Here is a 112533-nt window from a genome sequence, read left to right as displayed (position 1 = left end):
AGGTAGTCGAGGGCGATGAGGTCGAGATCCTGGCTAGGCCGGATGACGCAGGTCTCCACCTGGCGCAGCTTCAGACGGCTGCGCTCCCGCGCCGGGATGAGCGACAGGGTCTGGTTGATGCGCCCGAGCCGCTCCAGATCCGAGTTCAGGGTGTCGGAGAAGACGGTGTTGAGCAGGTGGCTCGCGATGTTGGAGCTGGTCAGATGGCGTTGGCGGGGGGCCGCGCTCCCCTGGTGGGGGGAGTCCAGGGTGACCAGCAGGATCCGCTCCGCCCCCAGGTGGATGGCGGGGCTGAGCGGGCTCAGCTGGTGGATGGAGCCGTCCCCGTAGAAGCGATCGCCTATGGGGGTGGCGGGAAAGACGAAGGGCAGCGCCGACGAGGCCAGCAGGTGATCCGAGGTGAGCAGGGTGCGCAGGCCGCGCCGCCTGGCCCGCTCCCAGGGCTGATGCTCGGCCCGTCCCTGGAAGAAGGTGGTGGAGAGGCCGTCGTCGTAGTCGGAGGCCGTGATGGCGATGGCCTCCAGGCTGCCGTAGAGGATGTTGTCGTCGATGCGGTGATAGTCGATGAGCTGGTCCAGCAGGCGGCGCAGGGGGGCGTTGTCGAACAGGTGGAAGGCGTGGTTGCTCTGGGGCGTGATGAGACCGGCCGACCCCTGATAGAGGGTGCGCCATAGCAGCTGGCAGGGATGAAAGTCGAAGATGTGGTGGGTCTCGAAGCGTCGCCAGACCCACTCCAGCTTGCGCACCCCCAGGTGGAAGCAGGAGGCGTAGCAGGCCAGCGCCGTGATGTTGAGGGCCCCCGCCGAGGTGCCGCACAAAATGGGGAAGGGGATGCCGATGTTGCGGGGGTAGAGCTCGGCCACCGCCTTGAGGACGCCGACCTGATAGGCGGCGCGGGCACCGCCACCGGTCAACAGAAGCGCTGTATTGGGTCTGGCCATGCTGCTGTCCCTTGTTGTGATGGCGTCACGGCTGATAAAAGGAGGTCGGTCATAGGGGACGCCTTATGGTGATCGCCAGGGCGGGTTGCCACCGCGCAATTTAACTATAAGACGTTGTATCGCGGATAAAAACGGGCCCCGCACGCATTTTTTGCGACCCGTTTTCCGGGCTCAGGCCCGAGGGGGCGTCTGGCTCAGCCGATCGAAGGCGGCGAACACGGGGGGGCTCGCCAGGATGCGGCCATGGCCGAGACCCCGGGTACTCACCAGCCGGGTGCGGCCATCCTGGGTCGCGCGCAGGGAGTCGCCATGGGGAGCAAATCTGTCCTCTTCGTCGTGCACTATGATGGCCTCGCCCGTCCGGCTGGCGAGCCGGCCCAGCGGGTCGACCGTGCTGAGAGGGTGCTGGTATTCGTGTTCAATCTCCTTGACCACAGCATCGAACAGCCGGATGGAGTAGCCGGAGCGCGCCACCATACCGTAGAGCTGGGGCACGTAGTCGAGCACGGGGGAGATGAGCAGCAGCGGCAGCGCATCCATGGCCGGGTGACGGCTGCTGAGGATGACGGCACCCCCCATGCTGTGGGTGATGACCCCCTGGACGGGACCGACCCGTTCGAGGATCTCGTCGAAGGCGCGCACGAAGCGGGGCAGGTGGCCCGTGCTCCCCTCGCTCAGGCCATGGGCGGGGTGATCATAGGCCAGCGCCGTGAAGCCCTGGGCGGCGATATGGCTCATCAGCGGATAGAACTGGCTGGCGCTGCCGGACCAGCCGTGCATCAGCAACCAGACCGGCCCCTGGCCGAGCCGGTAGCTCATCAGAGTGCCTTCGCCGGTGTGCATGGCCTGCTGCACCAGGCCGGCTGGCGTGGCGACCTCCCGGGTGAGCCGCTGCGGGGTGAGCAGCAGTTTGCTGGCGGTGCGTTTGGCGTGAGCGGGGGCCAGCGCGTGATGCAACCGGGTGCCGAGGCCCAGCAGCAACTTGCTCGGGCTGAAGCGGCGGGTGTTGAAGTAGATCTTGCTGCTCATGATGGTCCTGTGGTTTGTGTGTTCGAACGATCGTGCTTTTTTGTGAGTTTTTAAAAAGAAGGGCCGATCGGCTCAGCGCCAACTGGCCAGCAGGGCGGTCACCTCCGGCCAGAAGTGGCGGGCCGGATCCTCGCAGAGCGCCAGGGCGTGGAACACCTGATCCCCGAGGTAGAGGCCGTAGAGCCGATAGACGGCGCGCCAGGGATCGAGATCGCTGCGCCACTCCCCCCTGGCCTGTCCCTGCACCACCTGGCGGGCCAGGTAGTCGAGCCAGAAGCGCACCAGCTGGCGTGCCGCCTGCTGCACCTCCCCCTCCTGGGCCGAGGTCCAGGCATCGAGGAACATGCAGCGGCCGGCGAAGCTCTGGTTCCAGGCCAGCCAGGCCTGCAGCAGGGCGATCAGCTTTTCCTGCTGGGTCTGGTGCTGCTGCTGGCGCACCGGCTGGATCACCCGCTCCCGGAACACCTCGGCGGAGTAGGTGAGCACGGCGATCTGCAGGTTGTCGCGGGACTGGAAGTGGGCGAACAGACCGCTCTTGGACATCTCGCAGGTCGTGGCGAGCGAGCCTATGGTGAGGCTCTCCAGCCCCTGCCGGCTCGCCTGCTCGAAGGCGGTCTGCAAAATCGTGTCGCGGGTCTGGCGTCCCTTGCTCATCCTGGTCTCCTCTGATGGCTGCGGCCAGCATAAAGTACGACCGTGCTAATTGTCGAGTCACAAACCACCATAGTGGTGTGGACAAGGGGCTGGTCAGCTGTCCTTGATATCCATCTGCTGCAGGGCGATCACCGCCTGGGTGCGGTTCTTGACGCCAAGTTTGCGGAAGGTGGAGTGATATGGGCCCTGATGGTGGCAGGGGCTCAACTGTCCTTGATATCCATCTGCTGCAGGGCGATCACCGCCTGGGTGCGATTCTTGACGCCGAGTTTGCGGAAGGCGGAGTGATATGGGCCCTGATGGTGGCAAGGGGCTGGTCAGCTGTCCTTGATATCCATCTGCTGCAGGGCGATCACCGCCTGGGTACGGTTCTTGACGCCAAGTTTGCGGAAGATGGCGGTGATATGGGCCTTGATGGTGGCCTCGGAGACGTTGAGCTCCCAGGCGATCTGCTTGTTGAGGCTGCCGTCCCGCAGCATGATCAGCACCTTGTACTGCTGGGGAGTGAGGCTGGCCAGCTTGCTGGCGAAATCCGGGCCGTCGACGGGCTCGGAATGGAGGGAGACCCCTTCCGGCACCCAGTTGTCCCCCCCGATCACCGTATTGAGGGCGCTGACCAGCTCCTTCATGGGGGCGGACTTGGGGATGAAGCCCAGGGCCCCGAGCCGCAGCACCTGCTGGATGATGGCGGCATCCTCCGACGCCGAGACCACGACGATGGGCAGATCCGGATGGTGGCCGCGCAGATAGGCGAGCCCTTCGAAGCCATTGGCCCCGGGCATCTTGAGGTCCAGCAGCAGCAGGTCGACTTCGGGGTGCTCGGCGAGCAGGTGGGTCAGGCTGTCGATGGAATCTGCTTCCAGCAGCCTGGCGTCGTCGATGGCCATGTGCACCGCTTGATAGAGGGCTCCCCGAAACAGGGGGTGGTCATCTGCGATGACGATGGTAAATTGGCTGTCCATTGCTCACATTGTTGCTAACTGATTGTTTTGAAAAATCAAACTAGCACCGCTCCCCAAGAGGGTCAAACCCGCGGGTGCGCAAATGTGAGGCGACCGTCGGATGTCGTGCCGTTGGGGCAGATGGGATGGTCGTGAACAACCCACGCAGGAGGCAATCGATGGGATCCCTGGTATTGACGGTAGGCACAGGTTCCACCTGGGCAATGAGGGCGACGCTGGTGCTCGCCATGAGCGGGCTGGAGTGGCAGGAGCAGGTGTTCGATCTGGAGGATGCCAGGTCGCTGCAGCGGCTCAAGCGGGTGGCGCCGGCCGGCCTGGTGCCCTGGCTCGACGACGGTGAGCTGCGCATCCACGACTCCCTGGCCATCGCCGAGTACCTGCACGAGCTGTGCCCGGGGCGCCACCTCTATCCGGCGGATCGGGCCGAGCGGGCGTTGGCGCGCAGCCTGTGTGCCGAGCTGCACGCCGGTTTTCGCCAGATCCGCACCCTGCTGCCCTTCTTCCTCGGCGCGCCGACCCAGAGCGAGCCGCCGGTGGAGGTCATCGACGAGCTGGCCCGGTTGCAGACCCTCTGGTCCCAGGCGCGGGGGCCCTTCTACTTCGACGAGGCGGGCATTCTGGACGCCTTCTATGCGGTGATGGCCTATCGGCTGGCGAGCTACGGCATCCTGCTGCCCGCTCAGGCCGGCGCCTATCAGCAGGCCCTGCTGGCCTGGCCCCTGTGGCAGCAGACCCTGCTCAGGGCGCGCCTGCAGTGGCCGGTGGTGGCCCGCCAACCCGATTGACTCTGAGTGGCAAGACGACAGAGGGGAGCCATGGGCTCCCCTCTGTTCGCTTGATCTGCCGTTATTGCTGTCGGCCGGCGAAGACCACCACCACCTTGTCTTCCCCCTTCTCCCGCACGAAGCCGTAGGGGGCATCGGACAGCTTCTTGTGGCTGCCCGCCGCAATGGCCGGATGGGCGGCGCGGAACTGGCCTAGCCGTTGCCAGTGTTTGACCAGCTCGGCCTTCTCGCCGCTCCCCAGCTCCTGCCAGTTCATGTCCGAGCGCACGCTCTGATCGAACACGCCGCCATCCTTGGCGAGCCCGCGTCCCGACTCGTCCCCGTAGTAGATCTGGATGCCACCTGGCAGCATCATGAAGCTGCTCGCGACCCGGCGCTGCAGCGCCACGTCCTGGTAGTCGCCGAAGAAGAGCTTGGTGTCGTGGGAGCTGATGTAGCTCAGCACGTTGAACTCGGGATCCTGGTTGATGCGGCTGGCGTAGCCGGCATAGGTGGGTTCGGCCCCCGCCATGCACTGGGCCTGGGGCAGGGCGAATTCACGCTGATAGTCGAAGTTGATCAGGGAATCGAAGCCGTTCTGGTACCAGAAATCCTTGGCGACCCCGTGATCCCACACCTCGCCCACCATGTAGAAGGGGAGGTCGTCGAGCTTCTTGGTCGGGTTGGCAGCCTTCCACTCCTTGAGCGCCGTCGTCCCCGCCTCCTTGAGCTTGGCCCAGACGGCGGGCTCCAGGTGCTTGACGGTGTCGGCCCGGAAGCCGTCGATACCAAAGCGACGCACCCAGTCGGTGTGCCAGGCGATGAGATAGTCGCTCACGGTGGCGTCGGGCAGGGCCTTGGCCCTGGTGTCTTTTTTCGCGGCCAGCAGCGGCGGCAGGCCCACCGGTTTGGTGGATTCGGTCAGGAAGTCCGGCAGTCCGGCCACCGAGCCGGTGACGTCGTCGGTGCCGGGCTGGGGATAGCCGGGCAGACCGGCCCGAACCCAGTCGGGCCCCCACCACTTGCTCCACTCGCTGGACTGGTAGTCGATAAACTGGTTGTAGCCATGCCAGTTGAGGCCGCCGCTCGGGCGCCATTCGTTCCAGCGGGTCGGCAGCTTGCCGGTGTTCTGGGTGAGATCGGAGAGCCCCAGATCCTGCAGATCCGCCAGGGTGGCGTAGCCCGCGTGGTTCATCACCACGTCCAGGATGATCCGCATGCCGCGCTTGTGGGCCTCGTCCACCAGGGTCTTCAGGCTCTCCTCGTCGCCGTAGTTGGGATCAATCCTGGTGAAGTCCAGCGCCCAGTAGCCGTGGTAGGCATAGAAGGGGAAGTTGCCCTGCTCGCCACCGCCGATGAAACCGTGGACCTGCTCCACCATGGGGGTGATCCAGATGGCGTTGATGCCGAGCTGCTTGATGTAGTCGAGCTTCTCGGTCAGCCCCTTGAAGTCGCCGCCATGCCAGGTGGCGACTTCGTCCTGGCCATCCTTCTGGCGGCCGAAGCTGTGATCGTTGCTCGGATCGCCGTTGTGGAAGCGGTCGGTCAGGAGGAAATAGACGCTCGCCTGATCCCAGCTGAAGGGCTCGGCCTTGGCGGCCTTGACCGGCTCGATCAGCAGCAGGCCGCCGCTCTCCTTGCTCGGCGTCAGGGTCAGCTTGCCCCCCTTGACCACCCCTTCATGGCCGGAGTAGGCGTCCCGCAGCCGGGTGCCGTCTGGCCAGACCCCCTTGAGTGAGGTCGTCACCGGGCCGCCATCCCAGCTGATGCAGGGCTCTGTCGGGGGCTGGCGTTTGAACTCGCTCTTTTTGGTCGCCCGCAGCACCTTGAGGCTGGGGGTGTCCGGGTTGAAGGTGAACTCGTAGTCCCCCGCCAGCATCACCCTCAGATTGAAGCTCGCCCCCTTGCTGCACTTGTCCATGGGCTGGGCGGTGCCGAAGGGGAGCGGCTTGGCCTCGGTCGGCCCGAAGCTGGTGCCGCAGCTGTTGCCGGCATCGCTGATGCGGATCTGGTGGCTGCCCTTGTCCAGCCTGTGGGTCAGGGTGACGGTGCCCTTGTCCAGCGCCAGCGCCTCGGCCACCGGTTTGCCATCCACATGGAGATAGACCTCGGGGGCGGCCAGCGCCTGGCCGGCGAACAGTGGCGTGGCCAGCACGGCGAGCCACAGGGCTGATGGACGGAGATCGAGACGAGACGAGGAGCGCATAGGCCATTCCTTGAGCTGAGTGGGGTCCGTTGAGGCACTCATTCTAGGGGCCATGATGCCGGGCTTGGACCGGCAAAATGCCGATTTGTGACGTCAGTTCAAATGGTTACGTTTTCAAGAATGGAAAAGTGTGAAGCGGGTGTGGCGCCCATGAAAAAAGCCGGTCAGTTGACCGGCTCGTTGGCGTTAGGGGCTCGTCACACGGTGAAGAACTTGAAGTTGACGAAGGCCACCGCGATGAAGGAGGCGACCATGCCGCTGATGCAGAGCACCGCCGGACGGATGGCGGGCCAGCGATGGGCCAGCAAGATGATGGCCAGCAGGGTCGGGTAGAGGCCGAACATGTAGCGCGGCATGGCGTTGAGGCCGGTCATCAGCGGTATGGTGGTACAGATGAACATCAGGGTCGCCTCGGCCCAGCGTTTCTGGCTGAACAGGTAGCCGTTCAGACACCAGCCGAAGATCACCATGATGGAGAGGTAGGCCTTGCGACCGCCCAGCTCGAAGCCGCTCAGCCACCAGTCCAGGGGGCTGTCCATGTAGCGGCCCCAGGCGACCTGGATGTGCTTGAAGGCGAGCGCATCCCCGGTCAGGTGGTAGAGGTAGACCATGTAGGAGAAGAGGCCGAGGGGGATGAGCCAGAGGGTGAACACCACCTTGAAGGCCCGTTCGGTGAAGCGGAAGAACTCGCGCCAGCCGTAGGCCTGCAGGGCCAGGATCAGCACGGGGAACACCATCATGACCCCCAGATTGCGGGTCGCCGAGATGAAGATGCCGAGGAAGGCGACCATCAGCCACTGCTCGCGATAGGCGAACAGGAACATCCCCAGCATCAGCGCCATGAACATGGGCTCGGTGTAGCCGGAGACGAAGTAGGCGGAGAAGGGGGAGAAGGCCAGCAGCCAGACCCCGAAGCGGGCGGTCTCATCCCCCAGCTTGAGCTGGCGCAACACCAGCAGCATCAGGGGCAGGCTGATGAAGAAGGCGACGTTGGCCACCAGCATCAGGCCGATGAGGCTCTCGATGTTGAGCAGGCTGGAGAGCCCGCCGGCGAGCATGGGATAGAGCGGCATGAAGGCCCAGTTCGCCGCATTGCCCTTGCTGAGCCAGCGCGGATAGAGGTCGTAGCCGTTCTCTATGATGCGCTGGAACCAGACGCAGTCGAACTGGCAGTAGGCCTGCAGCGGGCCTATGTCGGTGGTGCCGTAGAGCTGGACGCCGAAATAGCCCATGCCGTACAGCGCCACCCGGCTCAGCACGAAGGCGGCGACGATCATCAGCCAGTCGCGGCCGCTGATGCGCAGTGACGGGCGATAGGGGAGTGCAGCCCCGGTTGACGGGGCAGTATTGGTCATATCATTCATCAGGCAAAAACCCAGATACGGGAGAGAACGTAGGTGAGCACGGTGACGGTCAGGGTGGCGATCACCACCGGCAGCAGGCCGGAGAGACCGGCAAACAGCAGACCGCTCAGGATCAGGTTACGCACTGCCAGGGAGAAGAGGGCCACCAGCAGGAACTTGCTGGCGGCACCCTGTTTCTGGAAGGTGATGTAGCGGTGGCCGAAAAACGAGAACCAGAACGCCACGGCAAAGGCCAGGGTCGTGACCAGGTGCTCGGAGATGGCGGGCCAGGTATGGAACAGGGCGACTGAGGTGCCCAGATCGACGAGGGTGGCCCCCCCGCCGACGAAACCGAAGCGCACCAGCCGCCAGAATTCCTCGCGGGAGATCATTGGGGCGTCGGCTCCTGGTCATTCTGCTGGCCGTCGGCAGCCTGCGGTTTGTCCGCCTCGGGCCGGGCATACTGGCCGTAGACTCCCTCGATGAGGTAGACGGGGCGCTGCTTCACCTCGACGAACATGCGGCCTATGTACTCCCCGATGATGCCGAGCGACAGCAGCTGGATGCCGCCGAGGAACAGCATCACCGACATCAGGGAGGCGTAGCCCGGCACGTCGATGCCGAAGAACAGCACCTGGGTGATGATCTTGAGGATGTAGAGGAAGGCGATCAGGGAGACGCCGACCCCCACGTAGCTCCACACCCGCAGCGGCCAGCTGGAGAAGCTCATCAGGCCGTCGAGGGCGAAGTTCCACAGCTTCCAGTAGTTGAACTTGGTCTCGCCGGCGTGGCGGGCGGGGCGCTCGTAAGGGACTCCGACGGCGCGGAAACCGGCCCAGGCAAACAGCCCCTTCATGAAGCGGTTGCGCTCGGGCAGCAGCTTGAGGGCCTCGACCACCTTGCGATCGATGAGGCGGAAGTCGCCGGCGTTCTCCGGCAGCTTGGTGCTGGTGGAGAGCGCGTTGAAGAAGCGGTAGAAGCCGCCGGCGGTCAGGCGCTTCATGGGGGTGTCGGCGCTGCGATCCACCCGGATGCCGTAGACGGTGTCATAGTCACCGGTCTGCCACAGCTTGACGAACTCCAGGATGAGGGCCGGGGGATCCTGCAGATCCACGTCCATGGGGACGATGGCGTCGCCCTTGGCCTGGTGCAGGCCGGCGGTCATGGCCGCCTCCTTGCCGAAGTTGCGGGCCAGGTTGACCAGGGTGACGCGGGGATCGCGGGTGATGGCCTGCTCGACCACTTCGCGGGTGCGGTCACGGCTGCCGTCGTTGACGAACACGATCTCAAGCCGGTCTTTGAGGGGGGCCAGTTCGTTGTCTATCGCGCTGATGAAGGCGTCTATGCTCTCTTCCTCGTTGTAAACGGGCACGACCAGAGAGAGTCGAAAATCGGCATGCGACATGTGAACTTCCTTATTGAAAGAATTATTTTATAAAACAGCTTGTTGAGTCTTCAGCTTCACTGAGCGACGGTCAGGCGCACCGACTGGACGTTGAGCGGTGTCGGGGCGGAGAGCGCCAGGAAGTTGGGGTGCTTGGGATCGGCGGTCAGGGAGTCTCCCGGCAGGCTGAGGCGGATCTCGTTGATGCCCGCCTTGGCCAGCTTGACCGTGGTGGTGAAGTCATGACCCAGGGCCACCTTGAGCAGGGCGCCGGCTTCGGGGCTGTTGATCCTGGCCTGGATGGTGAGCTGCTCCGGTTGAGCCTGCTGCTTGGGCAGCACGAAATAGAGCCCGCCCTGACCGCTCAGCTCGGTGCCTTGCTCGCTCGGCTTCTTGGCCCAGCCTTCGCTGGAGAGGAAGCGGCTCGGCTTGGTCAGGTTGAGTTCGTTGCCCGGCTGGTAGGTCATGCTGGAGTTGTGCTCCCAGAAGCGGGTCTTGCCTTCCAGGTAATAGAGCTTGTAAGCCAAGCTCACGTTGGGGTGAGCGGCCAGGTAGAGGGTGTACAGGTAAAAACCGCTCAGTGCCAGGATGGCAGCCAGAAAACCGAACTTTTTGTAGGTCATATCACTCACTCGACGCCCGACAGATTGGTAGGCAGATTTCGCGCATATGCTAATCCAATTGCAAAAAAAGCATAGTGGATCACAAAAATATATTTGCTCACATATTAACCCTTGATTTCCCTGCTCTCCAAGCGGTTTTGGGCTCGTTCGTCACCGCTGTTTTCCGGGGGGGGCCTTTGCACCGCCGCCTGGCTGCCCTGGCCGTTCTCCTCTCAGGCAAACGGCTGATATTTATCATCCTTGTGGCAGGATCTGTCGCCATTTCGCCCAGGCACCGTTAAGATGACTTGTCCCGCCGTCAAGGATGACTCATGAGACTGCTATCTCTATGCGTGCTCTGCTGCCTGCCCCTGCAACCCCTGTGGGCGCAATCCCTCTGTCCTTCCCCGCTGCGCGTCGGTTTCGACGACTGGCCCCCCTATCACTATTACCAGCAGGATGGCGACAAACGACGGCTGCGCGGCTTCGCGATCGACTATCTCAACGCCATCTCGGCCCGGCTGGGATGCCGCCTCCTCTATGTTGAGCGACCCTGGAAACGGGGGCTGCACGATCTGGAGCTGGGGCGGCAGGACATCGCCATGGAGGCCTACTTCTCCGAGGACAGGGCGCGTTATGCCTGGTTCTCCATCCCCTACAATCCCGGCAGGACGGCGCTCTGGGTGCGCAAGGCCGGCACCGGCGATGAAGCAGATCTGGAGAGCTGGCTGGCCCGGGGGCACCGACTGGGGGTCACCCGGGACTACTACTATGGCGCCGAGATCACCGAGCTGCTGCGCCGCTACCCTGATCAGGTGAGCGCGGTCAACGATGTGCAGAATTACCGCAAGCTGGTGCTGGGCCGGATAGACGGTTTTCTCGGGGATAGTTTGGCCACGCCCTGGGGTCTGAAGAAAGAGGGGCTGTCGGAGGAGGTGGTCCCTCATGTGATGGGGATCTACGAGACGCCGACCTCTTTCATGTTGAGCAAGAAGACGGTATCGAGCGAATTCGTGCAGCGATTCAATCAGGCGATCCTGGCCGTCGGCAAGAGCGGGGAGCATGCACTCATCTGGCGACGCTACACATCCGCCCGCTAGCAAAGTCGCCGCCATTCCCGCATCATGGGCACCTGACCGTGGCGCCTGACAGGCCGAAGTGAACCGATTTGAGGCAAGCGTGGTAAGAAGCATGGGTAAGAAGTATTGGTTGGCGTTGGCGAATCTGATCTGGCTCGGCTGCTGGCCGGCTGGCATGGTCCATGCCAACACTGAGCAAGCTGTGGTGGCCAGTCCCAGCATCCAGCATGACTGGTATCAGAACAGCACCGCAGAGCTGGCGCGCCAGGAGCTGGAGCAGCAACTGCAGGAGGCGGTGCTGGCCCAGCTGCACCCGGACTTCTACCGGCTCTGGCAACGGCTGCAGAAGACTCCGGCCGATCGGCGCGGCGCCCTCTATGACGAAGCCTTCGCCAAGCTGGCCCGCTTCCAGCAGGCCTGGCGGGCCATGGATCTGGTCGCTCGCGAACAGATGCAGACCCAGAAGCTCGATCTGAACCAGCCCCTGGCCCATGAGCCGGTCGGTGACAACCTGCTGGATCGGGTCAGGCAGCTCAGGCCCCAGGTGGCGGAATACGACGCCGTGCGCGAGGAAGTGCGCAAGTTGCTGGCCATGCCCATGGCCAAGCGCTGGCCCAATCTGGAGATGCCGACCCTGAGGGCCGGCGAGAGTTCGGCCGAGCTCGGCCAGATCCGCTCCATCCTGAACGAGCTGGGGGATGGCGCCCCCAACCACCAGGACAGCACCTATGATCCCGAGACTGAGCAGGCCATCAAGCAGTTCCAGCGTCGCCACGGCCTGACCGCCGACGGCATCATAGGCCGCCAGACCCGCTCCTGGCTCAATACCGGGCCCGAGGTGCGCGCCAGCCTGCTGGTTCGCAACCTGTGGCGCCGGGATCTGGTGGATCACCTCGCCGGTCGCTACGTGCTGGTCAACATCCCGGATTACCGCCTTAGCGTGGTGGAGTCCGGCAGCGAGGTCTTCACCAGCCGGGTCATCGTCGGCAAGGAGCAGCGGGCCACCCCCATACTCGCGAGCGAAATCCGCTCCATCGTGCTCAACCCTGCCTGGCATGTGCCGCGCTCCATCCTGAGCAAGGACATTCTGCCGAAACTCGGGCGCGATCCCGCCTACCTGGATCGCGAGCAGTTCGAGGTGATCGACGGCGAGGGCAATCCGGTGCAGTTCAGCGAAGACGGCTGGCACCACGCGCTGGCATCCGGCTTCCCCTACCGGCTGCGGCAAAAGCCGGGGGACCACAATGCCCTGGGCCGCTACAAGTTCTACCTGCCGAACAACGACGCCATCTACCTGCACTCGACGCCGCGCAAGTCGCTGTTCGAGCAGGGGGCCCGCGCCTTCAGCTCGGGTTGCATCCGGGTGGAGCACGCCGACGATCTGGCCGAGCTGCTGCTGGCGGACTCCCGCTATCAGCCGGACAAGGTGGCCAGCATCCTGAAAGAGACCCAGACCAAGTGGCTGCCGCTCAGCACCCCGATACCGGTGTTCACCGTCTACTGGAGCAGCTGGATCGACGAGGAGGGGCGCCAGCAACTGCGCAACGACATCTACGGATTCGACAGGGTCAGCTATCAAAGCCGCTTGTTGTGATCCTCGCCACAGAGTGAAGAGCCCGGCCTGTGCCGGGCTTTTTCATGGGCGTTTGCGGTTTGACAGCGCTTTTCCCGGCAGGTAGTTTCGGCCTCTGTATGACATTCATTCACCATGAGATGGACGGACAACGGATGCTGGAACAAGGGATAAGCCGACGCCGTCTGCTGCTGGGAGCCGGTTGCCTGATGGGCACCAGCCTGCTGTCGTTTCCGGCGGTGGCGAGCCGCAGCACCTCGGGGCGTGAGCTCAGCTTCTTCAACCTCAACACCGGCGAGCGGGTGCGTGCCAGCTACTGGGAAGATGGCCACTACCTGAGCGACGGTCTGGCGGAGCTCAACCACATCTTCCGCGACTACCGCCGCAACGAAGTGTTCAATATCGACAGGAGGCTGTTCGATCAGCTGTTCCTGCTGCAGCACAAGCTGGGCCGCAAGGGGGAGATCCAGCTCATCTCGGGCTACCGCTCCCCGGCCACCAACCGGCAGAAGCGGCGCAAGAGCCGCGGCGTCGCCAAGCAAAGCTACCACACCCTGGGCCAGGCTGTGGACGTGCGCCTGCCAGGCGTGCAGCTGGCCCATTTGCGCAGGGCCGCCCTGGATCTCAGCGTCGGCGGGGTGGGGTATTACCCGTCCGACAACTTCGTGCACCTGGATACCGGGCCCGTTCGCAGCTGGTGACAGGTGCGCAGTGGTGTCGTATGTCGCCGCTGAACGCTGGCAATGAGTGGGGGGCGGCTGCTAGGCTCTGGACTCCAGCCAGAGGAGAGAAAGATGAAGCAGATTTTGATCGGGGGAATGATCGCCCTGCTGCTGACCGGTTGCAGCAAGCTCAACCGGGAGAACTACGACAAGCTGAAAGTGGGGATCAGCTATGCCGAGGCGAGCGCCATCCTCGGCAAGGCCGAGCGTTGCGACGATGCCCTCGGCACCACCAGCTGCGTCTGGGGAGGAGAGGGCAAGAACATCAAGATCCGTTTCATCGCCGACAAGGCGACCTTCTTCAGCTCTGAAGGGATCAACTGAGTCAGATTCATCGGTTCATTGCCAGCAAAAAAGCGCCGTCCGGCGCTTTTTTGTTGTTCGCGATCCGCCCAGGGCGGCCAGAAACTGGCGCACTCAGTGGGTCGCGTACTGGTAGTTGAAGGTGGGCAGCCCCCACTTGAAGCGCACCGCCAGCAACCGCAGCACGAAGCCGATGCCGATGGCGCCGAAGGCGGCCCAGTCGTTGGGCAGTCCCTGATCCAGGGCGAGGCAGTAGAGGGCGGCCGTCACCAGGGAGACGGCGGCATAGAGCTCGCGCTTGAACACCAGGGGGATGCGCTGGCACAAGAGATCCCGCAGCACGCCGCCGAAGACGCCGGTCACCACGGCCATGATGCAGGCGATGCCGGCCCCGTGCCCCATCTCCAGTGCCCGGGCGGCCCCGAAGATGGAGAAGACCACCAGCCCCAGGGCATCGAGGGCCAGGAACAGCTTGCCGAGGTAGCGCATCAGGGGGGCTGAGATGACCCCCGCCATGGCGGCGCCCGCCACCAGCAGCACGTATTCGGGGTGCTCCACCCAGAGCAGGGGGTAGTGTCCCAGCAGCACGTCCCGGATGGTGCCACCCCCGATGGCCGTCGCCGAGGCGATGATGACCACGCCGAACAGATCCATCCGCCGCCGGCCCGCCGCCAGCGCGCCCGTCATTCCTTCGGCCACCAGGCCCAGCAAGAAGAGTGCATGTAACATGAGTTATCCCAGGGTGCGAGAAAGGCCCGCATCCTAACAATCCAGCGCTGGTGCGACAAGCACTCTTGCCAGTGCATTAGATTAAGTAATGAAAAGGGGGCTTTCGCCCCCAGTTTTGATCATGGCTTTCCGGCTCAGCGGCGCAGCTGCTCGGCTCTGTACTGATCCACCCACATGGCGGTGGCGCCGCAGATGGCGACCGGCATCACGAACAGGTTCACCACCGGGATGGCGGAGAAGAGGGTGACCAGGGCGCCGAAGCTCAGGCACTTGCCGCGGCGCTGCTTGAGGGCGTCGCGCATGGTGATGAAGTCGATCTTGTGGTTGTCGAACGGATAGTCGACGTACTGGATCGCCATCATCCAGGCGCTGAGGAGGAACCAGAGCACGGGGGCCAGGGTCTGTCCCACCACGGGGATGAGGAAGAGGATCAGGCAGCCGATGGCCTTGGGCAGGTAGTATTTCAGCTTGGTCCATTCGCGGCCGAAGGTGCGCGGTACATCCTTGACCACGTCCAGCATGCCGGTGTCGTTCATGGTCTCGCCGGTGAGGACCTGTTCCACCTTCTCCGCCAGCAGGCCGTTGAAGGGGGCGGCTATCCAGTTGGCCACCGAGCTGAAGATGAAGGAGAAGACCACCAGTATGGTGATCAGGGCGATGGGCCAGAGCAGGTAGTCGAGCCAGGAGAGCCAGCTCGGGATCTGCTGGTGCAGCCAGGCGAACAGGCCGTCCAGCTGCAGCAGCAGGGCGTAGAAGGCCCCGGCAAACAGCACGAAGTTGACCAGCAGGGGGATCATCACGAAGGTGCGGATGCCGGGCTGGCGCAGGAGGGAGAAGCCGCGCAGGAAGTAGTCTGCGCCGCTGACCGAATCTTTGACCATGTGGGGTGATTGGCTCATGTGAGCTCCATCAGTGAATGGGGAAAGTGCCAGCATATTACAAACAAGCCCTTGATTTGGTAAAGTCGCCGACTATTCCTTGTCTCTTGCCCGTTGCGACTGGCCGCCGGGCCTTGGGATGCTGCCTGCATCTGACAAGCAAAGCCGGGCTTGGCTCTTTGCCCGCCTCCTCCTTAATTTTCGTTACCGACATAGGCCGCCATGCGTCTGAAATTGATCAAACTCGCCGGTTTCAAGTCGTTTGTCGAGCCGACCCGCATCGAGCTCAACGCCGACATGACCGCCGTGGTGGGACCCAACGGTTGCGGCAAGTCCAACGTCATCGACGCCGTGCGCTGGGTGCTGGGGGAGAGCTCCGCCCGCCACCTGCGTGGCGAGAACATGACGGACGTCATCTTCAACGGCTCCGTCAACCGCAGCGCCCACGGTCGCGCCTCGGTGGAGCTGGTGTTCGACAACCCCCACAACCGGGTGCCCGGCGAGTTCGGCCGCTTCACCGAGATCTCGGTGCGCCGCGAGGTGCTGCGCGACGGCTCCAACCACTATCTGATCAACGGCCAGAAGTGCCGCCGCAAGGACGTCACCGACCTCTTCCTCGGCACCGGCCTCGGGCCGCGCAGCTACGCCATCATAGAGCAGGGCACCGTCAGCCGGCTGGTGGAGTCCCGCCCTGCCGATCTCAAGCTGTTCATGGAGGAGGCCGCCGGGGTCTCCCGTTACAAGGAGCGGCGCCGCGAGACAGAGCAGCGCATCCGCCACACCCAGGAGAATCTGGAGCGCCTCGGCGACATCCGCTCCGAGCTGGGGTCGCGCCTCGAACACCTCAAGGCCCAGGCCGAGACCGCCGAGCGTTACAAGCAGCTCAAGAGCCGCACCCGCGCCGCCAAGGCCGAGCTGATCGGCTCCGAGCTGTGGGCGCTGGAGACGCGCCTCGGCGAGGCCAAGAGCGAGCTGGCCCAGGCCGAGCAGGCGCTGGCGGCCCTCGATGCCAAGCGCACCGCAGACGAGGGCCGCCACGTCACGCTGTCGGTGGCCCGCCAGGAGGCCCAGGCCGAGCAGGCGAGCCGCCAGCAGCAGATCTTCCTCGGCGGCCAGGCCATCGCCCGCCTCGAGCAGCAACAGCTTCATCAGACCGAGCTGGGCCGCGACTGGCAGGCCAGGCGCCAGGCCCTCGGCGAGCGCATCGACGGGTTCAAGGCCCAGCTGACCAGCCAGCAGGAACAGCAGGCCGAGGGCGCCCTCCAGGCTGAGGTGGCGTTGGCACGCCTCGAGCAGTGTGAGCAGTTGCTCGCCGACCAGCAGGGCGTGCGTGCGGCGGCCGGCGAAGGGCTCGAGCAGGCGCGTCAGCGCCAGCAGCAGTGGCAGCAGCAGCTGGGCCAGTTGCAGGGGCGGCTCAACCAGACCCGGGCCGAGGTGAACGGGCTGCAGGAGCTGCAGGCCAAGACCCGGCTGGCCCGTCTCAAGCTGGAGGATGAGCAGGCCGGCCCCCTCGGCGGGGAAGGGGAGAACCTGCAACCCGAGCTCGACGCCCTGGCGGAGGCGCTCGCGCTCTCCCGCGCCCGCCATGAGGAATCCGAAGAGGCCTGGCAGGCCGGCGTGGCCCGCCATGAAGCACTCAAGGCAGAGCAGAGTCGCCAGCAGGGTTTGCTGCGGGAGCTGGAGGCCCGCCTCGCCACCCTGGATCAGATCCTGGGGGATCAGATGGCGGGCGCCACCCTGGCGGATCGGCTGCAGGTTCCCCCCGAGTGGGCCCGGGGACTGGACAAGGTACTCGGCCGCTGGCTCACCGCGACGCCTGCGGATGAGTGCCATTCAGAACAGCATGGGCTCTGGATCGGTCCGTCCAGGCCCGCGGTGCCGGGGACCCTGGCGGCCCAGATCGGGGGGGCGCACATCCCCGCCTTCCTCAACGCCATCTGGCTGGTGGGGAACCGGGAGGAGGCGCTGGCCCGCCAGCACCGCCTCTCTGCCGGTGAGTCGCTGCTCACTCCCGCCGGCGACTGGTTTGGCCCGAACTGGGCGGATCTCGGCGAGGGCAAGGCCCTCGGCACCCTGGCGCTGCTCGGCGAGCGTGAGCGGTTGCACACCGAGCAGGCCGCGGGCCGGGAGGCTCAGCGCCGGCTCGATGAGCAGCTGGCCGAGGCCGACGGGACTCGGGCCCAGCTGCACGGCGCCGTTGAGCTGGCTCAGCGCACCCTGCGCGAGCAGGAGCAGCGGTGGCAGCAGCTGCGCGAGGCCTGGAGCCTGCGCGAGGGGCAGCGCCAGGAGCGGTTGCAGCGCCTCGGTCAGCTGGGGGAAGAGCTGGCCCGGCTGGCGCAAGAACAGGCAGAGGAGGCCGAGCGGCTGGACGTAGCCAGGACCCGGCTCGAGCAGGACGAGGCGGCCCTAAGCGAGCTGCAGGAACAGGGGGAGGCGCTGGCCGAGGCGCTGCAGCTCGCCCAGGAGACGGTGAGCGCGGCGGAGCGGGGACTGGAAGAGGCCCGTGCACGGCGGGAGCAGCAGCAGGCCGCCTGTCAGCGGCTGCTGCTGGAGCAGCAGAATCTGTCCCAGCTCATCGCCCTGCGGGAGCAGGAGCTCTCGCGCCTCGGGCTGGAGCTGGCCGAGCTCAAGGAGCCGGGGGCTGCGCCGGATCAGGATCTGACCCCCCTGCTGGTGGAACAGCGCAACCTGGAGGCGCAGCAACTGGCCTGCCATCAGCGGCTGGCGGAGCTGGAGCGTCAGCTGACCGAGCTGGAGCAGGCCAGGAGCGCCGACCACAAGCAGCTGGTGCAGCTCCAGGAGAGGCTCGCAACCCTGCGCCTCGAGCGCGAGCGCAACCTCACCCGGCGGCAGGGGCTGCACGAGCAGTTCGAGGAGCTGGGGGTGAGGCTGGTGGATCTCGATCAGGCGCGGCTCATCGCCGCCGATCGCGGCAAGCTGCGCCAGGAGATCCAGACCCTGGAGGCTCAGGTGGAGGCGCTTGGCGCCATCAACCTGGCGGCGCTTGAGGAGTATGAAGAGGCGAAAACCCGCGCCAGCTACCTGGAAAACCAGTGCCAGGATCTGGAGCAGGCGCTCGAAACCCTGAGCCAAGCCATTAAAAGAATTGATAAAGAAACACAAATACGCTTCCGCGACACTTTCGATAAGGTCAATGAAGATTTAAAATCCCTGTTTCCGAAAGTGTTCGGGGGGGGCAGTGCCTGGCTTGAACTCACCTCCGACGATCTTTTGGAGGCCGGGGTGAGCATCATGGCGAGACCTCCGGGCAAGAAGAATGCTACCATTGCCCTGCTTTCCGGGGGGGAGAAGGCGCTAACCGCCCTTGCGCTGGTTTTTGCCATCTTCAGACTCAATCCAGCACCATTTTGTCTGCTGGATGAGGTGGATGCACCGCTCGATGAAGTGAACGTGGGTCGCTTCTGTTCTCTTGTCAAAGAGATGTCGAGCACAGTACAGTTCGTCTACATCAGTCATAATAAGGTCTCCATGGAGATGGCAGAGCAGTTGGTCGGCGTCACGATGCAAGAGCCCGGGGTTTCGCGCATAGTGTCGGTCGATATCGGCGAAGCCGTCGCTTTGGCTGAGCAAAACTAGAAAGAGAAGCAGCTAATGCAGGAATTGCGTTACATCTTGGTTGCCCTGGGCGGTATTGCCATCGCGGCATTGCTCATTCACGGGTTGTGGAGCAACAGAAAGAACCGTCAGGCACCGATCAAGGAGAAACCCCTGGGTCGGATGGAATCCAAGTCGCGGGAACGCGACAGCGATGCGTTTGACAGCGATGGTATCGGTCAGGTGCGCGTGGTCAGCGGTGGCCGCCGTGCCGAGCCCAAGCTCCACCACGATGAACCCCGCCAGCCGGACGTCAGCCGCCGTGCCGCCGCGCCCGCCTTCGATGATGAAGATGACGATGTCGATCTGCCGCCCCCCGTGGTGCGCAAGCCCGCCGCCCGCCCGGTGGCGCCTCAGCCCGTCTATCAAGAAGAAGAGGACGAGTATGAGGAGCCGAGCGCAGAGCCCGTGGAAGAGGCGCCTGCCGCGCCTGTGCGCAAGCCTGCCCAGGTGATCCGCCGTACCCCGGTACACCGTTCCCGCCCGCAGCGCGAACCCATGATGCAGCCGCTGGACGAAGAGCCGCTGGTGGAGCCCGCCTACGCCCAGGCGCCGACCTTTGGTGCCCGCGAGGCCGCTCCGCAGCAGGCGCCCCGTTATGCCCAGCCGGCACCGGCCTATGAAGAACCTGCCTATGATGACGAGCCCGCCTATCAGGAGCCGGTTCATGCGACCGAGCCTGAACCCGCCCCGGCCCCGGTCGAGAAGATCTGGCAGGATGTCTATGTCATCAACCTGATGGCGCGTCCCGGTCACGACCTGCAAGGGGCCACCCTGCTCTCCTCCCTGCTGGCGCTCGGCTTCAAGTTTGGCGAGATGGACATCTTCCACCGCCACGAGGATCTGGGCGGCAAGGGCGAGGTGCTCTTCTCCATGATCAACATGGTCAAGCCGGGCACCTTCAACCCCTATCGCATGGAGCAGTTCAGCACCCCGGGTGTGTCGCTCTTCATGCAGCTGCCGCTGCGCAGCAATGCCGCCTTCGCGTTCGAGCACATGTTGCAGGCGGCGGATCAGCTGGCCAGCGATCTCGACGCCATGCTGACCGACGCCTCGCGCAGCCCGCTGAGCGACGATACCATCGCCCGCTACCGCCACGAGCTGGCGGCCTACGAGGCGAGCCGCGACTAATACGCCATGCGGGTCGAATGAATGAAAAGTGCGGTACCCAGGTACCGCATTTTTGTTTGTATTCTTACCCTGCCTACTTCAATCACAGTCCGAGACTTCCCCATGAGCGATATCCTTTCCCGCCACCGTCAACTGTGTGAGCTGCTGACCGAGTACGGTCATCAGTACTATGTGCTGGACGATCCGACCGTGCCGGACGCCGAATACGACCGCCTGATGCGCGAGCTGATCGCGCTGGAGGCCGAGCATCCCGAGCTGAAGACCCCGACCTCGCCGAGCGTGCGGGTGGGGGGCCAGCCGCTGACCGCCTTCAAGCAGGTGCGCCACGAGATCCCCATGCTGAGCCTGGACAACGTGTTCAGCGACGAGGAGCTGCTGGCCTTCGAGCAGCGCATGCGGGATCGCCTCAAGCGGGAGCTGAGCTTCACCTTCTGCTGCGAGCCCAAGCTGGACGGTCTGGCGGTGAGCCTACTCTACGTGGACGGCCAGCTGGTGCAGGCCGCCACCCGGGGAGATGGCACCACGGGGGAGGAGATCACCGAGAACGTGCGCACCATCAAGGCCATACCGCTCGCCCTGCGGGGCTCGGGCTGGCCTGCCAGATTAGAGGTCAGGGGGGAGGTGTTCATGCCCAGGGCCGGGTTCGAGGCGATGAATGCCAAGGCGCTGGCGGCGGGGGAGAAGGTGTTCGTCAACCCGCGCAACGCCGCCGCCGGCAGCCTGCGCCAGCTCGACTCGCGCATCACCGCGAGCCGCCCCCTGAGCTTCTATTCCTATGGCGTCGGGGTAGGCGGCGAGCAACTGGGGGACTCCCACTTCGAGCGCCTCAACCAGCTGAAAGCCTGGGGCCTGCCACTCAGCCCCGAGGTGAAGCTCAAGGAGGGGGCAGCCGGCTGCCAGGCGTTCCACGACGACATCCTGGCCCGCCGTGGCGATCTGCCCTACGAAATCGACGGCGTGGTCTACAAGGTGGATGCCATCCCCCTGCAGGAGGAGCTCGGCTTCGTGGCGCGGGCCCCGCGCTGGGCCACCGCCCACAAGTTCCCGGCCCAGGAGGAGATGACGGAGCTTGAGAACGTCGAGTTCCAGGTCGGCCGCACCGGCGCCGTGACTCCGGTGGCCAAGCTCAGACCCGTGTTTGTCGGCGGCGTCACCGTCTCCAACGCCACCCTGCACAATGCCGACGAGATCGAGCGCCTCGGCGTCATGATCGGCGACACCGTGATCGTGCGCCGGGCCGGGGACGTGATCCCGCAGATCGTGGCGGTGGTGGAGGCGCAGCGCCCGGCGGATGCCCGCGCTATCCTCTTCCCCAGCCAGTGCCCTGTGTGCGGCTCCGCCCTGGAGCGGCTGGAGGGGGAGGCGGTGACCCGTTGCTCCGGCGGCCTGTTCTGCGAGGCCCAGCGCAAGGAGGCGATCAAGCACTTCGCGGCGCGGCGCGCCATGGACGTGGACGGCCTCGGCGACAAGATAGTGGAGCAGCTGGTGGACAAGGGGCTGGTGAAGACCCCGGCCGACCTGTTCGGCCTCAACGCCATCCAGCTGGCCGGTCTGGAGCGAATGGGGCAAAAGTCCGCCCTCAACCTGGTGGCGGCCATCGACAAGGCGCGCAGCACCACGCTGCCGCGCTTCCTGTTCGCCCTGGGGATCCGCGAGGTGGGGGAGGCGACGGCGCTCAACCTCGCCAACCACTTCCTCACCCTGGAAGCCCTGCGCGCCGCCTCGGTGGAGCAGCTGCTCGAGGTACCCGACGTGGGGGACATAGTGGCCAAGCACGTCTACTACTTCCTGCGCCAGCCCCACAACATAGAGGTGCTGGAGGCCCTGCTGGCCGCCGGCATCCACTGGCCGGTCATCGAGAAGAAAGCCGCCACCGAGCAGCCCTTTGCCGGCAAGACCTTCGTGCTGACCGGCACCCTCACCACCCTGTCCCGCAATGACGCCAAGTCGGCGCTGCAGGCCCTGGGGGCCAAGGTGGCGGGCTCGGTGTCGGCCAAGACCGATGTGCTGGTGGCCGGCGAGGCGGCGGGATCCAAGCTCGCCAAGGCCCAGGAGCTCGGCATCACCGTCTGGAGCGAAGCGGAGCTGCAGCAGGCACTGCAGGGCTGACGGGCCCTGCCTTCACGCCAAACGAAGAACCCGGCCTGGTGCCGGGTTCTTCTTCTTTGGGTCATCACTCGCGCCAGAGGGTCTTGTAGCGCCACTTGTCGGGCAGGGTGAGCCGCCAGCGGGTCAGCTCGCTCTCGCTGAAGACATATTCGCCGCGCAGGGCGGCGCGCGGTGCCAGGGTTCCGGGTTGGGCGCCCGCCAGGATGGCGCCGATCAGCTCGGCCGCCCTGGCCCCCTGATCGCGGCCATCCAGCACCAGGCCGCCGATGGCCCTGCCCTGGCCCACCGAAAACTCCCAGAAGCAGAACAGCGGCACCGGGCTGTGGGCGCTGGCCCACGCCAGTACCTCCTGCTCGTTCACATGCCGGCCCTGATCGTCGGTGAGGGTGTGGTAGAGGCCGATAAAGATGGCCTGATAGCCGTTCTGCTTGGCATGGAGCACGGCCTCCTGCCACAGGCCGTAGTCGCCGATCAGCTGGCTGTTGATCAGGGTCTGGCCGACCCGCAGCTCGGTCTGGATCTTGAACTCGTCCTCGATGGCGGTGAGCGACACCTGGCTGGAATCAAACAGTACCAGCGCCTTCTTGATCCCCCCCATCAACTGGCTCATCTCGCTGATGTTGCGCTTGAGCAGGGGGCGCTCCAGCACACCGGTGATCATGGGATGGCCCACCAGCCCCTTGTGGCGCGGATTCTCGTTCATGCCGAGGAACACCACGGGCGTGCCCAGGGCGGCTATCTCGCCGGCCAGGTAGTTGATGGCGTTGTCATCGCCGAGCACCACCAGCTCCGGCCTGACCTGCCGGTAGAAGGCCAGGGCCTGTTCGGCGATCCGGTCGAACTCCTCGGGGGGACGGCGCTTGGTGTCCATGTAGAAGTGGCTGATGCGGTGGGCGCTGCCCAGATGGGCCTCCAGGCTGGCGTTGTAGCTTCGATCCCACAGGTATTCGGGGTGATAGCTGCTGATCACCAGGATTTCGGCCCCCCACAGCCGCAGCGGCAGGGCACACAGCAGCAGTAGCAGTCGCCGCAGTAGAGGCTTGGTCATGTCGCGTCCCATCGGACAGGCAGAGAATCGTCACTCATTATGTCCATTTTGGTGCAGGCCTGTCCCGGTCAATTACTGTCGGAGGTAAAATCTTTTTCCAGTTGGCCGGATGACGCGCCAGCCCGCCCCCCGTCTGGGATGCACAAGGAAAGCCTCTTTTGGCGCTGGTTGTGAACTGCCCCACCCCTCCGAAAACCTGTTCTGGATCAAGAAACGAGGTACCGCTTTGGTGCCTAATAGACCCCACATATAGGGGTAAGCATAAAAAAAACACCCATATATAGTGTTATCAAGCTGTGCATAAGTCGTCACCCTCTCAGTGTCAGCCCGGGTTGTCCAAGCCTTGGCTGAATTTGTTTGCGCCGGGGACGGGCGTGGAGAAGGGGACTCAACAAGGGTGAGCCGAGGGCGAGAGCCAGGCCTTTAACGCGGGGAAAATCGATGAAACCGGTAGTGATCAAACGCGATGGATGTCGTGCACCATTCAATGGCCAGCTGATCGCCGAGGCGGTGAGCCGGGCGGCGGAAGCGGTCAATCAAGCCAATCCGGCGCTGGCCGAGCGCATCGCCGGCGCCGTCAGCCAGGAGCTGGAGGGGCGAGGCGAGGTGGACATCCACGAGATCCAGAACCGGGTCGAGAACCACCTGATGGCTTCCGACGACAAGGCTATCGCCCGCGCCTACATCGAGTACCGGCATGACAGGGATCAGGCCCGCGAGGCTCGTGGCCGGCTGGCCCAGGAGATCCGCGGCCTGGTGGAGCAGACCAACGCGGCCCTGCTCAACGAGAACGCCAACAAGGATTCCAAGGTGATCCCGACCCAGCGCGACCTGCTGGCGGGCATCGTCGCCAAGCACTACGCCATCAGCCACATGCTGCCCCGCGACGTGGTGCAGGCCCACGAGAGCGGCGATCTGCACTTCCACGATCTCGACTACTCCCCCTTCTTCCCCATGTTCAACTGCATGCTGATCGATCTGCAGGGGATGCTGACCCACGGCTTCAAGATGGGCAATGCGGAGATAGACACCCCGAAATCCATCAGCACCGCCACCGCGGTCACCGCCCAGATCATCGCCCAGGTGGCGAGCCACATCTACGGTGGCACCACCATCAACCGCATCGACGAGGTGCTGGCTCCCTATGTGACCATCAGCTGGCACAAGCACCGGGAGGTGGCCGAGGAGTGGGGGATCCAGGATGTGGACGCCTACGCCATGGCTCGCACCGAGAAGGAGTGCCACGACGCCTTCCAGTCCCTGGAGTACGAGGTCAATACCCTGCACACCGCCAACGGTCAGACGCCGTTCGTCACCTTCGGTTTCGGCCTGGGGGACAGCTGGGAGTCGCGCATGATCCAGCGCGCCATCCTCGGCAACCGCATCGCGGGCCTCGGCAAGAACAGAAAGACCGCGGTGTTCCCGAAGCTGGTGTTCGCCATCAAGGATGGCCTCAACCACAAGCCGGGGGATCCCAACTACGACATCAAGCGCCTGGCGCTGGAGTGCGCCTCCAAGCGGATGTACCCGGACATCCTCAACCACGATCAGGTGGTCAAGGTGACCGGCTCCTTCAAGACCCCCATGGGGTGCCGCTCCTTCCTCGGTGCCTACGAGGAGCACGGCGAGCTCATCCACGAGGGACGCAACAACTTAGGGGTGGTGAGCCTCAACCTGCCGCGCATTGCGCTGAAATCCCGTGACGAGGCGGATTTCTGGGACCGGCTGGATGCCGCCCTGCGGGTGGCCAGGATGGCGCTCATGTACCGCATCGAGCGCCTCGACGGGGTCAAGGCCCGGGTCGCCCCCATCCTCTACATGGAGGGGGCCTGCGGGGTGCGCCTCAAGGCCGATGACAACATCAGCGAGATCTTCAAACGTGGCCGAGCCTCCATTTCCCTGGGCTACATAGGGGTGCACGAGACCATCAACGCCCTCTATGGCACCGATGTCCACCTGTTCGACAGCGAGACCCTGCGCCAGAAGGCCATCGCCATCATAGCGCGGCTCAAGGCGGCCACCGACGAGTGGAAGGAGGAGACAGGCTACGGCTTCAGCCTCTACTCCACCCCGAGCGAGAACCTCTGCACCCGCTTCTGCCGCATCGACGCCAAGGAGTTCGGCGTGGTGCCCGGGGTGACCGACAAGGGCTACTACACCAACAGCTTCCACCTGGACGTGGAGAAGCGGGTGAACCCCTATGACAAGCTGGACTTCGAGGCGCCCTATCCGCCCATCGCCAGCGGCGGCTTCATCTGCTACGGCGAGTACCCCAATATCCAGCACAACCTGGAGGCGCTGGAGAACGTCTGGGACTACAGCTATGACAAGGTGCCCTACTACGGCACCAACACCCCCATCGACGAGTGCTACGACTGCGGCTTCACCGGCGAGTTCGAGTGCACCTCCAAGGGCTTTACCTGCCCGCGCTGCGGCAACCACGACCCCGCCAAGGTGTCGGTGACCCGCCGGGTGTGCGGCTACCTCGGCAGCCCGGATGCGCGCCCCTTCAACGCGGGCAAGCAGGAAGAGGTCAAGCGCCGGGTCAAGCATATGTAAGCGAGCAGACCCCACCCCAGCCCTCCCCTTGGCAGGGGAGGGGGCAAAGAAGCTCCTCCCCCTTTCGAAGGGGGAGGTTGGGAGGGGGTTGGCCGTTAACCCAGAGAACTCGAATGCACTACCACCAGTACTACCCGGTCGATGTGATCAACGGCCCAGGCACCCGCGCCACCTTGTTCGTGTCGGGTTGCGAGCACCAGTGCCCTGGCTGCTACAACCAGAGCACCTGGCGCCTCGATGGCGGCAGGCCGTTCGATGCGGCCATGAGCGATCGCATCATCCAGGATCTCAACGACAGCCGCATCAAACGGCGTGGTCTGTCGCTCTCCGGCGGCGATCCGCTCCACCCGGCCAACGTGCCCCACGTGCTGGCGCTGGTGAAACGGGTGCGGGCTGAGTGTCCCGGCAAGGACATCTGGTGCTGGACCGGCTATCGCCTGGATAAGCTTTCGCCGGCCCAGCGCGAGCTGGTGGCCTTGCTGGATGTGCTGGTGGATGGCAAGTTTGAGAAGGCCCTGGCGGATCCCGGCCTGCTGTGGCGTGGCAGCAGCAATCAGCAGATCCACGACCTCAACGCCTGGCGGGAAGGAGGGGAGCGGACCCCCTGTCTGGTTTGCAGTTGAGGCCTTGGGTGTTTATGGTTAGGCCAACCCCAAGACATCTTTCACGAGGAGCCCCATGAACAATCTGCTCAAGATCCTGCTGGCCATCTTCCTGCCCCCGGTCTGCGCCTTTATCCAGGTGGGTTTGAGCCTGCATTTTTTCATCAACATAGTGCTGACCCTGCTCGGCGGCCTGCCCGGCATGGTCCATGCGCTCTGGCTGGTGGTGAGCGACAAGCGCGGCTGATCCGCCCGATTGAAAAAGGCCAACCCCGGGGTTGGCCTTTTTCATTGCGCGCCAGATGGGGACTTTCCGGATGAGCCCCTTTACCTGACACTGGCAATCCGCTCAAGGAGCCGAGCGGTACAACGAAGAGGGAGTGTCAGTGCGTTTGAAACTGTTGTTGCTGTGGGCCAGCCTGGCCCTGCTGGGGGGCTGTGCCAGCCCCACCGCCAAGCTGAATCAGCCTCCGGTGGATGTCACCTGGGAAGAGCTGCCCGAATACTGGGTGCTGGTGGGGGATATAGGCACCTTTAACCCGGTCGGGGGGCTGCCGGAGAAGAGGCCGGTCAAGGGGTATGTGACCCTTCGCTATCTCATCGATTCCAATGGCACGCTGTTCAGCCCCGAGGTGCTGGAATCCCATCCACCCGGCGTGTTGGATCTCATCGCCATCTCCGGGCTGGCGCAGATGCGCTACCGGCCATCCGAGCAGAATCCACAAGCCATTCCGGCTCGGGTGGAGGTCCGATTCGAAGTGGAAGTGAAATGACAAACACCCCGGCCTGGCCGGGGTGTTGCGTTGCTGCAATGCGCCATGGCGGCGCCAGGCTTACTGCTCCTTGCAGTCGTTGTAGCGGCTCTGCCACTCCCCGGTCTCATCGCGCATCTCGACGAACCCTTCCTTGCCCTTGTTCCACCAGACCACCTGATGATCGTCCGTGTAGCGGGCGCCGGAGGCGGAGACCGCCTGGGGCAGGGTGTAGTCCTTGCCATCGGGCAGGGCGAGCTTGACGAAGTTCAGGCTCTCGTCCGAGAGGGAGAAGTAGCGCACCTGCACCTTCTGGTTCTGTTCGCACAGGTAGGTGACGGGATCCCCGCCGGTGACGCCCAGCTTGCCGGCGCCCAGATCGCAGCCGCCGAGCAGGGTCAGGGCCCCGGTTCCCAGTAGAAAGAGCTTGGCGTGTTTCATGTCGCATCCTTTGAACGGTGTCATATGGCATTGAGCCTAACAGGATGAGGATCAACTGCAACCTCATCATGGGCCCCCTGCGTCGGGATGCGTCCTGCCGACGGGCAGGAGGGCCGCCGCCTCGGCCGCGCGGCGGACAAAAAAACGCCCCGGCAGGCAAGCGGGGCGAAAGGGAGCCGTCCGATGGCAACAGAAAAAGGGTCAATGGCCGAATCGCGTCGCCTCGAAGTGGTTGAGCAGGCGGTGGATGAGGTAGCAGGCGAGCAGGGTGGCCACTATGGCCACCAGGATGCTGCTCACCCGGTAGAGGGCGCTGAACACCAGATCGTTGCCGGGCGTCAGGTACTGGCCGAACAGGATGCCGAGGGTGGTGAGGGCGCCGAACCCGACCCCGGAGCCGCTCGCCTCCTTCACATGGGCGTAGCTGAACAGCATGGCGCCGAGCCAGAGCACCGGGGTCACCAGCAGCAGCAACCCGGACCAGTCGTAGAGCACCAGTTGTCCGAGTATGCCGAAGCTCACCCCGAGCAAAGTGCCCATGGCCCGCTTGCGGGCATAGCCGAGGGCGCCGTTCCAGTGCATGGGGAAGAGCAGCAGCAGGGTGGTGGCCTGGGCCGACATGGAGTCGCGCAGATCGAGGGTCTGGAACACCAGGAACGACAGGGTGGCGATGCTGGCACCCAGCAGGGCCTCGTGACGCATCCGGTGCGGTGCCTTGGGGGAGGGGGCCGGGATGGGCCTGGCCTCCACGTCCGGGATCAGGGCCGTCATCAGATAGGCGATGAGCACCGACAGGACGCTGGCCCAGAGGTTGCTGAAGATGAGGTCGTTCAGATCGGTGCCGGGGTAGCTGGCAAAGTGCAGCATGATGCTGAGGCTGAGCACGCCATTGGCGCCGAACAGGAACAGGCTGCCCCTGGACATGGCGGCGAAGCGGTAGAGGAACAGCAGGAAGACCAGGGGGGTCATGAGCCCGGGGTGGCTGCCGAACAGGCCCCCCAGCAGGCCCACCTCCAGCCCGCATATGGCGGCGGAGGCGATGAGCTGGCGGGCGGCGTGGCCGTTCATCACCGGTACCATGCCGAGCAGCAGCACCGGAGTGACGGTGAAGAAGACCCCGTTGCTCCAGCCGAAGATCTTGCACAGCACAAACCCCAGGGTGCAGCCGAAGGCGATGCGCAGACACTGGCGCAGCTCGTTGGCGGTGAGGGGTCTGTGCCACAGGTTCATGGTGGTCATCTCAGTAGATGTAGTGCAGCAGGCTGAGCAGGCGGATCTGGCCGCGGGCCAGCAACCCGGTCAGGGTGTTGTCCGGCAGCAGCTGCACCGTGGCGCGGGCCCCGGCCGGCAGGTGGGCGGGCAACTGCTCCAGGGTCAGGTGCAGGCGCAGGCGCTGGGCATCGCGCACCCAGCGATCGGACTCGACAGGATTCGCGAGCTGGCCGTTGGCGTCGAACTGGCCGGCGCTGACCCCGGCGTCCAGGCTGGCGACATGGGCCGGATAGAGGCGGCCTGGCTCGCCGTCGAAGGCGACGAGGGCCTGGCTGCCCGGGCTGACGTGGCGCAGGCTCTTCTCGCGAAAATCGGCGATCACGTCCACCTGCTCGGATACCAGGGCCAGCAGGGGGGAGCCCGCGTTGGCCACACTGCCCGGCTTGAGCTGCAGGTTGGTGATGATGCCGTCCTGGCTTGCATGGACCCGGCTGTAGGCGAGGTTGAGCTCGGCCTGGGCGAGGCGGTTGCGGGCCTGGCGCAGCAGCAGGTTGTCGTCGCCGGGCAGCCCCCGGCTGACGCGAGCCTGCTCTACCCGGGCCTGGCTGCCGAGCAGGTTGGCCCGGGCGGTGCGGGCGGCGCTGTCGGCGTCGTCCTTCTGCTGCTCCGACACCATGTGACGGCGATAGAGGGCGTCGATGCGGGCCGCTTCCCGCTGCTTCTGGTCGGCCTGGGTCCGCAGTGAGCTGTACTCCGCCTCATAGGCGGTCAGGGTCGCGTCCAGCTGGCGGTTCTGCTGCTCGGCCTGATCCAGGGCCAGCCTGGCCTGCTCGACCGCGAGTTCGAAGGGGACGGGGTCGAGGGCGAACAGCAGGTCCCCCTGTCTGACGTGCTGGTTGTTGGTCACGGCGACCTCGGTCACCTTGCCGCTGACCTGGGGCGCCATCCGGGTGACGACCCGGGTCGCCATGGCCTGGGGCGTCAGGGGCATCTTGATGTCGGCCAGCAGAAAGTAGCCAAACACCAGGATGAAGCAGGCGATGGCCCACTTTATCCAGCGCTTGAATTGTTGATCCGGAGTCATCTCATTCTCTCTCTTCGTGCTGTGCGGCTATCTTGCCGAGGGCGTTGGCGGAGATGCGGTGCACAATGTCTTCAAACTGGGCCAGCTCCTGCTGGCTGATGCCGACGAGCAGCTCACGGCGTACCTCCATGATGCGATCCTCGATCTGGTCGAGCAGCGCCTTGCCGGCCGGGGTCAGGGTGACGATGCGGGCCCGCTTGTCCTGGCTGCAGCAGTGGCGTTCCACCAGACCCTGCTCCTCCAGCTGGCCCAGGGTGCGCATCAGGGAGGGCAGCTCTATCTCCAGCGCCTCGGCCAGGGTCTTCTGGCTGAGGTGGCCACCGAGCCGGCTCAGTTTCCACAGGGCGGTCCAGCGGGGATGGGTGAGCCCGAGGGGCGCCAGCTCGAGGTCGGCCACGGTGCGCCACAGCCGGTGCAGTCGCCCCAGCTGCTCGGCGAGGGAGAGCTCACGCAACATCTCCAGATCCTTTCCCATGACGGGCTCCTTATTTAGTTAGCTTGCGAAGCATTATAGTTATTTCGCAGGCTAAGTAAATAGTGTGATGCAGGTCACGTTCAGATTCGGGGCTGCCGTGGTGTTTAAGTTTTTATATGGCTTTGCGGGCCAGCTAACCGACAGTGGCGCACCGGGGCGCTAGAGTGACGCCATGCCCGGCGCCGGCCCTGCTCATTGCTCCCGCCAGGCTGTGTCCGCACCCCGGGCCTTCTCCTGACGTTGCAAGGTAACAAGATGAAACTGCGCCACCAGCTGGTCACCCTCTCCCTCGGCCTGTCGCTGCTGCTGATCCTGATCCTGGGGGGATTGCTCGCCCTCTTCATCCGCCACCTGCTGGAGAGCAACCTGGAGGAGAAGGGGAGCGATCTGGCGCGGGTGCTGGCGGCGGACAACCGGGTGGTGCAGGCCCTGCAACTGGGCAGCGATCCCGGCCTTAGGGACTATGTGCAGGGGATCTGCAAGCGCACCGACGCCGCCTACATGGTGGTGACCGACGAGCACGCCCGGCGCCTGAGCCACCCCTCGCCCGAGCTGGTGGGCCAGACCTTCCGGGGGGAGGACATCTGGCCGGCGATCCACGAGCGCCGGAGCTACTGCTCCCGGGACGTGGGCACCCTGGGCCCCGCCATCCGCTGCTTCTCCCCGGTGATCGGGGCGGACGGAAGCGCCATCGGCGTGGTGGTGGTGGGGTATCTGATGCGGACGGTGGAGGGCATCTACCTGGATCGCATTGCCCTGCTCCTCGGTGCCATCGGCGCGGTGCTGGGCTGCGGCCTGCTGCTGGCGCTCTGGCTGCAGCACCGGCTGAAACGCACCCTGCTGGATCTGGAGCCTGAGACCATCGCCAACCGCTTCGCCCGGCAGGATCTGGTGCTGGAGGGGATCTCTGAGGGGATAGTGGCCCTCGACAGCCAGCACGGGATCACCATGCTCAACAGCGCCGCCTTCTACCAGCTGCGGCTGCCCGGCACCGGTCGCCACGCCCTGCTGGGTCACTCCCTGGCACAGCTGGCCCCCGCGCTGCTGCCGATCCTGACCCAGGAGGGCAGGGTACGCTTCACCGTGCAGGGGGAGGACTTCGTCGGTCACTGGCAGGAGCTCGGCGGCCGCGAGCCCGGCCGCATGCTGATCTTCAGCCGGCCGGACGGCACCGGCAGCCTCGGCATGCAGGTGACCCACCTGCGCCAGTACGCCGAGATGCTGCGCATCCAGACCCACGAGTTCGCCAACAAGCTCGGCAGCCTCTCCGGCCTGCTGCAGCTCGGTCACGTGGAGGAGGCGGTGGAGCTGATCCAGCAGGAGAACGAGGCCTGCCAGACCATGCTGCAAGGGGTGCTGCGGGCCATCGAGAACAAGCCGGTGGCCGGGCTTATCCTCGGCAAGTTCAGCCGGGCGCGGGAGCTGGGGGTGGAGCTGGTGCTGGACACCGGCTCGTCCCTCGGGGAGTACCCGGCGGAGGTGTCGGCAGATCTCATCACCTGCATCGGCAACCTGCTGGACAACGGCCTGCGCGCCGCCTGGGGGAACCGCGAGCACACCGCGCCCCGGGTGCTGCTCTCCCTGGATGACCTTGGCCGGCGGCTGGTGATCGAGGTGGAGGACAGCGGCGAGGGGGTGGACGAGGCGCTGGCGGATCATCTGTTCGACTATGGGGTGAGTCGCCAGACCGGCGATCACGGGGTGGGCCTCTTCCTGGTCCAGAAGACCGTGGCCCGCCGCGGGGGTGTGATAGAATGGCGGCGCACCACCGAGCAGACGACACTGTTCGGTATCTATTTGAATAAAAACCAATTGGTGTAAGTCATGAAGCCAATTTTCACGCTGATTATCGAGGATGACGAGCGGATAGGCGCCATGTTGGCGGAGCTGATCGCCTCGACCCCGGGGTATGCCTTGCCGGGGCGGGCCGGGAGCCTGGCCGAGGCCGATCACATGCTGCGTGCCACCGAGCCCCAGCTGCTGCTGGTGGACATCTCCCTGCCCGACGGCTCGGGGCTGGAGTGGGTCAGCCGGCTGCGCAGCCACAACCGGGAGGTATTCGTGATCATGGTCACCGCCTCCTGTGACGTGGAGACCATACAGCAGGCCCTGAACTTGGGGGTGCAGGACTACATCATCAAGCCCCTGCGGCTGTCCCGCATCCAGCAGAGCCTGGACGAGGTCCTCGTCCTGCACCGCCGCCTGTGCGAGCGCGGTTCGCTGGCCCAGAGCGATCTCGATCGGCTGCTGGGCAAGGGGCGGGGGCAGCCGCGGGAGGTACGCGAGACCCCCAAGGGGATCGACGCCATCACCCTGCGCCAGGTGCTGGAACTGCTGGCCGGCGAGCCGGATACCACCTTCTCCACCGACACGGTGGCGCTGCGTCTCTCCCTGAGCCGCACCACGGCGCGCCGCTACCTGGAGTTTCTGGAGTCCGAAGACAAGCTGGACGTGGAGCTCAACTACGGCCAGCGCGGCCGCCCGGAGCGCCGCTACCACTGGCGGCGGGAGCACTGACCCGGCGCCGGTGGCTGGCCGTTCAGACGGGCAGCGCAGAGTCGCAGCGCAGACAGAAAGGGAGCCAGGGGCTCCCTTTCTGCTGTCCGGTCCTTGCCCTGTTTTTTATGTCGTCTGGCCCGCTCTATCTGGGATCACCCGAGAAGGGGTGCAGGACGGTGCGGGCGCGCTCGAACAGGGCGATGAGGTGATCCGCCACGGCCCGCACCCGCCGGGAGTGGGCGAGATCGCTGTGGATCACCAGCCAGATGGGCTGATCCACCCCGAGCTCCGGCAGGAGGCAGACCAGATCCGTCTGGCGGGCGAGAAAGTGGGGCAGCACCGCGAGCCCGAGGCCGGCTTTGGCGGCGGCGAGCTGGGCCGCCAGGGTACCTGTCTCCACCCGGCAGGGGCGGCCGCGCAGCATGCGGGTCATCCATCTGGCGGCGGGCAGGTGGCTTTGGGTTTCGTTCCAGCCGATGAAGTCATCCCGATCGAAGCTGGCGGCATCCCCCCCGGGGCTGCGGGCATCCAGGTAGGTGCCGCTCCCGTAGAGACCGAACCCCAGGGTCCCCAGGCGCCGGATAGTGAGGTTGCCGGCGTCGGGCTTGACCATGCGCACCGCGAGATCGGCGTCGCGCCTGTGCAGGTTCACCGTCTGCACCCCGGTGACCAGCTCGACCCTAAGTTCGGGGTGGCGGGCAAAGAGCGTCGGTAGGGAGGGGATGATGAGGGGATTGGCCAGGTTCTCGGCGGTGGCGAGGCGCACTGTGCCTGCCACCTGTCCCTGCTGCTGCCCCGCCTCGCCAAAGGCCAGGGCCGCATGCTCCAGCGCCTCGGCCCGCTCCAGCAGGGCCTCACCGTCGTCGGTCAGGCGATAGCCCTGCTGGTGGCGGCTGAACAGGGGCAGGCCGAGGGCCGCCTCCAGCCTGTCCAGGCGCCGGGAGACGGTGGCCACCCCCATGCGAAGGGTGTGGGCGGCACCGCTCAGGGTGCCGCTGCGGGCGATGGCCAGGAAGACGCGGGCGTCGTCCCAGAGCAGGGTGTCGTGCATAGGGTTTCCATCATCGGAAAATAGGTTGCCAGTTATCTCTATATCTCATTCATTTTCGGAAGACCATACTGCCCTGCAACTTGTCAGGGAGAACACACGATGCAACGACGAACTCTGGGTACCAGCCTGCATGTCTCCGCCCTGGGGCTGGGCTGCATGGGGATGAGCGAATTCTACGGGCCGAGGGACGACGAACAGTCCCTGCGGGTGCTGGCGGAGGCGGTGGAGCGGGGCATCGACCTGCTCGACACCGCCGATATGTACGGCCCCCACCACAACGAGGCGCTGATCGGGCGCTTTCTCGCGACCCGGCGGGGGGAGGTGAAGGTGGCCACCAAGTTTGGCATAGTGCGCCAGCCCGGGGAGTACAGGCGCACCCTCGACAACAGCGCCCGCTATGCGCGCCAGAGCTGCGAGGGTTCCCTGCGCCGCCTCGGCATCGAGCAGATCGATCTCTACTATGTGCACCGTCTCGATCCGGCCCATCCCGTCGAGGAGACCATGGCCGGGCTGGCGCAGCTGGTGCAGGAGGGCAAGATAGCCCGCATCGGCCTGTGCGAGGTGAGCGAGGCCACCCTGAGGCGCGCCCATGCCGTGCACCCGGTGGCCGCGGTGCAGACGGAATATTCCCTCTGGACCCGGGAGGTGGAGACGGCGGTGCTGCCCGCCTGCCGCGAGCTGGGGATAGGTCTCGTGGCCTACTCCCCCCTGGGGCGCGGTTTTCTGACCGGGCGCTACCAGCAGGAGGCGGTGTTCGAGGAGGGGGATTTTCGGGCCAGTCTGCCGCGTTTTCAGGGGGACAACCTCGCCACCAACCGCACCCTGGTGCAGGCGGTCATGGCCCTGGCCCGGCAGAAGGGATGCTCGGCGGCGCAGGTAGCCCTGGCCTGGCTGCTGGCGCAGGGGGAGGACATTGTGCCCATCCCCGGTACCCGGCGCCTGACCCATCTGGAGGATAACCTCGGCGCCCTGTCGGTACGCCTCACGCCTGCGGAGCTCGGGGCCCTGGGTCAGGTCATCCGGACCCTGCCGGTGGCGGGGGAGCGCTATACCGCTGAGGGGATGAAGGGGGTGAACGCATGAGCGTTTCGCACTCCGCTCGCCGTGGGGTGGTCAGCTCGCCCCGTTGAGGGGCACCACCGGGGCGGGAAAACGACAAAGGGAGCCTGGGCTCCCTTTTTGCGTGTGTGGCGCCGGCTATGCCCCTTCCAGCAGGGGGCGGCGGGTTCGCGGCTTGAACTGGGAGAGCATGACCCCGGTCAGGATGAGGCCGCCCCCCAGCAGGTGATAGCCGTGGATGGGCTCCCCCAGGGTGAGGACGGCGATGAGGGCCGTGCACAGGGGCATCAGGTTCATGAAGACCGAGGTGCGCTCCGCCCCCAGGGTGGCGAGGCCGCGCATCCAGCAGTAGGCGGCGAAGATGGAGGAGGCGAGCCCGGCGAACAGCACCATGCTCCAGCCCTGGGCGGGAATGGCCAGGGAGTCGGCAGAGAGGGCCACCGGGATCAGCAGCAGCACCGCCAGCAGGATCTGCAGGTAGAGGTTGAGCCAGGGGCCGAACGGCAGCTGCCAGCGGCGGATCAGCAGGCCATAGAGGGCATAGCTGGCCGCCCCCAGCAGCATCATGCCATCGCCCGGGTTGATGCCGCTGTGCAGCAGCGCCAGGGGATCCCCCTGACCCAGCAGCCAGAGCACCCCGAACAGGGAGAGGCTCATGCCGAGCAGCGCCTGCTTGCCCGGCTTCTGGCCGAAGCAGCAGGCCCCGATCAGCAGGGTGAGCAGGGGCAGCAGGGAGCCGATGACCCCCATGTTGGTGGCCGAGGTGCTGTGGGCGGCGTAGTAGGCGAGGCACTGGTAGAGCACCATGCCGAGCAGGGAGAGCACCAGCAGCTTGCCGAGCCAGGGGCGGATGTCGGCCCGGCGGCGCCAGAGCTGCGGCAGGCAGAAGGGGGAGAGCGCGAGGGCGGCGATCACCCAGCGATAGAAGGAGATGGCGGCGGGATCCAGCACGCCGGCGGCGGCCTTGGAGACCACGGTATTGGCGGCCCAGATCAGGATGGCGAGCAGGGGAAAGAGAAAAGGCATAGGCACTCCTTGGTACGATGGGGAGAGTCTAGCCTTGTCTTGAACGAGGTAAGTAGCGTAAATAAGACATGTCATAACCGCTTTGGGACAATCTGCATGGGCACCCTCACCCTGGCCGAGCAGGATCGCCTGCTGGCCGACCCCAACCCCCTCTACTTTCGCTACAGCCAGATCCAGGGGGGCAACGCCTGCGCCGAGCACGCCCACCCCTGGGGCCAGCTCAGCCTCATCAGTCTGGGGGTCATGGTGGTGGAGGTGGGGGGAGAGCGGCTGGTGGCCCCCCCGGACTACCTCATCTGGGTGCCGGCGGACCTGCCCCACACCGCCTTCAACGAGCAGACCCTGGATTACACCTCCATCTACGTGAGCCACGAACTGGCCCCGCGCCTGCCACGGGAACCCCAGCTGCTGGCCCTGACCCCCTTGCTGCGGGCCCTGCTGGAGGATTTCACCCAGCGCCGGGTCGGCCACATGGAGGATGAGTGGGATGCCCGTCAGGGGGCGCTCTTCATCGAGAAACTGGCTCGCACCCGCTGTCAGCCGAGTTACCTGCCCCAGAGCCGGGATCGCCTGCTCGCCCCCCTGCTGGCGGCGCTGCAGGCGACGCCGGAGGACAACCGCACCCTGGCCCAGTGGGCCAAGGTGTTGCACAGCACCGAGCGCACCCTGGCGCGGCGCTGCCAGAAGGAGCTCGGCATGAGCCTCGGCCAGTGGCGCACCCGGCTGCGGCTGGTGAAGGCGCTGGACTGGCTGCGCGGCGAGATGCCGGTGCAGGAGATCGCCTGGCGCCTCGGTTACGCCTCGACCTCGGCCTTTATCGCCATGTTCCAGCGCGAGCAGGGCTGCGCCCCCCAGCGTTATCGCCAGCAACTGGGCCAACCCGGGGCCTGATCCAAACGGCGGGAGCCGGAATGAAGCAAGGGCGCCATGGGCGCCCTTGTTGATGGCAGGAGTGGCTTAGAAGAAGCCGAGGGGATTGATGTCGTGGCTCACCAGCAGGTTCTTGGTGTTCTGGTAGTGGTCCAGCATCATCTTGTGGGTCTCGCGGCCTATCCCCGACTTCTTGTAGCCGCCGAAGGCGGCGTGGGCCGGGTAGGCGTGGTAGCAGTTGACCCAGACCCGGCCGGCCTGGATGCCACGCCCCATGCGCCAGGCCAGGTTGCTGTCGCGGGTCCAGAGGCCCGCCCCCAGGCCGTACTGGGTGTCGTTGGCAATCGCCAACGCCTCCGCCTCGTCCTTGAAGGTGGTGACCCCGAGCGCCGGCCCGAAGATCTCCTCCTGGAACACCCGCATCTTGTTCTGGCCCGAGAAGATGGTGGGCTGGATGTAGAAGCCCCCCTCCAGCCCGCTCACCTTGGCCGGGCCGCCGCCGATCAGCATCTTGGCCCCCTCGCCGCGGCCTATTTCCATGTAGCTCAGGATCTTGTCGAACTGCTCGCGGGACGCCTGGGCACCCACCTGGGTGGCGGTGTCGAGGGGGTTGCCCTGCACTATGGTGCGGGCGCGGGCCAGCACCCTGTCCATGAAGTCGTCGTAGATGCACTCCTGCACCAGGGCGCGGGAGGGGCAGGTGCACACCTCGCCCTGGTTGAAGAAGGTCATCAGCATCCCTTCCACCGCCTTGTCGATGTAGCTGCTCTCGTGCTGCATCACGTCGGCGAAGTAGATGTTGGGGGACTTGCCCCCCAGCTCCACGGTGGAGGGGATCAGCTTGTCGGCGGCGCAGCGCAGGATATGGGCGCCCACCTCGGTGGAGCCGGTGAAGGCGAGCTTCTGGATCCGGTTGCTGGTGGCGAGTGCCTGGCCCGCCTCGGCGCCGAAGCCGTTGACCACGTTGACCACGCCGGGGGGCAGGATGTCCTTGATGAGATCCATCATCAGCATGATGGTGACCGGGGTCTGCTCGGCGGGCTTGAGCACGCTGCAGCAGCCGGCCGCCAGCACAGGGGCCAGCTTCCAGGCGGCCATCAGCAGCGGGAAGTTCCACGGGATGATCTGGCCGACCACCCCGATGGGCTCCTTGAAGTGGTAGCTGACGGTGTTCTGGTCCAGCTCGGCGGCCGAGCCCTCCTGGGCGCGGATGCAGCCGGCGAAGTAGCGGAAGTGATCCACCACCAGGGGCAGGTCGGCGGCCAGGGTCTCGCGCACCGCCTTGCCGTTCTCCCAGGTCTCGGCGACGGCGAGCCGCTCGATGTTCTGCTCGATGCGATCGGCGATGCGCAGCAGCAGGTTGCTGCGCTCGGTGACGCTGGTCTTGCTCCAGCTGGCGAACGCCTTGTGGGCAGCGTCCAGGGCGAGCTCGATGTCGGCGGCGTCGGAGCGGGCCACCTCGCAGAACACCTTGCCGTCTACCGGCGAGATGTTTTCAAAGTAGCGGCCGGCGCGCGGCGCCACCCAGTCGCCACCGATGAAGTTGTCGTAGCGGGACTTGAAGCTGACCAGGGCACCTGCCTGACCGGGAGCGGTATAAATCATCTCATCATCCTTATGTGTGTGGTCCTGACCGGCCTGGCGGGCAGTCCGGTTGCGTTGGGTATCGCAAGGGACGTGCCAGAGGAGCTGACCAGCAGATGAAAAGTTACAAAAACGTTATCAAATGGGGTGCAGCGGCGTATCTTGATTAACCAGTGATCCCGGTCGTGGCGACGAGGCTGTGCCGTTTCTGGACAGTGGCCGCGACACTGTGCCCTTTGTGAACAGGAGGCGTGATGAGCGAACTTCCCCAATCCAGCCCGAGCCCAATCCAGCGCTCCTGGGAGCGCTGCCTGCACCAGGGGCTCAGCCGCCAGCAGAGCGCCGAGCTGGACCTGCTGCCCCAGGGGGAGCTGTCGGCCCGCCAGGAGCAGCACAGAACCCTTATCACCTGCTTCCAGCGCTTCGTGCTGCCGCTCTTTGCCCAGCTGCTGGCGGGCAGGCCCTGCCGGTTGCTGCTGTGCGACGCCGAGGGGGCCATCCTGGCGGTGAGCGGTGACGACGGCTTTGCCCGCCATGCCGAGCGGATCTTCCTGCGCAGCGGCGCCCGCTGGGGGGAGGCGAGCAAGGGCACCAACGCCATCGGTACCGCGCTGGCCGAGCAGAGCGAGGTGCAGGTGCTGGGGGCGCAGCACTTCTTCGCCCAGCACAGCTTTCTCAGTTGCAGCGCCTGCCCATTGCTCGGGCCGGACGGGCAACTGCTCGGCGTGCTCGACATCTCCACCGATGCGGCCCACCACGGCGGCGATATGCTGGGCACGGTGCGACTGCTGGCCATGACCCTGGAAAACGCCCTGCTGGCCCGCCAGCCGGGCTGGCTGGTGGATCTCGATCCCCAGAGCCTCTGGTCCGCCCGCCTGCTGCTGGGGGAGGGGGGCGAGCTGCTCGGGGCCAACCGGGCCGGTCGGCTCTGGCTCGGCCAGCACCCCTTCGACGGCCCTCAGCTGCTGCGGGATCACCGCGGCCTGCGGCTGGTGCCTGAGCCGACGACGCTCCCGTCCCTGCCGGCCGCACCGCCCGCCACCGCCGGAGTCCCTCTCAAGATGCTGGAGCGGGGCATCTCATTGCTTATCGAGGGGGAGACCGGCAGCGGCAAGGAACATCTGGTGCGCGCCCTGCACGCCCAGTCGAGCCGTCGGGAGCGCCCCCTGGTGTGCGTCAACTGCGGCGCCCTGCCGGCGGAGCTGGTGGAGGCCGAGCTGTTCGGCTATGTCGGCGGGGCCTTCAGCGGCGCCCGCAGCCAGGGCAGCCAGGGTTATCTGCGTGCCGCCCACGGCGGCACCCTGATGCTGGACGAGATCGGCGAGCTGCCGCTCCAGGCCCAGACCCGGTTGCTGCGGGTGCTGCAGGAGCGCGCCGTCACTCCGGTTGGCAGCCACAAGCCCGAGGCGGTGGATTTCTGGCTGGTCAGCGCCAGTCATCGGGATCTGGCGGCCATGGTGGCGGCCGGGACGTTCAGGGAAGATCTCTACTACCGGATCTGCGGCTGGCGCCAGCAACTGGCGCCGCTGCGGGCCTGGTCGGCGCGCGAGCGGCAGGCGCTGATCTCGCGCCTGCTCGCCGAGATGGATCCCGCCCTGCGCCTGACCGATGAGGCCGAGGGACAGTTGCTGGCTCACCCGCTGCCCGGCAACGTGCGCCAGCTCAAGCAGGCGCTGGAGGTGGCCTGCGTGCTGGCGGAGGGTCAGGGCTGGATTGAGCCTGCTCACCTGCATCTGCCGGAGGCGGCGGGCGTGCAGGTCCCATCCCATGGGGCCATCACCCTGCGCCAGCAGAACCGGCAGCGGGTGCAGCAGACCCTGGCCGAGTGCGGAGGCAACGTGAGCGAGGCGGCGCGCCGGCTCGGCATCAGCCGTACCACCCTCTACCGGGCACTGCGAAAGGAGGGGTGAAGGGTGTTGCGACGCCCTGCGCTTGTGTAGACTGCCGATGGAAGGATCTTTTCTCTTTATTTTTCCATCGCATGGAGTGCGCAATGACCAAGATCATGACTGACGGGGCGGCCCGTCTCTCCCCCGGCTCTGGACAGACGATCTCCGTTTTCATGCCGGTGGTCGCCAGCCCGGTGCGTGTCGGCTGAGCCGGCACCGGCCTGCGCCCGGCGCGTGTCACAACCTTGGATCTGGATCAGCGCGGTCCGTAGCCACAAGGTGTAGGGTTAAAGCCCCTTTTCAGGTGTGATGTCGATGATCCCTTCCTATTCCCGCATGACGACGCTGTTGTTCTGGTGCCTGCTGGCGGCGAGCCTGCTGGCCATGGTGATATTTGAATTCGGTCCCGAGCGACGGGTCGATATCCTGAGCCAGGCCGGGATAGCCGTCCGCGCGCAGGATGACAGGGTCCATGACGGCTCCTCGGTCGCGACCCTGAGCGAGGGCGCTGGCCGGCCCGCCATCGACTGCACCCTGCGCCGCCAGTATGAGTACCCCTTTTGCGAGCTGATCCTGACACTGACCGACCCCGAGCAGGGGCTGGATCTCTCCCGGTTCACCGGGGTGCGGGTGAAGCTGGATGCCAAAGGGCAGGGAGAGCAGGCCTGGCGCCTTTATCTGCGCAACTATGACCCCGCCTACTCGACGCCGACGGATGAGAGCTCCCACAAGTTCAACGAAGTGCTCTTCACCTCTGATGATTTTGGCAGCGAGCAGGATGTGCCTCTGAACGTGTTTGCGCCCAGCTCCTGGTGGGTGCAGCAATACAATATTCCGCTGGCCCAGCAGGGGCCGGATCTGCACCATGTCTATGCCATCGAGATCGCCTCAGATGACAAGATGCAGCCGGGGAATTACCAGCTGCGGCTGGACCGGCTGGAGTTTTATGGTCGCTGGGTGCGCCCGGGGGACTTTTACCGCGGCCTGCTGCTGAGCTGGCTGGCGTACGGGATCCTGCTGTTTCTGATCCAGAATCTGCTGTTCGGGGACAAGCTGCGCAAGGCCCGCGAGGCGCGCCTGGCGGCGGAGGCCCTGAGCGAGAGCCTGTGCGAGCAGCATCGCCGCACCGAGGAGGAGGCCCGCTACGATCCGCTCACCGGGGCCCTCAACCGGCTCGGCGGCGAGAAGCTCTTGAGCGAGCTCGGCGAGATGCCGCTCTCCTTCATCTATATCGACATCGATCACTTCAAGCGGGTCAACGACGGCCACGGCCACCCCATGGGGGACGAGGTGCTCAAGCACATGGTGAGCGAGCTGTTGCGCCACTGTGACTCCCTTTGCCGCCTGGTTCGCTGGGGCGGGGAGGAGTTTGTGCTGGTCTGCCTCCATTACGAAGAGGCCAGGGCCGCCGCCCTGGCGGAGCGGCTGCGGGGGGCGCTGGAGGCCTATGCCCAGTGGCCGGAGGGGCTGGCCATCACGGCGTCGTTCGGGGTGGCCGAGCGGCGCGGCGAGCCGCTGGAACACGTTCTCAAGCGGGCAGACGAGGCGCTCTATCAGGCCAAGAAGCGGGGCCGCAACCGGGTCGAGAGGGGATGAGCCGGTTCGGGATGGCTGGAGCCCGGGCTACCTCCCCGCTATGATGCGCCCCGTCCATTCATCTCTGGAGGCATACCCATGGCACAACATTTCGGCGCTCTGACCCTGCTGGTGGCCGACTACGACCAGGCCATCACCTTCTTCACCCGGGGGCTGGGGTTCGAACTGCTGGAGGACACGCCCCTCAAGGAGCCGGGCAAACCGGGCAAGCGCTGGGTGCGGGTCGCCCCCAGGGGCGCCTGCGGCTCGGCCCTGCTGCTGGCCCAGGCTGCCAGCGAGGAGCAGCGGGCCGCCATCGGCCGGCAGGGAGGCGGCCGGGTCTTCCTCTTCCTCGAGACCGACGACTTCTGGGGGGACTACGAACGCATGCGGGAGTACGGCGTCCATTTCTGTGAAGAACCCAGGGGCGAGCCTTACGGTACCGTGGTGGTGTTCGAGGACATCAGCGGCAACCGCTGGGACCTGCTGCAACGCACTGCTGCCAACTGAATCTGAAAACGTTTATCATCCCGCCCGTCATAAAGTCATAAAAGTGTCACAGAAAGTTCTAATAATTGGCGCACCCATCTTCACAGAGGAGAGAGAAGGGATATGGCTAAGCGAATTCTGGTGGTCGAGGACGAGGCACCGATCCGCGAAATGCTCTGCTTCGTGCTCGAGCAGAAGGGATATGAGACGATTGAAGCTGAAGATTACGCCGACGGACTGGCGAAGGTGCGCGAACCCTACCCCGAACTCATCGTGCTGGACTGGATGATGCCGGGCGGCAGCGGCATCCAGTTCATCAAGCAGCTCAAGCAGGATGAGGTGACCCGCCAGATCCCGGTGGTGATGCTGACCGCCCGCGGCGAGGAAGAGGACAAGGTGCGCGGGCTGGAGGCGGGGGCCGACGACTACATCACCAAGCCCTTCTCCCCCAAGGAGCTGACCGCCCGCCTGCACGCGGTGATGCGCCGGGTTTCCCCCACCTCGGTGGACGAGGTGATCGAGGTGCAGGGGCTCAAGCTGGATCCGGTTTCCCACCGGGTCAGCGCCGAGGAGAAGGCGCTGGACATGGGGCCGACCGAATTCAAGCTGCTACATTTCTTCATGACCCATCCCGAGCGGGTCTACAGCCGTGAACAACTGCTCAACAACGTCTGGGGTACCAATGTGTACGTGGAGGACAGGACGGTGGACGTCCACATCCGCCGCCTGCGCAAGGCCATCGAGGAGACGGGGCACGACAGGCTGATCCAGACGGTGCGCGGAGCCGGTTACCGCTTCTCGACCCGTCTCTAGGGACTCCATGCCGGCCACGCCCGCCGGCTGATCCTCGCTCTTTGCCGTCTCTAGGAGACCTGAATGTTGCAACCTTACGCCTGGCGGCGACAGTTGTGGCGAATGGCGTTCTTCTACGCCCCTTTCGTCTTGGTAGGTTGGTTAATCGATTATCTCGCGCTCTGTCTGCTGGTGGCGACCGTGCTGCACCTGGGCTGGCACTACCGTTTCCAGAAGCGGCTGTCGGACTGGCTGTGGCACGATCGCAGCCTGGTCCCCCCCCACGGCAGCGGCAGCTGGGAATACATCTTCAACGGCATCTACAAGCTGCAGCAGCGCCACCGGGCACGGCGGCGCGAGCTGGCGGGGCTCATCCGCCGCTTTAGGGAAGGGGCCGAGGCGCTGCCCGACGCGGCCGTGGTGTTTCGCACCGACGGCAGCATCCTCTGGTGCAACCGGCTGGCGGAGCAGCTGCTCGGTTTTCGCTGGCCGGAGGACGCCGGCCAGCACATCGGCAACCTCATCCGCCATCCCGCCTTCGTCGCCTACCTCGGCAAGGGGCAGTATGACGAGCCGTTCGAGATGGCGTCCCCCATCAACGAGGAGAAGTTCCTCGAATTTCGCATCATGCCCTACGCCGAGGATCAGGCCATGCTGGTGGTGCGTGACGTGACCCGGCTGCGCAGCCTGGAGAAGACCCGCAAGCACTTCGTCTCCAACGTCTCCCACGAGCTGCGCACCCCGCTCACCGTGCTCAAGGGTTATCTGGAGATGACCGAGGAGCCACCCCCTCCCGCCATGTGGGCCAAGGCCCACAGGGTGATGATGGAGCAGACCATTCGCATGGACAACCTGGTCAACCAGCTGCTCACCCTGTCGCGCATCGAGGCCGCCCCCACGGTGGATCTCTCCCATCTGGTGGACATGCCCGCCATGCTGGGGCTGCTGGAGCAGGAGGCGCGGGCGCTCTCCGGCGAGCGGGGGCACCAGATCGTGTTCAACGTGCAGTCGAACCTCTTCGTGCGCGGGGATCAGGATCAGCTGCGCAGCGCCGTCTCCAACCTGGTCTACAACGCCATCCACTACACCCCGGCGGGGCGCAAGATCACCGTGGAGTGGCGCCAGCAGGGAGCCATGGCGCTGTTCGTGGTGCAGGACGAGGGGGAGGGGATTGCACCCGAGCACCTGGCGCGTCTCACCGAGCGCTTCTACCGGGTCGACAAGGCCCGCTCCCGCCACACCGGGGGCTCCGGGCTTGGCCTTGCCATCGTCAAGCATGCCCTGAGCCATCACGATGCCCAGCTCGAGATAGAGAGCCGGGTCGGGGCGGGCAGCCGCTTCAGCTTCCTCATCCCCGCCCGGATGGTGGTGGTTAAATAGTCTTTTCCGGCAATGAGTTAGAACGAAAGGAGGGCTGCGTCTGCAGCCCTCCTTGCTTGTGGGCAATTCCCTGGCCATGTCATCAAAGTGTCACATTAAATCCATAAATTTGTCACTGCCAGGTCAGATACTGGCGCCGTTTCAAGAACGGACCTTCTGTAACTTTGGAGAGGGTGATCGGGTTTGAACCACGTATCAACGTCATGCTGACGATTGCCTTCTGCAACCTTGGACTTGGAGAGATTGGATGAAACTCAACAAACTGGCTGGTGTCATCGGATTCACCGCAGCAACCCTGTTTTCTGTCAGCGCCCTGGCTGCCGGTGTGGATAAAGACCTGCCGGAATATGCACCGACCAGCGGCATCTCGGGCAACCTGTCCTCTGTCGGCTCGGACACCCTGGCCAACATGATGACCCTGTGGGCCGAAGAATTTAAGCGCATGTACCCCAACGTCAACGTGCAGATCCAGGCCGCCGGTTCCTCTACCGCGCCCACTGCCCTGACCGAAGGCGTCGCCCAGTTTGGCCCCATGAGCCGCGCCATGAAGGCCGGTGAAGAGGAGGCATTCGAGAAGCGCTACGGCTACAAGCCGACCGCCATCCGCGTCGCGGTCGACGCCCTGGCCGTGTTCGTCAACAAGGACAACCCCATCAAGGGGCTGACCATGTCGCAAATCGACTCCATCTTCTCCAGCACCCTGAAGTGCGGCGAAGCCAAGGCCGCCACCAAGTGGTCCGATCTGGGTCTGGATGGCAGCTGGTCCGGCAAGGACCTGCAACTGTTCGGTCGCAACTCGGTGTCCGGTACCTACGGTTACTTCAAGGAACACGCCCTGTGCAACGGTGACTTCAAGAGCGGCGTGAACGAGCAGCCGGGCTCCGCCTCCGTGGTGCAGTCCGTCTCCTCCTCCCTGAACGGCATCGGCTACTCCGGCATCGGCTACGTCACCTCAGGCGTGCGTGCCGTGCCGCTCTCCAAGGATGGCAAGACCTTCATCGAAGCGACCTCGGACAACGCCATCACCGGCAAGTACCCGCTCTCCCGCTTCCTGTACGTCTACGTGAACAAGCATCCGAACAAGCCGCTCTCCCCCATGGAGCAGGAGTTCGTGAAGATGATGCTCTCCAAGGCGGGCCAGAACATCGTTGCCAAGGACGGCTATGTACCTGTGCCGGCCAAGGTAGTGCAGGCCGACCTGAAGAAGCTGGGCATCATGTAATCCCCCGTCTCCTTCAGAAAAAAAACGAGCCCCAAGCGGGCTCGTTTTCATTGGTGCGCCCTGGGATCTTTTTGGTCGCAGGGCGCAGCGCCTGGCTTGCGCCGGACGGCGGCATTTCCGAGAATAGGGCAATTTCATGGTAAAGGACTTTCTCATGCGCGCCTCCTCTCTCTCCCAATTCATCCTGTCGGCCCTGTGCGGCGCCTTGCTAGCCGGTTGTGCCCAGTCACCGACGGGCCGCAACCAGATGCTGCTCTTCTCCCCCCAGCAGATGAACCAGCTGGGGGCCGACTCCTTTGCGCAGATGAAGCAGCAGGAGAAGGTGAGCAAGGATGCCAGGATGAATGCCTATGTGGCCTGCGTGGCCAAGGCGGTGACCGCCCAGGTCCCCGCCAGCTACGGCATCACCAGCTGGGAGGTGGTGGTGTTCGATTCCAAGGAGGTCAACGCTTTCGCCCTGCCCGGCGGCAAGATCGGGGTCTACAGCGGCTTGCTGAAAGTCGCCAAGAATCAGGATCAGCTCGCCACCGTCATCGGTCACGAGCTGACCCACGTGCTGGCACAGCACTCCAACGAGCGCCTCTCCCGGGATCAGCTGACCGGCATCGGCCTCGCGGTGGCCGACGCCGCCATCGGCAGCAGTGACAGCCTCGGGGGCGCGGCCACCATGGCTGCCCTGGGGCTGGGGGTTCAGGTGGGGATAGCCCTGCCCTACGGCAGAACCCAGGAGAGCGAGGCCGACAGGCTGGGTCTGGAGCTGATGGCCCGTGCCGGCTTCGATCCGGCGCAGGCCATTCCCCTGTGGCAGAACATGAGCGCCGCCGCCGGCGGCAAGGCGCCGCCCCAGCTGCTCTCCACCCACCCAAGCGATCAGAGCCGGATCGCCAATCTGCAGGCCCAGCAAGCCGAAGTGCTGCCCCTGTATCAACAGGCGAGAGCCTCAGGTCTGGTGCCCCAGTGCAAGGCATAAGCCTGCGCCTGGCCCGTCCTGCCGATGCCGCCGCCATGACGGTGATGCAGCGGGCCAGTTGGCTGGCGGCCTACGGCGGCGTGCTCGGCAGCGACATGCTGGCCCAGCTGGCCGTCACCGACCACCTGCAGATCTGGCGTCGCCGGCTGGCAGAGCCAGGCCCCGTCCCCATGCTGATCTGCCGGGACGAGGTCGTGATCGGCCTGCTCTACTGGCAGGCGTCCGTGGAAGAGGGGCTCATGACGGCGCGCATCCGGGCGCTCTATCTGCACCCGGATCACTGGCGTCAGGGGCACGGCAAGCGGCTGTGGCAGGCGGTGGCGGTGCAGATGCGCCGGGCCGGCTGCGAGTGCGCCAGACTCTGGCTGCTGGATGGCAATCACATCGGCGAGGGGTTCTACCTACGCCGTGGCTTCGTGTTCGACGGTCAGGAACGCACCCTGACGAGCCTGGGACAGGCCTGTCAGCAGCGACAAATGTTCCGTTTGCTTTGATCTCTCTCCCGTTTTTCGCCCTCGGTCACTTTATTTTTTTTGCGAATTAATACAATGTGCCCCATCTGGACAGACTGGGTGGACGGCTCCACCGCAAGGGAGTGTGGCATGTATTACGGATTTGATATCGGCGGCACCAAGATTGCGTTCGCGGTGTATGACGGCGCCCTGACCCTCTGCCATGAGGAGCGCATGAGTACCCCGGGCAAGGATTACCAGGCGCTCAAGCAGGCGATCCGCGAGCGGGTCGAAGCGGCCGATGTGCGTTTTGGGGCGAAAGGAGCCGTGGGGATCGGGTTTCCTGGCATCCTCAATCGAGACGATGGGAGCATAGTGGCGGCGAACCTGCCCGCCATCCACGGCCGCCACCTGGGGGCCGATCTGGCCGAGCTGCTGGACCGCCCGGTCAGGGTGGACAACGATGCGAACTGCTTCCTCTGGTCCGAAGTGCACCAGGGTGCCGCGGAGGGGGCCGTCAGTGCGCTGGCCGTCACCATAGGGACGGGGATCGGCGGCGCCGTCTATCTGGCGGGTCGGCTCATCCAGGGTCGCAACTGGCTGGCCGGCGAGATCGGGCACTATCCGCTGCCCGCCACCATCCTGATGAAATACCCGGATTTGCCCCGTCCCCGCTGCGGCTGCGGCCGCTTGGTCTGTTTCGAAACCTATGCCTCCGGCACCGGGCTGGAGCGGCTCTATCACCACTTTCGGGGAGAGCGTGCCAGCGGGCACCAGATCGTTGAGCGTGCCGAGGCCCGGGAGCCGGCGGCGCTCTCCACCCTCGACTGCTGGCTGGAGATCCTGGCGGCGGGCCTTGCCACCGCCATCTCGGTGATCGATCCCGATGTGGTGGTGCTGGGGGGCGGTCTCAGCGGATTGCCCGCCCTGTATGACGAGCTGCCCAAGCGCCTGCCCGGCCACCTGCTGCCCGGTGTCGCCCTGCCCGAGATCCGCGAGGCCCGCTTCGGCGGTGCCGGCGGTGTGCGCGGGGCGGCCCTGCTCAATCTGTGAGATCGGACCTAGGGTCTGATCTCCCCGAATCAAGGAGTCATCATGACCCGTCTTGAAATCTGTATCGACAACCTGGAATCCCTGTTCACCGCCCAAGAGGCCGGCGCGGATCGCATCGAGCTCTGCTCCGCCCTGGGCCTCGGCGGTCTGACCCCCTCCCACGGCTTCATGCAGCAGGCCGCGCGCCATGCCACCGTCCCCGTCTACGCCATGATCCGCCCCCGCGCCGGGGATTTCTGCTTTGGTGACGGCGAGTTCGAGATCATGCTGCAGGACATCGCCGCCGCCCGTGCCGCCGGCCTGCAAGGGGTGGTGGTCGGTCTGCTGGATCAGGCGGGGCGGGTACCCGCCGCCAGGCTCAAGAAACTGGTCGAGGCGGCGGGCCCCCTTGGCGTCACCTTCCATCGCGCCATCGATCTCAGCTCAGACTGGCGCGCCGATCTGGAAGTGATCCTGGCCGCCGGTTGCGAGCGCATCCTGAGTTCGGGTCACGCGCCGACCGCGCTGGCGGGGCTCGAGACCCTGCAGGCGATGCAGCAGGCGCTGGCGGGTCGCGCCAGCCTGATGCCCGGCGCCGGGGTCAATGCGGACAACGTGCGCACCATCATCGAATTTACCGGGGTGAGCGAGGTGCACATGTCCGGCATGGGCTGGCGCGGCGGCATGGTGCCCCATGGCGTCAACATGGGCACCTCGGACGACGGCCGGGTCAATATCACCGACGGTGCCAAGGTCGCGGCGGTGCGGGTCCTGCTGGATCAGGCCTGAGGGTGAATTGACGCGGCGGCGTGGTGACCCTCCCTGCGGGGTCAACATGAGGACCTCGGACGATGGCCGGGTCAATCTCACCGACGGCGCCAAGGTCGCGGCGGTGAGGGCCCTGCTTCAGGCCTGAGGAGGGATTGGCGCAGCCGTTTCTTCCCCCTTCGCCCCTCGCGGGAGAAGGGCCCGGGGATGAGGGGCGGATGTGAACTCCCTCCCAGAGGCTGGGAAATCAGGACCGTCGCCCGCAGCACCTCGCGAAAAAGTCTGATATCATCCCGACTCTTTTACCCTCAGGACCCGGAGCAACTTCTCAATGTCCCAATACGACTCTATCGAACAGAAGGCCAGCTATGGCATCGGCCGCAACATGGGTGATCAGCTGGCGCAGCAAGCCTTCGCCGGCCTGGATATCCCGGCCCTGCAACAAGGTCTGGCAGATGCCCTGAACGGTCTGGAGTTCGCGGTCAGCCGTGACGATATCAACGAGGCCTTCCAGGTCATCACTGCCCGCATGCAGGAAGAGCAGGAAGCCGCCGCCAAGGCCGCTGCCGCCGAAGGCGAAGCCTTCCTGGCCGACAACGCCAAGCGTGCGGGCGTGAAGGTGACCGATTCCGGTCTGCAATACGAAGTCATGGTCGAAGGCAATGGCGCCATCCCGGTGGCCGGCCAGTCCGTGCGTGTGCACTACCACGGCACCTTCACCCACGGCGGCGTGTTCGACAGCTCCGTCGCCCGCGGCCAGCCGGCCGAATTCCCGGTGACCGGCGTGATCGCCGGCTGGGTGGAAGCCCTGCAGCTGATGCCGGTTGGTTCCAAGTGGAAGCTCTACATTCCGCAGGATCTGGCCTACGGTGCCCGTGGCGCCGGCTCCATCCCGCCGTACTCCGCCCTGGTCTTCGAAGTGGAGCTGCTGGACATCCTGTGATCCGGCTGGCGTGATGCAAACGGCGACCTCAGGGTCGCCGTTTGTTTTGGTGGCGCGCAGACGGGCCATGGGCCTTCACCCGGGATTTGGATATAGTCAGAGCGTCGTCCATGCCGGTCGGGAGGAGAGGTGCCATGTCAGCCATCATCGAGGTCGTCGATCTCGTCAAGCACTTCCCCGGGGTAAAGGCGGTGGACGGGCTCAACTTTGCCATTCCCGCCGGCAGCTGCTTCGGCCTGCTCGGTCCGAACGGGGCGGGCAAGACCACCACCATAGAGCTGCTGGAGGGGATCCTCACCCCGGACAGCGGCGAGATCCTGTTTCACGGCGCGCCACGCGGCCCCGACTATCGTTCCCGCATCGGCATCCAGTTCCAGCACACCGCGCTGCAGGATTTTCTGACGGTGCGCGATACCCTGCGCCTGTTCGCCAGCCTCTATCCCAACCCCCTGCCGCGGGAGCTGCTCATCGAGCTGTGCGCCCTCGGCGAGTTCATCGACAGGGACAGTCGCAAGCTCTCCGGCGGCCAGCGCCAACGCCTGCTGCTGGCCCTGGCCCTGCTCGGGGATCCCGAGCTGCTGTTTCTGGACGAGCCCACCACCGGGCTGGATCCCCAGGCGCGCCATCACTTCTGGCAGCGCATCGAGGCGATCAAGGCCCAGGGCAAGACGGTGGTGCTCACCACCCACTACATGGACGAGGCCCAGCAGCTGTGCGATCGGATTGCCATCGTCGATCACGGTCACCTGCTCAGCCTGGATACCCCTGCCGCCCTGCTGGCCCACCACTTCGACGGCGTGTTGGTGCGCCTCGGGGATCACCCGGCCCTCGCCGGGCTCGGCTATGCGCTGCGCCCCTGCGGCGATCAGGTGGAGCTGAGCTGTCCCGACGTGGCGGCCCTGCTGCCAAGGCTGCTGAGTCTGGGCGTGCCGCTCACCGGCATGCAGGTGCGCTCCCCCAACCTGGAGGATCTCTTTTTGCACCTGACCGGCCACAGCCTGCGGAGCGGCGCATGAACGCCGCCTCATGGTGGCGCCCTATGGCGCCTGCCAGCATGTTACCGACGCCAGCCTGTTCAAGGAGCGGAAGATGACGGGATCCCTCAGGCGCATAGGTGCGCTCTTCTATGCCCGCAACCTGGAGTTCGTGCGCGATCGGGCCGCCCTGGTGTGGAACCTGGTCTTTCCACTCCTGCTGGTCATCGGCTTCTCCCTCATCTTCTCTGGCCCGCCCAGGCCGCTGGTGCAGATCGGCGTGCTGGGGGAGCTGCCCGCCACTTACGCCCCGCTGCGCGCCGTCCCGCTGCTCAAGATCATCCCCTATGACGAGGAAGCCAGGGGTCGGCTCAGGGTGCGCCACCACCAGCTGGACCTGCTGCTCTCACCAGAGGCGGGCCGCTACTGGGTCAACCCTGACGCCCCCCAGGGGGCCATGGCCGAATACCTGCTGCGCCAGGCGGTGCAGGCCCCCTTGCAAAGGGAGACTCTGAGCGGCCGGGCCATCCGCTACGGCGACTGGCTGCTGCCCGGGGTGATCGGCATGAACCTGATGTTCTCTGGCCTGTTCGGGGTCGGCTTCGTCATCGTGCGCTATCGCAAGAACGGGGTGCTCAAGCGGCTGCGGGCCACCCCGCTCTCGGCCGCCGAGTTTCTCTGTGCCCAGCTGCTGTCACGGGTGCTGATCACCCTGGTGGTGAGCCTGCTGGTCTTTCTGGTGGCCCATTGGTTGCTGGATGTACCCCTGCTCGGGTCGGGCTGGCTGTTGCTGCTGATCGCCCTGGTCGGCGGCACGGCCATGGCCTCCCTCGGGCTGCTTATCGCCGCCCGGATCCAGAACGAGGAGCTGGCGAGCGGTTTGCTCAATCTCATCAGCTTGCCCATGATGTTCTTATCCGGCGTCTGGTTCTCGCTGGAAGGCTCTCCTCCCTGGCTGCAGGCCCTGGGGGCGCGCTTGCCGCTCAGCCAGATCATCGAGGCCGCCCGTGCCGTGATGCTGGAAGGGGCCGGGTGGCAGGCGGTGGCGGGGACCCTGGGTCAAGTCATGGTGTTTGCCCTGGTGTGCGTCACGCTGGGGGCGGTGCTGTTCAAATGGAGCGCAAAATGAAGCCAATTCTGTGGTTGCTGCTGGTGGCAGCCTTACCGGTGCATGCCGGCACCCTGCGCTGCAAGAGCGCCCTGCTGACCGAGGGGGACACCACGGCCGAACTGCTGATCCGCTGCGGTCAGCCGCTGCTCAAGGAGGATCTCACCCGCTACGAGGAGAACGGCTTCGGGGCGAGGATGACGGTCAAATATGCCGAGCGCTGGACCTACAACTTCGGCAGGAGCGAGTTCATGCAGTTTGTCACCGTCGAGAACGGCGTCATCACCGAGATCGAAGACGGCCCCCGCGGCGGCTGAGTCCCCGGCCGGGATCTCACCCCATATTCTGTCCTGTGGCTCCCGGCTTCATCCCCCCTCTATCCCTCGGTTTCAATGCAAGAGAGCGTGGCTGCCCGATATTGGTTCATCCCACCCAATAGCGGGCCTGCCGGCAGAAAAACGAGTCTGATGAGTGAGTTATCAGCAGATTTCTCTGCCCCATCACGGTGCATTCGACATTTTTGCGAAAAAAAATCCTCATAGGATGGAAGGCTTTTGACAGCAGGCTATTTGGCAAATAAGGGTCTACTTTTGATTCTAAGAGTGCATATCACCTCGTTCTCATATTTTGTGCTGTTGCACCATGCTTGGGCCGGGTTGCACCGATTGACAGGTTTTTGAGCCGCTGGATAAGCTGCGAAAACGCAGGGAAGTGACGGCATCTTGCTTGGTTTGGGTGCCTGTTCGAATCAAACCACAGGGAAGAGTGACATGAAGCAGATACACAAGGCAGGTATGGTAGTGGTGCTGTCGCTGGTGGCAGCCAATGTGTGGGCAGAGGGGACTCTGGACTCGGTCAAGAAGAAGGGCTTCGTGCAGTGCGGGGTCGGCGATGGTCTGCCCGGCTTCTCCAACCCGGATGCCAAGGGGGTCTGGACCGGCCTGGACGTGGACGTGTGCCGCGCCGTCGCCGCCGCCGTGCTGGGGGATGCCGGCAAGGTGAAGTATGTCTCCCTGACCGCCAAGGAGCGTTTCACCGCCCTGCAATCCGGTGAGGTGGATCTGCTGTCGCGCAACACCACCTGGACCCTGACCCGGGATGGCTCCCTCGGCCTCACCTTTGCCGGGGTGAACTACTACGATGGCCAGGGTTTCCTGGTGAACAAGGCCCTCGGGGTCAAGAGCGCCAAGGAGCTGGACGGCGCCGCCGTCTGCATCCAGTCCGGCACCACAACCGAGCTCAACCTGGCCGACTACTTCCGTGCCAACGGCGGCATGAAATACACCCCTGTGGTGTTCGACACCTCGGATCAGACCGTCAAGGGATTCGAAGCAGGCCGCTGCGACGTGCTGACCTCGGATCAGTCTCAGCTTTACTCCCTCAAGATCAAGCTGACCAAGCCGGACGAGGCCCTGGTGCTGCCAGAAGTCATCTCCAAGGAGCCGCTGGGCCCGGCGGTGCGTCAGGGGGATGAACAGTGGTTCAAGGTGGTGCGCTGGAGTCTGAATGCCATGCTCAACGCCGAGGAGGCCGGGGTCACCAGCGCCAATGTGGACGAGATGCTCAAGTCCACCAACCCGGATATCCGCCGTCTGCTGGGGCTGGAAGAACCCAAGGGCAGCGTGCTGGGCCTGGATGACAAATGGGCCTACAACATAGTCAAACAGGTCGGCAACTATGGCGAATCCTTCGATCGCAACGTCGGTGCCGGCTCCCCCCTCAAGATCGATCGCGGCATCAATGCGCTCTGGAACAAGGGCGGCCTGATGTACGCGCCGCCCATCCGCTGAGTTGACTGCAGTCGGGGGGCCTTGCCCCCCATTTCCCCTGGCTTTGTCGGAGTCATCCTCATGGCGCTACAAGCATCAAACCATAGGAAGGAACAGGGCCGCTGGTGGTATGACGCCAAGGTGCGGGCGCTGCTCTTCCAGTGCCTGGCCGTGGCGGCCGTTATCGCGTTCCTGTTCTACATCGTCAACAATGCCCTGACCAATCTGGCCACCCGTGGCATCACCACCGGCTTCGATTTCCTGGGCAACACGGCCGGCTTCGGCATCTTGCAGAGCCTGATCCCCTATGACGAGACTTATACCTTCGGCCGCACCTTCCTGGTGGGTCTGCTCAACACCCTGCTGGTCTCGGTGCTCGGCATCCTATTTGCCACCCTGCTCGGCTTCGTGCTCGGGGTGGCGCGCCTGTCGCGCAACTGGCTGGTGGCGCGGATTGCGGCCGTCTACATAGAGACGTTTCGCAACATTCCGTTGCTGCTGCAGATCTTCTTCTGGTATTTCTCGGTGCTGCGCACCCTGCCTTCCCCCCGCGAGAGCGTGGAGCTGGGAGGGCTCGCCTTTCTCAACGTGCGGGGCTTCTATCTGCCCAAGCCCTTGTTTGAAGAGGGATTTGGTTATGTGCTCTGGGCCCTGTTGCTGGCCGTCGTGCTGAGCTGGGGACTGAGCCGCTGGGCGCGGCGCCGCCAGGCGCTGACCGGCAGGATCTTCCCGTTCTGGCGCACGACAGCCGGTCTGGTCATTCTGCTCCCGGCCGTCACCTTCCTGCTGGCGGGCAGCCCGCTCACCTGGAGCGTGCCGACCCTGCAGGGGTTCAACTTCCGGGGGGGGCTGACGGTACTGCCTGAGCTTGCGGCCCTGTTGCTGGCGCTGACCATCTACACGGCGGCCTTCATCGCCGAGATAGTGCGATCCGGCATCCTGGCCATCAGCAAGGGACAGACGGAGGCGGCCTCCGCCCTCGGGCTGTCGCCCACCAAGACGTTGCGGCTGGTGGTCATCCCCCAGGCGATGCGAGTCATCATTCCTCCCCTGACCAGCCAGTACCTGAACCTCACCAAGAACTCCTCGCTGGCCACGGCTATCGGCTACCCGGATCTCGTCTCTGTGTTCATGGGTACCACCCTCAACCAGACCGGGCAGGCCATCGAGGTCATCGCCATGACCATGGGGGTCTATCTCATCATCAGTATCACCACCTCGGTGTTGATGAACATCTACAACCGCAGGATGACGCTGGTCGAGCGCTAGGGAGCTGTCATGTTCGTGAATGAATTGCAGGAGGCACTGCCGCCTCCCAGCCATCGCCGGGGGCTGGTCGCCTGGCTCAGGCAGAATCTCTTTCCCAACTGGTGGAACGGCCTGCTGACCCTGGTGCTGGCCTGGCTGTTGCTGCCGCTGCTCTGGTCGGCACTGGACTGGGCGCTGTTTTCCGCCACCTGGCAGGGCAGCAGCCGTGCGGACTGCAGCCAGGGCGGGGCATGCTGGGTCTTTATCGAGAGCCGTCTGGGGCAATACCTCTATGGCTTCTACCCGGTCGATCAGTACTGGCGCATCAATCTGGTCTTCGCCGGCCTGGCGGTGCTGCTGGCCTTGCTGATCTGGCCGCGCACCCCGCGCAAGGGGTGGCTGGCGCTGTTTACGCTGCTGGTATTCCCCGTCATCGCCTTCTTCCTGATCCATGGCGGGGCCGGCCTCACCGTGGTGGAGACGAACCGCTGGGGCGGCCTGATGCTGACCCTGGTACTGGCGGTGGTGGGCATAGTGGTGGCCCTGCCGTTCGGCATCCTGCTGGCGCTGGGGCGTCGCTCCCACATGCCGGTCATCTCCAGCCTCTCCACCGTCTACATCGAGTTCTGGCGGGCGGTGCCGCTCATCACAGTACTCTTCATGGCGTCCGTCATGCTGCCGCTCTTCATGAGTACCGAGGTGGAGCTCGACAAGCTGCTGCGGGCGCTCATCGGCATCATCCTGTTCCAGGCGGCCTATGTGGCAGAGGTGGTGAGAGGGGGGCTGCAGGCGATCCCCAAGGGACAGTACGAGGCGGGGGATGCGCTGGGGCTCTCCTACTGGAAGGTGATGGGGCTCATCATCATGCCCCAGGCCCTCAAGATCACCATTCCCTCCCTGGTGAACACCTTCATCTCATTGTTCAAGGACACCAGCCTGGTGCTGATCATCGGCCTGTTCGATCTGCTGGCCATCTCCAAGGTGGCGCTGGCGGATCCGGCCTGGCTGGGCTTTTCCACCGAGGCTTATGTCTTCATTGCCATGATCTTCTGGATGTTCTGTTTTGGCATGTCCCGCTACTCCATCTATCTGGAGCGCAAACTCAACACGGGCCACAAGCATTAGGAGCAGTTTCGATATGAAAACGGACGCGGTAGTAGAACTGAAAGCCGTCAACAAGTGGTACGGTGAGTTTCATGTGTTGCGCAACATCAATCTGCAGGTGGGCAGAGGGGAGAAGATCGTCATCTGTGGGCCATCGGGGTCGGGCAAGTCCACCATGATCCGCTGCATCAACCGGCTGGAGGAGCACCAGAGCGGGGACATCCTGGTCAAGGGCACGGCGCTCACCTCGGATCTCAAGAACATAGAGACGGTGCGCCGTGAGGTGGGCATGGTGTTCCAGCACTTCAACCTCTTCCCCCACCTGACGGTGCTGGAGAACTGCTGCCTGGCCCCCATCTGGGTCAAGCAGTTGCCGCGCAAGGAGGCCGAGGAGATCGCCATGACCTTCCTGCGCCGGGTCAGGATCCCGGAGCAGGCCCTCAAGTACCCGGGCCAGCTCTCCGGCGGCCAGCAGCAGCGCGTCGCCATCGCCCGCAGCCTCTGCATGAACCCCCAGGTGATGCTGTTTGATGAGCCAACCTCGGCGCTCGACCCCGAGATGGTGCGCGAGGTGCTGGATGTCATGGTGGAGCTGGCCCACGAGGGGATGACCATGCTCTGTGTCACCCACGAGATGGGCTTTGCCAAGCAGGTGGCGGATCGGGTGATCTTCATGGACCGCGGCCAGATCATCGAGGAGAACGTGCCGGATCAGTTCTTCGACCATCCCCAGTCGGAGCGGACCAAGCTGTTCCTCTCCCAGATCCTGCAGCACTGAAACCGAGTCGCCGCCATAAAAACGGCCCGCACGCTCCAGTGAGCGGCGGGCAAAGACGTGCATGGAAGCAGACTACAGACGGAAAGGAGTATGTCAGCCCGGCAACGGGGTACTGATGCGCAGGTCGCGCACCGCCAGGTTGATCTGCCGGGCCAGGCTCAACGCCTGACGGCAGCTCAGCGTCCTCACATCGATGATTCCCCCTTGAAACTCAAACCGCCCCAGCGCCTCCACCATGAAGCTTCCATGATGAAAGCTCTTGATATAGCGAGCAATTCGACGGGGAGACCACTGCTTGAACACCTTCATGGCAAGAGACCCTGTTGTTTGGACAGGGCACACTATGCCGATGGACAGTGACACTGATGTGACAGTTTGAGAAAGGTTTGTATGAATCCACATCTCATCAGGGAAGGATCCACGCTGGGGCCGAAAAAGTAGTGCCGTCCCCGACCCCGGCCCCGATATACTGCGGCCATCTCAGGAATGACAAAGGTGCCGCACGTGGAGTGGGTGGACATAGTAGACGAGCAGGACAGGGTGATAGGAGTTGCCGAGCGCGCCAGGGTTCGGCGGGAAAACCTGCGCCATCGCGCCAGCTACATCCTAGTGCTGGACGAACAGGAGCGCGTGCTGGTGCAGCGGCGCACCCTCGGCAAGGACTTCTGTCCCGGCATGCTGGATGCCTGCGCCGGCGGCGTGGTCACCCAGGGTGAGGCGATGGAGCCCTCCGCCCGGCGCGAGCTGGCGGAGGAGCTGGGGATCCACGGCGTGCCCCTCCAGGATTTCGGCACCTTCTACGCAGAAGGGGAGGCGAGCGGCGGTGGCTACCGGGTCTGGGGCGGCCTCTTCAGTTGCCATTATCAGGGGCCGGTGCAACTTCAGGCGGAGGAGGTGAGCGAGGTGCACTGGATGAGCCTGGGCGAGATCGCCGAGCGGGCCGCCGAATTCACGCCGGACTCCCTGCTGGCGATCGCCACCTGGCAGGCGCGACGCTCGCAATCAGGTCAAGGGTAGCCGCCGGAAGTGCTCGTAGGGCATCCCCTTTGTTATCCCGGACGGGAGCCTGTTCGCCCTTTTGCGGATTGAGGTAGACTGGGCCTCTTTGAACCACATAAGGACGAGTCATCATGATCACGGTCGGTCAGACCCTGCCCGCAGGGGAATTTACCTTTATCACCGCCGAGGGCAAGCAGGTGAAGGATACCCAGACCCTGTTCGCGGGCAAGCGGGTGGTGCTGTTTGCGGTGCCCGGCGCCTTCACCCCCACCTGCTCCAACGCCCACCTGCCCGGCTATGTGGTGTTGGCGGACAAGTTCAAGGAGAAGGGGGTCGATACCCTCTGCTGCCTGTCGGTCAACGACGCCTTCGTGATGAGGGCCTGGCAGGACGCCCAGAACGCGGAGGCCATCACCATGCTGGCGGATGGGGACGGCAGCTGGACCCGGGCCCTGGGCCTTGCCAAGGAGACCGGTGCCTTTGGCGGCCTGCGCGCCCAGCGCTTTGCCCTCATCGCCAACGACGGGGTGGTGGAGCGGCTGTTTGTGGAGGCCCCCGGCAAGTTCGAGGTCTCGGATGCCCAGAGCCTGCTGGCGGCGCTGTGAAAGATTAATCGCCGTTTGATTTTCCCTTGAAATGGAAAGTCGGCCCGTTACACTGGGCCCACTTCTGGAGAGAGCCGGGCCATCGCCTGGCTCTCGCGTTTGCTGGCGATGGAATGGAGATGTTATGACCCTGGCTTTTGTTGCCCTGATAGCCGGACTGGCACTGCTGGTCTGGAGTGCGGACAAGTTCGTGGACGGCGCCGCCGCGACCGCCCGTTATGCCGGCATGCCGCCGCTGCTCATCGGCATGGTGATCATCGGTTTTGGCACCTCGGCCCCGGAAATGGTGGTGTCGGCCCTGGCGGCCTCCCAGGGCAACCCCGGGCTCGCGCTCGGCAACGCCTATGGCTCCAACATCACCAATATCGCGTTGATCCTGGGGTTGACCGCCCTGATCAGCCCCATCGCGGTGGCCTCCCAGGTGGTGCGCAAGGAGATCCCCATCCTGCTCGGCATCACCTTGCTGTCCGGTGCCCTGTTGCTGGACGGCCAGCTGGATCGCACGGATGCCGCCATCCTCGGCGTGGTCTTCGTCGGCCTGATGGGCTGGTCCATCCGGGCCGGGCTCGCGGGCAAGGGGGACGCGCTGGATGTGGAGACCGAGGAAGACATCGAGAGCGAAGGCATGTCCCTCAAGAGCGCCATCCTCTGGCTCATCGTCGGCCTGGTGCTGCTGATCGCGGCATCCCGCCTGCTGGTCTGGGGCGCGGTCTCCATCGCCCAGGCGCTCGGCATCAGCGATCTGGTGATTGGCCTCACCATAGTGGCGGTGGGCACCTCGCTGCCGGAGCTCGCCTCTTCCCTCATCGCCATTCGCAAGAACGAGCACGATCTGGCCCTCGGCAACGTGCTCGGTTCCAACCTGTTCAATGCCCTGGCCGTGGTGGGCATCGCCGCCGGCATCCATCCGCTCGCGGTGGCGCCGGAAGTGCTCAGCCGTGACTGGAGCCTGATGATGGGGCTGACCCTGTTGCTGCTGGTGATGTGTCTGGGCCGCAAGGGGCCGGGGCGGATCAACCGGCTGGAGGGGGGCGCGCTGCTCGCCATCTTCGTCGCCTACACGAGCTGGCTGCTGACGAGCCAGTTCATCTAGGCCGGATGAAATGAGAGAGGGGGAAGCATCGGCTTCCCCCTCTCGTTTCTGGTGCTGGCAACCCGTCAGGCCACGGCGACCAGCTTCTGCTTCTGGGCGCTGTCCAGGATCAGGATGTTCGCCTTGGGGAAGAAGTTGAAGGTGGAGGCGGAGGCCCAGGTGTAGGCCCCCATCACCCGGCCCACCACCAGCTCGCCGATGGCCAGATCCGGCAGCATGATGTCGTCGCGAATGACGTCCACGCTGTCGCAGGTGGGGCCGGAGAGCACCGCATTGTGCAGCGGGCCCTGGGCATAGGGGGTGCTCACCGGGTAGGTGACATGGTCGTAGAGCTGGCCGTTGTAGCTGCCGTAGAGGCCGTCATCCAGGTAGTACCAGATCTTGTCGCCGCGGTGGGCCTTGCCCATCACGCTGGCGACCGAGGTCATGGCCGGCGCGCTGATGAAGCGGCCCGGCTCGGCAATCTTCTGCACCGTGGCCGGCAGCTTCGCCAGCGCCTCGCGAATGGGGGCGCAGAAGCCGTCGATGTCGAACTCGCCGCCGTCATAGTCCACCGGGAAGCCGCCACCGATGTCCAGCACCCAGGGCTTGAGGCCGAGCGCCCAGGCCTGCTCCATGATCTCGCGGCAGGCCTCGATGGCCTGCACGTGGCGACGGGCGTGGGGCACCTGGGAGCCGACGTGGAACGACAGCCCCATCACCTTGATCCCCTTGGCCTGGGCCAGCTGCAGCAGCGGCAGCGCCTGTTCCGGGGTGCAGCCGAACTTCTTGGAGAGATCGACCTTGGTCTCGGGGTTCGGGAAGCTGACCCGCAGCAGCAGTTTCACCTCGTCCTTGTAGGGCAGGAACTTCTCCAGCTCCAGCGGGTTGTCATAGACAAATACGGTGCAGCCGAATTCCAGGGCATAACGGATGTCGCTGTCGCGCTTGATGGGATGGGTATGGATGCAGCGCCCCGGGCGAACCCCTTGGCTGCGCACCAGATCCACTTCGCCATTGGTGGCCAGATCGAAACAGGCCCCCTCTTCCTTCAAGACAGAGACCACCGCCTCGTGGGGAAGGGGCTTGAGTGCATAATGCAAGCGCACATCGGGCAGGGCGGCTGCCAGGGCCCGATACTGTTTGCGGACGGCTGCCTTGTCGAGCAGCAGCAGGGGAGAGCCGAATTGTTCAACCAACTGACGGTAATCTTGTGCGACCAGGGTCTCGTTCATTCTCTTTTGAAAATCCTTAGGGGGCGTGATATGCCCAAGCCATATGCGATTGAACCGGCGACGGCCGGCTCAGGCGAGCGGTCCGGAGGGACCAACCAGGCACAATGCATAACTCCCTTGCGAAGTGCTTAGTTATGCGCGGGATTATCGGCTTATTGAGTTTGTGTGCAAGCATTTTGATTGGATATGTTGGCAAGTTTTTCTGGTCGAGACGAAACAGGCTCTTGATACGGGGAGCGTTCAGGGCCGTGATGGGGATCGCCCCCGAAGGGAGCTTGATAAGCTGTTGATAGTTAACGAACTAATAACATCAGGCCTGGGTGTTGCGGCCATGTAAAAAGGGGGCGCCGGGACCAGGGAGTGCGAGACAGCTCACAGTTTTTGGATTACCATGCCCGCTTCCTAATCCAAACTAGTTCGGATGAAGGTAGCAGGAGAGCGATGGGCAACCATCCACCGAAGAAGTGAATCTTTCAGGTACCGGGCAACCGGTGTGGACTGCTACTGGACGATACTCTGGAGAGACCCGTTAGATCGGGCGCCGAAGGAGCAAGGCACCACGATTGCATCGCAATCTGGCGCCGGAAACTCTCAGGCAAAAGGACAGAGGGGATGGGATGGTTGTACCTGAGCTTGGAACTGTTCACGATCTGTCACGAGAGGTCGTCAGCAAGGTAAAGCGCCTCGCAGGAACCGGAGTGTATGTGAATACATGAGCCTCTCGGTCCCACATAAGCGAGCTGCGCATGAGCCTTGATCACTGCCTCGCAGTAAGAGTGTGAACACGTTCCTGGCCTGCATCCGATCGCCTCTGGCCGATCGCGACACCTATGGGAAGATCATCCTTCTCCTCCTTAATCGTTGTTTTTTTAAGGAGGATGCATGTCATCAATTCAATCGGCGCTCGCCGCCATCGATAGCTTTGTCTGGGGTCCGCCCCTGCTGATCCTGCTGGTCGGGACCGGCGTCTACCTCACCCTGCGTCTGGGTCTGCTTCAGATTGTGCGTTTGCCGCTCGCCCTCAAGCTGGTCTTTGGTCGCGATCAGGGCCAGGGCAAGCAGGGGGATGTCTCCAGCTTCGGCGCGCTCTGCACCGCCCTCTCCGCCACCATAGGCACCGGCAACATCGTCGGGGTCGCCACCGCCATCAAGCTCGGCGGCCCCGGCGCCCTGTTCTGGATGTGGATGGCCGCCCTGTTCGGCATGGCCACCAAGTACGCCGAGTGTCTGTTGGCGGTGAAGTATCGCCAACAGGACGCCAACGGCCAGATGGCCGGCGGTCCTATGTACTATCTGGAGAAGGGGCTCGGCTCCAGGCCGCTCGCCAGGCTGTTCGCCCTGTTCGGCATCGGCGTCGCCTTCTTCGGCATCGGTACCTTCCCCCAGGTCAACGCCATCTCCGACGCCATGAGCCTCTCCTTCTCGGTGCCCCGCGAGGCGACCGCCGTGGTGCTGACCCTGATCGTGGCGCTGGTGACCCTGGGGGGCATCCAGTCCATCTCCAGCGTGTCGAGCAAGGTGGTGCCTTTCATGGCCATCTTCTACATCCTAGCCTGTGCCGGGGTGCTGGTGAACAACGCCGGCGCCCTGCCGGATGCCGTCATGCTGGTGATCGAGAGCGCCTTCACCGGCCATGCGGCCACCGGCGGCTTCGTCGGCGCCGGCATCATGCTGGCGATCCAGTCCGGGGTGGCCCGCGGGGTCTTCTCCAACGAGTCCGGGCTGGGCTCGGCCCCCATCGCCGCGGCGGCGGCCAAGACCGATTCCTGCGTGGAGCAGGGGCTGGTCTCCATGACAGGTACCTTCATCGACACCATCATCATCTGCACCATGACCGGCCTGACGCTGGTGGTGACCGGGGTGTGGAGCGGCGATGCGAGCGGTGCGGCCATGACCAGTCTGGCCTTTGCCCAGGGGCTGGATGCCCATGTCGGCCAGTATCTGGTGAGCATAGGCCTGCTGTTCTTCGCCTTCACCACCATCCTTGGCTGGAACTACTACGGCGAGCGCTGCACCGAGTACCTGTTCGGGGTGAAGGCGATCAAACCTTACCGCCTCATCTATCTGGTACTGGTGGCGAGCGGGGCCTTCCTGCATCTGGACCTGATCTGGCTCTTGGCCGACATCGTCAACGGCCTGATGGCGGTGCCCAACCTCATCGGCCTCATCGGCCTGCGTCACGTGGTGATCGCCGAGACCCGGGCCTACTTCAGCCGGGATCGGGATATGGAGTCCGAGCCCGAGCCGCAGACGGCCTGACCCTGCACCACGCAGAAATGAAAAAGCCACGACCCAAGTCGTGGCTTTTTATGCGCTTCGCTATTTGCATGAACGGACGCTTTCCCTCTACCTCCGGGAGAGGGTCAGGGTGAGGGGGACGGCCCCTCGCTCAGCAGGCTCTCCAGCCGTGTTCGTACCTTGTCCACCAGCCTTTCATCGCTCTCCTGCCAACCAATGCAGCGCGCCAGCGTGGTGGAGGTGCCGGGCAAGAAACGCAGCTCCCCGCCCGCCAGCTCGTAGAAGCGGCTCGCCATCCGGGTGCCTTCGTCCACGTCGCCGGCCACCAGCAGCATGGCTTGCGCCAGCACGGCGCCGCCGTGATCCTGCCCCGGCGTCAGCCAGCGCTGGGCGGTGCCGGTCACCTTGCGTCCCCCGATCACCAGATTGTACTGGCCGTCGCAAAACGAGCCGGGCACGAAGTCGTAGTTTCCCGCGAGACCGTACTCGCCCAACAGGCCGAGCAGCGGCGTCCCCAGCAGCCGGTAGTAGTGGGCGAGATCCGTGGTGGTGCGAGGCAGCATGAGCGACAGGTTGAGGATGCCGGCGCCATGAGGTACGGCGGTGCCGCCGCTGTCGCGCACGAACACCGGCCAGCCCTCGGCGGCAAGCTGCTCGCAGGCGGCCTGATAGCGGGGCAAGCGGGTGTCCTTGCGGGTGACGATGAGGCATTGGGGGGCCTGCCAGAGGTGGGCGCGGGGCTGGCGGTCATGGGCACACTCCCGCAGCCGGCGCTGCTCCTCGGCCAGGATCTGGTCCGGGGTGTGGCTGCTGGGCAGGGGGGGAAGCAGGGTATAGGGCATGAAAGGCATCCTGAGCAGAGGCTGCCCAGCACAGTACCCGTGGTGGTAAACAAGGTAAAGCCCCGCACTGCGGGGCTTTACCTGTGACATGGCGGGGCGTCAGGCCTGGCGGGCGCGCTTGGGCAGCAGCAGGTTCATGATGATGGCGGTGAGGCCGCCGGTGGCGACGCCGTAGGAGAGCACGCTCCTGGCGAGCTCCGGCAGGTGCTGCAACACCTCGGGCACCTGGGCTACCCCGAGACCCATGGCGAGCGATACCGCCAGTATCATCAGGGAGCGTCTGTCCAGCTCCTCCCGGGAGATGATGCGCACGCCGGCAGCGGCGATGGTGCCGAACATGACGATGGTGGCGCCGCCGAGCACGGGCTCGGGGATCTGCTGCACCAGGCTCGCTACTGCCGGGAACAGGCCGAGCAGGGCCAGCATGGCGGCGATGAAGAGGCCGACGTGGCGGCTGGCCACCCCGGTCAGCTGGATGACGCCGTTGTTCTGGGCGAAGGTGGACATGGGGAAGGTGGAGAAGATCGCCGCCAGCATGGAGTTGGCGCCATCGGCCAGCACGCCCCCCTTGATCCGCTCCATGTAGACGGGCCCTTCCAGCGGCTCGCCGGAGATGTCGGAGGTGGCGGTCATGTCGCCGATGGCCTCCAGTGCCGTCACCACGAAGATGATGGCGAGCGGCACGAACAGCTGCCAGTCAAAGCCGAGCCCGTAGTGGAGCGGGATCGGCACCATCACCAGGGGACCCTCGAAGGTGGGGGCGCTCACCTTGCCCAGCAGCAGCGCCACCGCATAGCCGGCCAGCATGGCGATCATGATGGCGGAGAGGCGCAGCCAGGGGTTGCGGCTGCGCTGCAGCAGCACGATGAGACCGAGCACCAGCAGGGAGAGGAAGAGGTTGGTGTGGCTGGCGAAGCTGCCATCCGAGAGGGCGCCGTAGCCGCCACCCATACTGATGAGACCCACCTTGATGAGGGTCAGGCCGATCAGCAGCACGACTATGCCGGTCACCAGGGGGGTGATGATCCGTTTGACCAGGTGCAGGAAGCGGCTCATCACCACGATGGTGAGGGCGGCGGCCAGCATGGTGCCAAACAGGGTGCCCAGCAGATCCTCGGTGGGCATGGCCGCCTGCTTGAGGGCGAGGCCGGAGGCGATGATGGGGCCGAGAAAGTTGAAGCTGGTGCCCTGTACCGAGAGCAGGCCGGAACCGAGGGGGCCGAAACGGCGGGTCTGGATGAAGGAGGCGATGCCGGACATGACCAGCGACATGGAGACGATGTAGCGAGTGTCGTCGGCGGGGAGGCCGAGGGCATTGGCGATGATGAGGGGCGGGGTGATGATGGCGACAAACATGGCGAGCATATGCTGCAGGGCGGCGAACAGGGTCTGGGGCAGGGGCGGGACATCCTCTATGCCGTAGACCAGTTCGCTGTGGGGTCGCCTGGGGGGATGGGCCTCGACGGGGGCGCGCGCGACGGCTGCCTGTTCCATAAATACCTCGGATATTGTGGGGGAGGGGGAGAAAATTGGGCGCCATTGTAGTGATTGAAACGAGGCTTTCCAGCGTTAATTGAGCGGGAAAAGGTTTATTTTTTGATAGGTTGAAACGTTTTCCTGTGGCGTTTATGATCCGCCGGTTTGCGTGGGACCGATACCGTCATAAACCGGAGGCGTGCTGATGCATCCCGGCGGGGACGGTGTAGAATGAGCCCTCAGTTGGAAGATGGAGGCTCTGGATGCTGAAGCTGTCGGAGTTCTGGAGTGCCCGTGCCCACTCCGAAGATTTTACCCTGACCCGCATGGGCTTTATGACGGTGCGCCTGAGGCTGCTCATCTGCGTGCTGATGGTGGGGCTGCCCGCCTGGGCGCTGGTGGACTGGCTGACCCTGCCCGCCACCCAGTTCGAGGCACTGCTCCAGGCGCGCGTCTTCTGCCTGTTGGCCCTCTCCCCCCTGATCCCGCTCTCCTATCTCATCCACTTCAGGCGTGAGCGCATGAAGCTGGCGCTGGGCTATCTGATGGGGGTGATGATGCTCTTCTCCCTCATCTGTCTGCACAGCTTCGGCGCGGATCAGGAGTTGCAGGCAGGCTACATGGCCTTTCCCTATCTGCTGATCAGCCTGTTCGCCATCTTCCCCATTCCGCTCTCCCTCAGCCTGCAACTGTCGGGTGGCATACTGGTGACCATGTTGGCCGGCAACTGGCTGCTGGTGGGGCAGTCGCTCTGGAGCGTGCAGACCCTCAACCAGATCTGGCTGCTCGGGCTCTTTGCCGTCGCCAGCGCCTGGGTGCAGTGCGGCCAGCTCAACATGCTGCTGCAGCTCTACCGGGAGTCCACCACGGACGAGCTGACTGGCATGATGAACCGTCGCCTGCTGATGAAGCAGCTCGAAAAGGCCAGGGCCGCCATGATCCGCAAGCAGGCACCGTTCGCGGTGCTGCTGCTGGATCTGGATCGCTTCAAACGCATCAATGACACCTTCGGCCATCTGGCGGGGGATGCGGTATTGCGGGAGGTGGCGACGACCCTGGTGGAGCAGCTGGAGCCCGGCATGGTGCTGGGGCGTTATGGCGGCGAGGAGTTTGCCATCCTGCTGCCCCGTTGCCCGGAACTGGCCCAGGCGAAGCGGGTGGCGGAGCGGCTGCGGGTGGCGGTGGAGGCACGCCTGGTGAAGAGCCCCACCTCGGACGAGCTGCTGGAGGTGACGGTGAGCATAGGCCTGACCCTGGCGAGGCGCGGGGAGGGAATAGAGGCGCTGCTCAACCGGGCCGACGAGTGTCTCTATCGCGCCAAGATGGCGGGGCGAAACTGCGTGGTGGGCGAACTGGCGAAGACGTCGGAACAATCCGGGCCCACTAGGACGGATGCCGCCTGAAGGCGGCATCTTGTCGGAGGGATTGCGATCTCAGCTCAGGCGATACTTGCCGGAGAGTTGCTGGGCCAGCAGCTTGAACATGTTGAAGACCGCCATGGTCTTGCCGGTCGGGGTGCCATCTTCCGCCAGGAAGAACTCCCCCTTGAACACCAGGATGTCCCCCTTCTGCTCCACCGAGTCGGCGCGCATGCCGTGGATGAAGTCCTCGTGTTCCCGGATGATCCTGTTGGCCATCTCCAGCAGGGCCGTCTCGGTGATCGCCTCTTTCTGTGGTTGCATGTGCATCTCCTTTAACGACTGCTGACGGAGCAAAATGCGCCCCGTCGCTGATTGAAGAGGGGGCCAGCATACTGCAAGGGGGGATTTTCTGTCATTGATATGACCCCGCCTCGCCCCTCTTTTATCCCAGCACCAGGTTTCGGAGCCAGTGGCGCTGACGGATGCGGCGCTGCACCAGCAGCACCTTGGCGAGCTCCTCCAGCAGCACCACGGCGACCACCCAGGAGAGGTGCCAGCCGAGCAGGCTGACCGCCACCCAGGCGAGCGGCAGGCCGATGCACCACATGCCGACGATGTCGATGAAGATGCTGTAGTTCACGTCGCCCCCCGAGCGCAGCACCCCGACGATGCCCACCATGTTGAACACCTTGAGCAGCATGCCGAGGCACATGATGGCGAGCACCTGGCCCGCCTCCCCCATGAGCTCGCCGGGCAGGTTGCCGACCCACTGCAGCAGGCTGCCCTGCATCAGCCAGACCGCGATCCCCACCAGCAGGGCGCCGACGGGGGCGAGCAGCAGGAACAGCTGGGAGTGCTGCCAGGCCTCGTCATACTCCTCGGCCCCGAGCCGATGGCCGAGCAGGGTGGAGCAGGCCACCGCCAGCCCGAAGAAGAGGGAGATGAGGATGCTCTCGAGCGTCCCCAGGGTGGTCATGATGGCCAGGGAATCCGTGCCGAGGTGGGCGTAGAGGAAGCCGTAGAGCAGCATGCCGAAGGCCCAGAGCCCGTCGTGCAGCAGCAGCGGCAGGGCGATCAGGGTGAAGCGCACCACCTCCCTGCGCTTGAAGGCCGCCAGCCAGTCCGCCAGGCGCGGCACCAGCCGGGGCTCCTGGCGCAGCACATAGACGAGCAGCAGCGCGGTCTGCAGCAGGCGCGACAGCGTGGTGCCCCAGGCCGAGCCCGCCACCCCCATGGCCTCGAAGCCGAAGTGGCCGAAGATGAGGGCATAGTTGAGGATGACGTTGGCGATGATGGCGACGATGCCGATCCGGGTCGGTGCCGCCGCGTTGCCCACCGAGCGCAGCGCCGCCTCCAGGGGCACCACCACGGCGGTGCAGAGGATAGTGGCGCCGGTGATCATCAGGAACTCGTCGGCCAGGGGACGCAGTTCGGGATCCTGGCTGGCGAAGCCCAGCACACTGCCCGGCGAGAGCACATAGATGAGGGCAAACGGCAGGCTCACCAGCAGGGCACCCACCAGGGCCAGCGCCAGGGAGCGGCGCACCCCGGCGAGATCCCCCCGGCCGTAATACTGTGCCGCCAACACCGAGACGCCACCCGAGAGCCCCGCTATCACCAGCAGATTGAAGAAGAAGACCCGGTTACCCAAGCCGACCGCCGCCACAGCCGTGGTGCCGAGCTGGCTCACCATCATGATGTCGATGAGGCCGAGCAGGGAAAACATCATGGACTGCAGCGACACCGGCAGGGCCAGCCGCCACAGTCTGGTCATGAACTCACGATCGGTGGTTTGTTTTAAAATCGCTTGCCAATAATTCATTTATGTTAACCGGGTATGTGAAAATCAAGGTTTGTCTTGGGTATGATAGGGGAGGCAAGGGGCTGTTCCACTGTGAGCCTCTCTCGGCTTTCTTGTGTAAAACTATCCTGTTGAGGTGCTATGCCATTTGTCAGCGAGTGTCTGGAGATTGCCCCGGCCTGCGAGGAGCGGATGCTGGGGCGCGAAGGTCTGCCCCTGCTCGGGGAGGCGGGGATCTTCCTGACCGGGCTCTCCCAGCTGCGGGATCACTATCTGATCCGTCGCAACAGGCCCGAATTCCACATCCTGATGGTGAGTCACGACGAGGGGGGCATGCTGCTGACCGAGGCAGGGGAGCAGCCGATCCCGGCCGGGGCCCTGGTATTCCTGCCGGCGGCCGTGCCGGGGGGGCTACGCCTCGCCGGGGAGCGCTGGCAGATCAGCTGGATCCTGCTGGACGACGTGCCGCGCTGGCACCACTTGCATCGGCTCGGCCATCGCATCTGGCAGGGGGAGGAAGGGGATCGGCTCTATCACCTGCTCAGTCTGATGCAGGGGGAGGGGGTCCGCTCGCCCCTGCAACCCCAGCTGCTGAGCCTGCTGCTGGCCCTGCTGGACCGCACCCTGCAAGGGGAGGTGCGCGGCACCCCGGAGCTGCGGCTGCAGGCGCTGTTTCGCCGGGTGGAGGCGCGCTTGGACGAGCCCTGGAGCGTGGCCCTGCTCGCCGAGCAGATGGCCTGCTCCGTGCCCCACCTGCACCGCCTCTGTCAGCAGGCGTTTGGCATGGGCCCCATGGCCTGGCTGACCCAGCTTCGCATGAACAAGGCGCGCCAGCTGCTGCTCTACACCAACTGGCCCCTCGGCGAGCTCGCCAGCCGGGTCGGTTACAGCGACGGAGCCAACTTCGCGAACCGCTTCCGGCGCCTGACTGGTCAGACCCCTGGGGCCTTTCGCCGCCTGGGTCGCAAACCTTTCGCAACAGACATGCAAACCCTTTGAAATTGTTGGCTCAAGCCCATAGGATCGGCGGGCCACACAGTCAAGGTACAGATCCATGTTTGAAGACAATAATCAGAAACGTCCCCTCTACATCCCCTACGCAGGCCCGGCCCTGCTGGAGACGCCCCTGCTCAACAAGGGCAGCGCCTTCACCAGCGAAGAGCGCAGCAGCTTCAATCTGGAAGGCCTGCTGCCCCAGAACATCGAGACCATCGAAGAGCAGGCCGAGCGCGCCTACCGCCAGTTCATGGCGTTCGGCAACGACATGGACAAGCACATCTATTTGCGCAACATCCAGGATACCAACGAGACCCTGTTCTACCGCCTGCTGAACAACCACCTGACCGAGATGCTGCCGGTCATCTACACCCCGACCGTGGGCAAGGCGTGCGAGGAGTTCTCCAACATCTATCGCCGTGCCCGTGGGCTGTTCATCTCCTATCCGGACAAGGACAGGATCGATGACATGCTGCAGAACGCCACCAAGCAGAACGTCAAGGTGATCGTGGTCACGGACGGCGAACGGATCCTGGGTCTCGGGGATCAGGGCATCGGCGGCATGGGCATTCCCATCGGCAAGCTGTCCCTCTACACCGCCTGCGGCGGCATCTCGCCCGCCTACTGCCTCCCGGTGGTGCTGGACGTGGGCACCAACAACCAGCAGCTGCTGAACGACCCCTTCTACATGGGGTGGCGCCATCCGCGCATCTCCGGCGAAGAGTACGACGAGTTCGTCGATGCCTTCATCCAGGCGGTCAAGCGCCGCTGGCCGGACATCCTGCTGCAGTTCGAGGACTTCGCCCAAATGCCACCCCGCTGCTCAACCGCTACAAGGACGAGCTGTGCTGCTTCAACGATGACATTCAGGGGACCGCCGCCGTGACCCTGGGCAGCCTCATCGCCGCCTGCAAGGCCTCCGGTGCCAAGCTCTCCGAGAAGCGGGTCGCCTTCCTCGGGGCGGGCAGCGCGGGCTGCGGCATCGCCGAGCAGATAGTGGCGCAGATGAAGGCCGAAGGGCTTACGGATGCCGAGGCGCGGGGCCGGGTCTTCATGGTGGACCGATTTGGTCTCATCACCGACAAGATCCCGAACCAGCTCGACTTCCAGCGCAAGCTCTCCCAGCCGCTGGAGCGGATCAAGGAGTGGCCGGTGGGGGACAACATCTCCCTGCTGGAGGTGATGGAGCACGGTCGCCCGGATATCCTGATCGGGGTCTCCGGCCAGCCCGGCCTCTTCACCGAGGAGGTGGTCAAGACCATGCACAAGCACTGTGCCCGCCCCATCATCTTCCCGCTCTCCAACCCCACCTCCCGGGTGGAGGCCACCCCGGCGGATCTCATCCGCTGGACCGACGGCCAGGTGCTGGTGGCCACCGGCAGCCCGTTCGCACCGGTGGAGTACAAGGGCAAGCGCTATGTCATCGCCCAATGCAACAACTCCTTCATCTTCCCGGGAATTGGCCTTGGCGTCATCGCCTCCGGCGCCAACCGGGTGACCGATGCCATGCTGATGTCGGCCAGCCGCGCCCTGGCGGACTGCTCGCCCCTGGTGAAGGGGGAGGAGGGCTCCCTGCTGCCGGATCTGGCGGACATTCACCGGGTCTCCCGCTACATCGCCAAGATGGTGGCCAAGACCGCCATGCTGCAGGGCAAGGCGGTGCAGACCCCGGATGATGTGATCGATCAGGCCATAGAGGCGAACTTCTGGCGTCCGGAATACCGCCGCTATCGCCGCACCTCGTTCTGAGCGGGGGAGCCACCGAAAAACAGAAGGGATGCATCAGCATCCCTTTTTTGTGCACGGTGGCCGAGGGAGGGGTTATTGGGCCGGCTGCTCGGCGGCCGGCTCGGTGACGGCTTCTTCAGGGGCGGGTTCGGCAGCAGGTTCGGCGGCCGGCACGGACTGCACGCCGGTGACCCGCACCTCGACCCGGCGATCCGGGGCCAGGCAGTCGATGAGGGCGGCCCTGGCCTTGACGGCATCACACTGGGTGCCGGTGACCGGGTTGCTCTCGCCATTGCCCTGGATGCTGACCTTGTCGGCAGGCAGGCCCTTGCCGATGAGGAAATCGGCCACGGTGCGCGCACGAGCTTCGGACAGCGCCTGGTTGTTGGCGTCGGAGCCGATGCGGTCGGTATAGCCCATCACCAGGGCGTTGCCGTCCTTGGGTTTGACGTCGACGATCTGCTGGTAGAGATCGTCCAGGGCGGCCATGCCTTCCGGCTTGAGCTCCGCCTTGCCGAAGGCAAACAGCACGTCAGAGCTCAGGTTGAAGGTCTGATCCACCGGTTCGGGGGCCGGCGGGGGGGTCACCACCATGGGGGCCGCCACCGGCACGGCGGCGACGGTGCGGTTGGGGTGCAGCACCAGCTCTATGGTGGCGGTGCTGATGTCGCTGACCCAGCGCTGGGTACCGCTGCCCACCTTGTCGTTGTCCGAGTCATCTCCCACCCGCACCATGTAGCGATAGCGGGCCTGGATGTCGATCCAGTCGTGCAGCCTGGCGGTCATGCCGAGTCCGGCCAGCGGCGCCAGGTTGTCCTCGCTGCCGTTGATGGACTTGACGCTGTAGAGGTAGCCGCCACCCTCGGCAAACACCGAGAAGATGTCGTTCAATGGCAGGCGGCCCAGGATCGACAGGGTCGCCCCCTGGTTGCTGAATTCGTGACCATTGACGTCCCAGTCCCCGCCCGAGAGATAACCCAGTTCGGCCCCCAGGTTTTCGGTGAAGTTGTAGCCGGCGAAGGCGTTGTACGCGGTGTCATCGTTGCTGACATCCTTGCTGAAGTCATCGAGATCATGGGCCCATGCCCAGCCTGCCCCCGCGCCTATATACCAGTCGTGAACAGGTACCGCCTGTGCCGCTCCCGTCGCCAATACCAGTGCAATCCATACCGGTTTCAGTCTAATGTTCATCGCGTTTCCTCGTCGATGTTGGGTGTTATAGGGCTCCCAGCCCTTTGTTATGTATAACCAACATTATGTATAGGCCATATGAGACGTTTAACCACTTAAGTGGCGACCCCGTATGGAAAATTTGTGAGGAAGGTGACAACTGTTTCGCCCCAGAACGGGGGTGGGAAGGGCTGGCTGATGAATAAAAAAGGGGCCGAGTGGCCCCTTGTTTGGTTGCGGGTTGCCCGCTTACTGCTGGACTTCCTGCACGCCGGTGACGCGCACTTCGACGCGGCGATCCGGCGCCAGGCAGGAGATCAGCTGGTTCTTGCCCTTGACGCCGTCACACTGGGTGCCGGTGACCGGATTGGCTTCACCACGGCCCTCGATGGAGACCTTGCCCGCCGGCAGACCCTTGCCGACCAGGAAGTCGGCCACGGTGCGGGCACGGGCTTCGGACAGCTTCAGGTTATAGGCGTCGGAGCCGATGCGGTCGGTGTAACCCACCACCACGGCGCTGCCGTCTTTCGGCTGGACGTCGACGATCTGCTGATACAGGGTGTTGAGCGCCGTGGTTCCTTCCGGCTTCAGGGTGGACTTGCCGAAGGCAAACAGCACGTCTGAGCTCAGGGCGAAGCTCTTGTCGACCATGACGGGTTCGGGAGCCGGCTCGGGAGCCGGTGCGGCCACAGGTGCTACATAGGCTTTGCGGTTCGGGTGCATCACCAGCTCCAGGGTGGCGACGCTCATGTCGGTCTTCCAAGTCTTCTGATCGTCGCCCAGATCCCAGATGTAGCGATAGCGAGCCTGCAGATCGAGCAGATCGGTGAGCTTGGCGCTCAGGCCCAGACCGGCCAGCGGCGAGGTGCCGTTGTCGCTGTCACCGTTGCCGTTGACGTGATTGAAGTAGGCACCGCCTTCGGCGAACACGGAGAAGATGTCGTTCATGGGCAGGCGGGCGATACCGGACAGGGTCCCACCCTGGGTCTTGAAGTCGACGCCGTCGACGCCACCCTTGCCGGCATAGAGATAGCCCAGCTCGGCGGCAAAGTTTTCGGTGAAGTTGTAGCCGCCGAACAGGGAGATCGCGGTGGCGTCCTTGTCGGCATCCAGGCCGAAGGAGTCCAGGTCGTGGCCATATGCCCAACCTGCCCCCATGCCTGTGTACCAGTCGTCAGCCGCCTGGGCCGTGGTGGTTCCCATGGCTGCAATAGCCAGAGCAATCAGGGTTGGTGCCATTTTCATTTTCATCGTTTTATCCTCGTTGAGTTGCCGTGCTAAGGGCGTACTGCGCACTCTTTGTTATACCGGTCGCAGATGACACTTCATGTGCGACACCGTGAACGCGTCACGGACGGCTTGAATAAAAAAATGGATGGTAACCTGGATTCTCATGAAGCTTATTCTCCATGGACAACGCACCGGGCATTCAGCACTTTTAATAGTTCATCCAATGTCTTACAAGCGCAGCTACTGTATTCTTTTGAATCAGCTTGATCAAGTTTCCGGTCAGATATGCAGCGCTGGCGCCGGTACCATGGGGCTACCGCCAGAGCGGGAAGAGGGGGAGAGGTGAGACAGGGGATGTCGCCGGGGAAAACGCCAGACAAGCAAAAGGGGATGCCGTGGCATCCCCTTTTCGCATTATCTGAGCGAGGTCAGATTACTGCTGAACTTCCTGTACGCCGGATACGCGTACTTCTACGCGACGGTCCGGAGCCAGGCAGGAGATCAGCTGAGCCTTGGCCTTGACGCCGTCACACTTGGTGCCGGTGACAGGGTTGGCTTCGCCACGACCTTCGATGGCAACCTTGCTGGCAGCCATGCCCTTGCTGACCAGGAAGTTGGCAACGGTACGGGCACGGGCTTCAGACAGCTTCTGGTTGTAAGCGTCGGAACCGATGCGGTCGGTGTAACCAACGACAACGGCGTTGCCGTCTTTCGGCTGGAACTCGACGATCTGCTGGTACAGGGCGTTCAGGGCTTCCACGCCTTCGGCCTTCAGGCTGTCTTTGCCAAAGGCAAACAGCACGTCGGAGTTCAGGGCGAAGTTCTTCTCAACGATTTGCGGAGCAGGAGCCGGAGCTTCTTCAACAACCGGAGCCGGAGCCGGCGCTACGTAGGAAGTGCGGAACGGGTGGTAAACGGCTTCCAGGGTCGCAACGCTCTGGTTGGACTTGTAGCGTACGTCGTCGGCGTGCAGGTCAGCCACGTCCCACATGTAGCGGTAACGAGCTTGCAGATCCAGCGCGTCGTTGACCTTGTAGGTCACACCGGCACCGGCCAGCGGGGATACCTTGGTATCGCTGGTGCCCAGACCGTCGGTGTGGCCCCAGTAGGCGCCAGCTTCACCGAACAGGGAGAAATCGTTGCCCAGCGGCAGACGAGCGATACCGGACAGGGTGGCACCCTGGCTCTCGTAACGGTTGCCGTTGGTGTTGCCACGGCCGGTGTACTGGTAGCCCAGCTCGGAACCGAAGTATTCGTTGAAGTTGTAACCAACGAAGGCATTGGCGGCAGCCGCGTCTTCTTCACCAGCGTTCACGCCTTCGATCTTGTTCAGACCGTTGAAGTGAGTCGCACCAACACCGGCACCGAAGTAGATGTCGTCAGCGGCGTGCGCTGCAGTTGCACCCATGGCAGCCATGGCGATGGCGATCAGGGAAGGAGCCATTTTCATCATAAAATAATCCTCGTTGAGATGGCACGTTGTCCACGTGCTTCGCACTTTGTAATTTATGTAAGCTGCTGGCTCTGTCGACCAACGACCGTTGGCGCGAACAGGGATCCTAGATCCATCCAGGAGGCACGCATCTGGGTGCACAAGTGAGCGGGTTGCACTGTCGACAATGCACGAACTCCGCCACGAACAGCCGATGTCATTCCGATGACGTGGCGCACTTTATGCCCATTTCAAAACATGATCAAGCTCACAGATAACCCATGGGGCAAATTGTGTCGTATGGATAACTGGCTGTTTCTTCGAATTTATTAGTGATCCAAGTAGGCGCGGTGCAGTTTTTTCTCAAGCTTCATATAGGCCTGAGCCCAGGCGTGCTGCGGGCTTGCGCCTGCCACCCTGGCCGAGAAGACCGCGAGATAATCGGCCTCGGTTGCTTCGCATAGCAAGGGGGTGAAGCTGAGCAAAAAATGGCGGGCGAGATAGGGGTCGAGGGGCCAGATATTGAGGATGGCCCGCGCCACAGGCTGAACGGCGGCTGAACAGATGAAATGGAGGTGACCGGCAGCCAGCCAGGCTTCCATCTCGTGCAGACCCAGCTCGGGCACTATGCCGCCATCCCCTTTGGCCTTCGCGAGCGCCATCCGGTTACCATTTTCCAGCCTCAGGGTGCCATCTTCCTGCAGGACTCCGTCGTGGCTGCGCAGCCCCGACGCCGCCGGGCATTCGAGATAGAGGCTGCACTTGTCCGAGAGGGCCGCCAGCACGGTGGCCGCGTCGTGCTGCATGGCCGCGGGCAACCAGAATGCCTCGGCCCGGGTCTGCTGGCCCTGGCTGAGTTGACGGGGGAGGGATGCGGGATCCGAATCCGGGTGGAGACGGGAGATGATGCCGGGAAATGCCATGCTGATGACTCTCTTGGAAATAATCGGCGAATTATACGAGCGATGGCCGGGCAACCAGAAAGGTTTCTTTTCGAGACTGTTTACCTGAAGCGGCTCTGCGATTACCATCCCCGAGGTTTGTTAGGGTTGTCGTCGAAAGACGCTGATTATAGATAGAGGCTCGACCATAACGAGTCCGTTCAAAACTGATACACTTGACTACGAGTCGTCGCGAAAAATAAAGGTGGAGTCAATCCGCCGAACGGAGTATGGAACACATGAATTCAAATATCGTAACTGTTGGCAAGAAGATCCGTCAGATCCGCGAAGCGGTAGGCCTGAGCCGTCCCAAGTTTGCCGATCTGCTGGGCGTCCCCCCAACCACCCTGAAGAACTATGAACTGGGTTACCGTGAAGTCGGAGGCGCCTTCCTGGTCGCCCTGGCTCATCACCCGGATCTGCACAAGTTCACCCTCTGGCTGCTGGCCGACAAGAAAGTCGCCGAAATCGGCCAGATCGGTCCGGACGATATTGCCAAGGCTTGATGGCCTGAGCCTTGATAAAAATGCCGCCCTGGAGGCGGCATTTTTTATTTTTCAAAACAGAGACTTGTTTAAATAAATACGGCGTTATGTGCGATGTGTGGCGATTTCAGCGAAATCAGCTTGTGGAACTGGATTAATCCCCGGAATATTCCGACCCTTTGAATTCAGGCCACTGCTGCGCACAACGAGACAAACATGAGTCAAACCACATCCAAGGCCAGAGATGGCTTTACCAGTACCTTTGGCGTGCTGGCCGCGACCCTGGGGTCGGCCGTCGGGCTTGGCAACATCTGGAAGTTCCCCTACCTGACCGGGGAGAACGGCGGCGCCGGCTTCCTGCTGGTCTATGTCATCGCCACCCTGCTGGTGGGGCTGCCGGTGATGATCTCCGAGATCATGCTGGGGCGTCAGGCCAAATCCGATGCGGTGAGCGGGCTCATCAAGCTGGCGCCGAAGGGACAACCCTGGTGGCTGATCGCGGCCATGGGGGTGAGCGCGGCCTTCCTCATCATGTCGTTCTACTCCGAGGTGGCGGCCTGGGTGTTTGCCTACATCTTCAAGGCGGCCAGCGGGGATATCCTCTCGACCGATCCCGCCGTGACGGGGGCGGCCTTCAACGCGCTCATCACCAATCCGCTGCAGAGCCTGCTGTGGCAGTGGCTGGTGCTGGCCCTGATGGGGGGCATACTGCTGATGGGGGTGGCCAAGGGGATTGAGGCGGTCACCAAGCGGCTGATGCCGCTGCTCTTCATCCTGCTGCTGGTGATCGGCATCCGCAGCCTGACCCTGCCCGGGGCGAGCGAGGGGCTGGACTTCCTGTTCTCCCCCGATTTCTCCAAGGTGACCGCAGGCGTCGTGCTGACGGCCATGGGACTGGCGTTCTTCAAGCTCTCCATCGGCATGGGCTGCATGATGACCTATGGCAGCTACTTTCGGGATGACCAGCACATTCCCCTGACCACGGTCCGGGTGATGTGCGCCGATCTCTTCGTCTCCATGCTGGCGGGGATCGCCATCTTCCCGGCGGTGTTCGCCTTCGGCTTCGAGCCGAGCGCCGGCCCCTCCCTGCTGTTCATCACCATACCCGCGGTGTTTGCCAGCATTCCGTTTGGTCACCTGTTCATGGTGCTGTTCTTCGTGCTCTCCGCCATCGCGGCCACGGGGGCCATGCTCTCCATCCTGGAGGTGCCGGTCTCCGTGCTCTCCGAGCGTTTTCACATGAGCCGCAGAAGGGCCACCCTGATCAACCTCTTGGTGCTGGGGGCGGTCGGGTCGACCTGTGCGCTCTCCAACAGCACCCTGGCGGACGTGCAGATCGCCGGCAAGACCTTCTTCGATCTGTTCGATTTCGTCTCCTCCAACGTGCTGATGCCCCTTGGCGGCATCTTCCTCTGCCTGTTCGTCGGCTGGGTCTGGGGCTTCGAGCGGATGAAGACGGCGCTGAACAATGGCGGCGAGCTGGAGCTGCCCATCCTCAAGCCCCTGTTCTTCATCATCCGTTACGTGTCGCCCCTGCTTATCCTGATCGTGATGCTCAAGGGGCTGGGGCTGTTCTGACCCCGAGGCCCGGACAGCAAAAGAGCGCCTGATGGCGCTCTTTTCATTGGCATCCCTGGGCGTCAGAGCAGGCCGAGCCGGGAGAGTTCCTCCTTGAGCTGATCCAGGCTGCGCTCGACACAGGCTTCCCCCTCGTTGATGGCGTCGCTGGCGCGGTGGAAGTCCATGATGGAGAGGTTGCCGAGGCGAGGGCAGAGCTGGATCTCGGGGGGATCGCCGGCCATCCGGGCCCGGGTGATGCGCTCCTGCATGATGTTGATGGAGCCGGTCATCACCCCCCACATGCCGGGGGTACTGGGTTCGGTGCGGCCGAGCCACTGGCTGAACAGCCCCCCCGGGGCGGGTTCGTCCGGCTCGTCCGTCCAGGGCTGGTGCAGGTCGGTGTTGAGGTTGACGGCGATCACCACCTCGGCCCCCATGGCGCGGGCGAGCGAGATGGGCACTGGGTTGACCACGGCACCGTCCACCAGCCAGCGGTCATCGATCCGGGTCGGGGTCAGGATGCCGGGCATGCCGCAGGAGGCGCGCACGCATTGGCGCAGGGGGCCCTGCTGCAACCAGATCTCGCGGCCGGTATCGAGTTCGGTGGCGACGCAGGCGAAGGGCAGCGGCAGGCTCTCGATGGCGGGATCCCCCAGATGGCCGGCGGCGATGCCGAACACCTTGTCACCGCGGAACAGGCCGCCGGAGAGGGCGGGGTCGAGCAGCCCCATCACCTGCAACCGGTTGAAACCGCGCACCCAGTTCTCCAGTTTGTCCAGTTCGCCGGCGGCGTAGGCGGCGCCGACGAAGCTGCCGATGGAGCAGCCAGCCACCAGATCCGGCTTGACGCCGAGGCGCTCCAGCGCCCGTATGATGCCGATGTGTGCCCATCCTCGGGCAGCGCCGCTGCCCAGGGCCAGACCCAGGCGGGGTTTTCGTGCCACAGTGCGTCTCCTGATGTGAATTGGGGTTCCAGCTTACCCCGGCTTCTCCTGCCCGTCATCCTGCCAACTTTCGTGGCGATTGCGACCGTTGCCCTTGGCCTGATAGAGGGCGAGATCGGCGCGGCGAATGGTCTCCAACAGTGTGCACGAAGGGGGCTGGCGGCAATGGCCCAGGCTGAGCATGAGGCGCAAATCGGCCATCAGTGCAGGGCAGAACCCTCGTCATCGTCCCGGGAAGATGGCTTTTGATGATCTTCTCGCCAGACTGTTACGTTTTGTCACATTTATACATAGTCGCGGCATAGTCAGGGGGTAACATGGTGCCATCCTTGATGAAGCTCTTTCCCTTTCTCTCTTTGACTGCATGGATCCTGTGATGAAAACGCGCGTGTGGCTGTGGCTTTTCCCTCTTCTTCTGTTGCTGGCGGCGGGGGCCTGGCATCTGCGGCAGGCTGAACCCGCCAGCAAGCCTGCACCAAGAGAGATCAACATCAGGGCCGAAACCGTCAGGCAGAGCCTGGCCGAGCCCTCCATCAAGCTGGTCAGCAAGCTGGCGGCCAATCGCTCCGTGGTGGTGAGTCCCGAGGTGACCGGCCGCATCGTCAACATCGCGGTGCGATCCGGCCAGCAGGTGGAGCAGGGGCAGACCCTGATCGCCCTGGACGCGGGCAAGCAGCAGGCGGAGCTCGCCGAGCAGAGCGCCAGCGTGCGCGACGAGGCGCGCAAGCTGCGGGACATGCGCCGCCTGGTGGCGCGCGGCGCCATCACCACCTCCGAGCTGGAGGGGCAGGAGGCCACCGTCGCCCAGGCCCAGGCCCGGGTGGACGCGGCCCGTTACGAGCTCTCCCTGCGCACCCTGGCCGCCCCCTTCGACGGCACCGTCAGCCTCATCGACTTGAGCGAAGGGGCCCTGGTCAACAGCGGTGACGTGCTGCTGCATCTGGACGAGCTGGCGAAGCTGCGGCTCGATCTGGCAGTGCCCGAGCGCTACCTCTCCCTGCTGCGTCCCGGCATGGCGGTGACGGCGACCAGCTCCGCCTGGCCGGATCAATCCTTCTCCGGGGTGCTGGAGACCCTCGACAGCCGGATCTCCAGCGACACCCAGAACATTAAGGCGCGGGTCATCCTGCCCAACCCCGGCGGCCAGTTGCGCCCCGGCATGCTGATGAACGTGGAGCTCTCCCTGCCGGCCCAGAAGATGACCCTGATCCCGGCCCAGTCGGTGGAATACGCCGGCGAGCAGCGCTTCGTCTATCGCCTGGAGGCGGACGGCCGGGTGAAGCGTGTGCCGGTGGAGCTTGGCGACACCCATGGCGAAGAAGTGTGGGTGCTCAAGGGGCTGAACGTCGGCGATCGCATCGCGGTGGAGGGGCTGGTGAATCTGCGCGACGGCGCCCTGGTACGGGATCTGGGCGAGGTGAAAGGCTGATGTGGCTCTCCGATATCTCAGTGCGCCGCCCCCTGGTGGCGGTGGTCATCAGCGCCCTGCTCACCGTGTTCGGCCTGGTGGCCTTTTCCAAGCTGACGGTGCGGGAGATGCCGGACGTGCAGACCCCGTCCGTCTCCATCACCACCACCTATGAGGGGGCGGCCCCCGAGGTGATGGAGAGCCAGGTCACCAAGCCGATCGAGGACCAGCTCTCCGGCATCAGCGGCATCAAGAACATCAACTCGGTGACCCGCAAGGGGCGCTCCTCCATCACGGTGGAGTTCAAGCTCGGCTGGAACATGCTGGAGGGCACCTCGGACGTGCGCGACGCCATCTCCCGCGCCCGGCCCAGGCTCCCGGACGACGCGGACGAGCCCATGGTGACCAAGGACAACGGCAACGGCGACGTGGCCATCTGGCTGAACTTCAGCAGCACCCAGATGGACCGCACCGCCCTGACCGACTACGCCAATCGCATGCTGGTGGATCCCCTGAGCCTGGTGGACGGGGTGAGCGAGGTGCAACTCTCCGGCGATCTGACCCAGGTGATGTACGTGCGGTTGCGCCCGGCCGACATGGCGGCCCGCGGCATCACTGTGGCCGACGTGCAGGATGCCCTCAAGCGGGAGAACATCGAGCTGCCGGGGGGGGAGATCCGCAACAATACCATGACCATGGCGGTGCAGATCGCCCGCCTCTACCACAGCGCCGAGGATTTCCGCTCCCTGCCGGTGACGACCGCCGCGAACGGCCAGAGCATCTACCTGGCGGACATCGCGGATGTGGAGGTGGGGGCCAAGAACGAAGACAGCGCCTACCAGCGCAACGGCCGCGAGAGCCTGGGGATTGGCATAGTCGCCCAGTCCACCGCCAACCCCCTGGCGGTGGCCCAGGGCATCGAGAAGAAGCTGGTCGAGATGCAGCGCTTCCTGCCGGAAGGGGCAAAGCTCGAGGTCGACTACGACTCCACCATCTTCATCAAGCAGGCCATCGACGAGGTGTACGAGACCCTGGCCATCTGTGCCCTGCTGGTGGTCGCCGTGCTCTATCTCTTCCTCGGGCAGGGGCGTACCACCCTGATCCCCGCCATCACGGTGCCGGTCTCCCTCATATCGGCCTTCATCGGCGCCTGGTATCTGGGCTTTTCCATCAACCTCATCACCTTGCTGGCGCTCATCCTCGCCATCGGCCTGGTGGTGGACGACGCCATCGTGGTGGTGGAGAACATCCACCACCACCTGCAGCGGGGGGAATCCCCATTGATGGCGGCCTGGCACGGCACCCGGGAGGTGGGGTTTGCGGTCATCGCTACCACCGCCGTGCTGGTGATGGTGTTCGTGCCCATCGCTTTCATGGAGGGCATGGTGGGGCGGCTCTTCACCGAGTTCGCCATCCTGCTCTCCTTGGCGGTGCTCTTCTCCTCCCTGGTGGCGCTCACCCTGACTCCGGCCATGGGCTCCTGGCTGATGCGTGCCGTGGACAAACCCAACGCCCTGACCGCCACGCTGGATAAAAGCCTCGGCTGGGTGGAGCGGCGCTATCGCGCCCTGCTGGGGGCCGTGCTGCGCCACGCCGTCTGGATGCCCCTGGTGCTGCTGCTCTGCCTCGGCGGCATCGGCGCCCTCTTTGGCAAGCTGCCCGCGAGCCTCACTCCCACAGAGGACAGGGGCGTGCTCTATGTGTTCGTGAAGGGGGCCGAGGGCACCAGCATAGAGCGGATGAAGCGCAACATGCAGCAGGTGGAGGCCGCCGTCCTGCCGCTGCTCGGCAAGGGCGTGGTGCAGGCGGTGAGTTTCAGCACCCCGGCCTTCGGCCGCGGCGGCGATCAGACCGGCATGGCCATCATCCAGCTCAGCGACTGGGCGGTGCGGGAGCAGACGGCCACCGAGTTCGGCCGCTCCCTGAGCGGGCTGCTCGCCGACATTCCGGACGTGATGATCCGCACCTTCCAGCCGGGCTTTCGCGGTGGCTCCACCGCCGCCGTGCAGTTCGTGCTGCAGGGCTCCGATTACGGCGAGCTATACCAGCAGGGGCTCATCTTGCAGCAGGCGGCGCGTCAGAGCGGGCTGATGCAGAGCCCGGATCTCGACTATGCCGAGAAGACCCCGGAGCTGCAGGTGACCATAGAGCGGGAGCGAGCCAGCCAGCTCGGCATCCCGGTCTCCACCATCGCAAGCTCCCTGCAGGCCCTGCTCGGGGGCGTCAGCCAGACCACCTATGTGGACAGGGGGGAGGAGTACGACGTCTATCTGAGGGCCAACCAGACCCAGTTCAACGGCATCTCGGATGTGAGCCGTATCTACCTCAAGGCCGCCAGCGGCGAGATGGTGAGCCTCTCCACCCTGGCCACCGTCACTCAGGTGGCGAGTCCCCAGCGCCTCAACCACTATCAGCGCCAGAAGGCGGTCACCCTCACCGCGGACCTGGCCCCCGACCACACCCTGGGGGAGGCGCTGGACTTCCTGGATGGCTGGGCCGCGGATCATCTGCCCATCGGCATGTCGGTGGATTACGCCGGCGAGTCCAAGGATTATCGCGACAACCAGGGGGAGATGGCGCTGGTGTTCGGCCTGGCCCTGCTGGTGGTCTACCTGGTGCTGGTGGCCCAGTTCGAGAGCCTGCTGACTCCGGCGGTGGTGATGATGACGGTGCCGCTCGGCATCTTCGGCGGCCTGCTCGGCCTCTGGCTCACGGGGCAGGAGCTCAGCATCTACAGTCAGATCGGCATGATCATGCTGATCGGCATGGTGACCAAGAACGGCATCCTCATCGTGGAGTTCATCAACCAGTTGCGCCAGCGGGGTGAAGGGTTCGAGGAGGCGATCATCAAGGGCTCGGTGCGCCGTCTGCGCCCCATATTGATGACGTCGCTCACTGCCATCATAGGTGCCGTGCCCCTGATGCTCTCCATGGGGGCGGGCTACGAGAGCCGGATGGCCGTGGGGACAGTGGTCTTCTTCGGGTTGTCGCTCGCGACCCTGGTCACCCTGCTGGTGGTGCCCGCCATCTATCACCTGATCGCCAGACGCGCGGGGATGACGGGGGCGCGGGACAGGCTGGTGGACGAGGTGCTGGCCACGGCAGCCCCGGCCAGCCCGTCCCCAGTGCAGGGGGAGGACGCCCCCGAGGGGCGGGACAAACCGGCGGCCTAGCGTGCCGACCCGCCATGACAACAAGCAGGGCGCCCATGGGTGCCCTGCTTGTTGATGAACACCGAGTCTGTCACGCCGACCCGCGGCACCCGCTCGAAGCAGCCCTTTCCCCTCGCGTTCTGTGGGGGCAAAAAGCCGTCGCCCCCGCCTGGCTCTGCCGGTATAATGCGCGACCCGAATTGTTCCAGGTGGTCAAAATGCAGCCGGTTACCAACCTCTTCTCCTATCCCCGTTACTGGGCCGAGTGCTACGGCACGGCGCCCTTCCTGCCCATGTCCCGCGCGGAGATGGACAAGCTCGGCTGGGACAGCTGCGACATCGTGCTGGTGACCGGCGACGCCTACGTGGATCACCCGAGCTTCGGCATGGCGGTGATCGGCCGCATGCTCGAATCCCAGGGTTTTCGGGTCGGCATCATCGCCCAGCCGGACTGGTCATCGAAGGATGACTTTATGCGCCTGGGCAAGCCGAACCTCTTCTACGGGGTGACCGCGGGCAACATGGACTCCATGATCAACCGCTACACCGCCGACAAGAAGCTGCGCCACGACGACGCCTACACCCCGGGGGACGTGGGCGGCAAGCGGCCGGACCGCGCCACCCTGGTCTACACCCAGCGCTGCAAGGAGGCCTATAAAGAGGTGCCCGTGGTCATCGGCGGCATCGAGGCATCCCTGCGCCGTATCGCCCACTACGACTACTGGTCCGAGACCATCCGCCGCTCCATCCTGATCGACGCCAAGGCCGACATCCTCATCTATGGCAACGCCGAGCGCCCCCTGGTGGAGGTGGCTCACCGCATCGCAGGCGGCGAGACCATCGACACCATGCAGGACATTCGCGGCACCGCCGTCATCCGCAAGGAGCCGCTGCCGGGCTGGCGCGGGGTGGATTCGAGCAAGCTCGACCAGATTGGCCGCATCGATCCCATCCCCAACCCCTATATGGAAGGGGCCCCCTGCTCTGATGACGAGGGCACTGCGCCGGTGGAGCAGGAGGCCAAGCCCATCCTGGTGCAGCCGCCCAAGCAAAAGCCCTGGGAGAAGACCTACGTCAAGCTGCCGGCGTTCGAGCGGGTGAAGGAGGACAAGGTGCTCTACGCCCATGCGTCCCGCATCCTGCACCACGAGACCAACCCGGGCTGCGCCCGCGCGCTTTCCCAGGCCCACGGCGATCGCATCATCTGGGTCAACCCGCCCGCCTTCCCGCTCGAAACCGACGAGATGGACGGGGTGTTCGGTCTGCCTTACCAGCGGGTGCCGCACCCGGCCTATGGCAACGAGAAGATCCCGGCCTACGACATGATCAAGACCTCGGTCAACATCATGCGCGGCTGCTTTGGCGGCTGCTCCTTCTGCTCCATCACAGAGCACGAGGGGCGCATCATCCAGAGCCGCTCGGAAGAGTCGATCCTCAAAGAAATCGAAGAGATCCGCGACAAGGTGCCGGGCTTTACCGGCGTCATCTCGGATCTGGGCGGCCCTACCGCCAACATGTACCGCTTACGCTGCAAGAGCCCCAAGGCCGAGCAGACCTGTCGGCGCGCCTCCTGCGTCTGGCCGACCATCTGCCCGCACATGGATACCGACCACAGCCCGACCATCAACCTCTATCGCAAGGCGCGCGACCTCAAGGGCATCAAGAAGATCCTGATCGCCTCCGGGGTGCGTTACGACATCGCGGTGGAAGATCCGCGCTACATCAAGGAGCTGGCCAAGTACCACGTCGGCGGCTACCTCAAGATCGCGCCGGAACACACCGAGGAGGGCCCGCTCTCCAAGATGATGAAGCCGGGCATGGGCAGCTACTACAGCTTCAAGGAGCTGTTCGACAAGTATTCCAAAGAGGCGGGCAAGCAGCAGTACCTGATCCCCTACTTCATCTCCGCCCACCCGGGCACCACGGATGAAGACATGGTGAACATGGCGCTCTGGATCAAGTCCAACCGCTTCAAGCTGGATCAGGTGCAGAACTTCTACCCGTCGCCGCTCGCCAACGCCACCACCATGTATTACACCGAGAAAAACCCGCTCAACAAGGTGAGCCGCCAGGGCGGGGACGTGTTCGTGGTGAAAGGGGAGCGTCGCCGTCGCCTGCACAAGGCGCTGCTGCGCTACCACGATCCGGCCGGCTGGCCGATGATCCGCGAAGCCCTGCTGGAGATGGGCAAGGGTCACCTGATCGGCAACGGCCCCGACTGCCTGGTGCCGCCGGAAGGCCGTGGCGAAGCCAAGGCCGAGCGCAGCCGCGGCAAGGGCCTCAAGCCCGCGTTGACCCGCCACAGTGCCATCACCCATCAGCGCAGCAATGGGGCTAACAAGGCCGCCCGCAGCGAGGCCGGTGCAGTTAATGCTCCGACAGCCAGCAGAAATGGCGGCAAGGCGGGCAATGGCAAACCGGTCGGCTCTCAGCTCCAGAAAGGCTCGGGTAACGGCAAGCTCAGTTCGCAAGGTACAGGTCAGGGCGCAGGTCAGAGTGCTGGTAAGAGCAAACCCGCACCCAAAGGCAAGGCGCCGACCCGCGCCGGCTCCGCCAAGCCGGGTGCCAAACCTGCCACTCAAGGCGGCAAGGCTGCGGCCAAAGGGAATGGCGCCAAGCGACCGGCTCGGTGATATACCTGATTGGAAAGCGATAAAAATAAAAAGGCGACCGGATGGTCGCCTTTTTAGTATTTAATAAACAAGTAGAAGTCAGAAGAAGATATAGAGTCAAATAAAGCTCACAGGCCTGCATCTCTTAATTCAGCTAATATTATTTCTTCACCAACTCCTATAATCATATTGTGAATGATTTTTCCTCGTCTAATCCTATTTATTCTATCATTTGAAGCTTGTAATGCTGCCTTATAGTATACAGAGTGAAGAGTATCACCATCTAATCCTATCTGGTCTACTTGATCATAAAAATATTCTAACCTGCCTACAGTATCAGCAGGGGATAAAGTTCTCTGCTCAATATTTATCAACTGGTCTAGCTCTATTATTAAGGTAAATAGGTCACCTTTTTTCCAAACTCTTGATTTAGGATTAAATCCACACTCGTCAACATATGCAAGAGTTCTCTCAAGACGACCTTTTATTTCATCTTTGCCGTTAAAGTCATCATTATACCTGCTCAATAGCTCCTCAAATATATCATCCCTATTAAAATAGCCTTGAATCATTGTACCAACGATTGTGAGTGCATAACGAAGATCGCCCATTCTTTTATAGTCACTAGCTCTAAAAGTAGAGTGCCTTTCGAAGAACTCATATTCTGCAACGGTTTCGCAAAAAGACTTTAGAGCTCCAGCATAAAGAGCATTATTGACCTCAATATCCAGTAATGAATATTTTGTTGCATTTAGCCTCTTGAATACCTCTATAACTTCTTCTCTTGTAAGAGCACCTAAGTCACGAACAGCAACATCATATTGAAGATAGCTACGTTTTTGGTCTTCAGTTAAATCTCGGTATGCAGGGACGGTTAATAATCTTAAGTCTGGGTCTGCATCAAAGTATTGTATGATTGTACTTACTCTTTGTAAGCCATCAACTAGCAATTGAGATCCTTGCCCTGTTTCTAAATCTACATCACCATCGGCAAAGTAAATCTCAGGAAAAGGGTAACCACGTAAGATGCTGTCTATAAAATGATCTTTATCTTCTCTAGACCAAACAAGCCTTCTTTGAAATTCTGGTCTAGGAATTAGTTTTCCTTCCCTAACCAACTGAATAAGCTCACGAACCTTTTTATTGCTTGCTGCTGTTTTCATGGAATAATTAACTCCTTTCGGCAGTGAGATATGCCTCTAACTTGGTATTTTTTGAGGAAGGTAAGATCACGATAGATAGCTCCGCTAATCTTCCTTCTCATTAACTGAGGTGTTCTAGATAGCTGCATTAAGCGATCTTTAAACGAATCAAGTGTTCTTAGTCTAGCTTCAAAGGGAATTTGATCTGGACGTAGCCAACCATACACAAGATAGTCTCCAGTTTTGTTCATCTTGTGTGGCATCCAAGGTTTTGCTAACGCATAATCAGATAGCTCATTCCACACTGTATCAAATAATTGTGGTGAACAAACTGCAACATCTATATCTGACTCTGGACCAAATGGACGAAATGCAGGTAAAGGAGCTTGATCACGTTTCTTTTTGTTAAAAAGTCCAAAGCCTAATTTTGCAGAACCCACAATGACAATTTCTGATGGTGCGATATCTATTCCAACAGCCTCACTAATACGAACCCTGATGAACTCTATTTGTTCTTCAGTAACATGGAGTGAGGCTGCATTAACTATGTGTTCATTGACAAAATCATCTGGTTCTAGCTCGACAAGACAGCGTTTTAGAGTATTTAAGTCCATAATTTACTCTATTAAATGTAACCATGAAAATATAGGAAACCCATTTGTGGATCAAGGCATAATGCCACAGAATCTCACGCTACCGCCCGTGGATTACAGCTTCCAATATGCTCCCTTGACCCGCGTTGGCAGCAACCCATCGCAGTTCAACAGGTTCCAGATAGCCACTGTAAGCCAAACGAGGCCGCCTGTGCGAGCATCGGCAGCGATATCACCAGCAGAACGTTGCGGTTTTTTGAACCCCGTCATCAAAGCGCTCAAACACAACCGATAAAGGCAGTCAGGCGGGGGCGGTTTTGCTATCTTGGCGGCCGATTAATTTTGCGCGGAGGCGGCACGGCATTCCCCGCACAAGCACCGACAAAGAGACCTGCACAGGAGCAGTGAGATGGCAGTAAAGAGCAGATCCAGAAGAGAAAAGATAGGAAGCGGGCTCGGGCTGGTGCTGGGGATCATCGGCTTCAACCTTATGGTGCCCCTGCTGTTTGAGAAGCAGGCGAACTTTGATTTCAACCAGTTGCTCTGGGCTGTGGTCAGCGCCATGGTGAGCTCCGAGCTGGGGGGCAGAGTGGGCAAGTGGCTGGATGCCAAAGAGCAGGCCAAATCGGCAGAGTAGCGAGAGCGGGAAGTGGCAGGCCCTAAAACACCATGGGGCGGACGGCTATCTATGCAGGTCACACAAGAAGGGCGACATCCGCCGCCCGCGCTCATTTTGGGATCAGCCGCCCCGTCGCCCGGGTTCGCTGCGATGCAGGAAGGCGGTCAGGGTATCCCGTGGCGGCGTGATGCCGCACTGCACCAGAATCCGCCCTATGGCCCCCCTGTGATAACCGCCGTGGGTCACCAGATGCAGCAGCATCTCGGCGCGGTTCATCTGCCCCTTGTCGCCATCCACGAAGTTGAACGAGAGCACGGCCTCGCCATCTGCCTGGCTCAGGCTGGCAACGTAATCCAGATACCAGGCATCCAGCTTGCCGATGGCACTGCGCAGCGCCGCCAGGGTCGGTGTCTCCGGGGTATTGGTGGCACTGAAGCCGTGGGGTTCCCCCAGCAGATTGCCCTTGAAGATGGCATCGACCACATGGATATGGTTGAAGATGCGCAGGGCCGTGTGGTGAGCCTCGCCATATTGCGCGGCATCCAGGGTGGCGAGGGCATCCAGCAGTTCGCCATCGGCCCAGGCCTTGTAGCGAAACAGCGAGAGCAGGGTTGAGCTTGGCATGGCACTCCTTGGCGCTTCTATGTCCAAAAGTGGGCATCTTAGCCAGATGGAGCCAAAAATGACACTCCCCGGCAGAGGGGAGCAGTTGGGCCAGCCATCGGCTGTGTCCGGGTCGGCGGGGATGCTACCCTGTCAGCCGTTGCCGGATAAAACGGCGCCCATAACCCGCCGCCACAAGGAGTCCCCATGCGTATTGCCCTCGTAGGTCTTGGCGATATCGCCCAGAAGGCCTATCTGCCGCTGCTCGCGAGCGACGAGCGAGTCACCCCGCTGCTCTGTACCCGCAATCCAGCGGTATTGGCTAAGCTGGCCCGCCAGTACCGGATATCCGAGTGCTTTACCGAGGTGGAGGCGTTGCTGGCTAGCCGCCCGGATGCGGTGATGATCCACGCCGCCACCGCGGTGCACCTTGAGCTGGCTGCCCAGTGCTTGCGCGCCGGCATCCCCACCTTTGTCGACAAGCCGCTGTGCTTTGATTACGCCGAGGCGGAGGCGCTCGCCAATCTGGCCATGGCGCAGGATTGCCCGCTGTTTGTGGGCTTCAACCGCCGCTATCTGCCCGCCATGGGCGCCGCCCGTGCCCAGCCGCTCACCGAGCTTCACTGGCAGAAGCACAGACACTATCTGCCTGGGGCGCCACGCCAGTTTCTGTTCGACGACTTTATCCATGTGCTCGACAGCCTCTGCTGCTACGGCGGCGTGCCGGACGGGGATCTTCATGCCGTGCTGCGGCGCAGTGCGCAGGATCCGGACATGCTGGTGAGCGCGAGCGTGGCCTGGCAGAGCGGGCAGGTGGCGGTGAGCGGCAGCATGAACCGCAGCGCCGGCATCACGGAGGAGCGCATCGACGCCTATGGCGACAACCTCTCCCTGCATATCGAAAACTGCACCCGGGGCACGTGCGCGCGGGACAAGGCCGTGCAGACCCTGGTACCGGACGACTGGCAGCCGGTGCTGGCGAGCCGGGGTTTCGTGGCGATGCTCGATCACTGGTATGGGCAGGTTGAGCTGGGTCGGGCCGACGGGGCGTTGATTGAGAGCTATCTGCACGGCCACCGGCTGGCAGAGCAACTGGTAGCCCTGGCGGGGGAGTGAGGCTGATCGCCGCGCCGGTTTGTTCGGGTCAGGGGCGGAGCGGCGGGCGAAAAAATCGCCGGACCACTGTATGAGATGGCGCATCCCTGCGCAGTCAGGCGACCTGGGCGCTGCCGCGCGAGCCAAGCGGGGGCGAGTTTGCTATCTTGGCCGCCATGAACAGCCTTCAACACAGCAGAGTCTCATGAGCATTATCTTGGGGATCGACCCCGGCTCCCGGATCACCGGTTACGGCGTCATCCGCATCGTCTCCGGCAAGGCGCAGTACCTGGGGTCGGGCTGCATTCGTACCGATCTGGGCGAACTGCCGTCCCGCCTCAAGCAGGTTTACGACGGGGTGAGCGAGATCATCACCCAGTTCAAGCCGGACGAGTTTGCCATCGAGCGGGTCTTTATGGCCCGCAACGCGGATTCGGCCCTGAAACTCGGCCAGGCCCGTGGCAGCGCCATAGTCGCGGCGGTCAATGCCAGCTTGCCGGTGAGCGAGTACTCGGCGACCCAGATCAAGCAGGCGGTGGTGGGCACCGGCGGCGCGGGCAAGGAGCAGGTGCAGCACATGGTGATGCACCTGCTCAAGCTCTCGGCCACCCCCCAGGCGGATGCGGCGGACGCCCTCGGGGTGGCGCTCTGCCACTTCCATACCCGCCAGAGCCTGATCCGGATGGCGGGCCAGGCCAGCGGCTCGGTGCGCGGACGTTATCGCTGAGCCCGGTGCTCCGCCTTGGCAGAGTGCGAGAGAAGGGTGAGCCAGATGCCGGAGCCTGTTGGCAAAAGCGCTGATTGAGTCACGATTTGTCGCACCTCCTCAGGGGACTCCCATGAGAAAGCCCCATGGGGCGGGACTGGTTCTTTCTACCTAATCAACAACTTGTGATTAAGATCACACATTTCCCCCGGTGCGGGCCGGCTTCGCCTTGTGCCGCCACACTCCCATAATATGGCGCCTGTTTAATAACAGTGTTCGTATGAGCCTTTTCTGGCTCCTGTATTAGTCATCATGGGGAGAGACAAGAGTGAAACCTTTTGCTGCTGAATTTATGGGGACCTTCTGGCTGGTGCTGGGGGGCTGCGGCAGCGCCGTGCTGGCCGCCGCGTTTCCGAACGTGGGGATAGGTCTGCTGGGCGTGGCCCTGGCGTTCGGCCTGACCGTGCTGACCATGGCCTATGCCATCGGTCATATCTCCGGCTGCCACCTGAACCCGGCCGTGACCGTCGGGCTCTGGGCCGGTGGTCGTTTCCCGGCTTCCAACGTGCTGCCCTACATAGTGGCTCAGGTGCTTGGCGGGATCGCGGCGGGTGGCGTGCTCTATGTCATTGCCAGCGGGCAAGCGGGTTTTGATGTGAGCGCCGGTTTTGCCTCCAACGGTTATGGCGAGCACTCCCCCGGCGGCTACAGCCTGCTGGCGGCCCTGGTGTGTGAAGTGGTGATGACCGGCTTCTTCCTGTTCGTCATCATGGGCGCCACCGACAGCCGTGCCCCGGCCGGGTTCGCGCCCATCGCCATCGGCCTGTGCCTGACCCTCATTCACCTCATCAGCATTCCGGTGACCAACACCTCGGTCAACCCGGCGCGCAGCACGGGTGTGGCGCTGTTCGTGGGTGACTGGGCCATCGGCCAGCTCTGGCTGTTCTGGGTTGCCCCCATCGTCGGTGCCATTCTGGGTGCATTGGCCTATCGTGTGATCGCCACGAAAGAGTGATGTGTTGCTAAACAACGTGTGGTATCGACACGCCCCCGGGCGTGTTTTTTGTTTCTGGCGGGCACGAAAACGGGCCACCAAGGGCCCGCAGTATTGTTCAGCCGGCTGTAAAGAGGGAAGGGGTTACAGACCGCGGGCGCTCAGCATCTCCTTGTAGCGCTGGTGCAGCAGCTTGACCCGCTCCACATAGGCGCGGGTCTCGGTATGACGGATGGGAAGGGATGACGCCGGGCTTGTGTCTTGCCAGGGGCTTACAGGCCCCGGGCACGCAACATATCCCGATAGCGCTGATGCAGCAGTTTGACCCGCTCCACATAGGCGCGGGTTTCGGCATGACGGATGGGAGGGGATGACGCCGGGCTTGTGTCTTGCCAGGGGCTTACAGGCCCCGGGCACGCAACATATCCCGATAGCGCTGGTGCAGCAGCTTGACCCGCTCCACATAGGCGCGGGTCTCGGCATGACGGATGGGAAGGGATGACGCCGGGCTTGTGTCTTGCCAGGGGCTTACAGGCCCCGGGCGCTCAGCATCTCCTTGTAGCGCTGATGCAGCAGTTTGACTCGCTCCACATAGGCGCGGGTCTCGGCGTAGGGCGGGATGCCGCCATGCTTTTGCACCGCGCCGGCCCCTGCGTTGTAGGCCGCGGTGGCCAGGGCGACATTGCCGTCGTACTGCTTGAGCAGCCCCGCCAGGTACTTCACCCCGCCGAAGATGTTCTGCTCCGCCAGCAGGGCGTTGCCGACCCCCAGCTCGCGGGCGGTGGCCGGCATCAGCTGGGTCAGCCCCATGGCCCCCTTGCGGGAGACCGCCAGGGGGTTGAAGGCGGATTCGGCGTGGATCAGCGCCCGAATGAGGGCGGGCTCGACCTGATACGCCTTGGCTGCCGCCTTGATGGTGCTGGCGTAGTCATAGAGGAAGAGGTCTGTGGTGCGCCAGTTGACCTTGGAGGCGGGATCGCAGGCATAGCAGTCGTTGAACAGCAGCAACTCGTAGTGGCCCTGCTCCGGCATCATGTCGGAGTAGCGGATGACCCCGTTCTTCTGCACCGACTTGTAGACCTGGATCTGGCGGCTGGCGGGCGTGGCGGACCCGGGGGGCGGCGAGGAGAGGGGGGCCGTGGCGGCGGCCACTGTCTGGGGCTTGGGAGCCGGGGCTATCGACTCCGGCGTCAGGATCACCACCTCGGCCGGTGGCGGCATCTGGCCCCAGGCAAGGTGGGAAAACAGCGGGATCATGCCCAGCAACATCCATGCTTTCAACGGCTTGCTCCTTAAGCCTCGTTAGCCACGTTGAGTAAAGCATCCGGGGCGAGACAGAACAAGTCCGCCGGCGGAGCGTCGCAGGAAAAGTTCAGGAAAGAGGGGGGCCGGATGGCTGCAAAGGGCAGGGGAATGGCCGATGTCCGGCACGGCATCGTGCCCACAGCGTCGTGTTTTCCATCAGGCTATTGGCTTTTTTGTAAGTTAAAGCCGTGTTATCTTGCTGTGGCTCCACTCTGGTCAGATCTCTTCGTGGGGCCGGATGATGGGTCAGGAGAGGGCGGGGTGGCCAGAGCGACATGGGTATGACAAGCAGGCGGGCGATGGAGCTCAGATTCGAAGAGTACTGTGATGCGGATCTTTCCCTGATCAGGGACTATTACGAAACGACTTTTTCCCACTATGTGCCGGACCTGGCCGAGCGGATCTTCGTGGTGCGCGACGCCCACTGGCTGGTGGGTGCGGTGCGTCTGCGCGACGAGCAGGAGTACTACCATCTGTGCGGTTTCCGGCTGCTGCCCCATTACCAGTCCCTGGGCCTGGGCTCCCGGCTGTTGCAGCATGCCTGCCGCGGTCTGCTGGACAAGCCCGTGATCTGCCATGCCCTGCCCTTCGAGAAGCCCTTCTACCTCAAGGCCGGCTTCGACCACCTTCCCCTGCACGAACTCGACGGGCCGCTTCATGCCCTCTACCACCAGCAGCGCGAACAGGGTTACCAGATCGAGCTGCTGGTGCGTCAGGCGAGGGCTCCCGTCTTCAACTGAGGCGTCACTGTGGCTTGGTCAGCAGGTGGATCTTGCCCGGTGACAGCTCCAGCCCCAGCAGATTCTCCTTGAGCCAGGCCTGATTGGGATCCTTGTCGTCGAGCCTGTAGACGGGCTGGGTCTCCAGCCGCTTCTCCATGCTCTGCAGCAGCATGCGCAACATGAAACCGAACTTCTGCTCGGCCGCCGCCGGCTCCAGCTTGTAGTCGACGAGCTTCATGTTGTCGAGAAAGAGCGCGCTCTGGGCCTTGTCGTAGCGGGGCCTCGCCTCATAGGTCATGTTCAGCAGGGCGTCGTACTCGGTCTGGTCCGGCAGCGCTATCTTCAGCTTGCCCTTGCCAAACACCCTGGCGGTGTCCGGGCTCTGGCGGCCGATCTGCACATCGCTCTGCTCAAGCTTCACATGGGCCTTGATGATGCCGGGCAGTTCCAGCTGTTTGTCCACTTGCACCTGGGATTGCAGGTACTGATTTATCTGCTGCTCATTGATGTCATATGAGCCTTGACCTAGCATGGCCAGACTCAGCAGCATAGATTGCAGGATCATGCTAACGACCTGATAGAATGGGTTTGTCCTACAGCATACCATTCCGGCCTTGTGGGATCTGCCCATGCCACTTGTTCAACACACCAAGGAGTCGCCTTGCTCGACGGTCTGGAATACGACATTCAGTTGCTGTTTTCCCGCTTTCTCGGCTGGTTGTTGCTGCTGTTTCACACCGTGATCGTGGCGGGGATCTCCCTGCGGGTGGTGATGAAGCGGCGTCCCATCGGGGTGTCGCTGGCCTGGCTGGCCCTCATCTATGCCATCCCCTTCGCCGGGGTCGGCTTCTATGTGCTGTTCGGCGAGATCCGGCTCGGCCGCAAGCGGGCGGAGCGCGCCCAGGCCATGTACCGCCCTTACGCCATCTGGATCCGCCAGCTGGCTCGCCTCTTCCCGCAGCACTGCTGCGAGGTGGGGAGCAAGGCCCGTCCGCTCCATGATCTGATCCAGGGCCGGCTGGCCATGCCCATGCTCTCCGGCAACCGGATGACGCTGCTGCACAAGCCCGACACCATCATCCAGGAGATAGTGCGCGACATCCGGGGCTCCTCCCAATCCTGCTACCTGGAGTTCTACATCTGGCATCCCGGCGGGGATGTGGACGCGGTGTGCGAGGCGCTGATGGAGGTGGCGGCACGCGGCGTGGATTGTCGTGTGTTGCTCGATTCCGTCGGCAGCAAGACCTTCTTCCGCTCCCATTGGCCGAACACCCTGGGCGCGGCCGGCGTCAAGGTGGTGGAGGTGCTGCCGGTCGGCGCCTGGCGCATCCCCTTCCAGCGCCAGGACTTGCGCATGCACCGCAAGCTGGTGGTGATCGACGACAGGGTCGGTTACACCGGCTCCATGAACATGGTGGATCCGCGTTTCTTCAAGCAGGATGCCGGGGTCGGCCAGTGGGTCGACATCATGATCCGGGTGCAGGGGCCCGTGGTGCCGCTGATGTGGTCCACCTTCGTCTGGGACTGGGAGATGGAGACCGGCGAGCGCCTGCTCGACAGCCTGCAGCACGAGCCCGAGGCCTGGCCGCAAACCAACTACCGGGCCCAGCTCATCCCCTCAGGCCCCTTCGTCGGGGGAGACTGCATCCAGCAGAGCCTGCTGCTGGCCATCTATCAGGCCCGCCACCATCTGGTGCTGACCACCCCCTATTTCGTGCCCGATGACCCGTTGGCGGCCGCGCTCTCCTCGGCGGCGGCCCGGGGCGTACTGGTGCAACTGGTGTTGCCGGCGCGCAACGACTCCCTGATGGCCAACCACGCCAGCAACTCCTTCATGGAGGATCTGCTGGCGGCCGGAGTCGAGATCTACCGCTACGACGCCGGTCTGCTGCACACCAAGAGCGTGCTGGTGGACGATGACTTCGCCCTGGTGGGCACGGTCAACCTGGACAGACGCAGCCTCTGGCTCAATTTCGAAGTCACCCTGCTCATCGACAACCCGGTGTTTGTCGCCGAGATGAACCAGCTGGTGCAGGGCTACATGCTGGAGGCGACCCCCATGTCCCTGACCAGGTGGCGTGCGAGGCCCTGGTACAAAAAATTGCTTGAGAACATCTTCTACCTGTTCAGCCCCCTGCTGTGACAATGGAGCGTGGACCCGGCGGCCTCATCCGGCTTGCGTGGCCTCCCATCCTCCCCGTAGAGTGCGCCCATGCACCCGCCATCGAATAATGTGGAGAAACAGAACAGATGAAGAAAAAAGTGGCCTTGGCCGTTGGGGCCGTATTGGTGGTCGGGGGGCTTGGCGCCTGCTGGTACACGGGCAATACGTTCGACCGGATCCTGGCCGAACAGATCGCCAGGGCGCAGCAGGAGAGCGGGATCGAGATCACCTGGCACCCTACCACGGAGCACCTGTTCGCCCGTGACGGCATGCTCAAGGTGGTGGTGCCGCCAGAGACGCTGGCGAGCCTGGACCCCCAGCTGGCGGGGAGCGAGCCCATCGAGATGCAGTTCGCGTTCAACAGCCGCATGCTGCCGCTCTATATCAAGAGCCACCTGCTGCTGGATACTGCACAGGGCACCCTGGCGCCGATATTCAGCTCCCTTGGCATGCAGCAGTGGCAGCTGGGAGCGGAGTCGGCCAGCAGCCTCTGGACCATGAGCAACAGCTCCCGTTTCTGGGTCGGTGACTTCAAGGTCAGAGAGGGGATGAACGAGTTCAACTTCCTGCCCCTGAGCGGCGACTATCGCGGGGATCTCGACGGCAACGGCCACATGACGGTCCAGTGGCTGGGCATGACGGTCCACGATGCGCAGAGCAAGATGGATCTGGCCCTGGCCGATCTCAAGGGCAGTGCCGACATGGCCGAGATCAGCGGCCTCTGGCTCTCCCCCCGCAGCGATGCGACCCTGTCCGCCTTCACCCTGACGCAGCCGGGGAACATCAGGATCTCCCTGCAGGGGCTCTCCACGGCCACCCAGCTGGCGGGGGACGACGCCCAGACCCTCTCCAGCCGTTACCAGATGAAGGTGGAAACCCTCAATCTGGAGAGCGAGGAGGACAGCCTGACGCTGACCGAAGGCAACCTGGACCTGGCGCTCAACGGGCTGGATCTGGAGGGGTATCAGACACTGCAGGAGGTGAGCGGTCAGCGGGTGGATGAGTCTGCCATCCAGGAGGCGCTGGACAAGATGCTCCAGCGGGGCGTTACGCTGCAGCTGACGGATTTCAGCGCCCGGCTCAACGGTGAACCCGTCAGCCTGCAAGGGGAGGCCAGGCTGGCGTCAACGACCCTGGCACAGCTGATGGGTAGCGAGGAGGGGATGCAGGCCCTGTCGGGGCTGCTCCATGCCCACCTGGGTGACAAGCTGGGTCAGGCGGTTCCCCAGCTGGCCCCCATGCTGGCGCAGTTCACCGCCCTGGGGTATCTGAAGGCGGAGCAGGCGCAGCTCCAGGCCGAGCTCAAGCTCGACAAGGGGCAGCTCACCGTCAACGGTCTGCCGCTGCAGCCATGAGTGCCGCGCAATGAAAAAAGGCTCCCTCGGGAGCCTTTTTGCTGGATGCCTGGCGGCGGCTTACTTGAACACCACCGTCTTGTTGCCGTAGACGAACACCCGTTCGTTCAGTACCAGCTCCAGGGCGCGGCTCAGCACGGACTTCTCCACGTCGCGGCCGGCCTTGGCCATGTCGTCGGCGCTGAAAGTGTGGTCGACGTGGATCACGTCCTGCTCGACGATGGGGCCCTCATCCAGATCGTCGGTGACGAAGTGGGCGGTGGCGCCGATCAGCTTGACCCCGCGATCGAAGGCCTGGCGATAGGGGCGGGCGCCGATGAAGGCGGGCAGGAAGGAGTGGTGGATGTTGAGGATCTTGCGGGGATAGGCCGCCACGAAGCTCGGGGTGAGCACCCGCATGTACTTGGCGAGGATCACGTAATCCGGCTGGTAGCCGTCGATGAGGGTGCGCACCTGCTCTTCGTGCTCGGTACGGCTGAGATCCTCGTGGCTCACGCAGTGGAAGGGGATGTCGAACTTGCCCGTCAGCTCGGCGAGGGTGTCGTAGTTGCCGATCACCGCCACTATGTCCATGTCCAGGGCGCCGGCATAGTTCTTCATCAGGATGTCGCCCAGGCAGTGGGTCTCCTTGGTCACCAGGATGACGATGCGCTTCTTGCCCGCCTTGACCAGGCGGCGCTGGGCGCCCGCCGGCAGGGCGTCGTCGAGATCCGCCAGCAGGGTCTCGTCGTTGAAGCGTCCTTCCAGCTCGGTACGCATGAAGAAGCGGCCGTTTTCGTGGTCCACGAATTCGTCGTTCTTGTTGATGTTGAGCTGGTGCTTGTAGCAGATGTTGGTGATCTTGGCGATGAGCCCCTTGGCGTCGGGGCAATCGGTCAGCAGTATTTTCTTTTCCATCTCTGTCATGATTCCGTTTGTGTTGTTGGCGCCCGAGTCTGCGCGGGCTGCACGTTTTTGCTGGCACTATGCCACAAACAAAATCAGAAAGGACAGCGCGCCGTGAATCGGAGTGGCAGGTGGGTGGGCCGGTTCGCCGCCTGTGCCCCTTGGTCTTTGATGGGTTTTGGGCTGGCATCCTGCGCCTTTTTTCTTTAGGCTGTCTGCGCTTATTCTCAGGGCGGGGTGAAATTCCCCACCGGCGGTATCCCGATGTGACTCGGGGAGCCCGCGAGCGCCCGACCCGGTCTTGGACCGGTTCGGGGTCAGCAGATCCGGTGAGATGCCGGAGCCGACGGTCATAGTCCGGATGAAAGAGGATAAGACAGATAATGCTGGCGAGCCCCCCGTGGGTTGGCCGCCGCATGCCTGCCTCTGTCTGCCTTTCCATGCCCTGATTCTGGTCCTTGTCTTTTTTAGGAGTCTTACCATGAATCAGTCTCTGCTCAGTGAATTCGGTGATCCCATTGCTCGCGTCGAGGCCGCGCTGGCCGTACTGCGTGCCGGCCAGGGTGTGCTGGTGGCCGACGACGAAGATCGGGAAAATGAGGGGGACCTCATCTTCGCCGCAGAATCCATGACCAACGAACAGATGGCCATGATGATCCGCGAGTGCTCCGGCATCGTCTGCCTCTGTCTGACCGATGAGCGGGTCCGCCAGCTCGAACTGCCCATGATGGTGGAGGCGAACTCCAGCCACTACCAAACCGCCTTCACCGTGACCATAGAAGCGGCGCAGGGGGTGACCACCGGGGTGTCCGCCGCCGACCGCATCACCACTATCCGCGCGGCCATTGCAGACGGTGCCAGACCATCCGACCTGCATCGCCCTGGCCACGTCTTCCCGCTGCGCGCCCGCACGGGGGGCGTGCTGACCCGGCGCGGTCACACCGAAGCCACGGTCGACCTGATGCAACTCGCCGGTCTCAAGCCCTACGGGGTGCTGTGCGAGCTGACCAAGGAGGATGGCTCCATGGCCAGACTGCCCGACCTGGTGGCCTTCGGTCGTCAGCATCGGATGCCGGTGCTGACCATCGAGGATCTGGTGCAATATCGTCAATTGCTGTCAGAGCGTTCGGCCTGAGCCTCATACGAAATTGTAATAAGCCGAAAATTTGGTTACGCTTTGCACGAACCTCATCCAGGGACACTTATTTTTGCTTAAAGTTTGCGCATAAAGTGTGCAACTAAAAAAAAATGAGGGTTTTAACGCATTTATCTGTGATGGGGCCTATCCAAACTATGATTTTTTTGTGCCATAATCACGCCGCTTGCTAAACGTCTGGCGAGTTAAAGGGAGCTTTTAAAAATGAAAAAAATGTTGTTGGTAGGTGTTGTTGGTCTGTCCGCTCTGCTGGGCGGTTGTGCAAACACCAGCGAACTGGAAACTTCCGTTCAGAATCTGTCTAACAAAGTTGACCAACTGGCTCAAGATGTTAGCGCTGTTCGTGCTGATCAGTCCAAGATCGCTGCTGATGTTGCAGAAGCCAAGCAAGAAGCTATGCGTGCTAACCAGCGCATCGACAACATGGCTACTTCCTACAAGAAGTAATCCATGCGAAAAAATGGCGCATTTCAATGCGCCATTTTTTTTTGCCTGAAATTTGGTTATTCCCCGCGTTTCACTCCGCCTGAACAAGGCAATGCCGACTGATCGGCATTCCCCGTCCTGATTTCCCATTCGATCAATAGAGCAGGCTGTAGAGCTTGCGGCGGTAATTCTGTGCCGCCGGGTGTGCGCCCATGGTGGCCAGCACGTCGAGGTAGATCTTCTTGGCATCCCCAAAGGCCAGATCCCGCTTGAGGATAGTGAACAGCAAGGCCAGGGCCTCCTCCTGGCGGCCAACCTGGCTGTAGAGCACCGCCAGCTCCTGGGCGATGGCAGCGTCGTCCGGCTGTTCGGCGTGACGCAGCTCCAGTGCGCGCAGCTCCGGACTGTCGCTGGCCTGCTGCGCGAGAGAGAGGCGGGAGCTCAGGGTCTGATAGTGATCGTCCTGCGCCACCATGGGGATGGCGGCGAGCAGGGACTGGGCTTCATCCAGCAGGTTCAGATCCAGCGCGGCCTGTGCCAGCCAGAGGCTGATGTCGTGGCGCTCGGGGGCGAGGCGATGGGCCTTGCTCAGATGACTGTGCGCCACATCGGCCTGCTCCGCGGCCAGTGCCTGCTTTGCCTGTTCGAGCAGCAGCTCTTCTTCCTTGGGGGCAAAGGCGGCGAAGTACTGGCGCAGGGTGGCTTCATCCTGCGGACCTTCGAGGATGGCCTGTTCGTCCGGGCGCCCCTGATGGAACAGCACCAGTGCCGGCAAGGCACGCAGGGCAAGCTGGCTGGCCAGCGGCTGCAGTTGGGGATCGTTCATGTCGACCTTGGCCAGGGTGACGCCGGGATTGGCCGGGCCGACCAGGGCTTCCACCAGGGGGGTCATGCCCTGGCATTCCGGCATCTGCGGCGCGTGGAAATAGATGACGACCGGCTTCTTCAGGGATGCATCGATCAGTTCGGCGTGAAAATTCTGGGGAGTGATGTCGACGATCATGAGGCTGACTCTCGGAAAATGGTGTGGATCAACATGGGGTCCAACGGGGTGGATTTCAAGCGCGCATCCAGCAGATGGGCGCTGACCTGGCGGGTCGGGGCGGCGAGGCTGAGCCAGCCGTTGCCGACCCGCCAGTCGCTCACTTCATAGTTGCGGGCATCGAGGCGATTCTCCAGCCGCCATCCCTGCGCCGGGATGAAACAGATCTTGTCCAGTCCGGCGGCAATGCCGGCGCCATGGGCCTTGAGTACCGCCTCCTTGCGTGCCCACAGCCGGTAGAAGGCGGACGCCTGCTCCTGTGGCGGCAAGCTGCACAGCCACCTGTGTTCGCCCGGGGCATAGAAGCGCTCAGCCAGCGGCAGTACGGGTCGGCGGCGCAACCCCATCTCGATGTCCACGCCGAGGGGCCCCTCCCGACAGAGGGCGAGCACCAGCCACTCCCCGCTGTGACTCAGGTTGAACTGCCAGGAGTGGCTGCGCAGTGCAGGCTTGCCATGCTCGCCGATGGAAAATGCCAGCGCATCGGGCGGGCAGTGGAGTCGCTCTGCCAGCAGACGGCGCAGCAGCACCCGGCCGAGCAGGTATTCCCGCCGGCGGCCGGGCTGACGGATCTCGTGCCAGTGGCCCTGTTCCTGTGGGGAGAGCTCGGACGGCAGACTGAGCCACTGCCCTGCATCGACACACGCCGTATTTAACAAATAGAGATCCGCAGAGAGCATAATATTTCACTTAAAAATGGGGGCGAAGTAGCGATAACAGTCGGTTTGACGAGGGCAAAACCGGTACTTCCCAGATTGTATATTGTTTGGTCATGATCACATAAATTGCGCTAAACAGAGCATTTCCTTGCAAAAATGTGAGATCGATTGGGATTTTCGCTTGCCTCGATAGAATTCTTGGATATAGTCGGGTGCTGTTGCCTTATAAATTGCCCTCTCGGGCTGCATTTTAACAAGTTTCACTCTTTTGCGGGGATAAAGGATTGCGCCACCTGATGCTACTGCTGGTCGCGCTCGGAATGGTGGGTTGTGCCTCGGCACCCCAACCCGAGGTCGCGAGCAAGATCGAGGTTTCCATGATGGAGCCCGTGATTGAACCCGAAGTTTCCACCACCCCTGATGTCAACGAAATCCTGACCGTATACAAAGAGTGGCGTGGCGTTCCTTACCGCATGGGGGGCAGCAGCCAGCGAGGCATCGATTGCTCCGCCTTCGCCCGTGAAGTGTTCCGCAACGCCGTCGGCATCGAATTGCCCCGCGATACCCGCTCCCAGGTACACGAGGGGACCCGGGTCTCCAAACAGGAGCTGGTCGAAGGGGATCTGGTCTTCTTCAAAATCAATCCCCGTCTCAATCACGTCGGCATCTATGTCGGCAACGGCGAATTCATCCATGCCTCCACCCGCGCCGGGGTGACGCGCTCCAAGCTCGACAGCTCTTACTGGCGCAGCAAGTTCTGGCAGGCACGCCGGATCGATATCTGAGTCAGGCTGGACAAACGGCTCGCAGTACGGACTGTTTTTCCAACCTCACTTGAACCGGGCCCCGAAGGGCCCGGTTTTTTATGACCCTCGTTTAGACTTTCCCTGGCCGACTCTCTATAGTGTGGCCCCCTTGATCCTCGGCAGGTCCAGCATGAAGCCCCAGCACAAATCCGGATTGCACCCGCGCAACCGCCATCAGGCCCCCTACGACTTCGATGCGCTCTGTCAGCGCACCCCCGAGCTGCTGCCCTTCGTGTTCATCAACGAACACGGCACCCGGACCCTGGATTTCGCCGATCCGGCCGCCGTCAAGGCGCTGAACAGGGCGCTGCTTGCGCTGCACTACGGCATTGCGCATTGGGATCTGCCGCCGGGCTACCTCTGTCCGCCCATTCCGGGCCGGGTCGATTACCTGCACCGGGTGGCGGATCTGCTGGCGGAGAGTGCCGGCAAGGTGCCGACCGGCAAGGGGGTGAGGGTGCTGGACATAGGCGTCGGGGCCAACTGCATCTATCCCCTGCTGGGGGCCCGGGAGTATGGCTGGCGTTTCGTGGGGTCTGACATCGATCCCGTGTCGGTCAAGGCGGCGGCCCTGCTGGCCGCGAGCAATGGCCTGGGCAGCCAGATCGCGTGCCGTCATCAGGGCAACCCCGGACATATCTTTCGCGGCATCCTGGAGCCGAAGGAGCACTTCGCCCTGACCCTGTGCAACCCGCCGTTCCACGCCTCGTTGGCGGAGGCGAGCAAGGGGACGGAGCGCAAGCTGCGCAACCTAGGCAAGGGTCAGGACAAGGCGGTGACCGGGGCCCCCGTGCTCAACTTCGGCGGTCAGAAGGCCGAGCTCTGGTGCGAGGGGGGCGAGGCGGCGTTTCTGGCGGCCATGATAGAGCAGAGCCGGGAGTTTGCCGCCCAATGCCTCTGGTTCAGCTCGCTGGTCTCGAAGAAGGAGAACTTGCCGGCCGCCCGCAAGGCGCTGACCCGGGCGGGGGCACGGGAGGTTCGGGTGATCGACATGGCGCAGGGCAACAAGGTGAGCCGGATCCTGGCCTGGAGTTTCCTGGACGAGGAGCACCGCACCGCCTGGTGGTCTGCCCGCGGGCGATAACGGCGGCGGGGCGTTGCGATGGCAAGGGCCCCGCCTGTTTCCCCTTTTTCGGCCCCGATGTTTTCTCATTTGCGACCCTTATCTCAATCGTTTTCCTGCCCGTTTTCCCCCGCATGTTAGTGACCACTCCCGCGCCTGGTACAGTTGTACGCCGAGATTTTTTTGTACTTGCGGATGAAACTTTCATAAAATGGGACTGGTTAGACCTCTTTACAGGCTGTTAATCGAATAGGGATCGGTAAATGAAAGTTGTCGATTTTCTGAAGCACAAGCGCGAAATCCTGGCGCAACACCCCTTTGAGCTCAAGGATTGGCTCTCCCCGGCTATCCGCGACTACTGGCGTGAGTTTCAGCAAAAGGCACACCTTCACCCCTTGCTGGGGCGAGTGCTGGATCTGCAGGGGGAGTCCCAGAACGCCCGGCAGCAGGACTCCGCCAGGGTGTCGCAGGTGGCGAACGGCCAGCCTGCCATGACGCAGGATCCCGTCGTCGAACTCGAGGGGGAAGCCGCCGCACTCTATGCGGCGCTGCAGACCCGCATCGGGGAGGAGACCCACGTCGGCGAGTGGCTGTCTATTACCCAGGGGCTGATCGATCAGTTCGCGGCCGTGACCGGTGATCATCAATGGATCCACACCGACCCCGAGCGCGCGGCGGCCGAGTCGCCGTTCAAGACCACCATAGCCCACGGCTTCCTGACCCTGGCCCTGCTGCCGCAGCTGACCGGTTCGGTGGATGAGGCGACCCCTGAGTTCCCGACCGCCCGCATGGTGGTGAACTTCGGCCTGGAGCAGGTTCGCTTTCCCTATCCCATCAAGGTGGACAGCAACATCCGTGCGCGCACCAGGCTGTCGCGCGTCACTCCCATCAAGGGCGGGATAGAGCTGCTCAAGGAGATCAAGATAGAGATCGAAGGGATCCGCCGCCCTGGCTGCGTCATCGAGTCGGTGACCCGGATCTACTTCTGACGCCCGCTCGCGGCGATGAACGCAGGCCCACTTCGGTGGGCCTGCGTCGTTTCCGGGCTAGAAGCTCGCGCCCAGGGTGATGAGGTGGCGCCACTCCTTCTCGCTCAAGTCCAACTGGACGTCGTGGTAGTCGAGCCAGGCATCGTCCCAGTCCAGCTCGCTGGACCAGGAGAGGCGCAGGTGGTCGTTGAAGTAGTACCTGAGCCCCAGGCTGCCGCTGATGGACTGTTTCCTGGTCAGGTAGGGGGAGGGTTGATCGATGAACTTCTCGTAGCTCCCCTTGCTGAACAGCTCCAGCTTCTCCTCCCACAGGGAGAAGGGGTGCCGGTAGTCCCAGCCCAGGTTGACGAAGGGATAATTGATGATCCTCTCGTCAAACAGGTCCGAATTGCTCCACACCTCCGGCCTGAAGTAGGCCCGCTCCAGGCCGAGTTGGCTGATAAGCTCCATCCGGCGCTTCTTGTCATTCCAGAAGCGGTATCCCGGGCCAGAGGCATAGTCTATTTCCAGATAGCCCGCCTCTATCATGTTGTAATCGATGTCGACGGAGGAGCGCAGGAACCAGTGGTCGTCGAAGAAGAAGTCGAGCTTGGGCTTGAGCTTGTATTCGTGGCTGTCGGTGATGTTGTTCGCCGTCTCGTAGATGTATTCGCCATCCAGGCTGTAACGCCAGTCCAGATTGGCAAGCTCGGTGGAGACCTTGAGATTGACGTTGTTGGTCTTCTTGTCGCTCTCTTTCAACTTGATGTTCAGATCTCCGGTCCCGGTCAGCAGCCAGGCATGGGCGTCGTCAGGGGAATCCAGCAGGGGGATCCCCGTCTTGGTCAGGGGCCTGGGCTTCTCCTGCTTGTCCAGGCGCCAGCGCTTGATGGCCTGACGCTGGACAGTCATGGCCTGGCTGTAGGCGGGCTTGATGCGGATCTGCTCGTCCGTGATCTCCTCTATGGTCCCGGTCAGGCGATCGCCGTTGTGCATCCAGAGGATGTCGGCCATGGCGGCGGAGCCCGGCAGCAGAAGCAGCAGGCAAAGTGCGTATCGCATCCTGTTCATCATCGCCCTGGCCTCAGCCGCTCACGGGCGCCGGCAGGCCGTTCCGGCTGTCGAGCAGGGCCGTCACCCTGGCATTGTCTATCTCAGGGTCGGCGATGAATTGCTCGGCCTCGGGGGAGAGCACCAGAGGCGCACCGTCGGCCATCTCCGCTTCGGTGCGGGAGAGGGGGGAGTGGACCTCCAGCCAGCGGCGGCCATCGGGTTCCACCGCCATCTTGACCGGCTGATTGATCACCCGCACCTGGGTGCCGACGGGGACCAGGCCGAACAGGGTCTCGATGTCGTCCGGGCGCAGCCGGATGCAGCCGGCGCTGACTCGCAGGCCGACCCCGAAGTCCTTGTTGGTGCCGTGAATGAGGTAGTCCCTGTTGCCATAGCCGAGGCGCATGGCGAACTTGCCGAGGGGATTGTCCGGGCCGGGGGGGACCACGGCGGGCAGGTCGATGCCTTTCTGCTCCAGCCAGGACTTGCGCACCATGGGGCCGGGCACCCAGGTCGGGTTCGGGTTCTTGGCGATGACGGTGGTGGTCATCTCCGGCGTCTCGCGCCCGATGTCCCCGATGCCGATGGGCAGCACCATCACCTCCGCCTTGTCCTTGGGGAAGTAATAGAGCCGCAGCTCCGGCAGGTTGATGACGATGCCCTCCCGCGGCACGTCGGGCAGCAGCATCTGGGTGGGCAGGGTCAGCCGGGTACCTGGGGTGGGCAGATAGGGATCGACACCAGGATTGGCCTCGAGCAGCGCCAGAAAGCCGATCTGGGTATGCTTGCCAACCAGCTCCAGATGATCGCCCGGTTGTACTATGTAGTCCTCCAGCTCGCCGATGAGACGGCTGTTGGCTGGCGGCAGGGGATAGGTTTTGGACCAGACCGGCGCGGCCCAGAGGCTGGCGGCGGCCAGCAGCAGTGAGACGATACGTGTGTTCAACATGGTTTTTCCTATCGACTGTGGGTGAGGGATGCGCGTCCCTCCCAAAAAATGAGCAGCGATTGTCAACCAATCGTTCGGGGATTACCAGCGTCAGCCCAGGTCCTTCCTGCCCGGATGGCGGCAGGTTGAGCCGGTTTTCGGCACAAAGGTCCTCGTCGCCGGGCAAGGGGTCATTATGCCCCCGTCCCGCCCGGTGACAGCTGCTGGCATGGCTGGGCTGGCTCGCCGTTAAGCCTTGGAGGCATCCGAGGCGCGCACTGGGTCACGAGATGGCGGTTTTATCGCCAGCCGTCTGATCTGCAACGAGATTTACGTTGATTTCCCAGCCGGGGTTGAGTCAATATGAGGGCCCGCGGAGAGATGCCGGAGTGGCCGAACGGGATTGACTCGAAATCAATTGTGGCAGCAATGCCACCCAGGGTTCGAATCCCTGTCTCTCCGCCACATACCAAGCCCGACCTATTGATTAGGTTGGGCTTTTTCATTTTTCCAGTGTGTTGGTATGCCATGAGATGTTGGCAGGTATGCATGTCTACCAAATGAACGCGTTGGACGGTTTCTATTTTTAGTTACTGTACGGAGATGGTATTCACCGCCAGTTGCCCACAAAAGGGAGTGGTCATACGGCTTCAAACCGGTTCCCCTACCATGGGACGGACGACTTGGTATGAGTCGGTGGAGCAGATTCAGACAGACCTAGACAGCTACCTGCAGCACTACAACACCCAGCGGCCACATCAAGGCAGGGTGATGGAGAGGCAGACCCCCCCTACAGCATGTTCAAACAGGGTCTGAAATTGATACCGAAGGACGTGCGCTCTAAAGTAGCGTAAGCAAGACACCGGTTTGAGGCCGGTGTCAGGTGATAACTAGATCTGTACACACATTGCCATCGTTCCATCAGAAGTACATGCTTTCTGGGGGGGGGGCTCTAATTGCATAAATATTTAATTCAGCACCCTGCAACGCTCATTAAAAATACATGATAAATTCATCTTTATGTTTTTCTTTTCGTATTCATTACAAAATTAATTATTTATAAGTTCTTAAGAGAGTAAAGATTGATTTTCATTTTTTAACGCTATTTTCAGGCAATACATTCCGCCCTATCCTTCCTATTGACTAGTAATTAAATTACATTTCGGTTGAAACTGTTTTAAAATTCGTCTATTATGCCGCTTTTCCACTCATGAAAGCGCACTCTAAATGAATATGCATTCTTTGATTTTAGATATTCATTCTGGCGATATCATTCTCGATGGCCAAAAAGTCGCGCGCCTGAGTGTCAGTGAGACATGTGTACTTGCGTTGTTGGCGAGCAATGAGGGGAGGTTGCTCTCAAAAGAGCAATTGCTAGATGAGGGTTGGCCGGGAAAAGTGGTGTCACCCAGTTCATTGACAGTCGCAATAAAAAATATCAGAAAGGCACTTTGTGCAAAGGATACGCCGACCTATATCGAAACAGTCCACCGCAAGGGCTATATCTATCATGGTGAAGGGGCTAAATTTTCGATAAAGGAAAAAGATACGCTCAGCAACGAGAGCAAAGGCATCGACATCCAATCCCCAGAGGATAATGGAGGCAGCATGGCGGTGGCCCAGGCTGCGATCAATCCCGAGATCAATCAGGAACTATACGCATCGGAGTACTCTCTAAAAAAGTCGGAGTGCTCTCTGAAACATAGGAGAGTACCAGGAAAGCCACGTATACATTATGGCCGTATCATCGGTTGGGGGGCGTTTTCCATCGTATATATATTTTTCTTATGTCTGGCCATATTCGTTTTTTTATCCAAGAAGGATCTTGTTTGTTATCAAGTTGAGCAAGCTACGGTGTGTGGCCGCTTCAAACTTGATGATGCCGCCATTAATGAAATTAAAAGCAAGCTGAACGATAAAACTGGAGACTACCTGTATGGGTACACCAAGAATCTTGATGGTATTGAAATATACCAGCGTCATTAGCCTTATTTTTATCGCTGCTTATGCGTTATATCCCTTTATAAATGGTGTAGGTTGTGATTTTAGATCTCGAGTTGAAGATAACGCTGGTAGCTTTTATACAACATGTAAGCTTGGATTTGTGACTACGATTGCTAGAAACAAGGCCTCCAATGAGGTCATTAAATACCATGGAATTTATGGCAAGACTGGAAATACAATATTATTTTTGGCTTATGATATATCATGGTTAGAAAATGGAATTGATAAAGAACAATCACTTGTAAGCAAACTTCATAATAGCCCACTCTATGTATCTAAAGTGATTGTTGAAGAAGGCCATGACTGGGTCATTGTTGGGTTTCCATATTCTAGAATTCATAAAACAAAGCGTATAGGGTCATTAGGATTTTGGTGATGCCTAACTGTGTTTTGTTATGCTTTTTGTGAAAAATAGCTGAAATGGCCATATTCATAGTTTTTTGATACATCAATCACGACTTGAACTCCGAGCGAGCAGGATAATCGGGTCACGATTGTTGAATCTGGTAAACATGGTGGGTCATTATGAGTAGGAGCGATAGCTTTTTCGGGCAAGTCATAACACTTTCACTTATGGTGGAAATGACTGAGTCAGGTATCAACGATGAATTATCCGTATTGCAAAGGCAACTGGAGAAGTATCAGAAGTATTGCACCCAACATCCAGAGTTATATGATGACATTAGTTTGAATATAGTGATTTCACCGGCACTACTAAGAACATGTAACCTATATTTCTATTTTATCCCTTTTCATTTTTTATTTAACATATCTGTGATGATCAATGCAAAAAGCGTCTGCTGTTACAAGAGTTTGCATAATATCAGAGAACTAATGGAAAATAATATCACTGTCAGCACCCTGATCAGCCACTAACACTGGTTCTTTTATCATTTTACCATCAGCGAGCCAGCTGTATTCTTCATATACTCCTCTGGTGTTCATACACGTCAATGCAATGCTGGGAATAAAGATAAGCAATCTACTCAGCATTCTTCACATGGCTCATATGTCTTGAAAGGCTTATGGGATCGCTATGCAACGTCTACTGGTGTTCAGTAGCACGAATTTATCATCTTCACATCCATTTCGCAGCAATGTCATAACATCCGTGCGTGACTTTTGATAAAAACGCTATGAGCAAATCGTGAAAGGCTCATAAAGTAGTCTTGAGCATGTGTTTTTAGGTTTTTTTTTTCATGCTTTCATGATCTAGCTTATGTGAAAAGGGATAGTTGAATAACGTAGCAAGGCATGCTCCCCATGGACTGTTACCAGACGTGATATCAAAATAGACAAGCAATTAAAATTAGATTAAGACACTGACTTATCCTGGTTCTTGACGGCTAGTTTATTGACAATCCAAACCTGATTATCTAGTTAGTGCTATAAGCCAAGAAGGGTAATTTTTTTGTTATTGCCATTATATGTGGCGTGATTGTGTTGGAGTAAAAATAAATGAAAGCAGGGCATGCGTTGATGGTGCTATTGAGTATGGGATTGAGTGCATGTGGTGGTGGGGGGGGTGAAGAAACGCCACCTGTGCAGCCTCCCACTCCCATTCCCGATACCACGCCTTATCGCATTCAAGGCAATATTGCCAAGGTGCAAGGCAGCCAGGTGTTTATTAATGGCAAGTGGTTGGATACCCAAGGCGCTAATATACGCTATGCAGAACAGCCTTGGGCAGAGCCCTTGCAGGCAGGGATGGATGTCAACATCATGGCCAAGGCTGGTAAAGCAACTCAGGTAACTCTCAACCCTATTATGACTGGCCAGCTTGCCACAACGACGACTCAACGCCAGAGTAATTGGCAGGTGAATAGCGTGCGGCTCGATCAGGTAGGGACGGGCCTGCAGGCGGGCGACTGGGTCATGGTTTTTGGTGAATATACCCAACAAGGCCAGATCAATGTCAAAAAAGTGGTCGGTCTGCTCGGCGAGCCCCAGTGGCTTGAAGTAGAGAACCGGATCAGCGAGCTGGACGAGCTCCGCCAGAGCTTCAAGTTGGGTAATATCACGGTCAGCTACAAGGATGCGCTGCTGGAGGATGGCCAACTGCGTGAGGGGCGTTGGGTTGAGGCGTTCGGCTTGATGCGAGGTAATCTGATGGATGCCAGGGAGATCGAAATAGAGGATGAGGCTGATTTCCCGGACAGAAGCGAGTTGGAAGGGATAGTCAATTACTACGACCCCGTGAGCGGCCTGCTGGAGTTGAGTCGGCAGCGCCAGGTTTGGGTGACCAATACCACAAGATTCAAGCATGGCTCTCGCCAGGATCTCAAGCCGGGAGTTGCGCTGGATGTCTATATGATGGCCAGCCCCCGAGGCCCTGTGGCAACAGAAATTGAGTTTGATCATGACAACGATCAGCTCGAGTCTTACCCAAGCCAGCAATTCAAACTCTCTGGCTGGGGAAAATGGGACGGCAGTCAGCTTACGGTCGGTGGTATACCGTTTGAGATCGATGGTCTCACCCGCTTTAAAGATGGCCTCAACAGGAACAATCTTGATGGCCGCTGGCTGGAGCTGGACGGTATGGTTCAGAATGGACTGAACCTGGTACGAGAAATCGAGCCGGACGACTTGGATAACAGCATGGAACTGATGGGGCCTGTTAGCAAAGGTTCATTGTGGAACTACCGCGCGTCCGATCAGTCTCTCTCCCCGTTTGAGGGGCGTTGGATTGAGTTGGATTGTTACTTTGATGGCAATTATTTGAGTAATTGTCGCATCGATGACTGACGCATAATTTTTTAAGTTGTTGCAAAAGGCATTCTGGCGATCCGTCATGAATGCCTTTCTTTTAATACCCAACGTACATGGATTGCTGGAAAATTTATGAGTACCCTGTTTCGCTCTTCGCTCTCCTTGTGCTATTTCATCATGATTTTGGGATGTACATTGCCCATCGTTTTTTTTGAATTCAGCACAAGCCGGATTGAAAGTTATATCGGAAATTATCTCTTGAATGAGAAGCGAAAATCGCTCTCAGCGTTTTTTCTAAAACGGCGGCTTGAGCTAGATGATAATATGAGGGGCCTGCTTGACAAGGCTCAGTTCAACTGTGGTGTTGATGATAAAAATCTTCTTGCATCACTAAATAAAGGTAATGATGCCATCTCGATATATGGAATGGTCACGGCTCAGGGGGAACTGTGTTCAAATGTCGGTGATATTAGAATATCCGGGCTGGATGAAAATGTAGAGGGGCATTCCTATTCCATCAATGGTGAGCGTGTCAATATGAGTGAAGTAAATGAAGGGGATACTCTGGTACGACTTTCCAAAGAGCAGGGAGATCTGTTCTGGTTGATTAGGTCAGCAAAATTAGACACGTTACTGAATTCACCTTGTAAAGACTGTTTCTCTCTCAATGGATTTTTTCCTTGGGCTCAGACAGGGCTAAATCTTGGTAACCGAAATATTCTGAGCGAGCGTGAGATAAAGACGGTTCCCGTGCTGCAAGAACCAGCTCCCATGGAAATTGTCTTGTCTGCCGGTGAACATTTTCAAACTCATGTCAAAGAATTAACGCTACGAGTGGCATATTTAGTGCTGGCCGTATATTACACGATTTATTTGAGCATGGTATTTTACTTTTTTTTACGGCGAAATAGTTTGTATGGGAAAATTAAGGGTGCATTACTGCACATGGAATTTATCCCCTATTATCAACCGATCCTGGATGTAAATACTCATACCTTGGTGGGGGTTGAGGCTCTGGTGCGCTGGCAGAAAAAAGATGGCACCATAATCCCACCTTCTGCCTTCATGGGCTGTGTTGAAGGTTCCGATCTGATGCTTGAGATGACATCTCAGCTATTACAGAAAGTGATCAAGGATATGGAAAACCTGGCAGATGACATCTGGGTGAGCATCAATATATGCAGTGAACAGTTGGAGAGTGGCGCACTATATGATTTGTTAGGAACACTTGACTGGCCATATCAGAATAGACTGTGTTTTGAGCTGACCGAGCGCTTGCCAATATGCAATGTTGACAATGCCCAGCGTCAGATAGAGAAGCTGGGCCAGCGAGGTTATCACATCAAAATAGATGATTTTGGTGCAGGGTATGGAGGTTTTGCCTACCTGAATGACTTTCATATTCAGCATATCAAGATTGACAAGATGTTCGTCGATGCCATCGGTCGTTGTAACAGACAGGAGAGCATT

Annotated in this window: 102 protein-coding genes, 1 tRNA gene, 3 pseudogenes and 2 riboswitches (2 of these 108 running past the window's edge); of the genes and pseudogenes, 64 read left to right on the top strand and 42 right to left on the bottom strand. The window is 62.7% G+C overall.

What is annotated here, in order from left to right:
* The 5 genes and pseudogenes from R2B70_RS14575 to R2B70_RS14550 all read right to left on the bottom strand — a co-directional run.
* On the bottom strand, positions 1 to 941 hold the 5' portion of the coding sequence (locus R2B70_RS14575) for a patatin-like phospholipase family protein (protein ID WP_318161846.1). The gene continues 217 nt to the left of window position 1, outside the view; only the first 941 of its 1158 coding nucleotides appear in the window; the start codon lies at positions 939 to 941; its stop codon lies off the left edge, out of view.
* A 171-nt stretch (positions 942 to 1112) separates the two neighbouring features.
* Positions 1113 to 1970 (bottom strand): alpha/beta hydrolase, encoded by an 858-nt coding sequence (locus tag R2B70_RS14570; RefSeq protein WP_318161845.1) that lies wholly within the window; start codon positions 1968 to 1970, stop codon positions 1113 to 1115.
* A 72-nt stretch (positions 1971 to 2042) separates the two neighbouring features.
* The gene (locus tag R2B70_RS14565) at positions 2043 to 2624 is read right to left on the bottom strand and encodes a TetR/AcrR family transcriptional regulator (protein ID WP_042074255.1); all 582 of its coding nucleotides are present in this window, start codon (positions 2622 to 2624) and stop codon (positions 2043 to 2045) included.
* 93 nt (positions 2625 to 2717) lie between these two features.
* Positions 2718 to 2821 (bottom strand): annotated as a pseudogene (locus tag R2B70_RS14560) (LuxR C-terminal-related transcriptional regulator); the annotation flags it as partial.
* A gap of 120 nt (positions 2822 to 2941) precedes the next feature.
* Positions 2942 to 3586: a response regulator transcription factor gene (locus R2B70_RS14550; protein ID WP_318161844.1), complete on the bottom strand. Its 645-nt coding sequence runs from the start codon at positions 3584 to 3586 to the stop codon at positions 2942 to 2944.
* 158 nt (positions 3587 to 3744) lie between these two features.
* On the opposite strand from R2B70_RS14550, the gene R2B70_RS14545 reads away from it, so the two are divergent.
* Entirely contained in the window at positions 3745 to 4371 is a 627-nt protein-coding gene (locus tag R2B70_RS14545; protein ID WP_318161843.1) for a glutathione S-transferase N-terminal domain-containing protein, read from the top strand.
* 61 nt (positions 4372 to 4432) lie between these two features.
* On the opposite strand, the gene R2B70_RS14540 is transcribed toward R2B70_RS14545, so the two are convergent.
* The 5 genes from R2B70_RS14540 to R2B70_RS14520 all read right to left on the bottom strand — a co-directional run bounded on the left by R2B70_RS14540 (position 4433) and on the right by R2B70_RS14520 (position 9906).
* On the bottom strand, positions 4433 to 6556 hold the full coding sequence (locus R2B70_RS14540) for an alpha-amylase (RefSeq protein ID WP_318161842.1): 2124 nt from the start codon (positions 6554 to 6556) through the stop codon (positions 4433 to 4435).
* Positions 6557 to 6753: 197 nt separating this feature from the next.
* Positions 6754 to 7920 (bottom strand): hypothetical protein, encoded by a 1167-nt coding sequence (locus R2B70_RS14535; protein ID WP_318161841.1) that lies wholly within the window; start codon positions 7918 to 7920, stop codon positions 6754 to 6756.
* Positions 7920 to 8291 (bottom strand): GtrA family protein, encoded by a 372-nt coding sequence (locus R2B70_RS14530; protein ID WP_209793891.1) that lies wholly within the window; start codon positions 8289 to 8291, stop codon positions 7920 to 7922. The genes R2B70_RS14535 and R2B70_RS14530 overlap by 1 nt, the downstream gene beginning before the upstream one ends.
* Positions 8288 to 9304, bottom strand: a complete 1017-nt coding sequence (locus R2B70_RS14525) for a glycosyltransferase family 2 protein (protein WP_318161840.1) — start codon at positions 9302 to 9304, stop codon at positions 8288 to 8290. Before R2B70_RS14525 ends, R2B70_RS14530 begins: the two co-directional genes overlap by 4 nt.
* Before the next feature lie 56 nt (positions 9305 to 9360).
* Positions 9361 to 9906 (bottom strand): hypothetical protein, encoded by a 546-nt coding sequence (locus R2B70_RS14520; protein WP_042074263.1) that lies wholly within the window; start codon positions 9904 to 9906, stop codon positions 9361 to 9363.
* A gap of 311 nt (positions 9907 to 10217) precedes the next feature.
* Between R2B70_RS14520 and R2B70_RS14515 the strand changes: the two genes are divergently transcribed.
* The 4 genes from R2B70_RS14515 (at position 10218) to R2B70_RS14500 (ending at position 13583) form a co-directional block, all read left to right on the top strand.
* Positions 10218 to 10985 carry a substrate-binding periplasmic protein gene (locus R2B70_RS14515; RefSeq protein ID WP_219142601.1) on the top strand — a complete coding sequence of 256 codons (768 nt, stop codon included), beginning with the start codon at positions 10218 to 10220 and terminating at the stop codon, positions 10983 to 10985.
* A 91-nt stretch (positions 10986 to 11076) separates the two neighbouring features.
* Positions 11077 to 12558, top strand: a complete 1482-nt coding sequence (locus tag R2B70_RS14510) for a L,D-transpeptidase family protein (protein WP_209793888.1) — start codon at positions 11077 to 11079, stop codon at positions 12556 to 12558.
* Between the two features lie 134 nt (positions 12559 to 12692).
* Entirely contained in the window at positions 12693 to 13238 is a 546-nt protein-coding gene (locus tag R2B70_RS14505; RefSeq protein WP_042074266.1) for a DUF882 domain-containing protein, read from the top strand.
* A gap of 93 nt (positions 13239 to 13331) precedes the next feature.
* Positions 13332 to 13583, top strand: coding sequence for a DUF3862 domain-containing protein (locus tag R2B70_RS14500; protein ID WP_209793886.1), 252 nt, complete (start codon positions 13332 to 13334; stop codon positions 13581 to 13583).
* A gap of 93 nt (positions 13584 to 13676) precedes the next feature.
* On the opposite strand, the gene R2B70_RS14495 is transcribed toward R2B70_RS14500, so the two are convergent.
* Together R2B70_RS14495 and cysZ are read right to left on the bottom strand one after the other, a co-directional pair.
* The gene (locus R2B70_RS14495) at positions 13677 to 14291 is read right to left on the bottom strand and encodes a trimeric intracellular cation channel family protein (protein WP_042074268.1); all 615 of its coding nucleotides are present in this window, start codon (positions 14289 to 14291) and stop codon (positions 13677 to 13679) included.
* Positions 14292 to 14425: 134 nt separating this feature from the next.
* Positions 14426 to 15190 carry a sulfate transporter CysZ gene (gene cysZ / locus R2B70_RS14490; RefSeq protein ID WP_318161839.1) on the bottom strand — a complete coding sequence of 255 codons (765 nt, stop codon included), beginning with the start codon at positions 15188 to 15190 and terminating at the stop codon, positions 14426 to 14428.
* A gap of 201 nt (positions 15191 to 15391) precedes the next feature.
* Between cysZ and R2B70_RS14485 the strand changes: the two genes are divergently transcribed.
* From R2B70_RS14485 to ligA, 3 genes are all read left to right on the top strand, one after another.
* On the top strand, positions 15392 to 18766 hold the full coding sequence (locus tag R2B70_RS14485) for an AAA family ATPase (RefSeq protein ID WP_318161838.1): 3375 nt from the start codon (positions 15392 to 15394) through the stop codon (positions 18764 to 18766).
* A 15-nt stretch (positions 18767 to 18781) separates the two neighbouring features.
* A complete protein-coding gene (gene zipA / locus R2B70_RS14480; protein WP_042074273.1) occupies positions 18782 to 19915 on the top strand; it encodes a cell division protein ZipA in 1134 nt (377 codons plus the stop codon).
* Between the two features lie 102 nt (positions 19916 to 20017).
* Positions 20018 to 22024: an NAD-dependent DNA ligase LigA gene (ligA, locus tag R2B70_RS14475; protein WP_318161837.1), complete on the top strand. Its 2007-nt coding sequence runs from the start codon at positions 20018 to 20020 to the stop codon at positions 22022 to 22024.
* Positions 22025 to 22088: 64 nt separating this feature from the next.
* Here ligA and R2B70_RS14470 read toward each other — a convergent pair whose 3' ends face one another.
* Positions 22089 to 23072, bottom strand: coding sequence for an ABC transporter substrate-binding protein (locus tag R2B70_RS14470; protein ID WP_318161836.1), 984 nt, complete (start codon positions 23070 to 23072; stop codon positions 22089 to 22091).
* Positions 23073 to 23513: 441 nt separating this feature from the next.
* Here R2B70_RS14470 and nrdD point away from each other — a divergent pair, with 441 nt between their 5' ends.
* The 4 genes from nrdD to R2B70_RS14450 all read left to right on the top strand — a co-directional run bounded on the left by nrdD (position 23514) and on the right by R2B70_RS14450 (position 27006).
* The gene (gene nrdD / locus R2B70_RS14465) at positions 23514 to 25631 is read left to right on the top strand and encodes an anaerobic ribonucleoside-triphosphate reductase (protein ID WP_318161835.1); all 2118 of its coding nucleotides are present in this window, start codon (positions 23514 to 23516) and stop codon (positions 25629 to 25631) included.
* Positions 25632 to 25744: 113 nt separating this feature from the next.
* A complete protein-coding gene (gene nrdG, locus R2B70_RS14460) occupies positions 25745 to 26254 on the top strand; it encodes an anaerobic ribonucleoside-triphosphate reductase-activating protein (protein ID WP_318161834.1) in 510 nt (169 codons plus the stop codon).
* 55 nt (positions 26255 to 26309) lie between these two features.
* Positions 26310 to 26480: a YqaE/Pmp3 family membrane protein gene (locus R2B70_RS14455; protein WP_042074281.1), complete on the top strand. Its 171-nt coding sequence runs from the start codon at positions 26310 to 26312 to the stop codon at positions 26478 to 26480.
* A 139-nt stretch (positions 26481 to 26619) separates the two neighbouring features.
* On the top strand, positions 26620 to 27006 hold the full coding sequence (locus tag R2B70_RS14450) for an energy transducer TonB (protein WP_318161833.1): 387 nt from the start codon (positions 26620 to 26622) through the stop codon (positions 27004 to 27006).
* Positions 27007 to 27066: 60 nt separating this feature from the next.
* Here the strand turns inward: R2B70_RS14450 and R2B70_RS14445 are convergent, their stop codons facing one another.
* From R2B70_RS14445 to slyA, 4 genes are all read right to left on the bottom strand, one after another.
* The gene (locus R2B70_RS14445; protein WP_318161832.1) at positions 27067 to 27426 is read right to left on the bottom strand and encodes an MliC family protein; all 360 of its coding nucleotides are present in this window, start codon (positions 27424 to 27426) and stop codon (positions 27067 to 27069) included.
* 201 nt (positions 27427 to 27627) lie between these two features.
* Positions 27628 to 28656, bottom strand: coding sequence for a DUF2955 domain-containing protein (locus R2B70_RS14440; protein WP_318161831.1), 1029 nt, complete (start codon positions 28654 to 28656; stop codon positions 27628 to 27630).
* A gap of 10 nt (positions 28657 to 28666) precedes the next feature.
* Complete coding sequence (locus R2B70_RS14435) at positions 28667 to 29722, bottom strand: HlyD family secretion protein (protein ID WP_216990782.1); 1056 nt, start codon at positions 29720 to 29722, stop codon at positions 28667 to 28669.
* A gap of 1 nt (position 29723) precedes the next feature.
* Entirely contained in the window at positions 29724 to 30197 is a 474-nt protein-coding gene (slyA, locus tag R2B70_RS14430; RefSeq protein ID WP_209793877.1) for a transcriptional regulator SlyA, read from the bottom strand.
* A gap of 255 nt (positions 30198 to 30452) precedes the next feature.
* On the opposite strand from slyA, the gene R2B70_RS14425 reads away from it, so the two are divergent.
* Both R2B70_RS14425 and R2B70_RS14420 read left to right on the top strand, forming a co-directional pair.
* Positions 30453 to 32018 (top strand): ATP-binding protein, encoded by a 1566-nt coding sequence (locus R2B70_RS14425; protein ID WP_042074287.1) that lies wholly within the window; start codon positions 30453 to 30455, stop codon positions 32016 to 32018.
* Between the two features lie 3 nt (positions 32019 to 32021).
* Positions 32022 to 32714, top strand: coding sequence for a response regulator (locus R2B70_RS14420; protein ID WP_042074288.1), 693 nt, complete (start codon positions 32022 to 32024; stop codon positions 32712 to 32714).
* A 124-nt stretch (positions 32715 to 32838) separates the two neighbouring features.
* Here R2B70_RS14420 and R2B70_RS14415 read toward each other — a convergent pair whose 3' ends face one another.
* Positions 32839 to 33747 carry a LysR family transcriptional regulator gene (locus R2B70_RS14415; RefSeq protein WP_318161830.1) on the bottom strand — a complete coding sequence of 303 codons (909 nt, stop codon included), beginning with the start codon at positions 33745 to 33747 and terminating at the stop codon, positions 32839 to 32841.
* A 99-nt stretch (positions 33748 to 33846) separates the two neighbouring features.
* On the opposite strand from R2B70_RS14415, the gene R2B70_RS14410 reads away from it, so the two are divergent.
* The gene (locus R2B70_RS14410; RefSeq protein ID WP_209793873.1) at positions 33847 to 34830 is read left to right on the top strand and encodes an aldo/keto reductase; all 984 of its coding nucleotides are present in this window, start codon (positions 33847 to 33849) and stop codon (positions 34828 to 34830) included.
* Positions 34831 to 34944: 114 nt separating this feature from the next.
* Here the strand turns inward: R2B70_RS14410 and R2B70_RS14405 are convergent, their stop codons facing one another.
* Positions 34945 to 35832 carry a DMT family transporter gene (locus R2B70_RS14405; protein ID WP_318161829.1) on the bottom strand — a complete coding sequence of 296 codons (888 nt, stop codon included), beginning with the start codon at positions 35830 to 35832 and terminating at the stop codon, positions 34945 to 34947.
* Positions 35833 to 35928: 96 nt separating this feature from the next.
* On the opposite strand from R2B70_RS14405, the gene R2B70_RS14400 reads away from it, so the two are divergent.
* Positions 35929 to 36723 (top strand): helix-turn-helix transcriptional regulator, encoded by a 795-nt coding sequence (locus R2B70_RS14400; protein WP_318161828.1) that lies wholly within the window; start codon positions 35929 to 35931, stop codon positions 36721 to 36723.
* Positions 36724 to 36789: 66 nt separating this feature from the next.
* On the opposite strand, the gene R2B70_RS14395 is transcribed toward R2B70_RS14400, so the two are convergent.
* Positions 36790 to 38307 (bottom strand): aldehyde dehydrogenase family protein, encoded by a 1518-nt coding sequence (locus R2B70_RS14395; RefSeq protein WP_318161827.1) that lies wholly within the window; start codon positions 38305 to 38307, stop codon positions 36790 to 36792.
* 233 nt (positions 38308 to 38540) lie between these two features.
* On the opposite strand from R2B70_RS14395, the gene R2B70_RS14390 reads away from it, so the two are divergent.
* From R2B70_RS14390 to R2B70_RS14300, 18 genes are all read left to right on the top strand, one after another.
* A complete protein-coding gene (locus R2B70_RS14390; RefSeq protein ID WP_318161826.1) occupies positions 38541 to 40196 on the top strand; it encodes a sigma-54-dependent Fis family transcriptional regulator in 1656 nt (551 codons plus the stop codon).
* Between the two features lie 294 nt (positions 40197 to 40490).
* Entirely contained in the window at positions 40491 to 41771 is a 1281-nt protein-coding gene (locus R2B70_RS14385) for a GGDEF domain-containing protein (protein WP_318161825.1), read from the top strand.
* 78 nt (positions 41772 to 41849) lie between these two features.
* Positions 41850 to 42260 carry a VOC family protein gene (locus tag R2B70_RS14380; RefSeq protein ID WP_318161824.1) on the top strand — a complete coding sequence of 137 codons (411 nt, stop codon included), beginning with the start codon at positions 41850 to 41852 and terminating at the stop codon, positions 42258 to 42260.
* 102 nt (positions 42261 to 42362) lie between these two features.
* Positions 42363 to 43052 (top strand): phosphate regulon transcriptional regulator PhoB, encoded by a 690-nt coding sequence (gene phoB, locus R2B70_RS14375; RefSeq protein ID WP_005338414.1) that lies wholly within the window; start codon positions 42363 to 42365, stop codon positions 43050 to 43052.
* Between the two features lie 63 nt (positions 43053 to 43115).
* A complete protein-coding gene (phoR, locus tag R2B70_RS14370; protein WP_042074300.1) occupies positions 43116 to 44411 on the top strand; it encodes a phosphate regulon sensor histidine kinase PhoR in 1296 nt (431 codons plus the stop codon).
* A gap of 247 nt (positions 44412 to 44658) precedes the next feature.
* Positions 44659 to 45633 (top strand): PstS family phosphate ABC transporter substrate-binding protein, encoded by a 975-nt coding sequence (locus tag R2B70_RS14365; protein ID WP_209793866.1) that lies wholly within the window; start codon positions 44659 to 44661, stop codon positions 45631 to 45633.
* 154 nt (positions 45634 to 45787) lie between these two features.
* Positions 45788 to 46603 (top strand): M48 family metallopeptidase, encoded by an 816-nt coding sequence (locus R2B70_RS14360; protein WP_157005276.1) that lies wholly within the window; start codon positions 45788 to 45790, stop codon positions 46601 to 46603.
* Entirely contained in the window at positions 46591 to 47097 is a 507-nt protein-coding gene (locus R2B70_RS14355) for a GNAT family N-acetyltransferase (RefSeq protein WP_209793865.1), read from the top strand. Before R2B70_RS14360 ends, R2B70_RS14355 begins: the two co-directional genes overlap by 13 nt.
* A gap of 108 nt (positions 47098 to 47205) precedes the next feature.
* The gene (locus R2B70_RS14350; protein ID WP_318161823.1) at positions 47206 to 48108 is read left to right on the top strand and encodes an ROK family protein; all 903 of its coding nucleotides are present in this window, start codon (positions 47206 to 47208) and stop codon (positions 48106 to 48108) included.
* Positions 48109 to 48150: 42 nt separating this feature from the next.
* Positions 48151 to 48876: a copper homeostasis protein CutC gene (locus R2B70_RS14345; protein WP_318161822.1), complete on the top strand. Its 726-nt coding sequence runs from the start codon at positions 48151 to 48153 to the stop codon at positions 48874 to 48876.
* Positions 48877 to 49186: 310 nt separating this feature from the next.
* Entirely contained in the window at positions 49187 to 49798 is a 612-nt protein-coding gene (locus R2B70_RS14335) for an FKBP-type peptidyl-prolyl cis-trans isomerase (RefSeq protein WP_318161821.1), read from the top strand.
* Between the two features lie 134 nt (positions 49799 to 49932).
* On the top strand, positions 49933 to 50814 hold the full coding sequence (locus R2B70_RS14330; RefSeq protein WP_202006974.1) for an ABC transporter ATP-binding protein: 882 nt from the start codon (positions 49933 to 49935) through the stop codon (positions 50812 to 50814).
* A gap of 73 nt (positions 50815 to 50887) precedes the next feature.
* Positions 50888 to 51901 carry an ABC transporter permease gene (locus tag R2B70_RS14325; RefSeq protein ID WP_318161820.1) on the top strand — a complete coding sequence of 338 codons (1014 nt, stop codon included), beginning with the start codon at positions 50888 to 50890 and terminating at the stop codon, positions 51899 to 51901.
* Positions 51898 to 52197 carry a DUF2845 domain-containing protein gene (locus R2B70_RS14320; protein WP_084202532.1) on the top strand — a complete coding sequence of 100 codons (300 nt, stop codon included), beginning with the start codon at positions 51898 to 51900 and terminating at the stop codon, positions 52195 to 52197. Before R2B70_RS14325 ends, R2B70_RS14320 begins: the two co-directional genes overlap by 4 nt.
* Before the next feature lie 453 nt (positions 52198 to 52650).
* Positions 52651 to 53670: an amino acid ABC transporter substrate-binding protein gene (locus R2B70_RS14315; RefSeq protein WP_042074314.1), complete on the top strand. Its 1020-nt coding sequence runs from the start codon at positions 52651 to 52653 to the stop codon at positions 53668 to 53670.
* Positions 53671 to 53730: 60 nt separating this feature from the next.
* Positions 53731 to 54918, top strand: a complete 1188-nt coding sequence (locus R2B70_RS14310; protein WP_318161819.1) for an amino acid ABC transporter permease — start codon at positions 53731 to 53733, stop codon at positions 54916 to 54918.
* 9 nt (positions 54919 to 54927) lie between these two features.
* Complete coding sequence (locus tag R2B70_RS14305) at positions 54928 to 56022, top strand: amino acid ABC transporter permease (RefSeq protein ID WP_318161818.1); 1095 nt, start codon at positions 54928 to 54930, stop codon at positions 56020 to 56022.
* 13 nt (positions 56023 to 56035) lie between these two features.
* Positions 56036 to 56779, top strand: coding sequence for an amino acid ABC transporter ATP-binding protein (locus tag R2B70_RS14300; protein WP_042074317.1), 744 nt, complete (start codon positions 56036 to 56038; stop codon positions 56777 to 56779).
* A 93-nt stretch (positions 56780 to 56872) separates the two neighbouring features.
* On the opposite strand, the gene R2B70_RS14295 is transcribed toward R2B70_RS14300, so the two are convergent.
* On the bottom strand, positions 56873 to 57088 hold the full coding sequence (locus tag R2B70_RS14295) for a DUF1107 family protein (protein WP_216990764.1): 216 nt from the start codon (positions 57086 to 57088) through the stop codon (positions 56873 to 56875).
* A 177-nt stretch (positions 57089 to 57265) separates the two neighbouring features.
* Between R2B70_RS14295 and yfcD the strand changes: the two genes are divergently transcribed.
* The 3 genes from yfcD to R2B70_RS14280 all read left to right on the top strand — a co-directional run bounded on the left by yfcD (position 57266) and on the right by R2B70_RS14280 (position 59476).
* Positions 57266 to 57796, top strand: a complete 531-nt coding sequence (yfcD, locus tag R2B70_RS14290) for an NUDIX hydrolase YfcD (RefSeq protein ID WP_216990763.1) — start codon at positions 57266 to 57268, stop codon at positions 57794 to 57796.
* 113 nt (positions 57797 to 57909) lie between these two features.
* Complete coding sequence (locus R2B70_RS14285) at positions 57910 to 58383, top strand: peroxiredoxin (RefSeq protein WP_318161817.1); 474 nt, start codon at positions 57910 to 57912, stop codon at positions 58381 to 58383.
* Positions 58384 to 58507: 124 nt separating this feature from the next.
* A complete protein-coding gene (locus R2B70_RS14280) occupies positions 58508 to 59476 on the top strand; it encodes a calcium/sodium antiporter (protein ID WP_318161816.1) in 969 nt (322 codons plus the stop codon).
* A 65-nt stretch (positions 59477 to 59541) separates the two neighbouring features.
* Here R2B70_RS14280 and R2B70_RS14275 read toward each other — a convergent pair whose 3' ends face one another.
* The gene (locus R2B70_RS14275) at positions 59542 to 60690 is read right to left on the bottom strand and encodes a type III PLP-dependent enzyme (protein ID WP_318161815.1); all 1149 of its coding nucleotides are present in this window, start codon (positions 60688 to 60690) and stop codon (positions 59542 to 59544) included.
* 506 nt (positions 60691 to 61196) lie between these two features.
* A riboswitch (glycine riboswitch) is annotated at positions 61197 to 61307 on the top strand.
* A 265-nt stretch (positions 61308 to 61572) separates the two neighbouring features.
* Between R2B70_RS14275 and R2B70_RS14270 the strand changes: the two genes are divergently transcribed.
* Positions 61573 to 62949: a sodium:alanine symporter family protein gene (locus tag R2B70_RS14270; RefSeq protein WP_318161814.1), complete on the top strand. Its 1377-nt coding sequence runs from the start codon at positions 61573 to 61575 to the stop codon at positions 62947 to 62949.
* 104 nt (positions 62950 to 63053) lie between these two features.
* Here the strand turns inward: R2B70_RS14270 and R2B70_RS14265 are convergent, their stop codons facing one another.
* The gene (locus R2B70_RS14265) at positions 63054 to 63770 is read right to left on the bottom strand and encodes a lipoyl protein ligase domain-containing protein (protein ID WP_318161813.1); all 717 of its coding nucleotides are present in this window, start codon (positions 63768 to 63770) and stop codon (positions 63054 to 63056) included.
* 99 nt (positions 63771 to 63869) lie between these two features.
* Entirely contained in the window at positions 63870 to 65264 is a 1395-nt protein-coding gene (locus R2B70_RS14260) for a nucleobase:cation symporter-2 family protein (RefSeq protein ID WP_318161812.1), read from the bottom strand.
* A gap of 245 nt (positions 65265 to 65509) precedes the next feature.
* On the opposite strand from R2B70_RS14260, the gene R2B70_RS14255 reads away from it, so the two are divergent.
* Positions 65510 to 66649, top strand: coding sequence for a sensor domain-containing diguanylate cyclase (locus tag R2B70_RS14255; protein WP_216990758.1), 1140 nt, complete (start codon positions 65510 to 65512; stop codon positions 66647 to 66649).
* A gap of 30 nt (positions 66650 to 66679) precedes the next feature.
* On the opposite strand, the gene R2B70_RS14250 is transcribed toward R2B70_RS14255, so the two are convergent.
* Both R2B70_RS14250 and R2B70_RS14245 read right to left on the bottom strand, forming a co-directional pair.
* Complete coding sequence (locus R2B70_RS14250) at positions 66680 to 66928, bottom strand: YciN family protein (protein WP_318161811.1); 249 nt, start codon at positions 66926 to 66928, stop codon at positions 66680 to 66682.
* A 121-nt stretch (positions 66929 to 67049) separates the two neighbouring features.
* On the bottom strand, positions 67050 to 68429 hold the full coding sequence (locus R2B70_RS14245) for an MATE family efflux transporter (RefSeq protein ID WP_209793851.1): 1380 nt from the start codon (positions 68427 to 68429) through the stop codon (positions 67050 to 67052).
* Positions 68430 to 68549: 120 nt separating this feature from the next.
* Here R2B70_RS14245 and R2B70_RS14240 point away from each other — a divergent pair, with 120 nt between their 5' ends.
* Together R2B70_RS14240 and R2B70_RS14235 are read left to right on the top strand one after the other, a co-directional pair.
* A complete protein-coding gene (locus R2B70_RS14240; protein ID WP_042074335.1) occupies positions 68550 to 69407 on the top strand; it encodes a helix-turn-helix transcriptional regulator in 858 nt (285 codons plus the stop codon).
* A gap of 55 nt (positions 69408 to 69462) precedes the next feature.
* A pseudogene (locus tag R2B70_RS14235) lies at positions 69463 to 71153 on the top strand (NAD-dependent malic enzyme).
* Between the two features lie 72 nt (positions 71154 to 71225).
* Here the strand turns inward: R2B70_RS14235 and R2B70_RS14230 are convergent.
* The 4 genes from R2B70_RS14230 to R2B70_RS14215 form a co-directional block, all read right to left on the bottom strand.
* Positions 71226 to 72323 carry an OmpA family protein gene (locus R2B70_RS14230; protein WP_318161810.1) on the bottom strand — a complete coding sequence of 366 codons (1098 nt, stop codon included), beginning with the start codon at positions 72321 to 72323 and terminating at the stop codon, positions 71226 to 71228.
* Positions 72324 to 72551: 228 nt separating this feature from the next.
* Complete coding sequence (gene ompA / locus R2B70_RS14225; protein ID WP_318161809.1) at positions 72552 to 73553, bottom strand: porin OmpA; 1002 nt, start codon at positions 73551 to 73553, stop codon at positions 72552 to 72554.
* A gap of 412 nt (positions 73554 to 73965) precedes the next feature.
* The gene (ompA, locus tag R2B70_RS14220; protein ID WP_209793848.1) at positions 73966 to 74985 is read right to left on the bottom strand and encodes a porin OmpA; all 1020 of its coding nucleotides are present in this window, start codon (positions 74983 to 74985) and stop codon (positions 73966 to 73968) included.
* A gap of 308 nt (positions 74986 to 75293) precedes the next feature.
* Positions 75294 to 75887: a hypothetical protein gene (locus tag R2B70_RS14215; protein ID WP_318161808.1), complete on the bottom strand. Its 594-nt coding sequence runs from the start codon at positions 75885 to 75887 to the stop codon at positions 75294 to 75296.
* A gap of 257 nt (positions 75888 to 76144) precedes the next feature.
* On the opposite strand from R2B70_RS14215, the gene R2B70_RS14210 reads away from it, so the two are divergent.
* Both R2B70_RS14210 and R2B70_RS14205 read left to right on the top strand, forming a co-directional pair.
* On the top strand, positions 76145 to 76411 hold the full coding sequence (locus R2B70_RS14210; protein WP_010673503.1) for a helix-turn-helix domain-containing protein: 267 nt from the start codon (positions 76145 to 76147) through the stop codon (positions 76409 to 76411).
* A 195-nt stretch (positions 76412 to 76606) separates the two neighbouring features.
* Positions 76607 to 77968: a sodium-dependent transporter gene (locus R2B70_RS14205; RefSeq protein ID WP_209793846.1), complete on the top strand. Its 1362-nt coding sequence runs from the start codon at positions 76607 to 76609 to the stop codon at positions 77966 to 77968.
* Between the two features lie 62 nt (positions 77969 to 78030).
* Here R2B70_RS14205 and R2B70_RS14200 read toward each other — a convergent pair whose 3' ends face one another.
* Both R2B70_RS14200 and R2B70_RS14195 read right to left on the bottom strand, forming a co-directional pair.
* Positions 78031 to 78894, bottom strand: a complete 864-nt coding sequence (locus tag R2B70_RS14200; RefSeq protein ID WP_209793845.1) for a patatin-like phospholipase family protein — start codon at positions 78892 to 78894, stop codon at positions 78031 to 78033.
* Positions 78895 to 78927: 33 nt separating this feature from the next.
* On the bottom strand, positions 78928 to 79086 hold the full coding sequence (locus R2B70_RS14195) for a hypothetical protein (protein WP_318163386.1): 159 nt from the start codon (positions 79084 to 79086) through the stop codon (positions 78928 to 78930).
* Positions 79087 to 79270: 184 nt separating this feature from the next.
* On the opposite strand from R2B70_RS14195, the gene R2B70_RS14190 reads away from it, so the two are divergent.
* The 3 genes from R2B70_RS14190 to R2B70_RS14180 all read left to right on the top strand — a co-directional run bounded on the left by R2B70_RS14190 (position 79271) and on the right by R2B70_RS14180 (position 86087).
* On the top strand, positions 79271 to 80323 hold the full coding sequence (locus R2B70_RS14190) for an efflux RND transporter periplasmic adaptor subunit (protein ID WP_318161807.1): 1053 nt from the start codon (positions 79271 to 79273) through the stop codon (positions 80321 to 80323).
* Positions 80323 to 83475, top strand: a complete 3153-nt coding sequence (locus R2B70_RS14185) for an efflux RND transporter permease subunit (RefSeq protein ID WP_318161806.1) — start codon at positions 80323 to 80325, stop codon at positions 83473 to 83475. Before R2B70_RS14190 ends, R2B70_RS14185 begins: the two co-directional genes overlap by 1 nt.
* A gap of 197 nt (positions 83476 to 83672) precedes the next feature.
* Complete coding sequence (locus tag R2B70_RS14180) at positions 83673 to 86087, top strand: YgiQ family radical SAM protein (RefSeq protein WP_318161805.1); 2415 nt, start codon at positions 83673 to 83675, stop codon at positions 86085 to 86087.
* 107 nt (positions 86088 to 86194) lie between these two features.
* Here the strand turns inward: R2B70_RS14180 and R2B70_RS14175 are convergent, their stop codons facing one another.
* A complete protein-coding gene (locus R2B70_RS14175; RefSeq protein WP_318161804.1) occupies positions 86195 to 87229 on the bottom strand; it encodes a DUF262 domain-containing protein in 1035 nt (344 codons plus the stop codon).
* Positions 87226 to 87822: a hypothetical protein gene (locus R2B70_RS14170; protein ID WP_318161803.1), complete on the bottom strand. Its 597-nt coding sequence runs from the start codon at positions 87820 to 87822 to the stop codon at positions 87226 to 87228. Before R2B70_RS14170 ends, R2B70_RS14175 begins: the two co-directional genes overlap by 4 nt.
* A gap of 388 nt (positions 87823 to 88210) precedes the next feature.
* On the opposite strand from R2B70_RS14170, the gene R2B70_RS14165 reads away from it, so the two are divergent.
* Entirely contained in the window at positions 88211 to 88438 is a 228-nt protein-coding gene (locus R2B70_RS14165; RefSeq protein ID WP_318161802.1) for a hypothetical protein, read from the top strand.
* 102 nt (positions 88439 to 88540) lie between these two features.
* Here the strand turns inward: R2B70_RS14165 and R2B70_RS14160 are convergent, their stop codons facing one another.
* Entirely contained in the window at positions 88541 to 89044 is a 504-nt protein-coding gene (locus R2B70_RS14160; protein WP_318161801.1) for a DinB family protein, read from the bottom strand.
* A gap of 186 nt (positions 89045 to 89230) precedes the next feature.
* On the opposite strand from R2B70_RS14160, the gene R2B70_RS14155 reads away from it, so the two are divergent.
* The 3 genes from R2B70_RS14155 (at position 89231) to aqpZ (ending at position 91839) form a co-directional block, all read left to right on the top strand.
* Positions 89231 to 90139 carry a Gfo/Idh/MocA family oxidoreductase gene (locus tag R2B70_RS14155; protein WP_318161800.1) on the top strand — a complete coding sequence of 303 codons (909 nt, stop codon included), beginning with the start codon at positions 89231 to 89233 and terminating at the stop codon, positions 90137 to 90139.
* Positions 90140 to 90323: 184 nt separating this feature from the next.
* On the top strand, positions 90324 to 90845 hold the full coding sequence (ruvC, locus tag R2B70_RS14150) for a crossover junction endodeoxyribonuclease RuvC (RefSeq protein WP_042074353.1): 522 nt from the start codon (positions 90324 to 90326) through the stop codon (positions 90843 to 90845).
* A 307-nt stretch (positions 90846 to 91152) separates the two neighbouring features.
* Positions 91153 to 91839: an aquaporin Z gene (aqpZ, locus tag R2B70_RS14145; RefSeq protein ID WP_042074354.1), complete on the top strand. Its 687-nt coding sequence runs from the start codon at positions 91153 to 91155 to the stop codon at positions 91837 to 91839.
* Positions 91840 to 92346: 507 nt separating this feature from the next.
* Here the strand turns inward: aqpZ and R2B70_RS14135 are convergent.
* Complete coding sequence (locus tag R2B70_RS14135; RefSeq protein ID WP_318163361.1) at positions 92347 to 93087, bottom strand: lytic transglycosylase domain-containing protein; 741 nt, start codon at positions 93085 to 93087, stop codon at positions 92347 to 92349.
* 335 nt (positions 93088 to 93422) lie between these two features.
* Here R2B70_RS14135 and R2B70_RS14130 point away from each other — a divergent pair, with 335 nt between their 5' ends.
* Entirely contained in the window at positions 93423 to 93863 is a 441-nt protein-coding gene (locus tag R2B70_RS14130) for a GNAT family N-acetyltransferase (protein ID WP_408852720.1), read from the top strand.
* A 4-nt stretch (positions 93864 to 93867) separates the two neighbouring features.
* Here R2B70_RS14130 and R2B70_RS14125 read toward each other — a convergent pair whose 3' ends face one another.
* Positions 93868 to 94410, bottom strand: coding sequence for a DUF1439 domain-containing protein (locus R2B70_RS14125; RefSeq protein WP_042074357.1), 543 nt, complete (start codon positions 94408 to 94410; stop codon positions 93868 to 93870).
* A gap of 96 nt (positions 94411 to 94506) precedes the next feature.
* On the opposite strand from R2B70_RS14125, the gene cls reads away from it, so the two are divergent.
* The gene (cls, locus tag R2B70_RS14120) at positions 94507 to 95988 is read left to right on the top strand and encodes a cardiolipin synthase (RefSeq protein ID WP_219142536.1); all 1482 of its coding nucleotides are present in this window, start codon (positions 94507 to 94509) and stop codon (positions 95986 to 95988) included.
* Positions 95989 to 96095: 107 nt separating this feature from the next.
* A complete protein-coding gene (locus tag R2B70_RS14115; protein WP_209793838.1) occupies positions 96096 to 97364 on the top strand; it encodes a DUF945 family protein in 1269 nt (422 codons plus the stop codon).
* 60 nt (positions 97365 to 97424) lie between these two features.
* On the opposite strand, the gene purU is transcribed toward R2B70_RS14115, so the two are convergent.
* A complete protein-coding gene (purU, locus tag R2B70_RS14110; RefSeq protein WP_042074361.1) occupies positions 97425 to 98261 on the bottom strand; it encodes a formyltetrahydrofolate deformylase in 837 nt (278 codons plus the stop codon).
* A 207-nt stretch (positions 98262 to 98468) separates the two neighbouring features.
* Positions 98469 to 98626, top strand: a riboswitch (FMN riboswitch).
* 104 nt (positions 98627 to 98730) lie between these two features.
* Between purU and ribB the strand changes: the two genes are divergently transcribed.
* Complete coding sequence (gene ribB / locus R2B70_RS14105) at positions 98731 to 99384, top strand: 3,4-dihydroxy-2-butanone-4-phosphate synthase (RefSeq protein WP_318161799.1); 654 nt, start codon at positions 98731 to 98733, stop codon at positions 99382 to 99384.
* A 225-nt stretch (positions 99385 to 99609) separates the two neighbouring features.
* Positions 99610 to 99852, top strand: a complete 243-nt coding sequence (locus R2B70_RS14100) for an Lpp/OprI family alanine-zipper lipoprotein (RefSeq protein ID WP_010634682.1) — start codon at positions 99610 to 99612, stop codon at positions 99850 to 99852.
* Positions 99853 to 99985: 133 nt separating this feature from the next.
* Here the strand turns inward: R2B70_RS14100 and R2B70_RS14095 are convergent, their stop codons facing one another.
* Together R2B70_RS14095 and R2B70_RS14090 are read right to left on the bottom strand one after the other, a co-directional pair.
* Positions 99986 to 100834 (bottom strand): tetratricopeptide repeat protein, encoded by an 849-nt coding sequence (locus R2B70_RS14095; protein WP_318161798.1) that lies wholly within the window; start codon positions 100832 to 100834, stop codon positions 99986 to 99988.
* On the bottom strand, positions 100831 to 101553 hold the full coding sequence (locus tag R2B70_RS14090; RefSeq protein WP_318161797.1) for a 4'-phosphopantetheinyl transferase family protein: 723 nt from the start codon (positions 101551 to 101553) through the stop codon (positions 100831 to 100833). The genes R2B70_RS14095 and R2B70_RS14090 overlap by 4 nt, the downstream gene beginning before the upstream one ends.
* Positions 101554 to 101828: 275 nt before the next feature.
* Here R2B70_RS14090 and R2B70_RS14085 point away from each other — a divergent pair, with 275 nt between their 5' ends.
* The 3 genes from R2B70_RS14085 to R2B70_RS14075 all read left to right on the top strand — a co-directional run bounded on the left by R2B70_RS14085 (position 101829) and on the right by R2B70_RS14075 (position 104390).
* Entirely contained in the window at positions 101829 to 102317 is a 489-nt protein-coding gene (locus tag R2B70_RS14085; protein ID WP_042074365.1) for a C40 family peptidase, read from the top strand.
* A gap of 151 nt (positions 102318 to 102468) precedes the next feature.
* On the top strand, positions 102469 to 103422 hold the full coding sequence (gene rlmF / locus R2B70_RS14080; protein ID WP_318161796.1) for a 23S rRNA (adenine(1618)-N(6))-methyltransferase RlmF: 954 nt from the start codon (positions 102469 to 102471) through the stop codon (positions 103420 to 103422).
* A gap of 242 nt (positions 103423 to 103664) precedes the next feature.
* Entirely contained in the window at positions 103665 to 104390 is a 726-nt protein-coding gene (locus tag R2B70_RS14075) for a MaoC family dehydratase (RefSeq protein WP_042074368.1), read from the top strand.
* Between the two features lie 57 nt (positions 104391 to 104447).
* On the opposite strand, the gene R2B70_RS14070 is transcribed toward R2B70_RS14075, so the two are convergent.
* Positions 104448 to 105431: a DUF481 domain-containing protein gene (locus R2B70_RS14070; protein ID WP_318161795.1), complete on the bottom strand. Its 984-nt coding sequence runs from the start codon at positions 105429 to 105431 to the stop codon at positions 104448 to 104450.
* Between the two features lie 22 nt (positions 105432 to 105453).
* Positions 105454 to 106371 carry a L,D-transpeptidase family protein gene (locus R2B70_RS14065; RefSeq protein WP_216990739.1) on the bottom strand — a complete coding sequence of 306 codons (918 nt, stop codon included), beginning with the start codon at positions 106369 to 106371 and terminating at the stop codon, positions 105454 to 105456.
* A 354-nt stretch (positions 106372 to 106725) separates the two neighbouring features.
* Here R2B70_RS14065 and R2B70_RS14060 point away from each other — a divergent pair.
* The 6 genes and pseudogenes from R2B70_RS14060 to R2B70_RS14035 form a co-directional block, all read left to right on the top strand.
* Positions 106726 to 106815: transfer RNA gene (locus tag R2B70_RS14060), tRNA-Ser, on the top strand.
* Positions 106816 to 107022: 207 nt separating this feature from the next.
* A pseudogene (locus R2B70_RS14055) lies at positions 107023 to 107204 on the top strand (integrase core domain-containing protein); the annotation flags it as partial.
* Between the two features lie 373 nt (positions 107205 to 107577).
* Positions 107578 to 108336 (top strand): winged helix-turn-helix domain-containing protein, encoded by a 759-nt coding sequence (locus tag R2B70_RS14050; RefSeq protein ID WP_318161794.1) that lies wholly within the window; start codon positions 107578 to 107580, stop codon positions 108334 to 108336.
* Positions 108308 to 108730 carry a hypothetical protein gene (locus R2B70_RS14045; RefSeq protein WP_318161793.1) on the top strand — a complete coding sequence of 141 codons (423 nt, stop codon included), beginning with the start codon at positions 108308 to 108310 and terminating at the stop codon, positions 108728 to 108730. Before R2B70_RS14050 ends, R2B70_RS14045 begins: the two co-directional genes overlap by 29 nt.
* Positions 108731 to 109812: 1082 nt before the next feature.
* The gene (locus R2B70_RS14040; RefSeq protein WP_318161792.1) at positions 109813 to 111099 is read left to right on the top strand and encodes a DUF5666 domain-containing protein; all 1287 of its coding nucleotides are present in this window, start codon (positions 109813 to 109815) and stop codon (positions 111097 to 111099) included.
* A 96-nt stretch (positions 111100 to 111195) separates the two neighbouring features.
* Positions 111196 to 112533, top strand: partial view of an EAL domain-containing protein gene (locus tag R2B70_RS14035; RefSeq protein WP_318161791.1) — the 5' portion only. The gene runs 192 nt beyond the window's last position; the window shows 1338 of its 1530 coding nt (coding positions 1-1338); its start codon is at positions 111196 to 111198; the stop codon falls past the right edge of the window.

Source organism: Aeromonas sp. XH, from assembly GCF_033348475.1.
Lineage (GTDB): Bacteria > Pseudomonadota > Gammaproteobacteria > Enterobacterales > Aeromonadaceae > Aeromonas > Aeromonas sanarellii.
This window is presented reverse-complemented; position numbering and strand designations above follow the sequence as displayed.

What these genes read in the sequence shown, in the direction of transcription:
- ribB (WP_318161799.1), top strand. Translation starts at nt 98,731, where the DNA reads ATGAATCAGTCTCTGCTCAGTGAATTCGGTGATCCCATTGCTCGCGTC.
- R2B70_RS14540 (WP_318161842.1), bottom strand. Translation starts at nt 6,556, where the DNA reads ATGCGCTCCTCGTCTCGTCTCGATCTCCGTCCATCAGCCCTGTGGCTC.
- rlmF (WP_318161796.1), top strand. Translation starts at nt 102,469, where the DNA reads ATGAAGCCCCAGCACAAATCCGGATTGCACCCGCGCAACCGCCATCAG.
- R2B70_RS14180 (WP_318161805.1), top strand. Translation starts at nt 83,673, where the DNA reads ATGCAGCCGGTTACCAACCTCTTCTCCTATCCCCGTTACTGGGCCGAG.
- R2B70_RS14455 (WP_042074281.1), top strand. Translation starts at nt 26,310, where the DNA reads ATGAACAATCTGCTCAAGATCCTGCTGGCCATCTTCCTGCCCCCGGTC.
- nrdG (WP_318161834.1), top strand. Translation starts at nt 25,745, where the DNA reads ATGCACTACCACCAGTACTACCCGGTCGATGTGATCAACGGCCCAGGC.
- R2B70_RS14275 (WP_318161815.1), bottom strand. Translation starts at nt 60,690, where the DNA reads ATGAACGAGACCCTGGTCGCACAAGATTACCGTCAGTTGGTTGAACAA.
- R2B70_RS14190 (WP_318161807.1), top strand. Translation starts at nt 79,271, where the DNA reads ATGAAAACGCGCGTGTGGCTGTGGCTTTTCCCTCTTCTTCTGTTGCTG.
- R2B70_RS14285 (WP_318161817.1), top strand. Translation starts at nt 57,910, where the DNA reads ATGATCACGGTCGGTCAGACCCTGCCCGCAGGGGAATTTACCTTTATC.
- R2B70_RS14265 (WP_318161813.1), bottom strand. Translation starts at nt 63,770, where the DNA reads ATGCCCTATACCCTGCTTCCCCCCCTGCCCAGCAGCCACACCCCGGAC.
- R2B70_RS14255 (WP_216990758.1), top strand. Translation starts at nt 65,510, where the DNA reads ATGCTGAAGCTGTCGGAGTTCTGGAGTGCCCGTGCCCACTCCGAAGAT.
- R2B70_RS14545 (WP_318161843.1), top strand. Translation starts at nt 3,745, where the DNA reads ATGGGATCCCTGGTATTGACGGTAGGCACAGGTTCCACCTGGGCAATG.
- R2B70_RS14210 (WP_010673503.1), top strand. Translation starts at nt 76,145, where the DNA reads ATGAATTCAAATATCGTAACTGTTGGCAAGAAGATCCGTCAGATCCGC.
- R2B70_RS14330 (WP_202006974.1), top strand. Translation starts at nt 49,933, where the DNA reads ATGTCAGCCATCATCGAGGTCGTCGATCTCGTCAAGCACTTCCCCGGG.
- R2B70_RS14075 (WP_042074368.1), top strand. Translation starts at nt 103,665, where the DNA reads ATGAAAGTTGTCGATTTTCTGAAGCACAAGCGCGAAATCCTGGCGCAA.
- R2B70_RS14040 (WP_318161792.1), top strand. Translation starts at nt 109,813, where the DNA reads ATGAAAGCAGGGCATGCGTTGATGGTGCTATTGAGTATGGGATTGAGT.
- R2B70_RS14125 (WP_042074357.1), bottom strand. Translation starts at nt 94,410, where the DNA reads ATGATCCTGCAATCTATGCTGCTGAGTCTGGCCATGCTAGGTCAAGGC.
- R2B70_RS14270 (WP_318161814.1), top strand. Translation starts at nt 61,573, where the DNA reads ATGTCATCAATTCAATCGGCGCTCGCCGCCATCGATAGCTTTGTCTGG.
- R2B70_RS14300 (WP_042074317.1), top strand. Translation starts at nt 56,036, where the DNA reads ATGAAAACGGACGCGGTAGTAGAACTGAAAGCCGTCAACAAGTGGTAC.
- purU (WP_042074361.1), bottom strand. Translation starts at nt 98,261, where the DNA reads ATGGAAAAGAAAATACTGCTGACCGATTGCCCCGACGCCAAGGGGCTC.
- R2B70_RS14485 (WP_318161838.1), top strand. Translation starts at nt 15,392, where the DNA reads ATGCGTCTGAAATTGATCAAACTCGCCGGTTTCAAGTCGTTTGTCGAG.
- R2B70_RS14095 (WP_318161798.1), bottom strand. Translation starts at nt 100,834, where the DNA reads ATGATCGTCGACATCACTCCCCAGAATTTTCACGCCGAACTGATCGAT.
- R2B70_RS14525 (WP_318161840.1), bottom strand. Translation starts at nt 9,304, where the DNA reads ATGTCGCATGCCGATTTTCGACTCTCTCTGGTCGTGCCCGTTTACAAC.
- R2B70_RS14155 (WP_318161800.1), top strand. Translation starts at nt 89,231, where the DNA reads ATGCGTATTGCCCTCGTAGGTCTTGGCGATATCGCCCAGAAGGCCTAT.
- R2B70_RS14280 (WP_318161816.1), top strand. Translation starts at nt 58,508, where the DNA reads ATGACCCTGGCTTTTGTTGCCCTGATAGCCGGACTGGCACTGCTGGTC.
- R2B70_RS14390 (WP_318161826.1), top strand. Translation starts at nt 38,541, where the DNA reads ATGAGCGAACTTCCCCAATCCAGCCCGAGCCCAATCCAGCGCTCCTGG.
- R2B70_RS14175 (WP_318161804.1), bottom strand. Translation starts at nt 87,229, where the DNA reads ATGAAAACAGCAGCAAGCAATAAAAAGGTTCGTGAGCTTATTCAGTTG.
- R2B70_RS14335 (WP_318161821.1), top strand. Translation starts at nt 49,187, where the DNA reads ATGTCCCAATACGACTCTATCGAACAGAAGGCCAGCTATGGCATCGGC.
- R2B70_RS14045 (WP_318161793.1), top strand. Translation starts at nt 108,308, where the DNA reads ATGGTATTGAAATATACCAGCGTCATTAGCCTTATTTTTATCGCTGCT.
- R2B70_RS14315 (WP_042074314.1), top strand. Translation starts at nt 52,651, where the DNA reads ATGAAGCAGATACACAAGGCAGGTATGGTAGTGGTGCTGTCGCTGGTG.
- ompA (WP_318161809.1), bottom strand. Translation starts at nt 73,553, where the DNA reads ATGAAAATGAAAATGGCACCAACCCTGATTGCTCTGGCTATTGCAGCC.
- R2B70_RS14425 (WP_042074287.1), top strand. Translation starts at nt 30,453, where the DNA reads ATGAAACTGCGCCACCAGCTGGTCACCCTCTCCCTCGGCCTGTCGCTG.
- R2B70_RS14115 (WP_209793838.1), top strand. Translation starts at nt 96,096, where the DNA reads ATGAAGAAAAAAGTGGCCTTGGCCGTTGGGGCCGTATTGGTGGTCGGG.
- R2B70_RS14440 (WP_318161831.1), bottom strand. Translation starts at nt 28,656, where the DNA reads ATGAACCTGTGGCACAGACCCCTCACCGCCAACGAGCTGCGCCAGTGT.
- R2B70_RS14365 (WP_209793866.1), top strand. Translation starts at nt 44,659, where the DNA reads ATGAAACTCAACAAACTGGCTGGTGTCATCGGATTCACCGCAGCAACC.
- R2B70_RS14400 (WP_318161828.1), top strand. Translation starts at nt 35,929, where the DNA reads ATGGGCACCCTCACCCTGGCCGAGCAGGATCGCCTGCTGGCCGACCCC.
- R2B70_RS14320 (WP_084202532.1), top strand. Translation starts at nt 51,898, where the DNA reads ATGAAGCCAATTCTGTGGTTGCTGCTGGTGGCAGCCTTACCGGTGCAT.
- R2B70_RS14245 (WP_209793851.1), bottom strand. Translation starts at nt 68,429, where the DNA reads ATGAATTATTGGCAAGCGATTTTAAAACAAACCACCGATCGTGAGTTC.
- phoR (WP_042074300.1), top strand. Translation starts at nt 43,116, where the DNA reads ATGTTGCAACCTTACGCCTGGCGGCGACAGTTGTGGCGAATGGCGTTC.
- phoB (WP_005338414.1), top strand. Translation starts at nt 42,363, where the DNA reads ATGGCTAAGCGAATTCTGGTGGTCGAGGACGAGGCACCGATCCGCGAA.
- R2B70_RS14510 (WP_209793888.1), top strand. Translation starts at nt 11,077, where the DNA reads ATGGGTAAGAAGTATTGGTTGGCGTTGGCGAATCTGATCTGGCTCGGC.
- R2B70_RS14050 (WP_318161794.1), top strand. Translation starts at nt 107,578, where the DNA reads ATGAATATGCATTCTTTGATTTTAGATATTCATTCTGGCGATATCATT.
- R2B70_RS14205 (WP_209793846.1), top strand. Translation starts at nt 76,607, where the DNA reads ATGAGTCAAACCACATCCAAGGCCAGAGATGGCTTTACCAGTACCTTT.
- R2B70_RS14130 (WP_408852720.1), top strand. Translation starts at nt 93,423, where the DNA reads ATGGAGCTCAGATTCGAAGAGTACTGTGATGCGGATCTTTCCCTGATC.
- R2B70_RS14405 (WP_318161829.1), bottom strand. Translation starts at nt 35,832, where the DNA reads ATGCCTTTTCTCTTTCCCCTGCTCGCCATCCTGATCTGGGCCGCCAAT.
- R2B70_RS14065 (WP_216990739.1), bottom strand. Translation starts at nt 106,371, where the DNA reads ATGTTGAACACACGTATCGTCTCACTGCTGCTGGCCGCCGCCAGCCTC.
- slyA (WP_209793877.1), bottom strand. Translation starts at nt 30,197, where the DNA reads ATGGGAAAGGATCTGGAGATGTTGCGTGAGCTCTCCCTCGCCGAGCAG.
- R2B70_RS14395 (WP_318161827.1), bottom strand. Translation starts at nt 38,307, where the DNA reads ATGATTTATACCGCTCCCGGTCAGGCAGGTGCCCTGGTCAGCTTCAAG.
- R2B70_RS14350 (WP_318161823.1), top strand. Translation starts at nt 47,206, where the DNA reads ATGTATTACGGATTTGATATCGGCGGCACCAAGATTGCGTTCGCGGTG.
- ruvC (WP_042074353.1), top strand. Translation starts at nt 90,324, where the DNA reads ATGAGCATTATCTTGGGGATCGACCCCGGCTCCCGGATCACCGGTTAC.
- R2B70_RS14070 (WP_318161795.1), bottom strand. Translation starts at nt 105,431, where the DNA reads ATGCGATACGCACTTTGCCTGCTGCTTCTGCTGCCGGGCTCCGCCGCC.
- R2B70_RS14240 (WP_042074335.1), top strand. Translation starts at nt 68,550, where the DNA reads ATGCCATTTGTCAGCGAGTGTCTGGAGATTGCCCCGGCCTGCGAGGAG.
- R2B70_RS14550 (WP_318161844.1), bottom strand. Translation starts at nt 3,586, where the DNA reads ATGGACAGCCAATTTACCATCGTCATCGCAGATGACCACCCCCTGTTT.
- R2B70_RS14360 (WP_157005276.1), top strand. Translation starts at nt 45,788, where the DNA reads ATGCGCGCCTCCTCTCTCTCCCAATTCATCCTGTCGGCCCTGTGCGGC.
- R2B70_RS14415 (WP_318161830.1), bottom strand. Translation starts at nt 33,747, where the DNA reads ATGCACGACACCCTGCTCTGGGACGACGCCCGCGTCTTCCTGGCCATC.
- R2B70_RS14295 (WP_216990764.1), bottom strand. Translation starts at nt 57,088, where the DNA reads ATGAAGGTGTTCAAGCAGTGGTCTCCCCGTCGAATTGCTCGCTATATC.
- R2B70_RS14445 (WP_318161832.1), bottom strand. Translation starts at nt 27,426, where the DNA reads ATGAAACACGCCAAGCTCTTTCTACTGGGAACCGGGGCCCTGACCCTG.
- R2B70_RS14495 (WP_042074268.1), bottom strand. Translation starts at nt 14,291, where the DNA reads ATGTTACATGCACTCTTCTTGCTGGGCCTGGTGGCCGAAGGAATGACG.
- R2B70_RS14260 (WP_318161812.1), bottom strand. Translation starts at nt 65,264, where the DNA reads ATGGAACAGGCAGCCGTCGCGCGCGCCCCCGTCGAGGCCCATCCCCCC.
- R2B70_RS14535 (WP_318161841.1), bottom strand. Translation starts at nt 7,920, where the DNA reads ATGAATGATATGACCAATACTGCCCCGTCAACCGGGGCTGCACTCCCC.
- R2B70_RS14515 (WP_219142601.1), top strand. Translation starts at nt 10,218, where the DNA reads ATGAGACTGCTATCTCTATGCGTGCTCTGCTGCCTGCCCCTGCAACCC.
- R2B70_RS14160 (WP_318161801.1), bottom strand. Translation starts at nt 89,044, where the DNA reads ATGCCAAGCTCAACCCTGCTCTCGCTGTTTCGCTACAAGGCCTGGGCC.
- R2B70_RS14410 (WP_209793873.1), top strand. Translation starts at nt 33,847, where the DNA reads ATGCAACGACGAACTCTGGGTACCAGCCTGCATGTCTCCGCCCTGGGG.
- R2B70_RS14505 (WP_042074266.1), top strand. Translation starts at nt 12,693, where the DNA reads ATGCTGGAACAAGGGATAAGCCGACGCCGTCTGCTGCTGGGAGCCGGT.
- R2B70_RS14325 (WP_318161820.1), top strand. Translation starts at nt 50,888, where the DNA reads ATGACGGGATCCCTCAGGCGCATAGGTGCGCTCTTCTATGCCCGCAAC.
- R2B70_RS14570 (WP_318161845.1), bottom strand. Translation starts at nt 1,970, where the DNA reads ATGAGCAGCAAGATCTACTTCAACACCCGCCGCTTCAGCCCGAGCAAG.
- R2B70_RS14420 (WP_042074288.1), top strand. Translation starts at nt 32,022, where the DNA reads ATGAAGCCAATTTTCACGCTGATTATCGAGGATGACGAGCGGATAGGC.
- R2B70_RS14085 (WP_042074365.1), top strand. Translation starts at nt 101,829, where the DNA reads ATGCTACTGCTGGTCGCGCTCGGAATGGTGGGTTGTGCCTCGGCACCC.
- R2B70_RS14170 (WP_318161803.1), bottom strand. Translation starts at nt 87,822, where the DNA reads ATGGACTTAAATACTCTAAAACGCTGTCTTGTCGAGCTAGAACCAGAT.
- ompA (WP_209793848.1), bottom strand. Translation starts at nt 74,985, where the DNA reads ATGATGAAAATGGCTCCTTCCCTGATCGCCATCGCCATGGCTGCCATG.
- R2B70_RS14385 (WP_318161825.1), top strand. Translation starts at nt 40,491, where the DNA reads ATGATCCCTTCCTATTCCCGCATGACGACGCTGTTGTTCTGGTGCCTG.
- zipA (WP_042074273.1), top strand. Translation starts at nt 18,782, where the DNA reads ATGCAGGAATTGCGTTACATCTTGGTTGCCCTGGGCGGTATTGCCATC.
- R2B70_RS14470 (WP_318161836.1), bottom strand. Translation starts at nt 23,072, where the DNA reads ATGACCAAGCCTCTACTGCGGCGACTGCTACTGCTGCTGTGTGCCCTG.
- R2B70_RS14100 (WP_010634682.1), top strand. Translation starts at nt 99,610, where the DNA reads ATGAAAAAAATGTTGTTGGTAGGTGTTGTTGGTCTGTCCGCTCTGCTG.
- R2B70_RS14250 (WP_318161811.1), bottom strand. Translation starts at nt 66,928, where the DNA reads ATGCAACCACAGAAAGAGGCGATCACCGAGACGGCCCTGCTGGAGATG.
- R2B70_RS14165 (WP_318161802.1), top strand. Translation starts at nt 88,211, where the DNA reads ATGGCAGTAAAGAGCAGATCCAGAAGAGAAAAGATAGGAAGCGGGCTC.
- R2B70_RS14565 (WP_042074255.1), bottom strand. Translation starts at nt 2,624, where the DNA reads ATGAGCAAGGGACGCCAGACCCGCGACACGATTTTGCAGACCGCCTTC.
- R2B70_RS14310 (WP_318161819.1), top strand. Translation starts at nt 53,731, where the DNA reads ATGGCGCTACAAGCATCAAACCATAGGAAGGAACAGGGCCGCTGGTGG.
- R2B70_RS14380 (WP_318161824.1), top strand. Translation starts at nt 41,850, where the DNA reads ATGGCACAACATTTCGGCGCTCTGACCCTGCTGGTGGCCGACTACGAC.
- R2B70_RS14185 (WP_318161806.1), top strand. Translation starts at nt 80,323, where the DNA reads ATGTGGCTCTCCGATATCTCAGTGCGCCGCCCCCTGGTGGCGGTGGTC.
- R2B70_RS14345 (WP_318161822.1), top strand. Translation starts at nt 48,151, where the DNA reads ATGACCCGTCTTGAAATCTGTATCGACAACCTGGAATCCCTGTTCACC.
- R2B70_RS14500 (WP_209793886.1), top strand. Translation starts at nt 13,332, where the DNA reads ATGAAGCAGATTTTGATCGGGGGAATGATCGCCCTGCTGCTGACCGGT.
- R2B70_RS14305 (WP_318161818.1), top strand. Translation starts at nt 54,928, where the DNA reads ATGTTCGTGAATGAATTGCAGGAGGCACTGCCGCCTCCCAGCCATCGC.
- R2B70_RS14090 (WP_318161797.1), bottom strand. Translation starts at nt 101,553, where the DNA reads ATGCTCTCTGCGGATCTCTATTTGTTAAATACGGCGTGTGTCGATGCA.
- R2B70_RS14215 (WP_318161808.1), bottom strand. Translation starts at nt 75,887, where the DNA reads ATGGCATTTCCCGGCATCATCTCCCGTCTCCACCCGGATTCGGATCCC.
- yfcD (WP_216990763.1), top strand. Translation starts at nt 57,266, where the DNA reads ATGACAAAGGTGCCGCACGTGGAGTGGGTGGACATAGTAGACGAGCAG.
- nrdD (WP_318161835.1), top strand. Translation starts at nt 23,514, where the DNA reads ATGAAACCGGTAGTGATCAAACGCGATGGATGTCGTGCACCATTCAAT.
- R2B70_RS14435 (WP_216990782.1), bottom strand. Translation starts at nt 29,722, where the DNA reads ATGACTCCGGATCAACAATTCAAGCGCTGGATAAAGTGGGCCATCGCC.
- R2B70_RS14520 (WP_042074263.1), bottom strand. Translation starts at nt 9,906, where the DNA reads ATGACCTACAAAAAGTTCGGTTTTCTGGCTGCCATCCTGGCACTGAGC.
- R2B70_RS14230 (WP_318161810.1), bottom strand. Translation starts at nt 72,323, where the DNA reads ATGAACATTAGACTGAAACCGGTATGGATTGCACTGGTATTGGCGACG.
- R2B70_RS14135 (WP_318163361.1), bottom strand. Translation starts at nt 93,087, where the DNA reads ATGTTGCTGGGCATGATCCCGCTGTTTTCCCACCTTGCCTGGGGCCAG.
- cysZ (WP_318161839.1), bottom strand. Translation starts at nt 15,190, where the DNA reads ATGAGCCAATCACCCCACATGGTCAAAGATTCGGTCAGCGGCGCAGAC.
- ligA (WP_318161837.1), top strand. Translation starts at nt 20,018, where the DNA reads ATGAGCGATATCCTTTCCCGCCACCGTCAACTGTGTGAGCTGCTGACC.
- R2B70_RS14530 (WP_209793891.1), bottom strand. Translation starts at nt 8,291, where the DNA reads ATGATCTCCCGCGAGGAATTCTGGCGGCTGGTGCGCTTCGGTTTCGTC.